The organism is Nocardia sp. NPDC058480 (genome assembly GCF_042720495.1).
Classification (GTDB): domain Bacteria; phylum Actinomycetota; class Actinomycetes; order Mycobacteriales; family Mycobacteriaceae; genus Nocardia.
Window position 1 is genome coordinate 482,339 of record NZ_JBHXMN010000001.1, and the last position, 113,604, is coordinate 595,942.

General features: G+C 67.1%; 107 protein-coding genes, 2 tRNA genes and 2 pseudogenes (1 of these 111 running past the window's edge). 44 read left to right on the forward strand and 67 right to left on the reverse strand.

Annotated features, from left to right (window positions below; all coding sequences use genetic code 11):
- Positions 1-289 precede the first annotated feature (289 nt).
- Both ACFWO8_RS02280 and ACFWO8_RS02285 read left to right on the forward strand, forming a co-directional pair.
- Positions 290-580, forward strand: a pseudogene (locus tag ACFWO8_RS02280) (transposase domain-containing protein); the annotation flags it as partial.
- A 184-nt stretch (positions 581-764) separates the two neighbouring features.
- Positions 765-1,868, forward strand: coding sequence for a transposase (locus tag ACFWO8_RS02285; RefSeq protein WP_378940681.1), 1,104 nt, complete (start codon positions 765-767; stop codon positions 1,866-1,868).
- Between the two features lie 37 nt (positions 1,869-1,905).
- Here the strand turns inward: ACFWO8_RS02285 and ACFWO8_RS02290 are convergent, their stop codons facing one another.
- The 3 genes from ACFWO8_RS02290 to ACFWO8_RS02300 all read right to left on the reverse strand — a co-directional run bounded on the left by ACFWO8_RS02290 (position 1,906) and on the right by ACFWO8_RS02300 (position 3,739).
- A complete protein-coding gene (locus ACFWO8_RS02290; protein ID WP_378940682.1) occupies positions 1,906-2,826 on the reverse strand; it encodes a helix-turn-helix domain-containing protein in 921 nt (306 codons plus the stop codon).
- 65 nt (positions 2,827-2,891) lie between these two features.
- On the reverse strand, positions 2,892-3,443 hold the full coding sequence (locus tag ACFWO8_RS02295) for a DUF6879 family protein (RefSeq protein ID WP_378940683.1): 552 nt from the start codon (positions 3,441-3,443) through the stop codon (positions 2,892-2,894).
- Entirely contained in the window at positions 3,443-3,739 is a 297-nt protein-coding gene (locus ACFWO8_RS02300; RefSeq protein WP_378940684.1) for a hypothetical protein, read from the reverse strand. Before ACFWO8_RS02300 ends, ACFWO8_RS02295 begins: the two co-directional genes overlap by 1 nt.
- A 212-nt stretch (positions 3,740-3,951) precedes the next feature.
- Here ACFWO8_RS02300 and ACFWO8_RS02305 point away from each other — a divergent pair, with 212 nt between their 5' ends.
- Positions 3,952-4,182, forward strand: coding sequence for a hypothetical protein (locus ACFWO8_RS02305; RefSeq protein ID WP_378940685.1), 231 nt, complete (start codon positions 3,952-3,954; stop codon positions 4,180-4,182).
- A gap of 517 nt (positions 4,183-4,699) precedes the next feature.
- Positions 4,700-5,530 (forward strand): class I SAM-dependent methyltransferase, encoded by an 831-nt coding sequence (locus tag ACFWO8_RS02310; RefSeq protein WP_378940686.1) that lies wholly within the window; start codon positions 4,700-4,702, stop codon positions 5,528-5,530.
- A 244-nt stretch (positions 5,531-5,774) separates the two neighbouring features.
- On the opposite strand, the gene ACFWO8_RS02315 is transcribed toward ACFWO8_RS02310, so the two are convergent.
- Positions 5,775-6,437: a TetR/AcrR family transcriptional regulator gene (locus ACFWO8_RS02315; protein ID WP_378940687.1), complete on the reverse strand. Its 663-nt coding sequence runs from the start codon at positions 6,435-6,437 to the stop codon at positions 5,775-5,777.
- Between the two features lie 114 nt (positions 6,438-6,551).
- On the opposite strand from ACFWO8_RS02315, the gene ACFWO8_RS02320 reads away from it, so the two are divergent.
- The 4 genes from ACFWO8_RS02320 to ACFWO8_RS02335 all read left to right on the forward strand — a co-directional run bounded on the left by ACFWO8_RS02320 (position 6,552) and on the right by ACFWO8_RS02335 (position 10,973).
- Positions 6,552-7,403, forward strand: coding sequence for an SDR family oxidoreductase (locus ACFWO8_RS02320; protein ID WP_378940688.1), 852 nt, complete (start codon positions 6,552-6,554; stop codon positions 7,401-7,403).
- Entirely contained in the window at positions 7,400-8,497 is a 1,098-nt protein-coding gene (locus tag ACFWO8_RS02325; protein WP_378940689.1) for a hypothetical protein, read from the forward strand. Before ACFWO8_RS02320 ends, ACFWO8_RS02325 begins: the two co-directional genes overlap by 4 nt.
- A 95-nt stretch (positions 8,498-8,592) precedes the next feature.
- Complete coding sequence (locus ACFWO8_RS02330; RefSeq protein WP_378940690.1) at positions 8,593-9,531, forward strand: alpha/beta hydrolase; 939 nt, start codon at positions 8,593-8,595, stop codon at positions 9,529-9,531.
- Between the two features lie 143 nt (positions 9,532-9,674).
- Complete coding sequence (locus ACFWO8_RS02335) at positions 9,675-10,973, forward strand: alpha/beta fold hydrolase (RefSeq protein ID WP_378940691.1); 1,299 nt, start codon at positions 9,675-9,677, stop codon at positions 10,971-10,973.
- Between the two features lie 113 nt (positions 10,974-11,086).
- Here the strand turns inward: ACFWO8_RS02335 and ACFWO8_RS02340 are convergent, their stop codons facing one another.
- From ACFWO8_RS02340 to ACFWO8_RS02355, 4 genes are all read right to left on the reverse strand, one after another.
- Positions 11,087-11,536 (reverse strand): cupin domain-containing protein, encoded by a 450-nt coding sequence (locus tag ACFWO8_RS02340; RefSeq protein ID WP_378940692.1) that lies wholly within the window; start codon positions 11,534-11,536, stop codon positions 11,087-11,089.
- A gap of 119 nt (positions 11,537-11,655) precedes the next feature.
- Positions 11,656-12,879 (reverse strand): acyl-CoA dehydrogenase family protein, encoded by a 1,224-nt coding sequence (locus ACFWO8_RS02345; RefSeq protein WP_378940693.1) that lies wholly within the window; start codon positions 12,877-12,879, stop codon positions 11,656-11,658.
- 146 nt (positions 12,880-13,025) lie between these two features.
- Positions 13,026-13,595, reverse strand: a complete 570-nt coding sequence (locus ACFWO8_RS02350; RefSeq protein WP_378940694.1) for a TetR/AcrR family transcriptional regulator — start codon at positions 13,593-13,595, stop codon at positions 13,026-13,028.
- Positions 13,592-14,833 (reverse strand): cytochrome P450, encoded by a 1,242-nt coding sequence (locus ACFWO8_RS02355; RefSeq protein WP_378940695.1) that lies wholly within the window; start codon positions 14,831-14,833, stop codon positions 13,592-13,594. Before ACFWO8_RS02355 ends, ACFWO8_RS02350 begins: the two co-directional genes overlap by 4 nt.
- 114 nt (positions 14,834-14,947) lie before the next feature.
- On the opposite strand from ACFWO8_RS02355, the gene ACFWO8_RS02360 reads away from it, so the two are divergent.
- From ACFWO8_RS02360 to ACFWO8_RS02380, 5 genes are all read left to right on the forward strand, one after another.
- On the forward strand, positions 14,948-15,406 hold the full coding sequence (locus ACFWO8_RS02360) for a hypothetical protein (protein WP_378940696.1): 459 nt from the start codon (positions 14,948-14,950) through the stop codon (positions 15,404-15,406).
- Positions 15,407-15,672: 266 nt separating this feature from the next.
- Complete coding sequence (locus ACFWO8_RS02365; protein ID WP_378940697.1) at positions 15,673-16,221, forward strand: carboxymuconolactone decarboxylase family protein; 549 nt, start codon at positions 15,673-15,675, stop codon at positions 16,219-16,221.
- A complete protein-coding gene (locus ACFWO8_RS02370) occupies positions 16,218-16,484 on the forward strand; it encodes a YdeI/OmpD-associated family protein (protein ID WP_378940698.1) in 267 nt (88 codons plus the stop codon). Before ACFWO8_RS02365 ends, ACFWO8_RS02370 begins: the two co-directional genes overlap by 4 nt.
- Before the next feature lie 45 nt (positions 16,485-16,529).
- Positions 16,530-16,745 carry a type II toxin-antitoxin system CcdA family antitoxin gene (locus ACFWO8_RS02375; protein WP_378940699.1) on the forward strand — a complete coding sequence of 72 codons (216 nt, stop codon included), beginning with the start codon at positions 16,530-16,532 and terminating at the stop codon, positions 16,743-16,745.
- A complete protein-coding gene (locus ACFWO8_RS02380; RefSeq protein ID WP_378940700.1) occupies positions 16,742-17,170 on the forward strand; it encodes a type II toxin-antitoxin system VapC family toxin in 429 nt (142 codons plus the stop codon). Before ACFWO8_RS02375 ends, ACFWO8_RS02380 begins: the two co-directional genes overlap by 4 nt.
- Positions 17,171-17,192: 22 nt before the next feature.
- On the opposite strand, the gene ACFWO8_RS02385 is transcribed toward ACFWO8_RS02380, so the two are convergent.
- The 10 genes from ACFWO8_RS02385 to ACFWO8_RS02430 all read right to left on the reverse strand — a co-directional run bounded on the left by ACFWO8_RS02385 (position 17,193) and on the right by ACFWO8_RS02430 (position 27,568).
- Complete coding sequence (locus ACFWO8_RS02385) at positions 17,193-17,354, reverse strand: hypothetical protein (RefSeq protein ID WP_378940701.1); 162 nt, start codon at positions 17,352-17,354, stop codon at positions 17,193-17,195.
- Complete coding sequence (locus tag ACFWO8_RS02390; RefSeq protein WP_378940702.1) at positions 17,351-17,668, reverse strand: PaaI family thioesterase; 318 nt, start codon at positions 17,666-17,668, stop codon at positions 17,351-17,353. The genes ACFWO8_RS02385 and ACFWO8_RS02390 overlap by 4 nt, the downstream gene beginning before the upstream one ends.
- A 32-nt stretch (positions 17,669-17,700) precedes the next feature.
- Positions 17,701-18,657, reverse strand: coding sequence for an exopolyphosphatase (locus ACFWO8_RS02395; RefSeq protein WP_378940703.1), 957 nt, complete (start codon positions 18,655-18,657; stop codon positions 17,701-17,703).
- Between the two features lie 40 nt (positions 18,658-18,697).
- Positions 18,698-19,213: a DUF501 domain-containing protein gene (locus tag ACFWO8_RS02400; RefSeq protein ID WP_378940704.1), complete on the reverse strand. Its 516-nt coding sequence runs from the start codon at positions 19,211-19,213 to the stop codon at positions 18,698-18,700.
- On the reverse strand, positions 19,210-19,788 hold the full coding sequence (locus ACFWO8_RS02405; protein WP_378940705.1) for a septum formation initiator family protein: 579 nt from the start codon (positions 19,786-19,788) through the stop codon (positions 19,210-19,212). Before ACFWO8_RS02405 ends, ACFWO8_RS02400 begins: the two co-directional genes overlap by 4 nt.
- Before the next feature lie 23 nt (positions 19,789-19,811).
- On the reverse strand, positions 19,812-21,098 hold the full coding sequence (gene eno, locus ACFWO8_RS02410) for a phosphopyruvate hydratase (RefSeq protein WP_378940706.1): 1,287 nt from the start codon (positions 21,096-21,098) through the stop codon (positions 19,812-19,814).
- A 115-nt stretch (positions 21,099-21,213) separates the two neighbouring features.
- The gene (locus ACFWO8_RS02415; protein WP_378940707.1) at positions 21,214-21,930 is read right to left on the reverse strand and encodes a lytic transglycosylase domain-containing protein; all 717 of its coding nucleotides are present in this window, start codon (positions 21,928-21,930) and stop codon (positions 21,214-21,216) included.
- Between the two features lie 391 nt (positions 21,931-22,321).
- Positions 22,322-24,988 (reverse strand): ATP-binding cassette domain-containing protein, encoded by a 2,667-nt coding sequence (locus ACFWO8_RS02420; protein ID WP_378940708.1) that lies wholly within the window; start codon positions 24,986-24,988, stop codon positions 22,322-22,324.
- Positions 24,989-25,112: 124 nt separating this feature from the next.
- Positions 25,113-26,066 (reverse strand): ABC transporter permease, encoded by a 954-nt coding sequence (locus tag ACFWO8_RS02425; RefSeq protein WP_378940709.1) that lies wholly within the window; start codon positions 26,064-26,066, stop codon positions 25,113-25,115.
- Positions 26,063-27,568 carry an ABC transporter substrate-binding protein gene (locus ACFWO8_RS02430; RefSeq protein ID WP_378940710.1) on the reverse strand — a complete coding sequence of 502 codons (1,506 nt, stop codon included), beginning with the start codon at positions 27,566-27,568 and terminating at the stop codon, positions 26,063-26,065. Before ACFWO8_RS02430 ends, ACFWO8_RS02425 begins: the two co-directional genes overlap by 4 nt.
- 303 nt (positions 27,569-27,871) lie before the next feature.
- Between ACFWO8_RS02430 and ACFWO8_RS02435 the strand changes: the two genes are divergently transcribed.
- The 5 genes from ACFWO8_RS02435 to ACFWO8_RS02455 all read left to right on the forward strand — a co-directional run bounded on the left by ACFWO8_RS02435 (position 27,872) and on the right by ACFWO8_RS02455 (position 33,898).
- The gene (locus tag ACFWO8_RS02435; RefSeq protein ID WP_378940711.1) at positions 27,872-28,972 is read left to right on the forward strand and encodes a TauD/TfdA family dioxygenase; all 1,101 of its coding nucleotides are present in this window, start codon (positions 27,872-27,874) and stop codon (positions 28,970-28,972) included.
- Positions 28,944-29,954, forward strand: coding sequence for an ornithine cyclodeaminase family protein (locus tag ACFWO8_RS02440; RefSeq protein WP_378940712.1), 1,011 nt, complete (start codon positions 28,944-28,946; stop codon positions 29,952-29,954). The genes ACFWO8_RS02435 and ACFWO8_RS02440 overlap by 29 nt, the downstream gene beginning before the upstream one ends.
- A 155-nt stretch (positions 29,955-30,109) precedes the next feature.
- Positions 30,110-31,399, forward strand: a complete 1,290-nt coding sequence (locus ACFWO8_RS02445; RefSeq protein ID WP_378943077.1) for a Y4yA family PLP-dependent enzyme — start codon at positions 30,110-30,112, stop codon at positions 31,397-31,399.
- A 35-nt stretch (positions 31,400-31,434) separates the two neighbouring features.
- Positions 31,435-32,469: a PLP-dependent cysteine synthase family protein gene (locus ACFWO8_RS02450; RefSeq protein WP_378940713.1), complete on the forward strand. Its 1,035-nt coding sequence runs from the start codon at positions 31,435-31,437 to the stop codon at positions 32,467-32,469.
- A gap of 37 nt (positions 32,470-32,506) precedes the next feature.
- The gene (locus ACFWO8_RS02455) at positions 32,507-33,898 is read left to right on the forward strand and encodes an MATE family efflux transporter (protein WP_378940714.1); all 1,392 of its coding nucleotides are present in this window, start codon (positions 32,507-32,509) and stop codon (positions 33,896-33,898) included.
- Positions 33,899-33,955: 57 nt separating this feature from the next.
- On the opposite strand, the gene ACFWO8_RS02460 is transcribed toward ACFWO8_RS02455, so the two are convergent.
- From ACFWO8_RS02460 to mfd, 4 genes are all read right to left on the reverse strand, one after another.
- A complete protein-coding gene (locus ACFWO8_RS02460) occupies positions 33,956-34,531 on the reverse strand; it encodes a TerD family protein (RefSeq protein ID WP_378940715.1) in 576 nt (191 codons plus the stop codon).
- Between the two features lie 38 nt (positions 34,532-34,569).
- Positions 34,570-35,055, reverse strand: coding sequence for a hypothetical protein (locus ACFWO8_RS02465; protein ID WP_378940716.1), 486 nt, complete (start codon positions 35,053-35,055; stop codon positions 34,570-34,572).
- Positions 35,056-35,267: 212 nt separating this feature from the next.
- Positions 35,268-35,975: a MazG family protein gene (locus ACFWO8_RS02470; RefSeq protein WP_378940717.1), complete on the reverse strand. Its 708-nt coding sequence runs from the start codon at positions 35,973-35,975 to the stop codon at positions 35,268-35,270.
- Positions 35,972-39,586, reverse strand: a complete 3,615-nt coding sequence (mfd, locus tag ACFWO8_RS02475; RefSeq protein WP_378940718.1) for a transcription-repair coupling factor — start codon at positions 39,584-39,586, stop codon at positions 35,972-35,974. The genes ACFWO8_RS02470 and mfd overlap by 4 nt, the downstream gene beginning before the upstream one ends.
- A 117-nt stretch (positions 39,587-39,703) precedes the next feature.
- Here mfd and ACFWO8_RS02480 point away from each other — a divergent pair, with 117 nt between their 5' ends.
- The gene (locus ACFWO8_RS02480) at positions 39,704-40,327 is read left to right on the forward strand and encodes a TIGR03085 family metal-binding protein (RefSeq protein WP_378940719.1); all 624 of its coding nucleotides are present in this window, start codon (positions 39,704-39,706) and stop codon (positions 40,325-40,327) included.
- A 1-nt stretch (position 40,328) separates the two neighbouring features.
- On the opposite strand, the gene ACFWO8_RS02485 is transcribed toward ACFWO8_RS02480, so the two are convergent.
- Both ACFWO8_RS02485 and ACFWO8_RS02490 read right to left on the reverse strand, forming a co-directional pair.
- Complete coding sequence (locus ACFWO8_RS02485; protein ID WP_378940720.1) at positions 40,329-40,976, reverse strand: TetR family transcriptional regulator; 648 nt, start codon at positions 40,974-40,976, stop codon at positions 40,329-40,331.
- 161 nt (positions 40,977-41,137) lie between these two features.
- Positions 41,138-41,776: a TetR/AcrR family transcriptional regulator gene (locus ACFWO8_RS02490; protein ID WP_378940721.1), complete on the reverse strand. Its 639-nt coding sequence runs from the start codon at positions 41,774-41,776 to the stop codon at positions 41,138-41,140.
- 310 nt (positions 41,777-42,086) lie between these two features.
- Here ACFWO8_RS02490 and ACFWO8_RS02495 point away from each other — a divergent pair.
- The 6 genes from ACFWO8_RS02495 (at position 42,087) to ACFWO8_RS02520 (ending at position 46,732) form a co-directional block, all read left to right on the forward strand.
- A tRNA-Gln gene (locus ACFWO8_RS02495) sits at positions 42,087-42,157 on the forward strand.
- Between the two features lie 91 nt (positions 42,158-42,248).
- A complete protein-coding gene (glmU, locus tag ACFWO8_RS02500; protein WP_378940722.1) occupies positions 42,249-43,739 on the forward strand; it encodes a bifunctional UDP-N-acetylglucosamine diphosphorylase/glucosamine-1-phosphate N-acetyltransferase GlmU in 1,491 nt (496 codons plus the stop codon).
- Positions 43,736-44,716 carry a ribose-phosphate diphosphokinase gene (locus tag ACFWO8_RS02505; RefSeq protein ID WP_378940723.1) on the forward strand — a complete coding sequence of 327 codons (981 nt, stop codon included), beginning with the start codon at positions 43,736-43,738 and terminating at the stop codon, positions 44,714-44,716. Before glmU ends, ACFWO8_RS02505 begins: the two co-directional genes overlap by 4 nt.
- Before the next feature lie 212 nt (positions 44,717-44,928).
- Entirely contained in the window at positions 44,929-45,579 is a 651-nt protein-coding gene (locus tag ACFWO8_RS02510; RefSeq protein WP_378940724.1) for a hypothetical protein, read from the forward strand.
- A gap of 68 nt (positions 45,580-45,647) precedes the next feature.
- Entirely contained in the window at positions 45,648-46,313 is a 666-nt protein-coding gene (locus ACFWO8_RS02515; protein ID WP_378940725.1) for a DUF2461 domain-containing protein, read from the forward strand.
- Between the two features lie 65 nt (positions 46,314-46,378).
- Positions 46,379-46,732, forward strand: coding sequence for a hypothetical protein (locus ACFWO8_RS02520; protein ID WP_378940726.1), 354 nt, complete (start codon positions 46,379-46,381; stop codon positions 46,730-46,732).
- 72 nt (positions 46,733-46,804) lie between these two features.
- On the opposite strand, the gene egtD is transcribed toward ACFWO8_RS02520, so the two are convergent.
- From egtD to egtA, 4 genes and pseudogenes are all read right to left on the reverse strand, one after another.
- Entirely contained in the window at positions 46,805-47,776 is a 972-nt protein-coding gene (egtD, locus tag ACFWO8_RS02525) for an L-histidine N(alpha)-methyltransferase (protein ID WP_378940727.1), read from the reverse strand.
- 593 nt (positions 47,777-48,369) lie between these two features.
- A pseudogene (locus tag ACFWO8_RS02530) lies at positions 48,370-48,804 on the reverse strand (class II glutamine amidotransferase); the annotation flags it as partial.
- Positions 48,804-50,138 carry an ergothioneine biosynthesis protein EgtB gene (egtB, locus tag ACFWO8_RS02535; protein WP_378940728.1) on the reverse strand — a complete coding sequence of 445 codons (1,335 nt, stop codon included), beginning with the start codon at positions 50,136-50,138 and terminating at the stop codon, positions 48,804-48,806. The gene egtB and the pseudogene ACFWO8_RS02530, both read right to left, overlap by 1 nt.
- 190 nt (positions 50,139-50,328) lie before the next feature.
- A complete protein-coding gene (gene egtA / locus ACFWO8_RS02540) occupies positions 50,329-51,618 on the reverse strand; it encodes an ergothioneine biosynthesis glutamate--cysteine ligase EgtA (RefSeq protein ID WP_378940729.1) in 1,290 nt (429 codons plus the stop codon).
- A gap of 122 nt (positions 51,619-51,740) precedes the next feature.
- On the opposite strand from egtA, the gene ACFWO8_RS02545 reads away from it, so the two are divergent.
- Entirely contained in the window at positions 51,741-52,919 is a 1,179-nt protein-coding gene (locus ACFWO8_RS02545) for an aminotransferase class V-fold PLP-dependent enzyme (RefSeq protein ID WP_378940730.1), read from the forward strand.
- Here ACFWO8_RS02545 and ACFWO8_RS02550 read toward each other — a convergent pair.
- Positions 52,909-53,469: a TetR/AcrR family transcriptional regulator gene (locus ACFWO8_RS02550; protein ID WP_378940731.1), complete on the reverse strand. Its 561-nt coding sequence runs from the start codon at positions 53,467-53,469 to the stop codon at positions 52,909-52,911. The genes ACFWO8_RS02545 and ACFWO8_RS02550 overlap by 11 nt on opposite strands.
- 98 nt (positions 53,470-53,567) lie before the next feature.
- Between ACFWO8_RS02550 and ACFWO8_RS02555 the strand changes: the two genes are divergently transcribed.
- Positions 53,568-54,224 (forward strand): lysophospholipid acyltransferase family protein, encoded by a 657-nt coding sequence (locus tag ACFWO8_RS02555; protein WP_378940732.1) that lies wholly within the window; start codon positions 53,568-53,570, stop codon positions 54,222-54,224.
- A gap of 121 nt (positions 54,225-54,345) precedes the next feature.
- Positions 54,346-55,989 carry a fatty acyl-AMP ligase gene (locus ACFWO8_RS02560; protein WP_378940734.1) on the forward strand — a complete coding sequence of 548 codons (1,644 nt, stop codon included), beginning with the start codon at positions 54,346-54,348 and terminating at the stop codon, positions 55,987-55,989.
- Positions 55,990-56,192: 203 nt separating this feature from the next.
- On the opposite strand, the gene pth is transcribed toward ACFWO8_RS02560, so the two are convergent.
- Entirely contained in the window at positions 56,193-56,771 is a 579-nt protein-coding gene (gene pth, locus ACFWO8_RS02565) for an aminoacyl-tRNA hydrolase (protein WP_378940736.1), read from the reverse strand.
- A gap of 23 nt (positions 56,772-56,794) precedes the next feature.
- Positions 56,795-57,397, reverse strand: a complete 603-nt coding sequence (locus ACFWO8_RS02570; RefSeq protein WP_378940738.1) for a 50S ribosomal protein L25/general stress protein Ctc — start codon at positions 57,395-57,397, stop codon at positions 56,795-56,797.
- Between the two features lie 286 nt (positions 57,398-57,683).
- Here ACFWO8_RS02570 and ACFWO8_RS02575 point away from each other — a divergent pair, with 286 nt between their 5' ends.
- Complete coding sequence (locus ACFWO8_RS02575; protein ID WP_378940740.1) at positions 57,684-59,324, forward strand: peptide chain release factor 3; 1,641 nt, start codon at positions 57,684-57,686, stop codon at positions 59,322-59,324.
- Positions 59,325-59,401: 77 nt separating this feature from the next.
- Here the strand turns inward: ACFWO8_RS02575 and ACFWO8_RS02580 are convergent, their stop codons facing one another.
- Together ACFWO8_RS02580 and ACFWO8_RS02585 are read right to left on the reverse strand one after the other, a co-directional pair.
- Complete coding sequence (locus ACFWO8_RS02580) at positions 59,402-59,926, reverse strand: nuclear transport factor 2 family protein (protein ID WP_378943082.1); 525 nt, start codon at positions 59,924-59,926, stop codon at positions 59,402-59,404.
- Between the two features lie 283 nt (positions 59,927-60,209).
- The gene (locus tag ACFWO8_RS02585) at positions 60,210-61,082 is read right to left on the reverse strand and encodes an Abi-alpha family protein (RefSeq protein WP_378940742.1); all 873 of its coding nucleotides are present in this window, start codon (positions 61,080-61,082) and stop codon (positions 60,210-60,212) included.
- A gap of 400 nt (positions 61,083-61,482) precedes the next feature.
- Here ACFWO8_RS02585 and ACFWO8_RS02590 point away from each other — a divergent pair, with 400 nt between their 5' ends.
- Together ACFWO8_RS02590 and ACFWO8_RS02595 are read left to right on the forward strand one after the other, a co-directional pair.
- Positions 61,483-62,697 (forward strand): DUF445 domain-containing protein, encoded by a 1,215-nt coding sequence (locus ACFWO8_RS02590; RefSeq protein ID WP_378940744.1) that lies wholly within the window; start codon positions 61,483-61,485, stop codon positions 62,695-62,697.
- Positions 62,688-63,533, forward strand: a complete 846-nt coding sequence (locus tag ACFWO8_RS02595) for an Abi-alpha family protein (protein ID WP_378940746.1) — start codon at positions 62,688-62,690, stop codon at positions 63,531-63,533. The genes ACFWO8_RS02590 and ACFWO8_RS02595 overlap by 10 nt, the downstream gene beginning before the upstream one ends.
- Here ACFWO8_RS02595 and ACFWO8_RS02600 read toward each other — a convergent pair.
- A complete protein-coding gene (locus tag ACFWO8_RS02600; protein WP_378940747.1) occupies positions 63,530-65,320 on the reverse strand; it encodes an ABC-F family ATP-binding cassette domain-containing protein in 1,791 nt (596 codons plus the stop codon). The genes ACFWO8_RS02595 and ACFWO8_RS02600 overlap by 4 nt on opposite strands.
- A gap of 198 nt (positions 65,321-65,518) precedes the next feature.
- Complete coding sequence (locus tag ACFWO8_RS02605) at positions 65,519-66,454, reverse strand: 4-(cytidine 5'-diphospho)-2-C-methyl-D-erythritol kinase (protein ID WP_378940749.1); 936 nt, start codon at positions 66,452-66,454, stop codon at positions 65,519-65,521.
- A 153-nt stretch (positions 66,455-66,607) separates the two neighbouring features.
- Between ACFWO8_RS02605 and ACFWO8_RS02610 the strand changes: the two genes are divergently transcribed.
- Complete coding sequence (locus ACFWO8_RS02610) at positions 66,608-66,814, forward strand: cation transporter (protein WP_358108305.1); 207 nt, start codon at positions 66,608-66,610, stop codon at positions 66,812-66,814.
- Positions 66,815-67,138: 324 nt separating this feature from the next.
- Here ACFWO8_RS02610 and rsmA read toward each other — a convergent pair whose 3' ends face one another.
- The 4 genes from rsmA to ACFWO8_RS02630 all read right to left on the reverse strand — a co-directional run bounded on the left by rsmA (position 67,139) and on the right by ACFWO8_RS02630 (position 71,473).
- On the reverse strand, positions 67,139-68,023 hold the full coding sequence (gene rsmA / locus ACFWO8_RS02615; RefSeq protein WP_378940751.1) for a 16S rRNA (adenine(1518)-N(6)/adenine(1519)-N(6))-dimethyltransferase RsmA: 885 nt from the start codon (positions 68,021-68,023) through the stop codon (positions 67,139-67,141).
- A 34-nt stretch (positions 68,024-68,057) separates the two neighbouring features.
- Positions 68,058-69,215 carry a lipase family protein gene (locus tag ACFWO8_RS02620; protein WP_378940753.1) on the reverse strand — a complete coding sequence of 386 codons (1,158 nt, stop codon included), beginning with the start codon at positions 69,213-69,215 and terminating at the stop codon, positions 68,058-68,060.
- A 124-nt stretch (positions 69,216-69,339) separates the two neighbouring features.
- Positions 69,340-70,467, reverse strand: a complete 1,128-nt coding sequence (locus tag ACFWO8_RS02625) for a transglycosylase family protein (RefSeq protein ID WP_378940755.1) — start codon at positions 70,465-70,467, stop codon at positions 69,340-69,342.
- A 172-nt stretch (positions 70,468-70,639) separates the two neighbouring features.
- Complete coding sequence (locus ACFWO8_RS02630; protein ID WP_378940757.1) at positions 70,640-71,473, reverse strand: TatD family hydrolase; 834 nt, start codon at positions 71,471-71,473, stop codon at positions 70,640-70,642.
- 102 nt (positions 71,474-71,575) lie between these two features.
- On the opposite strand from ACFWO8_RS02630, the gene metG reads away from it, so the two are divergent.
- A complete protein-coding gene (metG, locus tag ACFWO8_RS02635; protein ID WP_378940759.1) occupies positions 71,576-73,144 on the forward strand; it encodes a methionine--tRNA ligase in 1,569 nt (522 codons plus the stop codon).
- A 113-nt stretch (positions 73,145-73,257) separates the two neighbouring features.
- Here metG and ACFWO8_RS02640 read toward each other — a convergent pair whose 3' ends face one another.
- Both ACFWO8_RS02640 and rsmI read right to left on the reverse strand, forming a co-directional pair.
- Positions 73,258-74,211: an Rpn family recombination-promoting nuclease/putative transposase gene (locus ACFWO8_RS02640; protein ID WP_378940761.1), complete on the reverse strand. Its 954-nt coding sequence runs from the start codon at positions 74,209-74,211 to the stop codon at positions 73,258-73,260.
- A gap of 102 nt (positions 74,212-74,313) precedes the next feature.
- Positions 74,314-75,141, reverse strand: a complete 828-nt coding sequence (gene rsmI / locus ACFWO8_RS02645) for a 16S rRNA (cytidine(1402)-2'-O)-methyltransferase (RefSeq protein ID WP_378940763.1) — start codon at positions 75,139-75,141, stop codon at positions 74,314-74,316.
- 177 nt (positions 75,142-75,318) lie between these two features.
- Here rsmI and ACFWO8_RS02650 point away from each other — a divergent pair, with 177 nt between their 5' ends.
- Entirely contained in the window at positions 75,319-76,923 is a 1,605-nt protein-coding gene (locus ACFWO8_RS02650; RefSeq protein WP_378940765.1) for a dolichyl-phosphate-mannose--protein mannosyltransferase, read from the forward strand.
- A 122-nt stretch (positions 76,924-77,045) separates the two neighbouring features.
- Here the strand turns inward: ACFWO8_RS02650 and ACFWO8_RS02655 are convergent, their stop codons facing one another.
- The gene (locus ACFWO8_RS02655) at positions 77,046-77,414 is read right to left on the reverse strand and encodes a GntR family transcriptional regulator (RefSeq protein WP_378940767.1); all 369 of its coding nucleotides are present in this window, start codon (positions 77,412-77,414) and stop codon (positions 77,046-77,048) included.
- Positions 77,411-78,652: an arginine deiminase gene (gene arcA / locus ACFWO8_RS02660; RefSeq protein ID WP_378940769.1), complete on the reverse strand. Its 1,242-nt coding sequence runs from the start codon at positions 78,650-78,652 to the stop codon at positions 77,411-77,413. The genes ACFWO8_RS02655 and arcA overlap by 4 nt, the downstream gene beginning before the upstream one ends.
- Positions 78,653-78,815: 163 nt before the next feature.
- Here arcA and soxR point away from each other — a divergent pair, with 163 nt between their 5' ends.
- Both soxR and ACFWO8_RS02670 read left to right on the forward strand, forming a co-directional pair.
- Positions 78,816-79,301 carry a redox-sensitive transcriptional activator SoxR gene (gene soxR / locus ACFWO8_RS02665; protein ID WP_378913453.1) on the forward strand — a complete coding sequence of 162 codons (486 nt, stop codon included), beginning with the start codon at positions 78,816-78,818 and terminating at the stop codon, positions 79,299-79,301.
- Positions 79,302-79,334: 33 nt separating this feature from the next.
- Positions 79,335-80,087: an isocitrate lyase/phosphoenolpyruvate mutase family protein gene (locus ACFWO8_RS02670; protein WP_378940772.1), complete on the forward strand. Its 753-nt coding sequence runs from the start codon at positions 79,335-79,337 to the stop codon at positions 80,085-80,087.
- Here ACFWO8_RS02670 and ACFWO8_RS02675 read toward each other — a convergent pair.
- The 8 genes from ACFWO8_RS02675 to ACFWO8_RS02710 form a co-directional block, all read right to left on the reverse strand.
- Positions 80,084-80,224: a hypothetical protein gene (locus tag ACFWO8_RS02675; protein WP_378940774.1), complete on the reverse strand. Its 141-nt coding sequence runs from the start codon at positions 80,222-80,224 to the stop codon at positions 80,084-80,086. The genes ACFWO8_RS02670 and ACFWO8_RS02675 overlap by 4 nt on opposite strands.
- A gap of 44 nt (positions 80,225-80,268) precedes the next feature.
- Positions 80,269-81,396 (reverse strand): glycosyltransferase, encoded by a 1,128-nt coding sequence (locus ACFWO8_RS02680; RefSeq protein ID WP_378940776.1) that lies wholly within the window; start codon positions 81,394-81,396, stop codon positions 80,269-80,271.
- 159 nt (positions 81,397-81,555) lie between these two features.
- Positions 81,556-82,548 (reverse strand): GAF domain-containing protein, encoded by a 993-nt coding sequence (locus tag ACFWO8_RS02685; RefSeq protein WP_378940778.1) that lies wholly within the window; start codon positions 82,546-82,548, stop codon positions 81,556-81,558.
- A gap of 9 nt (positions 82,549-82,557) precedes the next feature.
- Complete coding sequence (locus ACFWO8_RS02690; RefSeq protein WP_378943087.1) at positions 82,558-84,375, reverse strand: putative bifunctional diguanylate cyclase/phosphodiesterase; 1,818 nt, start codon at positions 84,373-84,375, stop codon at positions 82,558-82,560.
- A 74-nt stretch (positions 84,376-84,449) separates the two neighbouring features.
- Positions 84,450-86,582 (reverse strand): Rv1355c family protein, encoded by a 2,133-nt coding sequence (locus ACFWO8_RS02695; RefSeq protein WP_378940780.1) that lies wholly within the window; start codon positions 86,580-86,582, stop codon positions 84,450-84,452.
- Positions 86,579-87,259: a hypothetical protein gene (locus ACFWO8_RS02700; RefSeq protein WP_378940782.1), complete on the reverse strand. Its 681-nt coding sequence runs from the start codon at positions 87,257-87,259 to the stop codon at positions 86,579-86,581. The genes ACFWO8_RS02695 and ACFWO8_RS02700 overlap by 4 nt, the downstream gene beginning before the upstream one ends.
- 241 nt (positions 87,260-87,500) lie before the next feature.
- Positions 87,501-87,941: an AraC family transcriptional regulator gene (locus tag ACFWO8_RS02705; protein WP_378940784.1), complete on the reverse strand. Its 441-nt coding sequence runs from the start codon at positions 87,939-87,941 to the stop codon at positions 87,501-87,503.
- Positions 87,938-88,381: a GyrI-like domain-containing protein gene (locus ACFWO8_RS02710; protein ID WP_378940785.1), complete on the reverse strand. Its 444-nt coding sequence runs from the start codon at positions 88,379-88,381 to the stop codon at positions 87,938-87,940. Before ACFWO8_RS02710 ends, ACFWO8_RS02705 begins: the two co-directional genes overlap by 4 nt.
- A 191-nt stretch (positions 88,382-88,572) precedes the next feature.
- Between ACFWO8_RS02710 and ACFWO8_RS02715 the strand changes: the two genes are divergently transcribed.
- Complete coding sequence (locus tag ACFWO8_RS02715; protein WP_378940786.1) at positions 88,573-90,879, forward strand: hypothetical protein; 2,307 nt, start codon at positions 88,573-88,575, stop codon at positions 90,877-90,879.
- 171 nt (positions 90,880-91,050) lie between these two features.
- Here ACFWO8_RS02715 and ACFWO8_RS02720 read toward each other — a convergent pair whose 3' ends face one another.
- Positions 91,051-91,977 carry an alpha/beta hydrolase gene (locus ACFWO8_RS02720; protein WP_378940788.1) on the reverse strand — a complete coding sequence of 309 codons (927 nt, stop codon included), beginning with the start codon at positions 91,975-91,977 and terminating at the stop codon, positions 91,051-91,053.
- 325 nt (positions 91,978-92,302) lie between these two features.
- Between ACFWO8_RS02720 and ACFWO8_RS02725 the strand changes: the two genes are divergently transcribed.
- Positions 92,303-93,787 (forward strand): MDR family MFS transporter, encoded by a 1,485-nt coding sequence (locus tag ACFWO8_RS02725; protein WP_378940789.1) that lies wholly within the window; start codon positions 92,303-92,305, stop codon positions 93,785-93,787.
- A 69-nt stretch (positions 93,788-93,856) separates the two neighbouring features.
- Here the strand turns inward: ACFWO8_RS02725 and ACFWO8_RS02730 are convergent, their stop codons facing one another.
- On the reverse strand, positions 93,857-95,446 hold the full coding sequence (locus ACFWO8_RS02730) for an ArnT family glycosyltransferase (protein WP_378940791.1): 1,590 nt from the start codon (positions 95,444-95,446) through the stop codon (positions 93,857-93,859).
- A 521-nt stretch (positions 95,447-95,967) separates the two neighbouring features.
- Here ACFWO8_RS02730 and ACFWO8_RS02735 point away from each other — a divergent pair.
- Positions 95,968-96,198: a hypothetical protein gene (locus tag ACFWO8_RS02735; RefSeq protein ID WP_378940793.1), complete on the forward strand. Its 231-nt coding sequence runs from the start codon at positions 95,968-95,970 to the stop codon at positions 96,196-96,198.
- 48 nt (positions 96,199-96,246) lie between these two features.
- On the opposite strand, the gene ACFWO8_RS02740 is transcribed toward ACFWO8_RS02735, so the two are convergent.
- The 5 genes from ACFWO8_RS02740 to ACFWO8_RS02760 form a co-directional block, all read right to left on the reverse strand.
- Positions 96,247-96,319, reverse strand: a tRNA-Ala gene (locus tag ACFWO8_RS02740).
- 97 nt (positions 96,320-96,416) lie between these two features.
- Positions 96,417-97,424 carry a gephyrin-like molybdotransferase receptor GlpR gene (gene glpR / locus ACFWO8_RS02745; RefSeq protein ID WP_378940795.1) on the reverse strand — a complete coding sequence of 336 codons (1,008 nt, stop codon included), beginning with the start codon at positions 97,422-97,424 and terminating at the stop codon, positions 96,417-96,419.
- Between the two features lie 136 nt (positions 97,425-97,560).
- Positions 97,561-98,211 (reverse strand): GNAT family N-acetyltransferase, encoded by a 651-nt coding sequence (locus tag ACFWO8_RS02750; RefSeq protein ID WP_378940797.1) that lies wholly within the window; start codon positions 98,209-98,211, stop codon positions 97,561-97,563.
- 12 nt (positions 98,212-98,223) lie between these two features.
- Positions 98,224-99,483, reverse strand: coding sequence for a gephyrin-like molybdotransferase Glp (gene glp, locus ACFWO8_RS02755; protein WP_378940798.1), 1,260 nt, complete (start codon positions 99,481-99,483; stop codon positions 98,224-98,226).
- 39 nt (positions 99,484-99,522) lie between these two features.
- On the reverse strand, positions 99,523-100,449 hold the full coding sequence (locus ACFWO8_RS02760; RefSeq protein WP_378940800.1) for a UTP--glucose-1-phosphate uridylyltransferase: 927 nt from the start codon (positions 100,447-100,449) through the stop codon (positions 99,523-99,525).
- 156 nt (positions 100,450-100,605) lie between these two features.
- On the opposite strand from ACFWO8_RS02760, the gene ACFWO8_RS02765 reads away from it, so the two are divergent.
- The 4 genes from ACFWO8_RS02765 (at position 100,606) to mscL (ending at position 102,941) form a co-directional block, all read left to right on the forward strand.
- Entirely contained in the window at positions 100,606-101,205 is a 600-nt protein-coding gene (locus ACFWO8_RS02765) for a 5-formyltetrahydrofolate cyclo-ligase (protein ID WP_378943091.1), read from the forward strand.
- 71 nt (positions 101,206-101,276) lie between these two features.
- Positions 101,277-101,588, forward strand: coding sequence for an FmdB family zinc ribbon protein (locus ACFWO8_RS02770; RefSeq protein ID WP_378940802.1), 312 nt, complete (start codon positions 101,277-101,279; stop codon positions 101,586-101,588).
- 90 nt (positions 101,589-101,678) lie between these two features.
- Complete coding sequence (locus tag ACFWO8_RS02775; RefSeq protein ID WP_378940804.1) at positions 101,679-102,347, forward strand: SAF domain-containing protein; 669 nt, start codon at positions 101,679-101,681, stop codon at positions 102,345-102,347.
- A gap of 147 nt (positions 102,348-102,494) precedes the next feature.
- Positions 102,495-102,941 (forward strand): large conductance mechanosensitive channel protein MscL, encoded by a 447-nt coding sequence (mscL, locus tag ACFWO8_RS02780; protein WP_378940806.1) that lies wholly within the window; start codon positions 102,495-102,497, stop codon positions 102,939-102,941.
- A 77-nt stretch (positions 102,942-103,018) separates the two neighbouring features.
- Here mscL and ACFWO8_RS02785 read toward each other — a convergent pair whose 3' ends face one another.
- From ACFWO8_RS02785 to ACFWO8_RS02825, 9 genes are all read right to left on the reverse strand, one after another.
- Positions 103,019-103,693, reverse strand: a complete 675-nt coding sequence (locus tag ACFWO8_RS02785) for an MspA family porin (RefSeq protein WP_378940808.1) — start codon at positions 103,691-103,693, stop codon at positions 103,019-103,021.
- Positions 103,694-103,757: 64 nt separating this feature from the next.
- Positions 103,758-104,426: an MspA family porin gene (locus ACFWO8_RS02790; protein WP_378940809.1), complete on the reverse strand. Its 669-nt coding sequence runs from the start codon at positions 104,424-104,426 to the stop codon at positions 103,758-103,760.
- 345 nt (positions 104,427-104,771) lie between these two features.
- Entirely contained in the window at positions 104,772-105,431 is a 660-nt protein-coding gene (locus ACFWO8_RS02795) for an MspA family porin (RefSeq protein WP_378940811.1), read from the reverse strand.
- A 66-nt stretch (positions 105,432-105,497) separates the two neighbouring features.
- Entirely contained in the window at positions 105,498-106,178 is a 681-nt protein-coding gene (locus ACFWO8_RS02800; RefSeq protein ID WP_378940812.1) for an MspA family porin, read from the reverse strand.
- A gap of 523 nt (positions 106,179-106,701) precedes the next feature.
- Positions 106,702-106,923, reverse strand: a complete 222-nt coding sequence (locus ACFWO8_RS02805) for a hypothetical protein (RefSeq protein ID WP_378940814.1) — start codon at positions 106,921-106,923, stop codon at positions 106,702-106,704.
- Positions 106,920-107,462, reverse strand: coding sequence for a molybdenum cofactor biosynthesis protein B (locus tag ACFWO8_RS02810; protein WP_378913396.1), 543 nt, complete (start codon positions 107,460-107,462; stop codon positions 106,920-106,922). The genes ACFWO8_RS02805 and ACFWO8_RS02810 overlap by 4 nt, the downstream gene beginning before the upstream one ends.
- Entirely contained in the window at positions 107,462-108,787 is a 1,326-nt protein-coding gene (locus tag ACFWO8_RS02815; protein ID WP_378940816.1) for a S1C family serine protease, read from the reverse strand. The genes ACFWO8_RS02810 and ACFWO8_RS02815 overlap by 1 nt, the downstream gene beginning before the upstream one ends.
- Before the next feature lie 92 nt (positions 108,788-108,879).
- Positions 108,880-110,334: an ATP-binding protein gene (locus ACFWO8_RS02820; RefSeq protein ID WP_378940818.1), complete on the reverse strand. Its 1,455-nt coding sequence runs from the start codon at positions 110,332-110,334 to the stop codon at positions 108,880-108,882.
- 9 nt (positions 110,335-110,343) lie between these two features.
- Positions 110,344-111,030, reverse strand: coding sequence for a response regulator transcription factor (locus ACFWO8_RS02825; protein ID WP_378940820.1), 687 nt, complete (start codon positions 111,028-111,030; stop codon positions 110,344-110,346).
- Between the two features lie 292 nt (positions 111,031-111,322).
- Here ACFWO8_RS02825 and ACFWO8_RS02830 point away from each other — a divergent pair, with 292 nt between their 5' ends.
- Positions 111,323-113,604 carry the 5' portion of an ATP-binding protein gene (locus tag ACFWO8_RS02830; RefSeq protein ID WP_378940822.1) on the forward strand. It continues 529 nt past the right edge of the window, so 2,282 of the gene's 2,811 nt are visible here — the first part of the coding sequence; it begins with the start codon at positions 111,323-111,325; its stop codon lies off the right edge, out of view.

The following is a 113,604-nucleotide window of genomic DNA, read 5'->3' on the forward strand; positions in this document are numbered from 1 at the left end:
ACACCCCCCCCGTGGGTGGTGTGTTGTTGCGGTCCCGTTGTCGGTCGCCCCCCTTGCGTGCCTGCATCCCCCGCCCCCCACGGCGGGCCCCCACTACCCGGGGTGAACCTCCAAGGCCGGGTAGTTAGCGTTTTCGCTGGTAGCGCAAGCAGTTTGAAGATTCTGGGCATAGGGCAACGGAGCTCGTTGGTTCAGGTAGTCGACCAAGACAGCCTGTTCCCGAGGAGCTCCGTTGCCCTTTCATTCTCCCCTGCCTCCCGCGTTGGCGGCGTTCACCCGGACTGTGACCGTGGCCGCAGGCAGGTTCGCGGCCGGTCATCTCGGCGAGTTGACCGTGGTGGTGCCCTTCGAACTGGTCGACGCGGTATTGGAGGAAACCCGGTCGGTGCAGCGCCGGTTGCGTGATCTCCCGTCGCGGGTCGGGGTCTACTTCCTGCTAGCGATGTGCCTGTTCCCCGAGGTGGGCTATCGGGCGGTCTGGGACAAACTCACCGCTTCGCTGACCGGGATACCGTTGCCCGCCCCAACCGCGAAAGCGTTGCGGGACTTGCGTCGTCGGGTAGGTGTCGCGCCGATGCGAAAGTTGTTCGATGTGCTGGCCGGGCCGTTAGCACAGCCCTCGACCCCGGGGGTTCGGTTCGGGCGGTATCGGATGGTGTCATTCGATGGCTGCACCTCCCAGAAAGTGCCCGCCACCGCCCGCAACCGGGCCTGGCTGCGAGCCACCGCCCACTACCCCTACCCGATGCTGGAACTGATGACGCTTGGTCGAGACCGGCACCCGCGCGGTGATCGGGGCAGTGTTTGGGCCTACCGACCTGGGCGAGACCGGCTACGCCGCCAAGCTGCTGCACCTACTACGCCCGGACATGCTGGTGTTGTGGGATCGGGGCTTCGACAGCAACGACTTCCTCGTCAACGTCGCCGCGACCGGCGCCCAAGTATTGGGTCGGGCACGCAGCAACCGGCGAATCCCGGTCTTGGCCCGCTTGGGCGACGGCTCCTACCTCGCAGTCATCGCCGGTATCGGGGTGCGGATCATCGACGCCCAGATCACCGTGACCTGCGTCGACGACACCGTGTTCACTGCCAGCTACCGACTGGTCACGACCCTGACCGACGCCCGCGCCTACCCAGCAACGAGGCTGGTAGCCCTCTACCACCAGCGATGGGAACACGAATCCGCCTACTACGCCCTACGCCACACGATCATGGCCGGACGAGTCCTGCGCTCGGGCGACCCCGTCGGCATCGAACAGGAAATGTGGGCACTACTAGCCCTGTACCAAGTGCTGCGCGTTGTGATGGTCGACGCTGCGGAATCTCGTCCAGGTGTCGATCCGGACCGTTGCAGCTTCGCCATCGCTTTCCATACCGCCCGTGACCAGGTCCTCACCGCGGACGGGGTCGTTCCCACCGGGACCGGTCTTCTCGGGCGGATCGGTGTGCGGGTCCTGGGCAACTTGCTACCGCCACGCCGACAACGGGTCAGCACCCGCAAGGTGAAATCACCGATATCGCGCTACAACGAGCGCCTCAACGACGGGCGGCCCGACACCAGCCGCACCGTCACCAATCTCGACCTCGCCATCATCGTGCCCGAAACCGAACTACCGCCGCTGCCAACCATTTCCCGCCACGACGGCCGCGTTGCCCCGCAACAGCGCAGACGCCACAGGATCCTGGACCTGCTCGACACCGAGCCCACCCGCTTATGGAGAGCCCGCGACATCGCCACTCACTTCGGCGACATCACCCTCAACACCATGTACAGACAGCTAACCCGGTGGGCCGACGACGGTGTCATCCACAAACTCGGCCCAGGCCTCTACAGCGCTACCGCATGGTCAGCGGAAACTCTTGCATGACAAGCGAAAACGCTAACTACCCGGCCTTGGGTGAACCTCACACAACCTCACGCCCACCCGGCGCGGTGTAGCGCACACCGAGCTTGGCACCCGTGAACTTGCCGTCCGCTGAGGTGCCAACGTAGGCGGCAACGTGGTGTCGCTGTTCGGTCGACGGTCGGCGGTCGGCGGTCGGCCGGGTAGCTCGGCTACGAACCCGCCCGGCGCAGGTCCAACGCAACGTTGACCAGCGCGCGGGCGGGTTCGCCGTAGGCTGCCTGGTCTGCCAACAGACCGAAGGTCTTCTCATGCAGGCAATTTCAGACGGCCGGGTGATAGTGAGTTCGGCGCTCACAGTCTCAGTGACCACTTGCACGCGGTCGTAGAGCACGAAATTCGTTGCAGGCGCAAGATATTCAGCCTCCAGCGGGATCACACCAAGCCGGACGTTCGGCCGGTCCAGCTCAGCCAGAACACTTTCCAGCTGCTCGGCCATCACCGCGCTGTCGCCCACGGTCCGGCGTAGCGCTGCCTCACCGATCAGGATGTGGAAGCGGTGCCCACCGCGCTGTAGAACGCGCTTCCGGGCCATCCGCATCGCTACCGATTCTTCCAAATCATCACGGCCGCCAGTGATTGCGATGCAGGCGCGCAATATGCCCCGCGCGTAGCCCTCAGTCTGCAACAGGCCGGGCATAGTGTCGGGGTCAAACCACCGAATGAGGCGCGTCTGGCCCTCGAGTTCGATGGATTGGCGCTGTCGGTGGGCGTGGCCTGCCGCTACGGTGCGCTGCCACTCCAAGTACATCGAGCGCAGATTGCGCACGCTAGCAACGAGATCGTCTAGTACGGCAAGGTTGACGCACGCCTCGCACCAGAGCGCTAGGTCGGCTTCGGTGGGGGCTTGTTGACCGCGCTCGATGCGGGTGATCTTGCTGGAATGCCAGCCGCACCGAGCAGCGAGATCGACGCCAGACAAATGGGCACCCCGGCGCAACTCCCGAAGGCGTGCACCGAGCGCGGCCCGTGCGTCATCTACAGCGTTCACGGCGCGTGCGCGTGCTCACTGTTGGCGTACTGAGTGTGATCAATTCCCTTCTGCCACAACGGCACCCGCACCTGCACGCAGCGGCCAACGATTGCAGGATCGGTGGTGATCGACAGGCCCATGAACTCACCCGTCGCCGCGAAGGTAGTGAAGGCCACGGTGTCATCATCGAACAGCCAGTAGTCATCACCAGGCACCTCAGCCGGGTCGGTAAGGTGACGCGGCAACCACCGCACCGCCTCCCCCACTTCCAGCCGGGTTTCTGTCTCGCTGAGCAGCCACCGCGTGTAGTCCGAGTGCGGCACGGTCACCACGCGCAACCGCTCAAGCGCGATGCCGCGCCCGGCCGTCTCCACCATCAGGTCATCCCAAGCCTTCCAGGACTCGGGCTGTTCCTCGGTTTCGTAGGGTTCGCCTGCCGCCCAACGGCGCAGCGCTTCAACCTCATCGGCCACGCCGTAGGTGTCTTGCACTTCCAGGTGAAAGGCGCGGTGCCGAGCCGCGCGGAACAGCGGCGCGAAAATCCCGTCACCGGCGACGTGCAGCATCAGCGCACCACCACGGCCGTCTCGTCATCGTCGAGCATGAGCTGTGCGAGGACTTCGGGCGCGGTGATCTGCTCGCCACTCACCAGGAACGAACCGGGGGCGTCGCTGGCTTCCACCGGCAGCTTCATACCCGGCTCCAGCCAGCCGAGGAGCGCATGAGGCACCAGTACCGTCCCGGCGCGGTCGGTGATGTTGCCCTGGATCACCAGCTCGCCGGTTTCGGCGGCGAATACCGCCGGGCAGGAGCCGTGACCCGAGCCCGAGCCGACGTGTCGCAGTTTCAAGTGTGAGTGCATTGGAGCCGCCTTTGCGATTGAGACGAACGTACCTCGCAATCGTCCTTCTAATTGTGCCCGGGGATCAACATCATTCGCAAAGCCTCGCAAAGTCATAGTGCGCGCCGAGATTGCCCGCCTAGCGTTCGTACTGCCTCGCCGCCGGGCTGATCCGGCCCGGTACCGGTTCCCCGGCGGCGGGCGCATTGACGAATGACCCACCAGGGGGACTGATGAGCGAAGCGATCAAACCTCAGCTTGATGCGCTAACCGAACGGGCCGCGTGCCGGTCGATGGCAATCCGCCGGGCACCCGAACCGCCGTACGGGTGGGAGCTGTACAGCCCGTTCCGGGTCGTCTGCCACGGCTCGCTCGACAACGTAGCCGCGTGGCTCACCGCAGCCGAACAGCGCGACGGATGTCCCATGACCGTGGGCGAGACCAGCGGGCGGGCAGACGGGTGATCACGCTCGGGTTCGTCGTTGCGGTGGGCCTGCCACTGGCTGTGATCATCGGGGTAGTGCTGTGGCCCGAGCGCATCCCGCCGGACCGCACCGTGTCAGCCATTCAGCCGCGCATTGCGAGCGAAAACGTCCCCCACCTGCGGAGACGCAGCCCCAGCTCCGGCCCACCCCGCTAGGGGCTGTGCCGCTCCCGCTAGAGGCCGCTAGCCCCCGCGCAAGGCCGCCGGAAACCGGCCAAAACCACAAGGCCAGTGGGACTTTGAGAGCTGCCGCTGCATATTTCCGCAGGTCACCGGGGTGTCGCCGGACCGAGCCGGAGGTTCTTAAAATCCGCACAGTCAGGGTTCGAGTCCCTGTGGGGGCACTCTTTCATCGCAGGTTATCGACGTGAGGACGCCCGTCGCGCTTTGACATCGAGGGCGGCGGCAACCGATTCGAGGTCTTCGTCGGAGGAGATCTCGGTGCTCATATCTTCAGCGTGTGCTCTCGGGCCATCGCGATGAACTAGGTTCGAATCGTGACCGCAGCTAACGAGATCCGTGCAGGCGAAGACTTTTACCGGCGGACGCACAACCAGCTGCCGGGGGCGATGAGCCGATACGTCGTCGCGAACCCGCTGCCCGACGGACGATCCAGCTATCAGTATCTTGCCGACCAGGTTCCGAACGCTCAGGAAGTCCTTGATCTCGGCTGCGGCGACGGTTCCCTGCTCGCGGTCCTAGCCCGAAACGGCGCGACCAGACTCGCCGGCATCGACCTGTCCGACGTCGAACTCTCGGCCGCCATGCAGAGACCAGAGCTGTACAGCGCAGATTTGCGGCAGGGACGGGCCCAGGAGCTCCCATTCGCTGACAACTCGTTCGACACCGTGATTTCCCATATGGCGTTGATGCTGATGGCAGAGATCGAACAGGTTTTTGCGGAGGCGGCTCGAGTACTGAAACCGGCTGGCAGGCTGGCGATCTCGGTCGGGCTCAAGCCCGCGGACAGCAGCGGACGCGCGCTGTTTCTGGAGGTGGCGCGACCGATCTTCGCCAGTGCACAGCAATCGGGGTCGATGCCCTCACTCGGGGACCGCCGTACGCGCACCCGAGAGGGGCTGAACGAGTTGGCTTCAGCTGCCGGATTCCAGCCCATCGACTGGACCGAGATCAGCCACGGTCCACACGCGACGCCAGAGCAGACATGGCAGTCCGCTGTCGACTCCTACTACGACGCCACCCTCATCGACACACGCCAGCTCCAGCGCCTACGTGACGAATTCCTCGAACAAGCTTCGAACCTGACCGAGGAAGGGCTGCTCGCACACGGTGCTCGCATGGCAATCGCAACGACTCGGCTCAGCTGACTCGAACACCTCATCGCCGCGAACAGTTCAACCATCGTGAGCATTGAAGCATTGATCAGTGGCGATGCCGTTCTGGGGCGAGCCGGCGCGGCCTGGCACACTCCCGAAGTCGTCGACCCGACCGCGGTGCACCAGACCATCGATACGTTGCCCGTGCACTCGGTGTTTCCGACCACGGACGGCCCGTCCGCGAGAACGGTGGGCTGTTGCGCATCACGTCCTTGAAGGGGACTCCTCCAGATGGTCAGTCGTGTTGAGAGGACGTAGCAACGGCCTCCCACTGCGTGCGAGCGGCAGCGAACAGGTCAACGCACACCGCCACGAGGTCGGTGGGGTCGTCACGGCGCCCGTCCATCAACCAGTCGACCAGCAGGTGGTTGACACCGCCGACCAGTGCTGTCGCGGTCAGCCGCTGGGCTCGTGCGGGGGTGCCTGTCATCCAGGTGGCCGTCACGGTGTCGACGAAATCGCGTAATACCCGGTGACGACGCTGTTCCATGTCCGGTGAGACGCCGACGACTTCGATGAGAACTACCCGCGCGCGGCGTGGGTCACTGGTCAGGTATCCGATGAAGCCGTCGAGTCCTGCTGCGGTAAGCACATCGAGATCAGGTTCGGCCTGTTGGAGCGCGGTGATGGTCGCCGCGCGCATCGCCTCGGCCAGGTTGTCGTAGAGGGCGGCGAGGCAGACCTCCCGGTTGGGAAACGACTCATAGAAATAGCGCTCGGTGACGCCGGCGCCGCGGCAGATCTGCTTGATCGACGCGGCCGCGTAGCCGGAGGTACCGAACTGCTCCAGAGCCGACTCGAGGATGGCCGCGCGGCGCAGGCGCACTCGCTCCTCCGGCGCTACGCCGGAGTACTTGCGGCTGGAAAGTTTCGGGCCGGAGGGTCCTGGGCTGGTCATTGGGCCTTTCCTTCCTGCCGATGAGGTGCAATACTAGCTGAACAACTTTTGACAATCGCGATTGCCCAACATGGCTCGTGGCAGTCGAACCCCATCCGAGAAAGGCGGCATGCCATGACGGGAACACCATTGGCCGGGCGCATCGTGGCGGTCACCGGCGGCGCGCAGGGCATCGGGCGTGAGATCGCGCGCCAGCTCGCCGAGGCCGGTGCGCGGGTGGCGATCGGCGACCGCGACGCCGAGGCCGCCGAGGCGACCGCGCAAGCGCTGCCGGGACAGGTGCGTGCGTTCGCTCTCGATGTGACCGACACCGAGTCCTACCGCCGGTTCCTCGCCGATGTCACCGACCTGTGGGGTCCGCTCGATGTGCTGGTCAACAATGCCGGGGTGATGTGGGTCGGGGCCTTCGGCGACGAACCCGAGTCCGCGACCGAGCGCATGCTCGCGGTGAACCTGCACGGCGTGATCCGTGGTGTGCGACTCGTCGCGCCACAGATGCGCGCCCGCGGCAGCGGCCACATCGTCACCGTCGCCTCGGCCGCCTCCAAGCTCGCCCCGCCCGGGGAGTCCACCTACGCCGCGACCAAACACGGCGTGCTCGGCTACCTCACCGGGGTTCGTGAGGAACTGCGCGGCAGTGGCGTGCATGTGTCGGTGATCATGCCCGGCGTGGTGGACACCGAACTCGCGGTCGGGACCGACAGCGGCGCGACCGCCCGGCTGCAGCCCGCCGATGTCGCCGCCGCCGTCGTGGGGGTGCTGCGCCGCCCGCGATTCCAGGTAGCCATCCCCTCGACCATCGACCTGCTGGTCCGCGTCACCACCCTGCTACCGCAGTCGCTGCGCGATCTGGTGCTGCGCCGCGCAGTGCCCAACCAGGTCGAGGCCGTAGAGCGCTCGAGCACCCGCGACCAGTACGAAGCCCGCGCCTTGTCCGGCACCACCGACCCGAAGAAGGACCGATGACCACCACCGAATCCGCCACCCTGCGTCCGATCCCGGAATTCGATGGCGTCCATGACATCTGGCCCCGAGGAAAGCGGCTCGACGCCATCCGCGAGGCAGCCGAGAACTACCGGGAACGCTTCGTGCGCCAGGGCCAGGTGCGCGCGGTCAAGAGTTTCGACATCGCCGCAGCACCGTATCCGGCGCAGTTCGCGTTCCAGAACTACTCGGTCAGCGTCAACCCCTTCATCTCGATCATCAACCGCATGTTCGTGATCCAGTTCGAGGGATTCGACGGCAAGCTCAAGACCCTGGTGTGGGAACCCACCGTGGCCGCCGGGTCGGCCGAAGCCCCGTTCTACGGCCAGCTGCAGCGCTTCGGCCGCCGGATCGGCCTGGAATCACTGTTCGTCAAGTACTACAACGACCCCGATCAGGTACTGCCCCGGCTCGGGTTGACCAATGCCGACGTGGACTACATCAGCTTCGACCACCTCCACGTGCAGGACCCCCGCATGATCGTGGGCAGCAGCGAGCCGATCGAGGGCGAGTCCGAGCCGCGCGAGCCGTTGTTCCCCAACGCGAAACTGGTCGTGCACCGCAGCGAGCTGGGCACCTTCGAATCCATGCACCCGATGCAGTGGGCATGGTATGTCGACGGCGGTATGAACGGCGTCCCCGAAGACAAGCTCGAGATCTTCGATGGCGACGTCGAACTCGGCGTCGGAGTCAGCCTGCTGTGGACGCCCGGCCACACCGACGGCAACCACTCCCTGGTCGTCAACACCCCCGACGGGGTGTGGGTGTCCTCGGAGAACGGGATGGCCGCCGACAGCTGGCAACCCGAACTGTCGAAGATCCCCGGCGTGCGCCGCACCGCCGAGTTCTATGGGCGCGAAGTCGTGCTCAACGCCAACACGCTCGAAGACTCCCTCGACCAGTACGACTCCATGGTCAAGGAGAAGACTCTCGCCTCCCCGTCGCCGCGAAACCCGCAGTGGCGCCAGATCATTCCGTCCTCGGAGTGCGCGAACTGGAAGCGGCAGTGGCCGGTGGTGCCGACCTTCAGCCACGGCGGCCTCGACTACGGCACCATCACCGTCCCCACCCGGTAATCCGAGCCGCCGACAAGCGAATCCGATGCCCGTACAGAATAATTGGGGAGATCGACATGGCAGTACACACCGGCGCTGATGATCATGTGATAACCGTGAAACGCTCATTCGCCGCACGGTTGACCATCTGGGCATCGCGAATCTTCGTTCGACCGACACTGTGGCTACTTCCGCTGCACTCGTCGATCGGGGTTTACGGCTACCGTTTCACGCAGATCGTGGCCTGCCGGATGTGGTTCGGTCCGACACTCCCGCACACCACGGTAGATGCCGGGGGGCCCAACGGCAGGACCGTCGGCGAATGGGTGGGCGGGCAGCCGGAGCCCGGCGGCCGGTTGATCTATTTCATCCACGGCAGCGGATACATCAGTTGCAGCCCGTGGACCCATCGCGGCCTGGTTTCGGAACTGTCGCGCCGACTGCATCGACCCGTCTTCGCCGTGCGCTATCGGTTGGCGCCGAAGTACCGTTTCCCGGCCGCCCACGACGACGTTCTCCATGGCTACCTGGCGTTGATCGAACAGGGACACCGGGCGAGCGAGATCATCGTGATGGGCGATTCAGCCGGCGGCCACCTCGCCTTGGGGCTGTGCGGCCAACTGCGCGAACTCGGTCTCGAACAGCCCGCCGCGGTGGTCGGGTTCTCGAGCGTCGTCGACCCGACCTGGCAACTGGCCCAAGTCCACAACAAACTCGTGTGGGATCAGTTCATCTCCGGCAAGACTGGTCCGCGGATCATGCAGACCTATCTGAAGGGGGCGGATTTCAGTGATCCGCGCCTGGATGTGCTCGGCGCGGTCGGACCCGACCTGCCACCGATGCTGTTGCAAGCAGGCGGGAGCGAAGTTCTCGCCTCGGACTCCGAAATCTATGCCGCGGCATTGCGCTCAGCAGGCGGACGATGCGAGCTCGAGGTGTGGTCCGGCATGTTCCATGTGTTCCAGATGGGTTACGCACAGCTATCGGAGGCACGAGGCGCTCTCGACAGTGTCGAGCGGTTCGTCGCGAGCATCGACGCGATCAGCGATATTTGACCATCGGCTGGATTATGTTGTAAATCTGACAATTGCCGATGCCCGATTAGGTGCGGTGCAGAGATGATCAGGGGATGCGGGGCAGCGCGTGTGATCAGACATCGACGCGCACCTGCTCTTCCCTCGATCTGTGGAGCTCTACGATGAATTTCGCCTTCAGCCTCTCCGCGCTGAAGCGGCCGACCATAATGGTCGGCTGTCTCGCCACCACCGTCGCTGTGCTGTGCGGAGCACCCGCGCACGCGCAACCAGCGGTTGCCCCGATCGCCGTGGCCAACCCCTATTCGGCGCATCCGCTGCCGTCGACCGCTCCTGGCGACATCATCGCCAGCCAACCGGTGACGATCCCGACAGTGCCGGCCCGGTCCACCCTCATCAGCTACCAGAGCGTGGACGCGCTCGGCGCCCCGATGGCCGTCTCGGCAACGGTTCTTGATCCGTTCATGCCGTGGACCGGGCCGGGCGAACGCCCACTGGTCACCTTCACGGTCGGCACCCACGGTCAAGGCGATCAGTGCGCGCCCTCCAAGCTGCTCACCGGATTGATCCACTACAGCCCGCTGCTGGACGTGATGCTCGAATACGAGACCGCGTTCATCGATCTGCTGCTCGCGCGCGGCATCGCCGTGGTGGTAACCGACTACCAGGGCTTGGGCACCCCGGGCACCCACACCTATTTCAATCGTGCCGCCGAAGCGCACGCGGTACTCGATGCCGCCCGTGCCGCACAGCGTCTGCCGGGTACCAGCATCCCCGCGAACGGTCCGGTCGGAATCTGGGGCTACTCCCAAGGCGGCGGCGCGGCGGCGGCCGCCGCTGAATCCGCCGGCACCTACGCGCCCGAACTCGATCTGCGCGGCACCTTCGCCGGTGCGCCCGTCTCGCACCTCGACGACGTGCTCAGCTACTTCGACGGCACCTTGATCTCCGGCGCCATCGGCTACTACCTCAACAGCGTGATGGCCGTCTATCCCGAAGCCGTGCCCGAGATCGAGGCAATACTGAACCCGGCCGGCATGGCCATGCTGGACACTGTCCGCAACCAGTGCCTGTTCGAGACCACCTTCACCTACGGTCTGCAGCAATCGCGGCAGTGGACCACCAGTGGGCGTCCGATCGCCGAGCTGCTGATCGAAAACCCCGTGCTGAGCGCGATTCTCGACGAACACCGAGTCGGTAACGGCACGCCGAGCGCACCAGTCCTGATCATCACCGGCGACAACGACGACATCGTGCCCGCCGACCAGGCCCGCAAGGTGGCCCAGAGCTGGTGTTCACGCGGCGCCACCGTCGACCTCGTCAATTCCCCGGTCCCGGACTTCCTGTCCGGCTTGGGCCCCGGCCACAACATCAACGAATACGCCGCCAACTTCCTGTGGACCCAGCCGCTGCTCGACCAGATGTTCTACGGCGCCCCAGCTCGCAACACTTGCGGGGCATAAGCCGACCCGGTGCCACCAGGGTCGGAGACTCCGTGCTCTCGCCCCTGGTGGCTCGGACGCCGTTGACGGTGCACGCGCAGGTGCTCGCGGCGCCGCCGGGCGCCTGAAAACGGCTACGGGCAGTCCGGGGCGGGGGCGTCGACGAAGAGTGGTTCCCCCGCGCGATTGAGGTAGGCGACGTACATCTGCGCAGGCCCGCTGCCGAGATTGCGGCCGACATGCACGTGAGCGGGCCCGACGGTCTCGGACAGTCCCTGGCCCGCCGAATACGTGACCGGCACGCAGTCAGTCTCGTAGCGCGTCACCGCGCCCGCGGTGACGACGGCGAGGACGTTGCCGTCGTGATAGTGCCACCCGAGCGTTCCCCCTGGCGCGATGGTGATCCGCCGGAAGGTGAACGTGCTCGGCAGCGAGGCGAAGGGGCTGAATTCGCTCACATCGATGAGGGTCAGCGGTTCGACGCTCACGCCGGAGGACGGTGTGGCCGAAGTCGATGGCGCGAGGGCGACGACTGCGGCGGCGACCACCACGGCGCCGGCAAAAGCATTCCGGTGGATTCGCATCTTCGTAGTATACGAGCGGACTACCTGCACGAATAGCTGAAATAAACCGACCGACACGGCACGAAACGGGCGGCACGCTCCGGGGCCGGAGCGTGCCGCGAGCTCGGATCGCCGGCGGACTACCCGGCGGTCAGTCCCTTGGCGATATGGGTGACCTGGATTTCGTTGCTGCCCGCGTAGATCATCAGCGACTTGGCGTCGCGGGCCAGCTGTTCGACCTTGTACTCGGCCATGTACCCGTTGCCGCCGAACAGCTGCACGGCCTCCATCGCGACCTCGGTGGCGGCGCGGGAGGAGTAGAGCTTCATCGCCGATGCCTCGGCGAGGGTCACCTGGTCGCCCGCGGCGGTGCGCTCGATGGCGTTGAACACCATGTTCTGCACGTTGATTCGGGCGATCTCCATCTCGGCCAGCTTCAGCTGGATGAGCTGGAACTGCGCGATCTCCTTGCCCCACAGCTTGCGGGACTTGGCGTAATCGATGCTCAGGCGATGGCATTCGTTGATGATGCCGAGCGCCAACGAGGCGATGCCGATGCGTTCGGCCGCGAAAGACTCTTTGGCGCTGGACTTTCCGTCGCCCTTCGCCGGGTTCTCGGTTTCGCCGAGCAGGCGGTCCGGCGTGATGCGGACGTTCTCGAAGAACAGTTCGCCGGTGGGCGAGGAGTTCATCCCCATCTTCTTGAACGCGGGGCTCTGCACGAAGCCGGGCATGCCCTTGTCGAGTACGAACGCCAGCACCTTGCGGTCGCGCCGGTCGACGCCGTCCTCTTCATCCAGCTTGGCGTAGACGATGGTGACGTCGGCGTGCGGACCGTTGGTGATGAAGGTCTTGCGTCCATTGAGGATGTAGTCCTCGCCGTCACGGCGGACGTAGGATTTCATGCCGCCGAAGGCGTCCGAACCCGAATCGGGCTCGGTGATCGCCCAGGCCCCGACCTTGGCCATGGTGACCAGCTCCGGCAGCCAGCGCTTCTTCTGAGCGAGCGTGCCGCGGCTGCGGATGGTGCCCGCGGTGAGACCGAGGCTCACCCCCATCGACGCCACCAGGCCGAGGCTGACACCGGCGAGTTCACTGTTGAGAACGACGCCCATGCTGCCCGCGCCACTGAATCCGCCGCTCGACTTGGCCGCGCCGGTGCCGGCTTCTTCACGGGCGAAGGCCTTTTCGAGCCCGTCCCGCGCCATCTCGTCGAGCCCGAACGTCGCGAACAACTTGCGGATGATGTCGAACGGCGGCAGCGCGCCGCTTTCCAACTGATCGATGTGCGGGGTGACCTCCTTGGCGATAAAGCCACGCACCGCGTCGCGGAACATCAGGTCTTCATCGGACCACTGATACATGTCGTGAACTCCCGAGGGATCGCCGGAACTTTCCCTCAAATATAGAACACGTTCTAATTCGATGACTGACGGACGCCGCGACGCCGGACATCGACCAGCGCGGTCGTGGCGGTGATGTCACGAGACAGGTCGCCCGGCGGCCCCGATCAGACGAAGGTGCGGGTGATGATCGGGGCGACGAAATCTTGGAGCATGGCGCGCTCGTCAGTTTCGTCTCGACCGGGGGTGGCAAGGAGGGAGACGATGACCCGGGTGAGCCAGCGGGCCAGACGGCTGCGTTCGGGGTCGCTCAGGTCAGTGTCGGTGAACATGGCTGCCGCGAGGGATTCGATGACATCGGAGTCCTGGCTGATTCGGCTCGCCGCGCCGGAATCGCCCGGCCGGAACCAGGCGATGAGCAGGGGGTCGGCACGGACCGCCTCGACCGCGCCGAGCATCGCGGCGATGACGCGCTCGCCGGGGTCGGCGATATGGCGGACCTGGTCGTCGAGGCTCGCCACGATACGGCGAGTTTCACGGTGCACGAACGCGATTCGCACCGCCTGGCGATTGTCGAAGTAGCGATACAGCGTGGCCCTCGAGCACCCGGCCGCCTTGGCGATGTCGCCCATGCCGACCGCGGCGACCCCGTGTTCGGCGAACAGTTCCGCGGCCGCGTCGAGGATGCGTTCGGCCGCCAGATCCGCCCGATCGGTGGCCAGCCAGTCGCCGCTCACGCCGAGCTCGCCGCGCGGAACGGGACCGAGATGGGCCAGCGCACATAGTTGCCGTGCGCCCACTGCACCGCGTCGAGGTCGACGGTGAAGTCGGGGCAGCGGGTGAGGAGTTCCTCGAGCGCCACTCGCGCCTGCATGCGGGCGGCGGCCGCGCCGAGGCAATGGTGATGCCCGTGGCTGAAGCTGAGGATGCGCTTGGGGTTGCGCCGGATGTCGAGTTCGGCTGCGGTGGGGCCGAATTCGCGTTCGTCGCGGTTGGCCGAACCGTAGAGCAGCAGGACGCGGCGGCCCTCGGGGATGGTGGTGTCGTGCAGTTCGACATCGCGGGTGGTGGTGCGGGCCAGGCCCTGCACCGGCGAGGTCATCCGCAGGAACTCCTCGATGGAATCCGGGATGAGCGCGGGATCGTCGATAAGCAGTCGCCGCTGGTCCGGGTTGGCGGTGAGCAGTTGGACCGCGCCGCCGAGGTTGCCGGTGGTGGTGTCGTTGCCGCCGGTGATCATGGTGAACGCGAAGCCGAGAATCGCGACCAGGCCCTCGTTGTCGCCGTCGGCGCCGAGGCCGGAGGCCAGCAGGTGCGAGATGGTGTCGTCGCCCGGTTCGACGCGGCGACGGGCGATCAGTTCGCTGAAGTAGCCGACCATTTCACCGACCGCGGTGAAGGCGTGCTGGTCGCCTGCGGCCAGCCCGGCCCCCGCGACCGCGCCGCCGACGATGTTCTCGGTCCACGCGTCGAACTTGGCGTGATCTTGTTCCGGCACACCCAGATAGTGGGCGACAACCATGGTGGGCAGCGGCTTGAACAGCTCCTTGACGATGTCGCCCCCGCCCGCCGCGCGCAGCCGCTCGATGCGTTCGACGACGAACTTGCGCACCGCGGGCTCGACCGAATTCACCTGGCGCGGTGTGAATCCCGGTGACACCCGGCGCCGGAAATCGGTGTGCTCTGGCGGGTCCATGAAGACGAACGGCTTGACGGCGCCGAACCCGGCGGCCGCCAGGTCGACGTAGTCCACGGTCAGTCCCGACGCGGAGGAGAAGGTCGCGGGGTCGCGCGCCGCCGTCCACACATCGGCATGCCGCGACAGCACGTAGAAGTCGTTGCCTGCCTGCTCGGCGGGGACCACCCGGTGCACAGGATCGTGCTCACGCAAAGCGGAGTACATGGACCAGGGGTCACGCCAGGTTTCTCCGGAGCGAAGCTCGAAGCCGACCGCATGAGACGTCGTTGAACTCATGCCTCCAAGATAAGATATATTGGTTCATATGTCTCGCGATTGGTGGGCGAAATGCAAGCCTCCACCAGTTCCACATGTGCTGAATTAGTTCAGCACTATGTGTAGCCTGGGGGTATGAAGTCTTTACCGTTCAGCGAGCTCATCCGTAAGCAGACGTCGGTCTTCCCTCTGTTGGCCGAGTCCGATGTCATGCTCGAACGGCGCGATGCTGAGAATGTTGTGCTGATGCGCGACGAGCGCTACCAGGCGATGGACGGAGCGCTACGAATCGCCGCGCGGTCCCTCACCCTGGTAGCGAAGGCCAACCGCCAGATGGCCGAGGAAGTGCTCGCAGAAGAACTCCCCTGGCTCACCTGGCTACCTTCAGAGCATCGCGCAGAAGCCGTACGCGAGTTGCTCGACCACCTTGTCGCTGGCGCCGATACAGGCTTCTACCTGCCATTTCAGCGAAATTTGATCGCATGGAAGCACACCGCGCAGATCTACACCGATCCCGCGCTCGTCCGCGATCTCAGCGGACCTTTCGAGCGCACAGACCATGGGGAGATCGGCCGACCCAAGGCGTCGGAGTGAGTGGGGTCAAAATACGAGGTCACCGGCGGGGGTCGGATTTGGTACGCCATCGATGATGAAACCCGCACCATCTGGATCACCAAAGCTGCAACAGGCCATCCCGGCGTGACAGACAAGGGTGGCGGTCGCCGCCTCCGCTGACCCAAGTCGCGGGCATATGCTCATGCTTCACAACAGGAATGCGAGACGGATCACCCTGGGGTTCGGTGGCCGGTCGGCGTAGGTTCATCGATAGCGGAAACCGGCGACACGAAGAGGTGTTATCGATGCGGGTGGTCAAGCGAGTTCGGGGATACGCCAAGGTCATCGGGCAGGCCCGGCGAAATCGTGGGGATCTGGTCGGGTGGCTCGGGCGACGGCCGCAGATCGCGGCGGCGACCGTGACCTATGAGACGGCGTTGTTGTTCAGCAACAAGCTCGATCCTCGGCTCAAAGAGCTGGCCGAGCTCAAGACGGCAGGGTTGGTGGCTTGTCAGTTCTGTCTCGATATCGCGTCGGCGCTGGCGCACACCGCCGGGCTGACCGAGCAGCAGCTCACCGATCTGCCCCGGTACCGGACCAGCGACGCCTATACCGAGCTGGAGAAGTTGGTGATCGCGTTCGCCGAGGCGATGACGGTAACCCCGGCGGTCGACATCGACGAGCTGCGCGAAACCCTGCTCACCCACCTCTCGAAGGCGCAGCTCACCGAGTTGGCCGCCGGCATCGCGTGGGAGAACCAGCGCGCCCGCCTCAACCAGGGTCTGGGGGTGCGGCCGACCGGGATGGCCGATGGGATGGCGTGCGCGATGCCGGAACCACGCGTGGACTCATGAGTGGTCAACGCGTGGCCGGTGGCGTGGTGCACGAGTTGCCCACAGACTTGCGCGAGGCACTGCTCGCCAATTCTGTGGCGCTCGCGGCCTGGCACGACATCACGCCGCTGGCCCGCAACGAGTTCATCTGCTGGGTCGAGGACGCTAAACAGGCGGCGACCCGCGAGCGCCGCATTCGACGCACCCAGGAAGAGCTGGAAGAAGGACAGCGACGCCCGTGCTGCTGGCCTGGATGCAAACACCGTGAGCGCACCGGCGGATAGCGCAGCACAGCAGTTATACACACATACGTGTGTATACTCTGAATTATGGCGAGACTCAATGTGTACGTGCCCGACGATCTGGCCGAACGCGCCAGGGCAGCCGGGGTCAATGTTTCGGCATTGACTCAGGCGGCGATTGTGGCCGCACTCGAAGAGAACGCGACGTCAGCGTGGTTGGCTGATCTCGTCGATCGGCCCGAGATTCCGCACGACCAGGTGCTGGCGGCGATCGACGCAGCCCGAGACGAGTTCGACCAGTGAGCGAGGCCGAGCAGATCGTCCTCGATGCCAGTGCGATGGTTGACCTGCTCGTTCGCAACGACCGGACGGATGCAGTCAGCAAACGGATTTCGGCAGCTGTACTCCACGTGCCCGCACATTTCGACGTAGAGGTACTGTCCGCCCTCGGCCGCCTGAGCCGGGCCGATCTGGTGACAGTCTCCGAGGTGGAGACTGCACTCGGTCGCCTTGCTCGGGCTCCCCTGACGCGCCACCACGTCGTTAACCTGACAGTGGGTGCTTGGAACCGCCGAGCGGCGATCAGGCTTGCCGACGCACTCTACGTAGAACTCGCTGAGCAGTTCGAGATGCCACTTGTCACCACAGACGGTCGATTGGCGCGAACTTACCCTGGGGCCGAGTACATCGGCGACGAAGCGGGAACGGCGGAGTCTGGTTCGGCTTGAAATCTGCTGCCGGGACGACCGGTTACACCGCGTGTGGTGTCTCACCAATCGGGATGACCTTCGCGGTGGCGGTTGCTGTGGCGATGGTTTCGCCCGCTGCGCTGGTGAGGGTGCCTTCTAAGTAGGCGAGGTCGTTGGTGCGGTGCCGGATGTGGCCGACACCGAGGATGCGGCCTGGTTTCACCGGTTGCAGGAAGCTGGTTTCATTTCGAGAGTCGACTGGAAATGGTCGTGGTCGAGCCCTGCGAGGAGGGCGGTGCCGACTGTGTCGTAGAGCATGGCGGCCAGGAAGGCGCCGAGGATATTTCCCGCGGGATTGGTGAAGGCCTCGGTTGCGGCGAAGGCAACCTCAATGGTCGCGGTGGCGTCGTCGTAGCTGACGAATTCGAAGCCGAGGGTCGAGGCCGCACGTGGCATGGGTGCGTGACCGTGCACCGCGTCCCAGAACGGGCCGGATCTGACGGGATCCGGGCTCGATGGCAAGTCGTCGGCGCTCATATCGACCCCTTCGCATCAGGCTTCGATAATAGTCAGGCTCCGTTGATGATCGACATGGCGATGCCGTCGAGGATGTCGTGTTCGCTGACGATCAGTTCGGAAACTCCTGCGCGCTCGGACAGTTCGTCGGCGAGAACCTCGGTGATGACCGCACCCCCGCCGATCACGTCGACACGGCCGGGGTGCATCGGGCCGAGGGCGGCGCGTTCGTCGTGGTTCATGCCGATCAGGCGGTCGCAGACCTGGTGTACCTCGGCGAGGCTCAGGCGGGTGAGATGCACTCGCGCGGAGTCGTATTCGGGGAGGTCGAGGGCCACGGCGGTGATCGTGGTCATCGTGCCTGCCACGCCGACCCAGGTGTGCACCTTGTCGACGGGGACCTTGGCGAAGGCTTCGTCGAGCTTCTGCTGGGCGAATTCCCTTGCGGCGGTGACCTGGTCGGGGGTCGGCGGGTTGCCCGCGAGGCAACGTTCGGTGATCCGGACGCAGCCGATGTCGGCGGAATAGGCTGCCTGGACGCCGTTCTCGTCGCCCACGACCAGCTCGGTGGAACCGCCGCCGAGATCGACCACGACGAAAGGTCCCGCGTCGGCGGACAATTCGCCGACAGCACCCGCGAAGGACAGCCGCGCTTCTTCGTCACCGGTGATCACCTCGGCGACAGCGCCCGGCACCGCCCGGCCGAGTTCGGTGCGGGTCATCGAGAAGAAGTCGTCGCGATTGGCAGCGTCGCGAGTGGCGGAGGTGGCGACCATGCGGACGCGTGAAACACCCTGCGTCACCATGACATCGACATAATCGGCCAGTGCCAGGCGTGTGCGTTCGATGGCTTCGGGCGCGAGGCGGCCGGTGGCGTCCACACCCTGACCGAGCCGCACGATGCGCATCTCCCGGTGCACGTCGGTGAGGCCACCGTCGGCACCCACCTCGGCGATCAGCAGGCGGATCGAGTTGGTACCGCAGTCGACTGCGGCGATGCGCTCACTCATGGCGTTCCTCCAGGTCTCGTGCGCCGGGGCACTCCCGCGATTATGCCTGTTCGCCAGGTGCGGCGGGCCAGTCGGCCGGGATCGCGGTCCCACGGAATCCGGCAGCGGCGGCCAGCGCGACGGCCTCGTCACCGAAGGGGTTCAGGCCGGGCCCCTTGGCGAGCGAGTGCGCGATCAGCACATGCAGGCATTTCACCCGGTCGGGCATCCCACCACCGGTGAAATCGGTTCCGAGAGACTCGATTTCGTTGCGTTCGGCCAGGTAGCTCTCGTGCGCGCGACGGTAGGCGGCAGCCAGTTCGGGGTCGGTGGCGAGGCGTTCGGTCATCTCACGCATCACCCCGGCTGATTCCTGCCTGCTCGCCTCGGCGGTGAGCCGCGGGTCGGTCAGGTAGTACAGCGTGGGGAACGGGGTCCCGTCGGGCAGGCGCGGCGCGGTCTTCACCACGGCGGGCAGGCCGTCGGGGGTGCGGTAGGCGACGGCGAGCACACCGCGAGGCTCGCGGCCCAACTGCTTCGCGATGATCTCGAGATCCTGCTCGTTCGGTGTCGTCACCGTGGTCCTTCCGGGGCTGGTTCGGAGATGCTGCGCCACAGGTCGGTGTACCAGGGGTCGGGCGCCGCTGTTCGGGTGCTCATCGGCGGCGGCGCTGGTGCTTCGATGCCGGGAATCTGCACGATGTAGGGGGTTTCGCCGGGCATCACCAGACGAAGGCGGTCGCGCGCTTCGGAACGGATGTAGGCCGGATCCTGTTGTCGCGCACGACGATCACGCAGGCCGGCCAGGTCGGCTTCGAGCTCCACCCGCTCCTTGGCCAGTGCGACGGCCTCGGCGCGCTGACTGAAGTACGTGCGCGTCGGCACGGCCAATGTCAGCGCGAGGCCACACAACACCGCCGCCAGGATCACCGCTTTACCGGTCGAGAGACCGAGGATGGTGTGTTCGCCGCGTTCCAGCTTGCCGCTGGACTTGCGGGTGGCACCAGCGGGTTGCGGGTGACGCCGGGTCGGGCGCTTGGCCGCGGTGGGGCGGCCCGGCGTGTCGAGACTGGGGCGGGAGCGAGCGGCCCGCGACGTGCGCTTGTCACCTCGTCCACCCGGACTGGTTCCACGCGCACGTCGCTCGGTCATTCGCTACCGCCCCTGTACTACTTTCAGAATTCGCCGGTGAAACGCGGGAAGGCCACGTCACCCGCGTAGCGTGCCGAATCACCGAGGGCGTCCTCGATGCGCAGCAGCTGGTTGTACTTGGCGACCCGCTCGGAACGCGCGGGAGCACCGGTCTTGATCTGGCCCGAACCGACGGCGACCGCGAGGTCGGCGATGGTGGTGTCCTCGGTCTCGCCCGAACGGTGCGACATCATGGTCTTGTAACCGTTGCGGTGCGCCAGCTCGACAGCGTCGAGGGTCTCGGTCAGCGTGCCGATCTGGTTGACCTTCACCAGCAGCGCGTTGGCCGCGCCCTTGGCGATGCCCTCTTCGAGGCGCTCGGGGTTGGTGACGAACAGGTCGTCGCCGACCAGCTGCACCTTGTCACCGATCAGGTCGGTCAGTGCCACCCAGCCGTCCCAGTCGTCTTCCGACAGCGGATCCTCGATGGAGACCAGCGGGTACCGGGTGAGCAGGTCGGCGTAGAACTCGCCCATCTCGGCGGCGGTGCGGACCTTGCCCTCGAACTTGTAGCCCTCGCCCTCGGTGTGGAACTCGGTGGCGGCCACGTCGAGCGCCAGCGCCACATCGGTGCCGAGCTTGTAGCCCGCGCGCTCGATGGCGACGCTGATCAGGTCGAGCGCTTCCACAGTGCCCGCGACGTCGGGGGCGAAGCCACCCTCATCACCGAGACCGGTGGACAGGCCCTTCTCCTTGAGCACGGCCTTGAGCGAGTGGTACACCTCGGTGCCCCAGCGCAGCGCCTCGCGGAAGGTGGGCGCGCCGATCGGGGCGACCATGAACTCCTGCACGTCCACGCCGGTGTCGGCGTGCGCGCCACCGTTGAGGATGTTCATCATCGGCACCGGCAGCACATGGGCGTTCGGGCCACCCAGGTAGCGGAACAGCTCGAGACCCGAGGACTCGGCGGCACCGCGGGCCACGGCCAGCGACACACCCAGCAAGGCGTTCGCGCCGAGGCGGGACTTGTCGGGGGTGCCGTCCAGGTCGAGCAGGACCTGGTCGACGGTGCGCTGCTCCACGGCGTCGAGGCCGATGATGGCGGGCGCGATCTCGTCGAGGACGCCCTCGACAGCCTTGGTCACACCCTTGCCGCCGTAGCGGTCGCCGCCGTCACGCAGCTCGACGGCCTCGTGCTCGCCGGTGGACGCACCCGAAGGTACGTCTGCCCTGGTCAGGGTGCCGTCGTCGAGGGCGATCTCGACCTCGACGGTGGGATTGCCGCGCGAATCCAGAATCTCGCGAGCTCCGACCTGTTCGATAATGGCCACGAAAACTGCTCCTTACGACGGAAGGCACGGTAGGTATCACGGGAAGGGCCGTGCGCTGCCGAGCCTATCGTCTCGGCGGAGTGTGGAGTAACCGGCACTCCGGGTGCGTGGGTAACTACACGCGGCGGCCGATGCTGTATATCGCGGCGCGATCGCGCACCACATGCATGTATTTGTTCGACTGGTTATAGGCGAACAGGGCACGCTGCCAGCCGTCGGCCGAGGTCAGATCGCCGCCGCGGGTGCAGAGGTAGCGGGCGGCGGTGAGCGCGGCGTCGTCGATGTTCTGCGGGTCGACCACGCCGTCGCCGTTGGCGTCGACGCCCCAGCGCTTCCAGGTCTCGGGGATGAACTGCAGCGGGCCGACGGCGCGGTCGTAGGTGGTGTCGCCGTCGAGGCTGCCACCGTCGGTGTCGCGGATGTCGGCGTTGCCCTTGGTGCCGTCGAGGGCGACGCCGATGATCGACGGACGCACCGTCCCGTCGGCGTCGACGCCCGCACCGCGGTGGGTGCCGTGCCCGCTCTCCACGCTGGCGATGCCGGCGAGGGTGGTCCAGGCGATCCCGCATTCGGGCTTCGACTTCGCCAGCACGGCAGCAGCGTATCCATAGGCCTCGAGCGCGACCGGTTCGATGCCGATCGCTCCCGACTGCTCGTCGGCCCAGCCGCGCAACTGCTCGGACGCGCGGCCGGGTGCGTCGACGTCGATCACGGGCAACGCGACTCCTGGCCCGGGCGGCATGTCGTCGGGGATCGACGCGAGCGAACTACACCCGGCTAAAAGCGCACTGATCGCAACCGCGGCGGCCACGCCGACCTTCTGCACTGACATCTCTCAATCATCCCGATCCAACCGCCTTCCCCGCACATCTCACAGTGACTTCACAGGTCCGCTAGTCCGCCTCCCCGCGATTTTGGGCCGGACTCAGGTGGTAGTTCAGCTACGTCGGCGGCCAGACCCAGGAACGTGGTCGGGTTTGCTCGTCCCCGGTGAGTTACCCATGTACGTACGAGATCAGGTGGAATCGCTGTATCCGGTGCTGTGGGTCGGGGTCGGCGGTGTCAGTGAGTAGGTGGAAGCGCTGTAGTCCGGCGGGTGGGTCGGGGTCGGCGGTGTCGGCCTCGTTCGTAGAACCGCTGGACTCCTGCGCGGTGACGCAGGGTCTGCGGTGTCAGCCGAGTACGGGGAATCGCTGTACTTCGGCAGGGCGGGATCGGCGGTGTCAGCCGAGTAGGGCGGCGGTGGCTCGGTGGGTTGGGGTTGTGAGAACTGTTGCTGGGTTGCCTGTTTCGACTATTCGGCCCTGGTCCAGGACGAGGAGGTCGGTGCAGTGGCCGCGGACCAGGGTCATGTCGTGGCTGATCAGGACTACCGCGGTGCCTCGGTCGGCGCGGACGCGGTCGAGCAGGGACATGATGGCGGCCGCCGTGGTGGTGTCGAGGGCTGTCGTGATTTCGTCGCAGATGAGGACGGCGGGGTCGGCGGCGAGGGCGCGGGCCAGGGCTACTCGTTGGCGTTGGCCGCCGGAGAGTTGGTGGGGGCGGCGGGCGGCGAGGTCGGCGGGCAGGTCGACGGCGGCGAGTAGGGCGGTGATGCGCGTGGGGATTTCGCGCGTGGGCACTCGCGCGATGCGACGCAGCGGGCGGGCCAGTGCCTGTTCGACGGTGCGGCGCGGATTCAAAGCCGCCCGCGGATTCTGGGTGACCAGTTGAATTCCCTTGGGATCCGGCTTGATTCGCGGTCGTCGGCCCAGCGGCACCGGCCTGCCGAGCACTTCCAGCGAACCGGCGGCACCGGTATGCAAGCCGGCGATCACCCGCGCGAGCGTGGTCTTTCCCGCCCCGGAAGGCCCCACGACAGCGAGAGCGGCACCCGCGGACAGGCTGAAACCGATGTTCTCCAGCACCGGGTGGCCGCCCGCGTCAGCGTTGATCCCCTTGGCGTGCACGGCTATCACCTCACCGCCACCGGTCGGATCGCTGGCCGGAGATGCCGAACCGGCGGAGTCGGGGTTCGGAGATGCCGTACCGGCGGAGTCGGGGTTCAGCAGCCGATGCTCATTGCGGTCCGCTGGAGTCTCGGCTGACGGACCGGGGTCGCCCGCTGAATCAGCCACACCGGCACCGATATTCACCGGCGGATGGGGGTCATCCCCTGACTCAGCCACGCCAGCAGTGCCATTCACCCACTGCGCGCCGGGTGGGCGGAGCTCGATCAGGGTGTCGGCGATGGCGTTGATCGCCTCGGTGTCGTGGCCCGAGAGCAGGACGGTGGTGGAGTTCTCGGTGGCGAGGGCCGATATCAGCTGGGCTATTTCGGTGCGGAGGGTGCCGTGCAGGCCTGCCAGTGGTTCGTCGAGGACGAGGATTCGGGGGCGGCGGAGGATGGCTCGGGCCAGGGCTACTCGGCGTTGCTGGCCGCCGGAGAGGCGGGCACAGCGGCGGCGGAGGTGGGTGGGGTCGAGGCCTACTCGTTCGAGGACGGCCAGGTGGTCGGCGTCGGAGCTGCCGGGGGCCGCGTCCGCCAGGACCGCTCGGACGCGAAGTAGTGGGTTGAGTTCGGAGCCGGGATCCTGGCCGACATAGGCGATGTGCTCGCGCCGAAATTTGCGCAGGGCACCGGCGTCGAGCGCGAACACGTCGTATCCCGCAACCAGCACCGCGCCCTCCCCACGAGCACCGGCAGGCAGATGCCCGAGCAGCGCACGCATCGCCGTCGACTTCCCCGCGCCCGACGCCCCGGTGAGCGCGGTGACTGTCCCCGCTTTCAACCGAAACGACAACGGCGCCACCAACACCGCCCCACTATCGGCGACAACGCTCAGCCCCTCCACCACCGCCGCGTCCCCCGAATCCACCACCGAAATCCCACATCCCCCCGATCGCCCAGAACCTCCCGCGCTCCCGGTACCGCGCGGAGCCCTCGCGACTCCCGCATTCCCATCGCTCCCAGCACCCACCGGCCTCGCAACTCCCGCGCTCTCGGCACCGAGTGCGCGCCCAGAGCCCAGCTCGACTCCTGCCTTCGCAACCCCGACCGCGGAGACGTCCGACGGGGTCTTCGGGGCCTGCCGGTTCCTGGGACCACTGGTCACCACCAGGTTCACCCCGACCGCCACGATGGCGATGGCAGCGCTCGGCGCCAGGACGGCCCAGGGGTTCAGAAGAAGCCCGGAGGCGTTGTCGCGGACCATGATCGCCCAGTTGTCGGGGCCCAGCGCCGGGACGCCGAGAAAGGCGATGGTGCTCACGAGGTAGATGGCGACGACGAAACGCAGGCCGAGTTGGGTGGTGAAGACCGCGCGGAGGTTGGGGAGGATCTCGCGGAAGACGAGATGGGACACCGATTCTCCGCTGGCGACGGCGGCTTCGACGTAGCCGGAGGCCGCGATGGACGCGGCGGAGGCTGCGAAGATCCTGGCGCAGTAGGGAACTCCGAAGAGCAGGGATACCGCGATCAGCGCGGTGACACCACCCTGGGGCCATGCGGTGAGCACCAGCAGGATGCCAAGGACCGCGGGCAGCAGGATGACCAGGTCGCCGCAGAGTTCGATGACCTTGCCCGCGCGCGGGCGCACGGCGGCGACGGCGCCGAGGACCGCCGACAGCACAGTCACCGCCACCGCGATCACCGCGGACACCGCCAGCAGATGGGTGCCGCCGGTGAGCAGATGGCTGAGCACATCCCGGCCCAGCCGATCGGTCCCGAGCAGCGCTCCCCCACCTGGCTGCGCGAACGGCATCCCCACCGCCTTTTCGCCGGGATAGGGCGCGAAGAGCGGACCTGCCACCGCGAGCAGGACAACCAGCCCCACACCGCCCGCCACCGAGTACCGCCACCACACCGAACCCCCGCTGGACGTGCGATCACCAGGCCTTCCGGCAAGCATCGGCCGAGAGGAAAACTGCACCGAGGCCTGATGATCTTGATCTGCGGAGGGAGAATCCTGCGCCACTAGTCGACCATCCACTCGGTTCCTCGCATTTCGGCTACGCATCGGAAGGTCGGCGCAGTCATCGCGCGCTCCGCGACGCCCACGCCCGGACGATGTCGGCGACGGCGAGCAACACCATGATGACGATGGCGGTCAGGGCGACCACCGCGGCGACCATGGTGGCGTCCCGATCGGCGACGGACCCAGCGAGAACGGCACCGATACCGGGGTAGTTGAACAGCGTCTCGACCACCAGAGCGCCGCCGAAGAGCATGCCGACCGAGGTCGCGTATCCGGCGACGATGGTCGGCGCGGCGAACGGCAGCATGTGCCGCAGCAGTATCGTCCGCGTCGGAAGTCCATCCAGCACAGCACTTTCCACATGCGGCGCGGCAGCTACATCGAGCAGGGCCGAGCGCACGACGCGGGCGTTCCAGCCGATCTGCGGAATCGCCAACGCCAGCACCGGCAGCACCAGCATCTCGGGACCGATGGGAAAACCGGAACGGCCGGTAATGGTCACGGCCGGGAGCCACCCCGTGGCCAGGGAGAACACCAGGATCAACAAGGTGCCGCCGACGAATTCCGGGACAGCGACCGCAATAGTGCTGATGGGCTGCAGAATTCGCGACCCGAGCACGGTCGGACGCATCGCCCACCAGCAGCCGAGCCCCAACGACAACGCGATGGTGAGCAGCAAGGCGATCCCGCCGAGCAGCAAGGTCTGCGGGAACTTGTCGGCCAGCAGCGCGCCGATCGAATTCCCCCGCGCGGTCTGCCCGAAATCCCCGGTGAGCACCCCGGAGATCCAGTCGAGGAACTGCACCGGCAGCGCACGATCCAGCCCGAGTTCGTGCTCTTTCGCCGCGAGCTCGGCCGGGTCCGCCTCCCTGCCGAGCGCCGAACGTGCCGCGTTGCCCGGTAACAGATCCACCGCGACGAACACGATGGCCAGCAAGGTCACCAGGAGTGCGATCCGCCGGAACATCGGCAGGGCAAAGGTTTTCACGACACCGGCTTTCAGTGAGTTCACGCCAACCAGGCGCGTTCCAGCTGAACGCGCGCGAACCCGCCGAGCGTCGGCAGGTCACGCACCGTCCCCGCCGCGATGTCGACACCATCGGCCATGCCCCACACCAGATAACCGCCGCGCTCGAACTCGATGCGCTGCAGTTCACGCACGGCACGGGTGTACTCGTCGCCGGACGCGGCCAGCGCCTTGGCGTCGGCAGCGTCGAATTCCGGGTCGCGGAAGGCGGTTTCGTTGCGGTTGGAGCCGGAGGTCATCAGCTTGTCGGCCAGGAACACCACCGAGTCGTTGGTTCCCCACGACACCGTGTACAGCGGTGCGTTGAGCCAGGTCTGATCGTAGAACGCGGCCGATTCCACCACCTGTACGTCGAGCCGGACGCCGATCTCGGCGAGCTGGGTGGCGATCACCTTCGCCGATTCGACCTCGCCGGGCACTTCGGCCTTGGTCACGAACGGGTAGCTGCGTCCGGTGTCGAAACCGGCCTCGCGCAGGAGGGTTTTCGCACGCTCGATATCGCGGTCACGACGCAGCGCGGTGTCGTAGAGCGGGTCGGCGGTGCCGAGAACGTCGGCGGCGACGGTGCCGTAGCCGGAGTGCACCTGGTTGACCAGTGCGGTTCGGTCGACGCCGAGGCGCAGCGCCGCGCGCACCCTGGCATCGGCGAACGGGCCGTCGGCGGCACGCATGGCCACCCCGAGCATGGTGTCGTTGGCACGCCGGATGACCTGCAGATCACCGCGGCCCGCGGCGGTGCGCCCGGCGATCGCGCCCACGTTGGAGGCGAGGTCGATCTGCCCGCCCAGCGCCGCGTTGCCCAGCGCGGTGACGCTGTCGAACATCGTTACCTCGATGGCGTCGAGCAGCGGCGGGGTGCCGTGCCAGCGCTCGTTGCGCACCAGCCTGGCGTTGCCGCCCTGATAGGACTCGAGCCGGAACGGGCCGGTGCCGACCGCGGCGGTGAAGTCGGTGGTGTCCTTCGGCACGGTGAACGTCATCAGCCGAAGCAGCAGTGGCAGTTGGGTATTGGGTGCGGGCATGGTGAATACGACGCGGTTCGGTCCGTCGGCGACGATGTCGTTCTCGGCCACCGGCATCTTCGAGGCACCACCGACCGAGCGCAGGCGCCGCATCGACCACACCACGTCGTCGGCGGTCACCGGCGCACCGTTATGGAAGGTCGCACCGTCGGCGATGGTGAACGTCCAGCGGCGGTTGTCGTCGCTGGGCTCCCAGCGCGAGGCCAGGCGCGGGGCGACGGTCGGGTCCGCGCCGGGAACGGTGAGCGCGTCGTAGACGAGCGAGGCGATGAGGAAGTCGCTGTCGTTGCTGAGGTTGGCGTGCGGGTCGCGTTCGCTGCGAGCGGGCGTGCCGAGCGCCCCGACGCGCAGTGTGCCACCGCGTTGCGCGGTGGCGGACCGATCATCACTGGTGCACGCGGCCGCCAGTAGTAGTGCCGTGACGCCGACGCCGGATTGGAAGAGCTGCCTGCGAGTGAAACTCATCGTGTTGCCTCCTCGAACCGCGTGCGCCGGAACGCCTTTCCCGACGCCGCAAACTAGGCGAGGCTAGCCTAAAAGCCACCCGAAGTGGGGAGCTTCACATCGACCGTCACCGAACCGCAGCGACCCGCGACACCCCGGTCAGCGCTCACTTCCGCAACTCGGGTAGAAAGCTACGTTATATGGATCGGCTATTTCCCTCGCCGACACGTTAGGTAAGTCTTGCCTAATCAGATGCTAGGCACTACCTTCGCACATCGAGCCTGAAGATCACCCGCTTTCGACCGATGCGAAGAAGGGAAACCGGTGAAAAGCGTTCTCTCCGAACGTCTGACGATTCACCAGCACGACATCGAATACCGCGAGCTCGATCCCGGCGCCGCGACGGCGCTGCGATCGCTCGCGACCGAGATCCGCCACCGATTAGGTGACGCACCACACACCACGACCCTGCACGACCCCGCGCTGATCGCCCAGATCGCCGATCGGGTCGGCGAACTGCCCGACAGCGTGCGCCACGCGGTTCGACCACCCGCCACCACGGCCGGCGCGACCGTGGTGCGCGGGTTGCCCGTCGATGACGCCGATTTCGGTCCGACTCCGCCCCATTGGCAGGCCGCGGCCGAGCACGCCGACGGCGGCTCACTCGAGCTGGATATCGCGATGTTGCTGCTCGGGCGTTGCGTGGGCGAGCCTTTCGGCTGGCAAGGACAGCAGAACGGCAGACTGGTCAACAACATCGTGCCCGCCGCGGGCCACGAGGACGAGCAGTCGGGTGCGAGCAGTTCCACCCTGCTCAGCCCGCACACCGAGGACGCCTTCCACGCTCAGCGCGCGAACCTGCTCATGCTGACCTGCCTGCGCAATCCCGACCGGGTCGCCACCACGGTCTCCTCGGTGCGCGAGGTACGCCTGTCCGACGACGATCTGCGCACCCTCACCACCCCCACGCTGCCGATCCTGCCCGACGTCTCCTACGGCACCGGTTTCGATCAGCTCGCACCGTTGCCCACCCTGTGGCTCGACGAAAACGGCGCTGTCACAGCACGTTACGATCCCGCCTACACCCCGATCGACGATGCGGACGCGGTGTTCCGCGCCGCCTACGCCACGCTCACCACCGAGCTCGCCAGGGTCAGTCACGCCCCCGCGCTGGCCCCCGGCGAGATCCTGCTGGTTGACAACGATGTCGCCGTACACGGGCGCGTTCCGTTCCGCGCACGCTACGACGGCACCGACCGCTGGCTCAAACGCATCAATATCCGGCTGCCCGAACGCGCTCGGCGCGCACAGGAGTCGTCCGAGAATGGGTATGGCCAACAAGTGGTCGCTCCGTTCCGGGCGGCCGCTGATCGGACAGCAGAGCGGGGCATTGCAGATGAACGAGGATCCGTTGAACAACCGTGACCGCGCCATCGGGCTGCGGGTACTCTCCCGCAGCGACCTGGCCGACGTGCCGATCAGCCCCGCCGAAGTGGTGCGCGCCGTCGAGGAGGCCTATCTCGCCTTCGCGGCGGGCGAATCCGACAATCCGCGCAAACTGAGCGTCGCCGACCCCGGCGGCTCGTCGGTGTCCTACGCCATGCTCGGCCGCGATGGGCGGCGGCGCGTGGTGGCCATGAAGACCTCCTACAAATTCGATCCCGGTCACGATCGCAGCACCAAGCGGTACTACACCACCATCACGCTCTACGACGACACCACCGGTGCCCCCATCGCGATGATGGACTGCGCGCGGGTCGGCGCGTTACGCACGCCCGCCGTGTCGGCGCTGTTGGTGCGCGAGACGGTGCGACGCGGGGCGGAGAGCGTGCTCCTCGTCGGCACCGGCACGCAGGGACGTAATGCGTTGCCGCACTTGCTCGCCGCGAATCCACAGCTGCGCAAGCTGATGGTGTACGGCACGCACCCCGAGGGGCTGGCCGCCGTGCATTCGCAGCTGGCCGACGCGGCGCCACACGCGCTGCTCGACGTGGTCGACGACCCGTACGCGGCGGCCGCGTCCGCCGATGTGGTGCTGGCCACGGCCGGGCCGGGCACCGAGGTCGCACTCGAATCCTCGCATCTGGCACCGGGTTCGGTGGCGGTACTGGTCGGCTACGGACTGGCGCCATCGACGCTGGTCGAGGCCGATCGGGTTGTCGCCACCAGTGCGGCGCAGATGGCACTCACGGGCACCGACATGGTCGGACCCGATGGGACGCTGCGTTCGGTGGATGCCGAACTGCCGCAGGTACTCACCCGCGGCGCCGTGGCCCGCCGCACCGAGGACGAGAAGATCTTCGTCTACAACAGCGGGCTGGTACTCACCGATATCACGGTCGCGCACGCGCTGGCCGCCAGGGCGATCGCCGAAGGGCGCGGCACGGAGGTGCCGCTGTGGGACTGACGGGCGAGCCGTCCGGGGTCAGCACCCCACTCCCCGCGCGCCGACCGGACGAGCGGTTGCCACCGAGCCCGCCGCACATCGCGGACTGCGTCGACCGCGAATCCGGGTCATCGCCGACGGCAACCGCCGCTGGGCCGGGTCACTGCGCACCGCCGATGCCCGCCTACACCGATGCGGTAGAACAGCGGTTACTCGCCGATCCGCGCCTGCTCGGGGATATCGCCGATGCGGTCGGTGGGCCGTTTCATGTGCTGTTTCCCGAGCGGGTTTCGGTGAATATCAAGGCATTTCAGTCGGTATTCACCGAAGCGGGTGTCGACGGGTTCGTCTACTTCGGGAAGAAGGCGAACAAGGCGGCCTGCGTGGCTCGTGCGTGCGCGGACAACGAAGCGGGAATCGATGTCGCCAGCACCGGCGAGCTGATCGCGGCGCTGGGGCAAGGGGTGCGTGGCGAGGATCTGATGGTCACCGGGCCCGCGAAGTCCGATGAGCTGCTGTGGTTGGCCGCTCGGCATCGAGCGCTCATCGCCATCGACGCGCTCGACGAACTCGACCGGCTCACCGCGCTGGATATGCCGGTGCGAGTGCTGCTTCGGGTACTGCCCGAAGCCTCGACCAGTCGGTTCGGGCTCGATCGCATGGAACTCGAGCAGGCGATCCAGGCCATCCGAGCACCGATCACGCTGTCGGGCTTCAGTTTCCACCTGTCGGGTTATGACGCCGTCGCCCGCTCCGAGCAAGCGGGCGCGCTGGTTGGGCACTGCAGGCGCGCACGGGCGAACGGGCATCCCGCGGACACGATCTCGATCGGCGGCGGCTTCGGCGTCGACTATCTCGATGCGGCGGCGTGGGCCGAGTTCCGGAACACCCTCAGCGACAACTGGTTCCACACGAGTCCACCCGGCGACTACTACCCCTACCACTTCCCGGTTCCCGGTGCGGCCATGCTCAAGGCGATCCTTGCCCACAACGACCTCGCCGGACTGTTGCGCGACAACGGAATACGCCTCGCCGTCGAGCCCGGACGGGCCTTACTCGACCAGGCCGGCAGCTCCGTCTTCCGGGTACAAGGCGTGAAAACCCGAACCGCACAGGGCAACCCGTACGACATCCTCACCGTCGACGGCACCAGCCTCAGCCTGTCCGAACAGTGGTTCGACAGCGAATACCTCCCCGATCCCGTGCTGTGGCCGGAAAGCCCCGGCCAACTCACCCCAACCTGCGTCGGCGCCACCACCTGTCTGGAGTCCGACCTGCTGAGCAGACGGCGTATCCCGCTCCCCCGCCGCGCACGAATCGGCGACCTGCTCGTCTACCCGAACACCGCCGGTTATCAGATGGATTCCAACGAATCCCCCTTCCACGAACTCCCGCTCCCGCCCAAGGTGGTGCTGCGCGCAGGCGCCGACCGACCGCGCTGGAGTCTGGACAGCACAGCCCGCTGATCCACCGAGCTCCCAATCCGATGGAGGAACACCCCATGGCTCTCGTCACACGCGTGACGGACCTGATCGGCCGCACCCCCCTGTTCGAACTCGCCGTCACCGACACCGGCACCCGGCTGTTGCTCAAGCTCGAACAGTTCAACCCGACCGGCGCCGCCAAGATCAGAATGGCCCGTTCGATGGTGCTCGACGCGGAGCAGCGGGGTTTGCTGCGCGATGGCGGGCATATCATCGAGTCGACGTCCGGTAACACCGGGCTCGGCCTGGCGGTGGTCGCGGCCGAACGTGGCTATCGATTCACCGCCGTGGTCGACAACCACGCCTGTCAGGACAAATTGCGCGCGATGCGAGCCATGGGCACCGACCTGGTGTTCGTCGCCGACGACGGTGACGACGAGCTGGCCACCTCGGCACGGGAAGACCTCGCCGAGGCGATGGCGGCCGCCCGCGACGACGCGTACTTCACCGAACAGCACAACAACGACGCCAACGCCCTCGGCTACTACGCCGTCGCCGAGGAATTGCTGGCCGACGTCGAGCGGGTCGACATCCTGCTCTCGGCGGTCGGCACCGGCGGCTCGCTGTTCGGCACCGCCACCCGCCTGCGCGACCTCGGTCTGCCCGCCCGGGTGATCGGGATCGAGCCGGTCGGATCCATCGCCTTCGGCGGCGAGGGCGGACCGTATTGGCAGTCGGGCACCGGCACCCCGCCCGGCGCGACCATCGGCACCGCCGTCGACTACGCGCTGCTCGACGAGGGCGTGAAGGTGAGCGATGTCGACGCCTTCGCGACCACCCGCGCCGTCGCCAGGACACACGGGCTGTTGATCGGCGGCTCGGCGGGCGGCTCGGTGCACAATGCCCTGGCACGACTGGAGGAGTTTCCGGCCGGGTCCACCGTGGTAACGATCGTGTGTGACGGTGGCGAGAAATATCTCGATACCGTGTTCGACGACGACTGGATGAGCGCCCGAGAGCTGCTCGATCCCGCCGCCGAAGCGGAAGTGACCACGCTGCTGCGCCGCTATTCACCGCTGCGGCGCCAGGACGAATTGATGGAGGTCAGGTGAGCGCGATCGCGCGCGAGACGAACCCCGGAGCGGGTGGGTGAACGGCACGGCGACCGATAGCAGGGCGCTGGCCAGGCTGGCGACGCCGATCGCGCTCACCCAGCTGGCGCAGATCGCGGTCTCGACGACCAACCTCGCATTGATGGGCACGCTCGGTGTGCGCGAGGTGGCCGCCGGTGGGCTGGCGCTGGTGCTGTTCAACCAGATCCGCACCATGTGCGTCGGGCTGATCACCGGCACCGGGAACCAGATCGCGGGTGCGCTCGGCGCGGCAGGCAAGCGTGGTGATTCGGCCGACGACGAAGTGCGTGCGGTGGTGCGGGCCGCGTTCGTCATCGCGACGATCGCCGGACTGCTCGGCGGGGCGCTGTTGATCGGGCTCGGCTGGGTGTTGCCGTGGCTCGGTCAGGACGCGGCGGTGCTCGAGCTGGCGCGGCCGATGATGATCGCGCTCGCGCCCGGACTGCTGCCGTGTCTGTGGTTCCAGGTGTTGCGGCAGTACACCGTCGGCATGCAGCGTCCGCAGGCGTTGCTGCTGGTCACGCTCGGTTCGGTGGCCTTGAACCTGGTGCTCGCGCTGGCCTTCATCCACGGCTGGGCAGGCATTCCGGCGATGGGTCTGACGGGTGTCGGCATCGCGACCTCGCTGGTCTTCGGAATCACCTTCGGGGTGTTCTGGGCGATGGTGCGCCACGACGAGCAACTCGGTCGCACGCTGCCTGCGACGCCGTGGCCGGTGCGCTGGGCGACCGTGCGCGAGGAACTGCGCCTCGGCACGCCGATCGCGTTGACCTACGGTTCGGAAGCGGGCATGTTCTCGGTGCTCGCGCTGGTGATGGGCAGTTTCGGGCCCGCCGCGCTGGCCGCGCACAGTGTCGTCTACCAGATCATCTACATCGTGTTCCAGATGGCGATCGGGCTGTCCCACGGAGCGTCGATCCTGGTCAGTCATGCGGTGGCCCGCGACGAGTTCAGCCATGCGCGGGCAGTGGCCTGGCTGGCGCTGCGGATGGCCGCGGTGATCGCGATCGTCACCGGCGTCGTCTACGTGTTCGCCCCTGACATCATTCTGGCGCCGTTCCTCGATGCCACCGACACCGGCACGATCGCTATCGCGCACACCCTGCTGCTCATCGGCATCGTGCTGCAGTTCTTCGACGCCGCCCAGAACATCGGCACCGGGCTGCTGCGTGGCCTGAAGGAAACCTCCGCGGGTTTCCGGCTGTCACTGGTCGGCTACTGGGGTGTGGGGCTGCCCTCAGCGCTCCTGCTCGCCTTCCCGCTGCACCTGGGCGCCGCCGGGGTCTGGTGGGGCTTGACGGCCGGCTTGGCCACCACCGCCGTACTGATGCTGCGCAAGTACTTCGCGCTGCTCGATCAGGCCAGCGTGGTCCCGCCACGACGGGTGCCGGTCACCCAATCACGATGACAGCGAGCACAAAAAAGGCGGGCGACACGTAGTCGCCCGCCTTCATGTCGTGGTTCGTCAGAGATTCACGCCGTAGTCGCGGGCGATGCCCGCCAGGCCCGAGGCGTAACCCTGGCCGACAGCGCGAAACTTCCACTCGTTGTTGTGGCGGTAGAGCTCGCCGAAGACCATCGCGGTCTCGGTGGACGCGTCCTCGGACAGGTCGTAGCGCGCCAGCTCCACGCCGGTGTTCGCGTCGGTGACACGGATGTAGGCGTTGCGGATCTGGCCGAACGACTGGCCTCGGGCCTGCGCGTCGTGGATCGAGACGGGGAAGAAGATGTTGGTGATCGTCGGCGGGGTGGCGGCCAGGTCGACGTTGATGACCTCGTCGTCGCCGTCACCCTCGCCGGTCAGGTTGTCACCGGTGTGCTCGATGGTGCCTTCCGGCGAGCGCAGGTTGTTGTAGAAGATGAAGTGCAGATCCGAGAGCACCTTCAAGTTCGTGCCGGTGGCCAGCGCGCTGGCGTCCAGGTCGTGGTCGGCACCGGTGGTGGTGCGCACGTCCCAGCCGAGACCGACCGCCACCTTGGTGAGGTTGTCGGTCTGCTTCGACAGCGAGACATTGCCGCCCTTGGCGAGTGTGACGCTCATGAGAACCCTTCTGTCCAGATGTTGTGCCGTAGAGGAACTTACGTTGCGAACTCGGTGTCGGCCCAGGCTCGCAGGGTCTCGACCCGACCCTCCAGCGCCCGCAATTCGGTGTCGTCGAGCACGGTGCGCTGGATGCCACGGTCGACGGCGAACGCGGACTGCCGATGGTCGTCGATCACGTCCACGTCCAGCTGCACCGCGGTGTAGTCCTGCGCCGACGGCATCTGCTCGGCGATGACCTTCGCCCGTCCTCGCGCACACAACGCCACATTGCCGCCGCCCAGAATCAGCAACGCCACCTCCGGCTGCTCCCGCAACCGCGCCAGCGACCCACGATCGGACTTCAAACTGAGGAGAATCCGCCGGTCACCCGCGCGCACCGGCCATGAGACGGGGATCGCGTGCGGCGACGGATCGGTGGTCACGAGCACCGCGATGGTCTCCTGCGGCCACACCGGCAACACATCGAGCTCAGGATGGTCGGTCATCACGTCCTGCCCTGCCGGATCTACCTCTGTACCCATCAGCCTCACCTCGACGATCGCCGGACCCCTGCCCCGCCGCGGACGGCGAGCTGTTTCGATTCTAAAGCGGTGCGGCCCTTGCTCGCTGGCGCGGCCACGATTGTCCGCAAGATCTCAGCAACGTCTCAGATGCCGACGCCGGGCACCGAACCCGCGAAATTTCGTTAGCTCATAGGTAACTGGTGGCGTGAGTCGCCGACGGCCGGTGATGCTCAGCGCGGCCAGAAGGTGCGCCAGTCGTGTGCGGTGAGCGGTGACCGGGTGCCTCGTTCGGCTTCGGCGGCATCCTCGGCGGCCCGGATCGCGGTGGCGAAGTCGATGGACGCCTTGCGGAGGCGTTCCTCGGCCGAGTCGGGGCCGCCGAGCTCGACCACGCGCAGGGTGTCCGGAACGAGGTCGGCGGGCAAGCCCGCGTTGGCGCTGCGGGTGCGGATCTTCTCGGCGAGGGCGAGGGCGGGTTGGGCCATCGCTATGCCGTCGAGGCAGGAGCGGCGCGACTTCTCCGCGGATTTGCGCTCCTCCCAAGCCTTTTCCTGCGCCGCGATCTTGTCGACCACCGAGGTCCCCGAGGAGAAATCGGCGTCGGTGAGGTAGGGGCTGCGGTGGACGAGCTTGTCGACCAGGGTCGCCGCGACGTCCTCGACGGTGAATTCGCCTGCGTGTTCGGCGATTCGGGAGTGGAAGAGGACCTGCAGGAGCAGATCGCCCAGTTCTTCCTTGATGGTTTCGGCGTCGCCTGCCTGGATGGCGTCGAGGAGTTCGTAGGTCTCCTCGAGGAGGTAGGGGCGCAGCGAGTCGTGGGTCTGGGTGCGTTCCCAACCGCCGAAATGCCAGAGGCGGTCCATCACGTCGACGGCGCCGGACAGTCCCGCGGCCACGACCGCGGTGTCGGCTCGCTCCTGGGAGATCTCCTGGCTCATCGCGACGCCGCGGCTTCCGTCGGAACCGAAAGATCCACCATTCCTTGGGGTTTGCCGTCGAGCACCAGCAGCAGATCGGCGACGAACTGCAGCACTGCCACGTCGCGCACGCGGTCGGCGCCGACGCTGTCGGTGATCCGCGGCAGCGGCAGGGTGATCAGACCGCTCGCCGGGCGATAGTTGGCCGAGGGGTAGATCCGCTTGAGCCGAAGCTGTTTGGAGTCGGGGAGATTCAGCGGCGCGATCTTGAGCGAGGAACCGGTGACCACGATCTCGGACACGTCGTACTCGCGCGCGAGCAGGCGCAGCTTGGCCACCGCCACCAGTCGCCCGACCTCCACCGGCAGCGGGCCGTAGCGGTCGACGAGCTCTTCGATGACCGCCGCCAGGGCCGTATCGTCCTGGGCGGAGGCGAGTTTGCGGTAGGCCTCGAGCCGCAGCCTGTCGCTGGCGATGTAGTCGGGCGGGATGTGCGCGTCGACGGGCAGGTCGATGCGCACCTCCTTGTTCTCCTCGGTGACGATCGGCTTGCCGTCGGCGGCCGCACGGTAGGCCTCCACCGCCTCACCGACCAGTCGCACATACAGATCGAAGCCGACGCCTGCGACGTGACCGGACTGTTCGGCGCCGAGCACGTTGCCCGCGCCACGGATCTCGAGGTCCTTCATCGCCACGGCCATACCGGCACCGAGATCGGAGTTCTGCGCGATGGTGGCCAGGCGGTCGTAGGCGGTTTCGGTGAGCGGCTTCTCGGGCGGATACAGGAAGTACGCGTAGCCGCGCTCACGGGAACGACCGACGCGACCACGCAACTGGTGCAACTGTGAGAGGCCGAGCGAGTCGGCACGTTCCACGAGCAGCGTGTTCGCGTTGGAGATGTCGAGGCCGGTCTCGATGATCGTGGTGCAGACGAGCACGTCGAACTCGCGCTCCCAGAATCCCTGCACGGTCTTCTCTAGCTGATCCTCGTTCATCTGGCCGTGCGCCACGACCACCCGTGCCTCGGGCACCAGATCGCGAATCTTCTTGGCGGCCTTGTCGATCGAGGACACCCGGTTGTGCACGTAGAAGACCTGACCGTCGCGCATCAGCTCGCGGCGGATGGCGGCGGTGACCTGCTTGTCGTTGTATGCGCCCACATAGGTGAGCACCGGGTGCCGTTCCTCGGGCGGGGTGAGGATGGTCGACATCTCGCGGATGCCCGCCAGGCTCATCTCCAGGGTGCGCGGAATCGGGGTGGCCGACATGGTGAGCACGTCGACGTGGGTGCGCAGCGCCTTGATGTGTTCCTTGTGCTCCACACCGAAGCGCTGTTCCTCGTCGACCACCACCAGGCCGAGGTCCTTCCAGCGCACACCGGTCTGCAGCAGCCGGTGGGTGCCGACCACGATGTCGACCGAGCCGTCGGCCAGCCCGGCCATGATCTCCTTGGAATCGCCCGCGTCGGTGAATCGCGACAGCCCACGCACCGTCACCGGGAAACCCGCGACGCGTTCGGTGAAGGTCTGCAGATGCTGCTGGGCGAGCAGCGTGGTCGGCACGAGCACGGCGACCTGCTTGCCGTCCTGCACCGCCTTGAACGCGGCGCGCACGGCGATCTCGGTCTTGCCGTAGCCGACGTCGCCGCAGACCACGCGGTCCATCGGCACCGCCTTCTCCATGTCCGACTTCACGTCGGTGATGGCGGTCATCTGGTCGACGGTCTCGGTGAACGCGAACGCGTCTTCCATCTCCTGCTGCCACGGCGTATCCGGGGCGAAGGCGTGTCCGGGCGCGGCCTGGCGGGCGGCGTAGAGCTGCACCAGTTCGCCCGCGATCTCGCGAACGGCCTTGCGCGCCTTGCGTTTCGTGTTGGACCAGTCGGAGCCGCCGAGCTTGGACAGGCTCGGCAGTTCGCCACCGACGTAGCGGGAGAGCTGATCCAGCGATTCCATGGGCACGAACAGCCGGTCGCCGGGCTGGCCGCGCTTGCTCGGCGCGTACTCGATGACCAGGTACTCGCGCCGCGCGCCGCCGATGGTGCGCTCGATCATCTCGACGAACCGGCCGATGCCGTGCTGGTCGTGCACCACCATATCGCCCGAGGTGAGCGCGAGCGGGTCGACTTGGTTGCGGCGCTTGGCGGGCAGCCGCTTGCCCTCGGTGGGCGCGGTGACCCGGTTGCCGGTGAGGTCGGATTCGGCGACGACCACCAGACCGGCGTCGTCGAAGATCAAGCCGTCGTGCAGCGAACCACACAGCACGCCGACCACTCCCGGCTCCGGGACCGCACCGGCGGGCAGCAGCGCGGCGGGCACCTCGGCCTCACCGAGCCGTTCCAGCACGCGTTGCGCGGTGCCGTGGCCGGTGACCACCACGACCGCGCGGCCACCGGTGGCGACGTGCGCGCGCAGCGACGCGAAGATGGTGGCGACCAGTTCCTCGGACCCGCGCGCGGTCGGCCCGGCGGCGACCGGCAGGTTCACCTCGATCGGATCGCCGGAGCTGAGCGGGCTCAGTGTCCACCACGGCAGGCCGAGTTCGTCTGCGCTGGTGTGCAATTCGGGCAGGCCCCGGTAACCGGAGGCAGCCAGGTCGAGGCCGTTGGCACCGAGCGGTGCGTCGCTACCGAAAGAGGCGGCGGTCCATGACGCTTCGAGGAACTCCTCGCCGGTGCGCACGAGATCGGCTGCGCGGGTGCGGATCTTCTCCGGGTCGCACAGCAGCAATTGAGTGCCGGCGGGCAGTGCCTCGGTGAGCAGGCTGAGCTTGCCCGGCGCCAGCACCGGCAGCAGGGCCTCCATGCCGTCGACGGGAATGCCCTCGGCGATCTTGTCCAGCATCTCGACCAGGGAGGCGTCGGCCGCGTTGTCGGCGGCGACCGCGGCGGCCCGCTCGCGCACCGGCGTGGTGAGCAGCAATTCACGACACGGCGGCGCGACCACCAGTTCGACGGCACTCTCGCCGATCGAGCGCTGATCGGCGACCGAGAACGGGCGGAGCTCGGTGACCTCGTCGCCCCAGAACTCCACGCGCACCGGATGATCCGCGGTCGGCGCGAACAGATCGAGGATGCCGCCACGCACCGCGAACTCGCCGCGCTTGCCGACCATGTCGACGCGGGTATACGCGAATTCGACCAGGCGAGCGAGCAATTCGTCGAAGTCGTATTCGCCGCCGACACGCAACACCACCGGCTCGATATCGCCGAGCCCGGCGGTCATCGGCTGCATCAGCGAACGCACCGTGGTGACCACGACCCGCAGCGGTTCGGGGTAGACCGGGTCTTCGGGATGGGCCAGCCTGCGCAGCACCTCGAGCCTGCGGCCCACCGTGTCGGGACCGGGCGAGAGTCGTTCGTGCGGCAGGGTCTCCCAGGACGGGAACATGGCTACCGACGGGCCGAGCATCTCGGTGAGTTCCACGGTCAGATCGTCGGCTTCCCGACCGGTCGCGGTCACCACCACCAGCGGGCGCTGGGCGGCGATCGTCGCGGCGACGAACGGCCGCACGGCCGATGGTGCGACCAATTCCACCCCGGATTTGCCGACCAGGTCGGTGACCGTTCGCAGCGCGGCGTCACCCGCGACCGCCTCGGCCAGACCGGCGAGCGGAGGACGAAGGGAGGACATTGTTCGCTCCTGAATGCGCAGTGTGGATGGGCGAGGTGGCCGTCTCGAAGTCTAGTCATCGGGTCCGACAGGCCCCGTGCAGCCCGGTGGACGCTCACACCCGCGTAGGGTCGAGGCGTGAGTCTGGCTCGACGTGAACGCCACGCCCTCGTGGCAGCGATGACCGAGGCGGGCCCTGCCGCGCCTACCCTGTGCGGCACCTGGACGGTGCACGACCTCGCGGCCCACCTGGTGGTCCGGGAACGCAGGCCCGACGCTTCGATCGGCATCGTCTTCCGCCCGATGGCCGGGTACCTCGACGCGAAGCAGGCGCAGATCGCGCAGCGGCCGTTCGCCGAGCTGCTCGAGCTGGTCCGCACCGGCCCGCCGTGGTGGTCGCCGCTGCGCCCGGTCGACGCGGTGGCCAATCTCAGCGAGATGTTCGTCCACCACGAAGACGTTCGCAGGTCCGAACCGGGCTGGGAGCCAAGGCAACTGGCGGCGCGCGACGAAGATCGCCTGTGGTCCACGCTGCGCACCGTCGCCCGCGCGGCCTACCGCAAGTCGCCGGTCCCGGTTGTCCTCGCGACGCCACAGGGGGCCACGATCACGGCACATCGCGGCGACGGCACCGAGGTGGTACTCACCGGCACACCGTCGGAGCTGCTACTGCACGCGTTCGGCCGCAACGAAGTCCGGATCACGGCGACCGGGGCCGACGCGGATGTGCGGGCGGTGCTCGCCACCGACCGCAGCGTGTGAACTAGACGACGTAGCGGCGCAGCCTGCGCGCGGCGAACTCCCGGAAGTACGACAGCTTCTCCGGCGGCACCAGCGAGGGCAGCAGGAAGTACCAGGCCCGCTCCATCCGCGCCGCCATCTGATCCATCGACTCGGTGCCGACCGCGACGATGTGCACGCCCGCGATCAGTTCCTGCAGCAGCACGCCCACCACATCGGGATCGAGATCGGCGATCAGATCGCCCTGGGCGATGGCCCGCTCCGACAGCAGCCGGTAGGTCTCACCCCAGGTCTTGGCGATGTTGTCACCCTGCGCACCGCGATAGTCACCGATCTGATGGGTGAGCTTGAGCATCGCCCCCACCATCGGATCGTTCATCGACAGATCGGCCACCACGTAGGTGATCCCGATGCCCGCTTCCAGCGCGGGCACCCGGGAATCGAAGAAGCCCTGGCAGGATCCGGTCAGGCGCTCGTTGCCCTGATCGACCACCGCCCTGGCCAGCTCCTCCTTGGAGCCGAAGTGAAAGTACAAGGCGCCCTTGGTCACATTGGACTGCGCGATGATTTCGCTGAGGCTCGCGTTGGCGTAGCCCAAACGGAGAAAGACATCGGCAGCGCCAGCAAGGACGGAGTCGCGGGTGATCTCCGCGCGTGCTTGCCTAGCCATCAGATCCGCCTGTCATCCAATAATCCAGCCATCCTGAAGTAGACCGACATCGGGGAAATTTGCTCGACATACCGCCCGGCAGCACCCAAAAGGATGGGTGAACCGTACCACCAGGCGGCAAAGTGGCAGCCGAATCATGGATTCGGTCCGCCCTGCGTGCGCTAACGTCCGGTTACCCCACCGACGGTTGGTGTAGTCCCCGTATTCCATTCGGAGCTGAGCCCCGGTTCGGCTTCCAAATGACTCAAACCGTTCCAACACAGGTTGACCAGGTGCGCCGCGACCACCTCTTTGGGCGGAGTGCGCTCGTCGAGCCACCAGGTCGCGGCGGTCGACACCATGCCGACCAGGGCTTGGGCGTAGAGCGGGGCGAGGCTGGGATCGAGATCACGACGGCCGAAATCACCGGCGAGCAGATGCGCGACCTGGTTGACGGCCTCGTTGAGCAGGCTCGAGAAGCGACCGTCGGAGTTCGTCGCGGGCTGGTCGCGGACCAGGATCCGAAAGCCGTCGGTCCGTTCCTCGATGTAGGTGAGCAAGGCCAGCGCGACCTGCTCCAATCGCACTCGCGAGCGATTGCGGGTGAGCGAGGAGGTGATCATCTCCAGCAACATCGACATCTCGCGATCGACGACCACCGCGTAGAGGCCTTCCTTGCCGCCGAAATGCTCGTAGACCACCGGCTTGGACACCTGCGCGCGCTGGGCGATCTCCTCGATCGATGTCGCGTCGTACCCCCGCTCCGCGAACAACGCGCGACCGATCTCGATCAACTGCTGCCTACGCTGCGTACCGGTCATCCTCGGCCGCGATGGGCGTACCGACTCGCTAGAAGACACGCTCCCCTGCCTCTCTACGCCTGGCGACCACTCCCACAACTGTCTCAGACCACGCGCCCCCTACGGCCATCGCCTCCCGGAACAACAGATTTCCCGAGAACATGGGTAACTCACCGGGTACGGGCTGATCCACCACGCCCGCAAAGCTTGCCGCGTACCCAACACACCCCGCACCTGAGTCTGGCCAAAATTTGCGGGGAGGCGGAACTGTGCGAGGATCATGCCGTGCCGTAGCACAGTGGTGGGCCCTGACGGCCCACTGGTGTGGCGATCCGCCGTAGTGTAATGGCAGCACCTCTGATTTTGGTTCAGATAGTTCAGGTTCGAGTCCTGGCGGCGGAGCACACGGACACACAGTGACGTATCGTCGGCCCGCACCATCTACCGACCGAACCCGCCACAGCACTCGCTGACAGGCAGCCGAGGGAGATCCATGCCACCGCAGACCGCCGTCGTCGTTCTCGCAGCAGGTGCTGGGACGCGAATGCGGTCGAAGACTCCGAAAGTGCTGCACCCGTTAGCAGGCCGGTCGATGCTCTCGCACGCATTGCACGCCGCCGTCGAGATCGATCCGACCCACCTGATCACCGTTGTCGGGCACGACCGCGAGAAGGTCGGAGCCGCCGTCGCGGATGTGGGTAAGGAACTCGGCCGCGAGATCGTGTGCGCCGTGCAGGAGCAGCAGCTCGGAACCGGTCACGCGGTGCAGTGCGCACTGGGTTCGATCCCGGCGGACTTCGACGGCGACCTTCTCGTCACCTCGGCCGATGTGCCGCTGCTCGACGGGCACACCCTCTCCGCGCTGCTCGACGAGCACCGCAGCTATGCCGATCGGCCCGCCGTAACGGTCCTGACCTTCGTACCCGACGACGCCAACGGCTACGGCCGGATCGTGCGCGACGACGACGGCCAGGTCGCCGAGATCGTGGAGCACGCCGACGCCACCCCCGTGCAGGCCAAGATCAAAGAGGTCAACTCCGGCGTCTACGCGTTCGACGCGTCGGTGCTGCGCACCATGATCGGGCGGCTGTCCACCGCCAACGCCCAGCACGAGCTCTACCTCACCGACGTGCTGCGGCTGGCCCGCGAGGCAGGCCACCCCGTGCACGGCGCGCGGCTGATCGACTCGAACAAGGTCACCGGCGTGAACGACCGGGTGCAGCTGTCCCAGGCGGGCGCCACCCTCAATCGCTACATTCTCGAGCGCCACATGCGCGCGGGCGTCACCATCATCGACCCCGCGACGACCTGGATCGACGCGAGCGTGCGCATCGGCCGTGACGCGGTGCTGCGGCCGGGCACCCAACTCTTCGGCGAGACCCACATCGGCGAGGACGCCGAGATCGGGCCGGACACCACGCTCACCGATGTGTTCGTCGGCGAGGGCGCGAGCGTGATCCGCACCCACGGCGAGCGCGCCGAGATCGGCGAGGGCGCCACCATCGGGCCGTTCAGTTATCTGCGGCCGGGCACGGTCGTCGGCGAGGAAGGCAAGCTCGGCGCGTTCGTCGAGACCAAGAACGCCTCGATCGGCGCGCACTCGAAGGTTCCGCACCTGACCTACGTCGGCGACGCGACCATCGGCGAGTACAGCAACATCGGCGCTTCCAGTGTTTTTGTGAACTATGACGGAGTGAACAAGCACCACACCGTGGTTGGTTCCCATGTGCGAACAGGGAGCGACACCATGTTCATCGCACCGGTAACGGTGGGTGACGGGGCCTATACGGGTGCGGGTACTGTACTGCGCAGAAGCGTTCCACCGGGTGCACTTGCTGTGTCGGGTGGGCCACAGCGCACTATTGAGAACTGGGTGCAGCGCTACCGTCCAGGAACCGCTGCGGCGCGCGCGGCGGCGGAAGCCATCGCGGCAGACGAGACGTCTTCGAAGACAATCGAGCAAAAGGATGGCAACCAGCAGTGACCGCGTTCTCGATCGACAACCAGAAGAACTTGATGCTCTTCGCCGGCCGGTCACATCCTGAGCTGGCCGAGCAGGTCGCCAAGGAACTCGACGTCGACATCACCCCGCAGACCGCGCAGGACTTCGCCAACGGTGAGATCTTCGTTCGCTTCGAGGAGTCGGTCCGCGGTTCCGACGCCTTCGTGCTGCAGAGCTTCCCCGCGCCGCTCAACCAGTGGCTGATGGAACAGCTCATCATGATCGACGCGCTCAAGCGCGGTTCGGCCAAGCGGATCACCGCGGTACTGCCGTTCTACCCGTACGCGCGCCAGGACAAGAAGCACCGCGGCCGCGAGCCGATCTCGGCCCGCCTGGTCGCCGACCTGCTCAAGACCGCCGGTGCCGACCGCATCATCAGCGTCGACCTACACACCGACCAGATCCAGGGCTTCTTCGACGGCCCCGTCGATCACATGCACGCGCTGGTGCAGCTGTCGGACTACATCCGCACCAACTACCCGTCGGACAACCTCGCGGTCGTCTCCCCCGACGCGGGCCGCGTGAAGGTCGCCGAGAAGTGGGCCGACGCGCTCGGTGGCACGCCGCTGGCGTTCATCCACAAGACCCGCGACCCGCTGGTGCCCAACCAGGTGAAGTCCAACCGCGTCGTCGGTGACGTCGAAGGCCGCACCTGCGTGCTGATCGACGACATGATCGACACCGGTGGCACCATCGCCGGTGCGGTGAAGGTGCTCAAGGAAGCGGGCGCGGGCGACGTCATCATCGCGGCCACTCACGGTGTGCTCAGTGATCCGGCCGCCGAGCGCCTCGCCAACTGTGGTGCCAGGGAGGTCGTCATCACCAACACGCTGCCGATCAGCGAGGACAAGAAGTTCCCGACGCTGACCGTGCTGTCGATCGCGCCGCTGCTGGCCCGCACCATTCGCGAGGTCTTCGAGAACGGCTCGGTAACCGGATTGTTCAACGGCAACGCTTAAGCTGTTCCGCCTCTCCGGGTCTTTTGGCCAGACTTAGGTGCGGGGGGAGTTGGGGACGCGGCAAGACTTCGGGGGTGGATGGTTAGCCCGTGCCCGGTGAGTTACCCATGTTCTTGCGAGACCAGTCGGTGCGCTTTGTCCTCGGGCATTGGCGCGCCGGCTGGTTTTTGGTGCATGGTGGTCCTGTAATGCGGGACGTGACAGGGGGCGGTATGGGGACAGAGCCGGAGCGGCCGGTCGAACTCGGTAAGGATCCGGTCGCGCCGCGCGTGCAGGACGCGCCGGAGCAGCCGGTGGTGCAGGACGCGCCCGCGGTTTCGACCGCGCCGATGCCCGCGCAGTCTTGGTACGGGATCGCTGATCCGGCGGACGAGGTGGCGCCTCCTCCACCCGCACAACCATGGGCTGGGGTCGCGAATCCGGGACCGGTTGTTGATTTGCCGCCGTATCCGCCACCACCACCAGGGCCGATGTATCCCGCTCCTGGATTTCCCGGAGCTGGTTATCCCGCTGCGGGCAATCCCCCACCGGGGTATCCCGTGCCGGTTCGGACACCGTATGGCGCTGTGCAGTATCCGGCTGGCGCTGTGCAGTATCCGGCGCCGCCCGGATACGGGTACCAGGACAACACGCCGCTGTGGTCGATCTTCAGTTTCTGCTGTGCCGCCGCTTCGGTGTTCGGTGGGTTGGCCCTGTGCGGGCTGCCGGTGCTGATCACCGCGCCGACGGGAATCGTGCTCGGGCTGGTCGGGCATGCCAAGGGCGAGGAAATGGGCAAGTGGGCGGCGATCGTCAACGGTGCGATCGCGGCGCTGGCCGCAGTGCTCGTCATCGTGTTCGTGGCGCTGCTCGGCAGCGTCTGAGCCGCGGCGCGCGATACTGGTAGCGGTAAGCCCGAACCGCCGAACAGAACGAAAGAAGTGCCGCACCGATGGATGCTTTCAGCGGATTCCCGCTCACCGGCCTCGACTTCTACGAAGACCTCGAGGCCGACAATTCGAAGGCCTTCTGGAACACGCACAAACACATCTACGACGAATCCGTGCGGGCCCCGATGACCGCGCTCGCCGCCGAACTAGCGGCGGAATTCGGACAGGCCAAGATCTTCCGGCCCTACCGTGATGTCCGATTCTCGGCTGACAAACTGCCCTACAAGACGCACCAGGGTGCGGTGGCGGGGGTGTCGCCCGGCGTCGGTTGGTATGTGCAGATCGGGGCGGCGGGGCTGTTCGTCGCGGGCGGCTGCTTCCGGCCATCGCCCACCGCCTTGGCGGTCTTGCGGGCCACGATCGACGACGAGGTGCGCGGCGCCGAACTCGAGCAGATCCTGGCCGCGACGACGGCAGCCGGTTTCACTCTCGGCGGCGACAAACTCAAAACCAAGCCGAGAGGCTACGCCGCCGACCATCCACGCATCGACTTGCTCCGCCACAAGTCGCTGACCGTGCACCGCGAATTCGGCGCGCCGGACTGGCTCACCACCCCGGCCGCGGCCACCGAGATCCGCCGCGCCTGGAACGACCTGCGGCCGCTCGTCGAATGGTTTGCCGCCGTCCTCGAGGGCGTCCCGGAGGACACGAGCGGCAGACGCCCGTAGACGGCAACCGACCGGCCCGCGCGTGGCTCGTGACGCCAAGGCCATCGGAGGCCGATACTGGAACTATGAGCCGTGAACCGTTGGACATGGACATGGGCGACGACGGTCAAGCCGACGACATCGTCGAATACGAGCGCTATGTGGAGGACCCACCCGCGGACTTCGTGATCAGCAACCACGAAGCCGACGCCGACGGTTTCCTCGGCATCACCGAGGAAACCGCCGAGGAGAGTACCGAGAGCAGCGCCCGCCACGAGGCGATGGAAGAGGACGAACGCCCCGCCGAGGAAGCCGCGGTGGGCGTGCGCAGCGAGGACGATCTCGACGGTGCCCTCTTCGACGACGATGCCATCAACGGCGAAGAGGGCGACGAGAACCTCATCAGCGGCGAATACCTCGCCGACGAACTCGACCTCTAGCCCCCTCCTCGCACTGTGCTCGCCGGTGGACCATGGTCTGCTCGGCGGGCAAATCGTCCGCGAATCACCCGATCAGCGGCGTTCGGCCAGGGCCAAAATGAAGCGGTTGTCCGGGTCGGTCCAGGTATGGACGGGGGTGAAGCCCGCTGTGTCGAGTTCGGCGGCGAGGGATTCGGGGCGGAATTTGGCGGAGATCTCGGTGCGCATTTCCTCACCCGCGGTGAAGTCGACGGTCAGGTCCAGTCCGGCGACGGTAGCCGTCATCGCTTCCGTGGCGCGCAGTCGCATTTCGATCCATTCGTTGTCGGCGTCCCAAACGGCGACGTGTTCGAATTTTTCGGGGGCGAAATCGGCGTCGAGCCGGTTGTTGAGGACGTGCAGGACATTGCGGTTGAATTCCGCGGTAACGCCGGCGGCGTCGTCGTAGGCGGGGACCAGGATCGCCGGGTCGATAACCAGGCCCGCGCCGAGCAGGAGCAGTTCGCCGGGTTCGAGGACCTCGTTGATGCCTGCCAGGAATTCGGCGCGCTCGGCGGGGACCAGGTTGCCGATGGTGCCGCCGAGGAAGGCGATCATGCGCCTGCCTCCGCGCGGCAGGTTGTGCAGGGTGTCGGTGAAGTCGCTGACCACTCCGTGCACGGACAGGTTCGGGTACTCGGCCGCGATCTCGTCGGCCGCACCGCGCAGTGCTGATGCCGAGACATCTTGCGGAACATAGGTTTTCAGTGAACCTTCAGCGGTGAGGGCGTCCAGCAGCAGGCGGGTCTTGGCGGCCGAGCCCGAGCCGAGCTCCACCAGCACCTCGGCGTGGGCCGCCGCGGCGATCTCGCCGACGACCCGCTCGAGCAGGGCTCGCTCGGTGCGGGTCGGGTAGTACTCGGGGAGTTCGGTGATCTGCTCGAAGAGCTCGCTGCCGCGCGCGTCGTAGAACCACTTGGGCGGCAAGGACTTCGGATCGGCGGTCAGACCGGTGCGGGCGTCGGTGCGCAAGGCCGCGGTGAGATCGTCGTCGGTGAGGTGGATATCCAGCAGCGGCGCGGTCATGAACGGACCCTTTCGGTGGCGGGGAGTTCGAGATCGGTGATAGAGCAGTGGCCGGGCGTGGCGGCGACCACCTGGCGGTCGGCGATGGGCTGCCATCGCGGGTCGGCGTCGTAGGGTTCGGAGGACAGCACGGTGTAGTCGTCGGCGACGAGCACCGACAGCGCGTGCCAGCAGGTGGTGGCCCACAGCTGAACTCCGTTGCCGAGCAACAGGTTCAGGCGGGCCGTCGGTTGATGGCGCAGAATGAGCGCAACCAGCAGTTGTATGGCCTCGTCCGCAGACGCGATCGGGCCCGCGGGGGTGATCGCCCGGAGTAGACCCCGCAGCAGCACCCACAGTGCGGCGGAGTCAGTGAGCGCCTCAGCCTGTAGCAGCACCGCGGGCGAACTGAATAGCGCTGCGGGTTGTGCGGATTGCGCCGCCGTCGATACCCCAGCAGCGGACGTCTCTGCCGACGGAGCACCAGCGAAAGCATCCGCACCCCGCGGCGCCACGGCAGACACGTCGTGCGCACCCGGCGCGGTGGAAACGAACGTATCGCCGAGGCCCGGTGATTCGGCGGCGGCCGCCCCGTCGCCGTAGGGCGTTGCGGTGGCGAATATTTCGTTGAGGTCACCGAGGACGGCCACGAGGGTTGTTCGCCAATGCGGGATGACGCCGTTGTGGCTGAAGGCCCAGTGTTCGTCGGTGAAGGGGGCGCAGGCGGATCGTTCCAACGGCATGCCGACGGTGGCCGAGCGGACGGCGGCGATCACCGAGCGGGATTCGAGTTGGCCGAGGACTTCGGCGACAGCGGGGTCGGTCCAGATCGGGGCCTGATTGCGGTAGCGGGTGACCGCGTCGCGGGCCGCTTCGACGCCGATATCGGCGCGGCGCCACCAGGCGACGCCGAAACCGTCGGCGTTGATGGTGCCCCCAGCGCGCATGTCGGCAGGCGCCCAGGACTGGACGTAGAGCGAGTGCGGGCCGCGCAGGACCAGCTCGCCGACCCCGACCGGTGGGCCGACGTACCCGAGGTGTCTGCACATCAGTGTTCGTCCTCGCGCAGGTCTCTGGCGAGGCGGAAGCCGGCGAAGATCTGCCTGCGGATCGGATGGTCCCAGTTGCGGAAGGTGGCGCGGCAGGCGACCTCGTCGGTGCCGAAGGAGCCACCGCGCAGGATGCGGTAGTCGCCGCCGAAGAAGACCTCCGAGTACTCGCGGTAGGGGAACGCGCGGAAGCCGGGGTAAGCCTCGAAACCCGATGAGCACCATTCCCAGACGTCACCGATGAGCTGGTGCACGCCAGTGGCCGACGCGCCGGCCGGGTAGGCACCGACCTCGGCGGGTTCCAGGTGTTGCTGGCCGAGGTTGGCCAGCTGTGCGTCCGGTTGGTCCTCGCCCCACGGATAGCGCCGCGACGCACCGGTTTCCGGGTCGAAGCGGGCCGCCTTCTCCCATTCGGCCTCGGTGGGCAATCGCTTTCCGGCCCAGCGCGCGAAGGCCTCTGCTTCGAACCAGCACACGTGCACTACCGGCTGATCGAGCCGCAGCGGGGTGCGTACGCCGAATGCCGTGCGCGTCCACCCGTCCCCGTCGCGCGCCCAGAACTGCGGCGCGACCAACCCTGCCTCCTGGCGGTGCGCCCAGCCGCGTTCCGACCACAGCTCGGCCCGGTCGTAGCCGCCGTCGTCGAGGAAGGCGAGGAACTGCCCGTTGGTCACCGGCGCGACATCGATCGCGAAGCCGTCGACGTGCACCGGATGAGCGGGGCGTTCATTGTCCAGCGCCCACGGATCCGCCGAAGTGCCCATCAGGAATTCGCCTGCGGGAAAGATGATTTCGCCGCCGACCGGCGCCTGCGCGACAGGTGCGGGCGGGGCCGACAGCACCGGTGCGCCGATCCGCAATTGATGGGTGGCCAGCATGGTCTCGTCGTGCTGCTGTTCGTGCTGGGCGATCATGCCGAAGGCGAAACCGTTGTCCACCAGCAGAGTACCGGCCAGGTCACTGGAATCTAGGACATCGAGGACCTTTTCGCGCACCGAGCCGACGTAGCCGCGGGCCTGCTCAGGATCGAGCAGCGGCAGCGCGGGCCGGTTCGACCTGGCGTGCTTGAACGCGTCGTAGAGCTCGTCGATATCGGCGCGCACCGCCTCTCGACCACCGACATCGCGCACCAGCCACAGCTCTTCCTGGTTCCCGATGTGCGCCAGATCCCACACCAGCGGCGACATCAGCGGCGAATGCTGCGCGACGAGTTCGGCCTCGTCCACGCTGTCGGTGAGCAATGCGGTACGGCGGCGAGCACGCGCGAGGACCTCGGCGATCCGGGCGCGCGTTCGGTCGCGGTCGCTGTGGTCGGCGGGGGCGGAAAGGGTCACGAGAGCTCCGAAACAGACTGGTCGACAATGACTTCGGACAGACAGAGGGCAGCGAAGGCCAGACCAGGTGCCCCGACGTGCAGGCGGTCCGCGCGGACAGGCCGCCAACGAACGTCCCAAGGCAGGCGAGCGACGTTGCCGCGCAGGCGATCAGCGGTGAATTGCGGGGGACGCACCACTGACAGCGAGGTCATCTCGACCCGCCCGCGCCGTTGCGGGCCGAGTCGACCTCGGCGAGTGGACTGCGGCCAGACCGACATCGGCGGGCTGCGGCGGCCAATTCCGAAGCAGCGGAATATGTTCGCGCATGGGCGGCGGCCAGGTCGAGCACATCCACGGCCGCGCGGCGCAATTGCGGGTCGAGTAATCCGCAACGGGCGGAGGTCAGCCAGTCCCCCGCGGTTGGCGCGGCGAGGGCCGTTGCTTCAGCGACTACCGCCGGGGTCGACAGCAGGGCATCGAACAGGTGGATCGGGGTGGTCCACCCTTCGCCGGGTTGGGTGTCGAGGTAGCGGACCTCGAGGTGACCGGACGGTCGGACCGGGGGGAACAACGTGGTCAGGTGGTAGTCGAGGTCGGTGCGGGTAGGGCGGCGGCCTACTTCGTCGTCGAGGGCGCCGGACAGCCAGTCGGCGAAGGTGGCGCCGGGTGGCGGGGACCAGTCGGCGTCCGCATCGCCGCAGCGCACGCACAGCAGTGGCACGTCGAGGGCCCAGTGCGCGTAGGCGGTGATCGGGTCGGCCCAGTCGGCCACCGGAGGTCTGGTGCGGGAGGGGTCGAGGCGCAACCAGGTGCGCATGCGCTGAGACGCCCAGTCCCCGCGCGGAACCCCGTGCAGGCGAGGTGAGCAGGCGAAGGCTGCGATCAGGGTGGGGCCGAGGGCGTAGAGGGCGGTCCAGCGGGCTCGTACCTCGGCGGGATCGGTGCCCGCGTCCACGCTGACCTGCGTGGCGGCGGTATTGCACATCATCAGGGTGCCGAAGGGGCCGACGCCGTCGAAACGGCGTTCCATCGCCGCGTAGCGGGGCAGCCGGAGCAGTCGCTCGGCGGGACGGCCCGCATCGGCGGCGGCGGCGAAGGTGCTGATCTCTCGGGCGGCGAGCAGATCCCGCAAACGGGCCGCATCAGCGCGCAGATGCTGCGTCAGCGCGGCCGGATCGGCGAACGGTGCGCTGGAAAGTTCTATCTGACCACCGGGTTCGAGGGTGACCAGGCTTCCGCCGGGCAGGGGAACCGCGGCCGAATCAGGAGCGATGGAGGTCGGTGCGTGCGGCCCGAGGGCCGCTGCCAGCTGGTCGAGCGAGGGCCGCGAACCGGTGGGCCCGGCGGTGAGCCACTCCAGTTCGGCGCCGATCAGCGCAGGTGGTCCGAGCTTGAAACAGACGCCGCCCACATAGGCCTCCGCCGCCGCCCTGGACGAAAGTTCGCCCTGGTCGGGGGCATAATCTGGCCACGAAGAACGTTCCAGGGTGACCGCCATACCAACCTCCACGTGCTGCGTGCTGCCGGGGAACCTGCGTTTCGCTCATTCCAGAGTAGCGATGACCACCGACAGAAAAAGTGACGAAAAGGGGAACGGTTCGGGGCGCTATCGTCGTCACCATGCTTGACCTCGCCGCGATCAGAGCCGCCACCTCAGGACTTGCCAACGGTCAGATCTTCCTCGACAGCGCCGGCTCGTCCCTGCCGCCACAGGTCGTCATCGACACGATGATCGCCCACTTACACCGCGAAGCCGAGATCGGTGGCTACCGGGCGGCTAACGAACGCCTCGACGACCTCGCCGCGGTGAAGACCTCGATCGCCACCCTCATCGGCGCCACTGCCGACACCATCGCGCTCAGCGACAGTGCGTCCCGGTCATGGGCTGATTTCGCCTACTCGGTGCCGCTGAATCCCGGCGACCGGATCCTGATCTCCGGCGCCGACTACGCCAGCAACGCGATCGCCGCGCTACAGCGCGCGAAGCGCACCGGGGCCGTGGTCGAGCGCATTCCCAGCGACGACACCGGACGCCTCGATACCGCCGCGCTCGCCGACATGCTCGACGAGCGCGTTCGACTGGTGTCGCTGCAGCACGCACCGACCAACGGCGGCCTCGTGAACCCGGTCGGCGAGGCCACCAGGATCGCCCACGAAGCCGGTGCGCTGGTGCTGCTCGATGCCTGCCAGTCGACCGGGCAGCTGCCCATCGACGTCACCGAACTCGGGGTCGACGCCATGTCGAGCACTGGCCGCAAATGGTTGCGCGGCCCTCGCGGCACCGGATTCCTTTATGTCCGTTCCGAACTGGCGCAGACGATGGAACCGGCCCGCCTAGACCTGCACAGTGCCGAGTGGGTGAGCCCCGGCGAATACCGCCTCGCCGACGACGCGTCCCGATTCGAGTTCTGGGAATGCGGTGTCGCGGCCCGCCTCGGCCTCGGCGCCGCCGTCGACTACCTGCTCGAAGCAGGCCCCGACGAGGTCTACGCCGCCGTCGCCACCCGCGCCGAGCACCTGCGCAAGACGCTGCCGGAACTACCCGGCGTGACCTTGCGCGACCTGGGCACCGAGCACAGCGGCATCGTCTCGTTCACCGTCGACGGCCACGACCCCGAACAGCTGCGCGACCGTCTCGCCGAGCACGCGATCACCGTCACCGTCAGCCACGCGGGCTCGACCCTGCTCGACATGTCGGAGCGCACTCTGCCCGCCGTCCTGCGGGCGTCCCCGCACTACTTCGTCAGCCCGGACGATCTCGACCGCTTCGTGACGACGCTGGCCGACCTCAGCCGCTGAGCCCCGCGAGGTGCTCGCGGACGATCCGGTCAACGAGCACCCGCGGGTCCTGATCGGGGGCAACGATTTCCAGCGTCCGGTTGACGGCGATCGTCGCCAGGCCGTGCACATTGGTCCACAGGGCCAGCGCGCGCTGTGGCGCCGACTCCGGTGCCACCGCCGCGACCAGCTCGACCACCTGCCCGTACAGCGGCCGCGTCGTGGCACGCAGGTTCTCGCCGGAACCAGCCAGCAGATCGTGGCGAAACATCAGCGTGAACATCTCGGGCCGCGACACCGCGAAATCCACATAGTCGACCGCCATCCGACGCAATCGTTCGCGTGGGTCATCGATCGTGGCGAGCACCGCGAACCGCGCGATCAGCTCCCCGAATCCGCGCGCCGCGATCGCCGCGAGCAGCGCCGCGTGCGTGGGAAACCACCGTCGCGGCGCCCCGTGTGAGACACCGGCGGCCCGTGCGATGGCACGCAGCCCGAGCGCGCCCAAGCCATCGCTTTCGAGCAGATCGACACCGACGTCGATCAGGCGCTCGCGCAATGGTTCAGGCATACCGGCAATTCTGCACACCGGGTCGCCGGCTTTCGCCGTCGCATACGTAGACAGTGTCTACTAGGGTTCTGTAGACACTGTCTACGGAAAGGTCGCCCATGTGGTACCTGCTATGTAAGTACATCCTCATCGGCCCGGCCCTGCGCCTGCTCGGGCGCCCGCACGTCGAAGGGCTCGAGCACATTCCACGCACCGGCCCGGTGATCATCGCGGCCAATCACCTGGCATTCATCGACTCGCTCTACCTGGCCCTGGTGATCCCACGGCCACTCACCTTCCTGGCGAAACAGGAGTACTTCGCGGGGACGGGAATCCGGGGGCGATGCAAGCGCTGGTTCTTCACCGCCGCGGGCCAGGTACCGGTGGACCGAACCGGCGGCGACGCGGCCGCCGACGCGCTCGCGGCGGCCACCAGAATCCTCGACGACGGCGGCGCCTGGGCAATTCACCCCGAGGGCACACGGTCACGGGATGGCAGGGTCTATCGTGGTCGCACCGGGGCGCTGCGCGTTGCCATGGCCACCGGGGCACCGGTGGTGCCCGTGGTCCTGGACGGTACCGATCGCATGAATCCTCGCGGTCGGAAACTGTTGCGTTTCACCAAGGTACGCATCACCGTCCACCCAGCCAGGCACTATCCCGCAGCTGTTCATCATGCCCAGGTCAGAGCGGCAACAGATCTGCTGATGCGGGAAATTGCCACGCTATCGGGTAGACCATACGTAGACCGCTACGCAGCCACCTTCGCTGTCTAGGGCGCAACAGCAGGGGTGCTGGTGTCAGCCTGGGTTAACACGCGCGGGGCGGGGCGGGATTTCTTTGTTGGGAGTGCAAAGCACGGCCGTAACCGATCGTTGGCGTAAAGGGAGACCGACGTTGAGCAGGTTCACCGACGAAATGTTTGGCACAGCGATGTCCAGCACCAAGGGGCTGGTCACCGGAGAGCCGGAGGCGCCCCTGCGGCAGACCTGGGGGGATATTCATCACCAGGCGCGGCGGATGGCGGGTGGTCTCGCGGCCGCAGGGATCGGGCACGGCGACGCTGTCGGCGTGCTGGCCGGTCTGCCTGCCGATATCGCGCCCGCCTGCCAGGCCATCTGGATGCGTGGCGCTTCGATAACGATGTTGCATCAGCCGACGCCACGCACCGACCTCGCGGTCTGGGTGCGTGACACCGAAACGGTGCTGCGGATGATCGACGCGAAGGCGGTCGTACTCGGCGCGCCGTTCGCGGCCGCCGAGCCGGTGCTGCGGGAACGTGGGATCACCGTGGTGTCGATCGAGGCGCTGCACAGCGGCGCGGACACCGATCCGGTGCCGACCACCGAGAGCGATACCGCGTTGCAGCAGTTGACCTCTGGGTCGACCGGATCACCCAAGGCGGTCCGGATCACGCACGGCAACTTCTACGTCAACGCGCACGCGATGTTCAATCGGGTCAAATTCCAGCTCGACGACGACGTGATGGTCAGCTGGCTGCCGCTGTTCCACGACATGGGCATGGTCGGATTCCTTAGCGTGCCTATGCAATTCGGCGCCGAGGTGGTGTGCGTAACGCCGCTGGACTTCCTGGCACGACCATTGCTGTGGGCCGAGCTGATCGACAAGTACCGCGGAACAGTCACCGCCGCACCGAATTTCGCGTACTCCTTGCTGGCGCGGCGGCTGCGCCAAGCCGAACCGGGCACCATGGATCTGTCGAGCGTGCGCTACATGTGGAACGGCGCCGAACCGGTCGACCCCGACACCATGATCGCCCTCGCGGCGGCGGGAAAACAGTTCGGGCTCAACCCGATGGCGCTCACGCCCGTCTACGGCATGGCCGAGACAACCCTGGCCGTGTCGATCCCCGACGTCGGCCACGGGCAGGTGCTCGACGTGATCGACGCCGATCTGCTCGAAGTTGTCGGCAAGGCGGTACCGATCGCCGAGGACGGCCACCACGGCACGCCACGCAGGCTGCCGACACTGGGGCACCTGGTCGACGATCTGGAGGGCCGCGTCGTCGACGCCGAACGCCAGCCGCTGCCGGTTCGGTCCGTCGGTGTCATCGAATTGCGTGGTCCCGCGGTCACTTCGGGCTATGTCACCGTCGACGGCTTCCGGCCCGCCCAGGATGCCGACGGCTGGCTCGACACCGGCGACATCGGCTACTTCACCGAAGCGGGCCTGATGGTGGTCTGCGGGCGCATGAAGGACGTCATCATCATGGGCGGCCGCAATATCTACCCCACCGACATCGAACGAGCCGCGCTGCGCGTACCGGGAGTCCGCCCCGGCAACGCGGTGGCGGTGCGCCTCGACTCGGGCGAGAAGCGCGAAAGCTTCGCGGTGGTAGTCGAATCCAACGACTACCAGAACGCCGACGAGGTGAAGCGCATCGAGCGGGAGATCGTCCACGAGGTGTTCACCGAGGTAGGTGCCCGCCCCCGCACGGTGGCAGTCCTCGGACCGGGAGCCCTCCCGAAGACCTCCTCGGGCAAACTCCGCCGCTCCGCCACGGCGGTGCACTTGCGGTAGCCCCACCCGACCGCAAACCCCAAGTCCGCCATGACCGCACAACCCAGCCCCAAGACCCGACCTCGAGGAGGGTCCGCCGCGCAGCGGCGTAGCGGCCCGGCCGCGAGTTAGCCGCCGTTGCGTCCGCGGCGCAGCCGCCAGCAACGGTGGCTAACTCGCGGCCCCCCAGGGGCCGCGCTCGAGCGCGCCAGCGCTCCAAAAACTCAGTGCAGGTTGTTCTGGGCCGCTTCCAGCCCGACCTTCAATAGCAGTTCCACCGCATCGGCGGCCTGCTCCACGATCACCGGAACCTCTTTGCGCTCCGGCGCGGAGAAGGGCTTGAGCACGTAATCGGCCGGATCCTGCCGACCGGGGGGACGCCCGATCCCGATCCGGGTCCGCACATACTCCTTGGTGGTCAACGCCTGCGAGATCGACCGCAACCCGTTGTGTCCACCTTCGCCGCCGCCTTGCTTGAGCCTGAGCGTCCCGAACGGCAGATCCAGCTCGTCGTGGACCACGATCACCTGATCCACCGGCACCGAGAAGAACTTCGCCAGCGCGGCGACCGGCCGCCCGGACAGGTTCATGTAGGTGCGCGGCTTCGCGATGAGGATCTGACGTCCGTCCAGGCGCGCTTGCAGCAGGTCGGCACCGGACTTCTTGTGCACAGCAAAACGGCCGCCGACGCGCTCGGCGAGCACATCGGCGACCAGGAAGCCCACATTGTGGCGGGTGCGCTCGTACTCGGGGCCGGGGTTACCCAGTCCGACTACGAGCGCGGGCCCGGAAGATTCGGTCATTGCCCGAATCGTAGTGCGCGGTCTTACTCGGACTCGGTGGCGGTCTCCGCGGCCGCTTCGCCCTCGTCTTCGGCCTTCGCGGACGGCGCCTCGATCACGTTGACGATCAGGGCTTCCGGGTCACCGGCCAGGGTGACACCCTTGGGCAGCGCGATGCCGCCGGCCAGGATCTGGGTGCCGATCGCGATGCCGTCGACCGAGACCTCGATGGACTCGGGCAGGTTCATCGCGTCGGCCTCGATCGACAGGGTGTTGAGTTCCTGGGTGATCAGGGCGCCGGAAACGGCATCGCCGGTGACGACGACGTTGACGTCGGTGGTGACGCGCTCGCCACGCTTGACGATCAGCAGGTCGGCGTGCTCGATGTAGCGACGGATCGGGTGGACGACGACCGACTTGGTCATCGCCAGCTGCGGCTGGCCGTCGATCTGCAGGTTCAGGATGGCATTGGTGCCGTGCAGACGCAGGATCGCGGCGAACGCCTTGGCGTTCAGCGACAGGTGCTGCGGCTCGGAGTGGTGGCCGTACAGCACGGCGGGGACATTGCCGTCGCGACGGGTACGGCGAGCGGCACCCTTACCGAACTCGGTGCGGACGGCGGCTTCGATCAGATTGGCGTCGGACATACGAATGCGCTCCTACGGCTCGTCATGGGTGACCCAACTCCGGGGTCAAGGTCTACTCGTCGGACGAAGAACGAACGAGGACGGCCCAAACAACTCAGCCGAGCCGCGTCGATCACGGTGTGCGCACCAAACGGGCACTCACCCTCGCCGAGACAACCCGCCAACCATACCGCACGCGAATCGCCCGCGAAAATCAGGTCCGCGCCTCGCCAACACCCCGTCGACCTGGCGATGGACCAGACCTTTACTCTGGATAGGTTGCCGACCACTGCGAAAGGTTCGACCGTTGACCGAGTCCGGAGAAGGCGTCGCCCCCACCCCACGCGGGTTGCCCGCCGAGGTGGCCCGTCGCCGCACGTTCGCCGTGATCTCGCACCCCGACGCGGGTAAGTCGACGCTCACCGAAGCTTTGGCCCTGCACGCCAGGATGATCTCCGAGGCGGGCGCGATCCACGGTAAGGCCGGTCGCAAGTCGACGGTGTCGGACTGGATGGAGATGGAGAAGGCGCGCGGCATCTCGGTGAGTTCGACCGCGCTGCAGTTCAACTACCGGGCCGCCGGATCCGATATCGACAATGTGATCAACCTCGTCGATACTCCCGGCCACTCCGATTTCTCCGAGGACACCTACCGGGTGCTCACGGCCGTCGACGCCGCGGTGATGCTGATCGACGCGGCCAAGGGTCTGGAACCGCAGACGCTCAAGCTGTTCCAGGTGTGCCGCCACCGCGGCATCCCGGTGATCACCGTCATCAACAAGTGGGACCGGCCGGGTCAGGCCCCGCTGGAACTGCTCGACGAGATCAGCGAGCGGATCGGCCTCACGCCCACTCCCCTTTTCCTGCCGGTCGGCATCGCGGGCGATTTCCGCGGCCTGCTGCGCCGTGGGCCCGAGGGCGAGGCGAGCGAGTACATCCACTTCACCCGCACCGCCGGTGGCGCGACCATCGCGCCCGAGGAATACCTGACTTCCGCCCAAGCCGAAGCGCGCGAGGGCGAGGCCTGGACGACAGCGACCGAGGAGAGCGAACTGCTCTCGGCGACCGGGCAGGACCATGACCAGGAAATGTTCCTGGCGGGCCAGACCTCGCCGGTGATCTACGCCTCGGCCATGCTGAATTTCGGTGTGCGCCAACTGCTCGAGACGCTGGTGGAACTGGCGCCCGCGCCCGGCTCGCGTGCCGACGTGACGGGCAAGGAACGCACCACCGGTGACCCGTTCAGCGCGGTGGTGTTCAAGGTGCAGGCGGGGATGGATACCGCGCACCGCGACCGGCTGGCGTTCATGCGGATCGTGTCCGGCGAATTCGAGCGCGGCATGGTGGTGACCCACGCGCAGACCGGGCGCCCGTTCGCCACCAAGTACGCGCTGACGGTCTTCGGCCGCGAGCGCACCACGGTCGACACCGCCTACCCCGGCGATGTGGTCGGTCTGGTCAACGCCACCGCGCTCGCGCCGGGCCACACGCTGTTCGTCGAGAAGAAGGTGGAGTACCCGCCGATCCCGAGCTTCGCCCCCGAGCATTTCGCGACGCTGCGCGCGCAGAGCGCGGGCAAGTACAAGCAGTTCCGCAAGGCCATCGACCAGCTCGATTCCGAGGGCGTGGTGCAGGTGCTGCGCAACGACGCCCGCGGTGATGCCACTCCGGTACTCGCCGCTGTCGGTCCGATGCAGTTCGAGGTGGTCACGGCCCGGATGCAGGGCGAGTTCAACGTCGAGACCCAGCTGGACTTCCTCCCCTTCACCCTGGCCCGGCGCACCGACGCGGAGTCGGCGCCCGAGCTGGATCGCCAGCGCGGTGTCGAGGTGTTCACCCGCACCGACGGCGTGATTCTGGCGCTGTTCAGCGACAAGTGGCGGCTGCAGTACATCGAGAAGGAACACCCGAAACTCACGCTGGAACCACTGGTCGCGACGGCCGACTGAGCAGAAGCTGTCTGGGTCGGCGGTCAGGCGTACCTACGCGTTCCCTCCGGCCGTGCACGGGCCGAGTGTCGGCGTCATCATGCGGCCGGGCCGGGATTGCGTTCCACCGAGGAGATGTGGTTCTCCTGCGCGATCATGCCCCAGCGGCTCGCGGTGAGACGCAGGCTGGGCAGGTCGCTGAGTGAGAGAACCACCTCGTAGGTGCGCTCGTACCCGGTGTGCGAGATGCGCCAATGCCCGTCGTCGCAGCGCACGTAGCTGTCGGTGTAGAAAGCGGCGCCGCGCAGGCACATGTTGTGTTCGGGGATGATCACCGTGTCGGCCAGATACCAGGTGCCGGTGGCGGTGTCACCGTCGATATCGATCTCGGGGTGGTCGCAGCGGTGCTCGGTGATCACGTGCGGTCCGAGGGTGTTGCGCAGGAAGGCCAGGAAGGCCTCGCGCGACTCGAACTGCAGGTATTCGCTGTAGGTGGCGGTGGCCTCGGGGATCATCGTGTCGGCGAACTCGTCCCAGGACTTGGTGTCGAGGCTGCGCAGATAGCGGTACTTGAGCCTGCTGAGCGCGATGAGGTCGTCGGGGTGATCCGGCGGGCGCTCGATCGGGGCCGGCTGTTCGTCGTCGTCCGACGGCGTTGACGCCATCCATGCCTCCCCCGAGTCCGACCCGGTGACCAACGGCGTGTCATCACCGGGCAGCAACGGCGCAGGGCCTACCCACGCGGCCGCGACAGGTTCGTCGACGTGCACGTTCGGGGTTTCCGGGCCCTGCTCCATCTCTCCACGATCCCACCAGAAGTGGCTCACCGCCCGTTCTGTATCAGATCGCTATCACTGCCGACACCGGAGTGTGACCTCCGGCGCCGACGGACCCGGAGTGTCTGGGCTACCCGATGGTGAAGCAGGTGCGGCAGAAGTCTTCACCGAATTCCGAGAGGCGAAGGCTCTTGCGCACGATCTTGGGCGCGCGGCCCGCCTTCTTGAGCGCCTGCTCCACGACGGGTTGCACTTCCAGCACCATGTATCGGCTCAGCACGACCGGATCGTCGGAGGTGAGGGTGAGACCGAGGCGGTTGAGGTTGATCAGGTAGGACCGCGAGCGGTCCGGGTAGCGCACGCCCGCCTGTTCGGGAACCGAGGTCAGGTCGCCCTGCACCAACTCCGAGCCGATGCCGAGCGGTCGGTTGGTACGGACGTCGACCGAGGGTTGCGGCCCGTTGAGGGCCATGAACCGCAGGATGCGGGCCTCGTCGGGAGCGACCTCGTCGAGGATGCGGTCGTAGGCCGGGTGCACGTCCTCGGTGAAGTACACGTCGGCCGAGCGGGCCAGCAACGCGTCGCCGCGTCGCCGCAGGTCATCGGTGGTGGCCGAGCGCAGGTACGGGCCGACGGTGATGGACTGCTGCGACGCGCCGTTCGGCGTCGGCACATAGCTGACGATCTCGCGCACCGACCCCTCGGTGACACCGAGCGCGCTGCGCGCGATGGAGCGAAGGGCATTGCCGGTGCGCTCGGCGATATCGGCGGAGGATTCGCCGTCCAGCGCCGCCTGCGCCAGCTCCTTGGTGACCTCATAGGTGGTGCCGACAGCCCACTGGCTGCCGCGCACCGCGGTACCGGCGGCCAATCCGGCGGCACGGAAAACGCCACGGATCAACCGTGCTTCATTGCTGATCTGTCGCTGCTCGACATCCGAGCTGCGCTCGACGGCGCGGGTACCGGCACGGGCCAGGTCCTGACCGGTCCTGTCGTCTGTCACGTCCTACTCCGAAGTCTCGCCATGTGAACAGTCCTCGCCACCGCGCGCCCCCTGTGCGCGCCGTTGTGGCCTGTCACGAAATGTGGTGATGGTCATTGTTCCGACTAGCCAGGGTGAGTACGGCATTCAGGACGGGTTCTGTGACTGATGTCTCAGACACTACCCTGTGGCCTGACACACGACGAATGGACCCGGTTCCTCATCTCACAGTAGGGTCACCTCGCCGCGGGGGTGATAAATTTTTGGTTCTCGGTGAGGCGGTGGTCACCGGGTATCGGCAGGAGGGCGTGTCGTGTTGGAGAGCGTGTTCGGGTTACACCCGACACTCCTGCTTGAAATTCTGACCATTCCTCTTTTCACAGGAATTATCGGATACATAACCAACTGGTCCGGCATTCTCATGCTGTTCCAGCCGATCCAATTCCACGGTTTCCGACTGCCCGGTTTGCGCGCGGTCTTCCCCTATCTGCCCAAGCGGATTCAGGTCTTGCCGCTGCTCAGCTATGACGGCCGGATCGGCTGGCAGGGCATCGTGCCCTCGCGCGCCGACAAGATGGCCAGCATCGCGGTCGACAAGGGTCTGTCCAAGCTGGGCAGTGTTTCCGACTTCTATCGCGAGCTCGACCCGGAGAAGCTGGCCGAACATCTGGCCGAGGTGGCCGACGCGCAGATCCGCGACATCGTCGAGGTGATCCTGCGTCGCGAACATCCGCAGCTCTGGTACAACCTGCCTGTTCAGGTCAGGGAGATGATCCATCAGCGGGTGCGCTCACAATTGCCCGAGATCCTGCGTGACCTCACCATGGAGCTCGGCGCCAATATCGATCAGCTGCTCGACGTGAAGCAGATGGTGATCCGCTACTTCCAGGCGCGACCGCAATTGCTCAACCAGCTGTTCCAGGTGCTCGGCGCCAAGGAACTGCGGTTCATGCAGAACTTCGGCTTCTATTTCGGCGCGCCCTGCGGGCTGCTGCTGGTCCTGGCGCTGCACACCACCGGGCTCTCGGCGCTGGTCGTGCTGCCGGTCGGCGGGATCATCATCGGCTGGGTGGTGAACTGGATCGGCATCAATATGATCTTCGCGCCTGCCACGCCGAGGTGGTGGTGCCCGTGGCGGCAGGGTCTGCTGATCAAGCGCCAGCCCGAAATCACCGCCGGTTACGCGGCATTGGTGTCCACCGAGGTCGTCACGGTGGCCAATATCGGCGACGAGCTGCTCAATGGCCCGCGCTCGGACCGGACCCTGCAGATGCTAGAGGACACCCTGCGCCCGGCCGCCGACCGCGCGCTCGGACCCGCCCGGCCCGCGGTGAAGTTCATGCTCGGCAGCCGCGAATACGACACGCTGCAATCAACTCTCACCACGCAGGCCATGACGATCGCGCCGATGGCGTTCGCCGATCCCGCGTTCAATGCTCAGCAGAGCAGGCAGGTCAACGACTACATCGCCCGGCAAATGTCCGCACTTTCCCCACATGACTTCGTGGACATGCTGCGCTCGGCGATCAAACAGGACGAATGGTTGCTTTTTGTCCATGGCGGCGCGCTGGGACTGCTCGCCGGATACGCTCACATCCTGGTCTTCGGAACAGGAGTAGCGACGACATGGATGTAGACGACGGGACCCCGTCCACCGAGCTGGTGCGACGATCGGTACCGCCGCTCGAGGTCTCCGCCGACAAGCGTGGGCTGCTGCCCGTCTCACCGGTACGCACGGTTCGTGCGGCCACCGGTGTGGCGCGGGTAGCGCTCACCGCTGCCTCGGGAATAACGCTGTGGACGCTGGACACCGCGCTCGGGGTGACGGTCACGGTGTTGCGCGGCAGCATGGCGGGCACTCCGCCCAGCGAGGTGCTCGCGGAAGCGGAAACCGAAGTGCGCGACCGGCTTCGGCACGCGCTCGGCCTGCCGACGGGCACCGAACACCGCGGTGACGACGGCACACCGACCCTGCGTGAGCAGGGCGCCGAACTGCTCCGCCTGTCCGCCAGCACGCACGCCGCGCAGCCCGACACCCATCCGGCCTATCCCGGCATCCTCGCCGAGATCACGCCCGACGAGGCACGGATCCTGCGATTCCTGCACGTCGACGGGCCGCAGCCGGCCATCGATGTGCGCACCGGGCGTCAGCGGGCGTTCGGCGGCGAGCGGTTGATCAGCGGACTCACCATGCTGGGCGACCACGCGGGCCTGCGATTTCCGAACCGGGTGCCGCAGTACCTGCCCAACCTGCGCAGACTGGGGCTCATCGAGTCCACCCGCGACCCCGTCGGCAACCCGCACCGCTACCAGGTCATCGAGGCCCAGGAGCAGGTGCGGGAAGCGTTGAAGCGCCCCGGTTTCGGCACGAAGGTGACCTACCGCAGCATCCTGCTCACCGAATTCGGCGCCGACTTCGTCCAGACTTGTCTACCGGTAGTCATCACTGACGGTCGCGAGACCGCGACCTAACCCTCGCCGAGCTCCGCCAGTTCCATCCAGCGTTCTTCCGCGGCTTCCTTGTCGGCGACGACTTCCTTCAGCTCGGCACCGAGCTTGACCAGCTTGTCCGGGTCCGTCGCGGCATCCGCCAGCGCCTTGTGCAGTTTCTGTTCGCGCTCGTCGAGTTTGGCGATGCTGCGTTCGACCTTCGACAGTTCCTTGCGGGCCGCGCGGCGGTCGGACGAATCCGTCGAGGCGCCACCGGTCTTCGCGGTGAGCGGCTTGCTGTTGCCCGCCATGGTGGCGCGCTTGGCCAGGTAGGAGTCGATGCCGCCGGGCAGGTTGGTGAGTTTGCCGTCGCCGAACAGGGCCCAGGTGGAGTCGCAGATGCGCTCGACCAGATAGCGGTCGTGGCTGATGACCACCAGCGTGCCCGCCCAGTTGTCGAGCAGGTCTTCGAGCTGCTGCAGGGTGTCGATGTCGAGGTCGTTGGTCGGCTCGTCGAGCAGCAGGACGTTCGGTTCGGCCATCAGGATGCGGGTGAGTTGCAGGCGACGGCGTTCGCCACCGGAGAGGTCGCCGACCGGGGTGCGCTGGCGGGCCGGGGTGAAACCGAGCCGTTCGGCGAGCTGGCCCGCCGAGATCTCCTTGTCGCCGAGCATGATTCGCTGCGCGACCTGCTGGACGGCCTCTAGCACCCGCATGTCGGTGGGCAGGTCGTCGAGTTCCTGACGCAGCCAGCCGATCTGCACGGTCTGGCCCTGGATCCGCTTGCCCTTGGCGGGTTCGGTCTCCCCGGCCAGCGCGCGCAACAGGGTGGTCTTGCCCGACCCGTTGACGCCGACCAGGCCGACCCGCTCGCCCGGCGCGAGCCGCCAGGTGAGGTCGTCGACCAGCACACGGCCGTCGGGGGTGGTGAGGGCGGCATCCTCGAGTTCGATCACCACGCGGCCCAGGCGCTTGCGTGCGAACGCGGCCAGCGAGACCGAGTCGCGCGGCGCGGGCACATCGGCGATCAGCGCCTCGGCGGCCTCGACGCGGTAGCGCGGCTTGGAGGTGCGAGCCTTGGCGCCGCGGCGCAGCCAGGCCAGTTCCTTGCGGGCCAGGTTCTGGCGGCGCGATTCCGAGGCGTCGGCCTGACGTGCGCGTTCGGCGCGAGCGAAGATCCAGTCGCCGTAGCCGCCCTCGTAGACCTCCACCTTGCCGCCGACGACCTCCCAGGTGCGGTTGGCGACGGTGTCGAGGAACCAGCGATCGTGGGTGACGACGACGAGCGCGGTGCGCCGGGCGACCAGGTGCTCGGCCAGCCACTGCACACCCTCGATGTCGAGGTGGTTGGTCGGCTCGTCGAGGACCAGCAGGTCCAGATCGCGCACCAGGGCCGCCGCCAGGGCGACGCGGCGGCGTTCGCCACCGGAGAGGTTCGTGACGAGGGTGTCGAGGCCCAGATCGGCGATGCCGATGCCTTCGAGGATCGAGCGCACACGAGAGTCGGCGGCCCACTGGTGGTCGGCGATATCGGCGGTGGACAGGTCGTCGGACAGCCCGGCGAACACGATCGAACCGATGCTCGCGCCCTCGGGCAGTACACCGCGCTGGGTGACCACCGCCATCCGCAGCCCACCGACCCGGCTCACCCGGCCCTTGTCGGGCGGCTCCAGTCCGGTCAGGACCTCGAGCAGCGTGGTCTTACCGCCACCGTTGAGGCCGACCACCCCGATCCGTTCCCCCGCGTGAATTCCGAGGGAGACGTCATCCAGCAGCGGCTTGACGCCGAAGCTCTTGGACACCTGTTCCAGGTTGATCAGGTTGGGCATTGCCGCCTCTCCGCGACTCGAGGCCAGACATAGGTGCGGGGTTGCGGTGCGTCGGCGTCCGACGGGGGGATTGCTGGACCAGTTGGCCCCTACCCGGTGAGTTACCCATGTTCGTGCGAGGTCTGTTGATTGCGATCATAGTGGACGCCGCCGGTCGCTCTGACCGGCACCGCTGCGGCCGGACTCAGCTGGTGGTCATCAGCGTGTGGAGTGCGCCTCGGTGTCGAGCACGCGGGCGCCCGGAACAGGACCAGTGGCCGTGCGCACGCTGCGGCACACGCCAGCGCCTGCCAGCTCCGCGGCGACACCGATCGCGGCCTCCTCCGATTCGCAGAGGAACGCGCAGGTGGGCCCCGACCCCGAGACCAGACCGGCCAACGCGCCCGCGCCGACGCCCGCGCGCAGGGTGCGGCGCAGTTCCGGTTTCAGCGAGAGCGCCGCGGCCTGCAGGTCGTTGCCGAGGAGCGGCGCGAGGGTGTGCGGGTCGCCGGCGGCCAATGCCTGCATGAGTTTTTGGGGGTCGCCGAGGCGCGGGGGCTCGCCCTCGGCGCGCAGGCGGTCGAGTTCGCGGAACACCGAGGGGGTGGACAGGCCTTCCTTGGCCAGCGCGAGGACCCAGTGAAAGGTGCTGCGCGACAGCACCGGAAGCAGGCGTTCGCCACGGCCGGTGCCGAGGGCGGTGCCGCCGTGCAGGGAGAACGGGACGTCGCTGCCGAGTTCGGCGGCGATCGTCGACAGTTCTTCGCGGGTCAGGCCAAGGTCCCACAGCTCGTTCAGCCCCACCAGGGTCGCGGCCGCGTCGGCGCTGCCACCCGCCATGCCGCCTGCCACCGGAATGCCCTTGGTGATGGCGATCTCGACCAGCGGGGCACGGCCTGCCAGGTGCGCCAGCCGGACCGCGGCCTTCCAGACCAGGTTGGTGCGGTCGGTGGGCACCTCGGCAGCGCCTTCGCCGGTGACCCGCACGGTGAGCGAGGCCGATGGGGCCAATCGGAGGTCGTCGGCGAGGGACAATGCCTGGAAGACGGTGGTCAGATCGTGGAATCCATCCGGACGCAGATCAGCGACTCCGAGATGCAGGTTCACCTTCGACGGAGCTCGCACGACGACCGGGCTGGGCACAACTGACAGCACGATTACCCAGCGTAATAGGTTCCACCGACGAGCACGCACGTCGAATGCCCACCGCTCGAACACAGGGTTGCGCCAGGTACCCATGGGGGGTATGTTCATTCGTATCGGGGACATACCCCTGGACCGTATGTTCGAAGAGCGAAGGAGTCGGCCATGGCCACCACCACCTACACCGTCACGGGGATGACCTGCGGACACTGCGTCAGCTCGGTCAAGCAGGAAATCGGCAAGATCGACGGCGTCACCAGTGTGGATGTCGACCTCGCCAGCGGTCTCGTCCGGGTCGACAGCGAGGGCGAACTGGCCGATACCGAGGTGGCCGCCGCGGTCGACGAAGCGGGCTACGCGCTGAGCGCCTGACTCCACTCCTGCTGGGCGAGGCAGCGCCCCCGCCCAGCAGGGACCAGGCCACTCGACGGCGAAGTGACAGGGACCACGTTCACCGCGGGTTCACCCACGTCGCGTCGCACAACGAATCATCCACAATGTCATCCACATCCATCCCCAAGCGTGATGAGACACGATTTCGGGGTTCAACCGGGAGTGCCGCCCGCGGACCATGATCAACTCAGGACGCGGCGAAAACCGGTTATCCACAATTGCTTTCACAGCGGCCGCGCGACCCGCGCCGATGAACGGCCGGTGTACTGCGGGTTCCCCTGCGAGAACCCACGATTCGACGATCTAGGTCGTCGCCGCCAACCGGACGAACGCCGCGGTCTCGAGGGTCTCGCCCCGTGCCTGCGGATCGATACCCGCGGCGACGAGCCTGCGCTCGGCCTCGACGGGCGATCCCGCCCATCCGGACAGCGCTGCCCGCAACGTCTTTCGCCGCTGCGCGAACGCCGCGTCGATCACCTCGAACACCCGTCGGCGATGCGCCTCGTCCATCGGCCACGGCGGTTCCACATAGCGGTCGATCCGCACCAGACCCGATTCGACGCGCGGTACCGGCCAGAAGACCTGCGTCCCCACGTGACCGGCGCGGCGAACCTTGCCGAAGAAACCCGCCTTGACACTCGGCACCCCGTACACCCGATTGCCGGGCTCGGCGGCGAGCCGGTCGGCCACTTCGGCCTGGACCATCACCAGCGACACCATGATGCTCGGCAACGTCGCGAGCAGGTGCAACAGCACCGGCACGGCCACGTTGTAGGGCAGGTTCGCCACCAGCGCGGTCGGCACGGCGGGCAGCTGCTCCGGGCGCACCCGCAGCGCGTCGGCCTCGACCACGCGCAGCCGCTCGACCAGGCCGGGCGCGCGATCGGCGACGGTTTCGGGCAGATAGTTGGCGAGCACGGGGTCGATTTCGACGGCGACCACCTGGTCGACCACGTCGAGCAGCGCCAGCGTCAGCGAGCCGAGACCGGGACCGACCTCGAGCACCGTGTCACCCGCACCGACGCCGGCCGCGGACACGATGCGCCGCACGGTATTGCCGTCGTGCACGAAGTTCTGCCCGAGCTGCTTGGTGGGTCGGACGCCGAAACGTTCGGCCAGGGTCCGCACCTCGGCGGGACCGAGCAATGCGGCACGGTTACCGCGAGCGGAATTCTCTGGTTCGGACACTGCTAAAACCTACCAACCTCGCCGATGGGGCAGCTCAGCGCTGCGTCGGGGCGGCGTTGACGCGCGCGAGGAAACCGTCGATGGCCGCGAGCTGTTCGGGCGAGGTCGAGCCGTGCTCACCGTTGCCGAGGACCACCTGCTGATCGACACCGTTGGCCGCGAGCTGGGCGACCAGCGCCGCATGCAGCGGCGACGGCACAACCATGTCGGCGACGTTCATGGACAGCAGGATCGGGGCATCGTAACCGCTGGTCGGCAGCATCATGTACGCCGCGAGCGGATCGCGCAGCGGGGCGAGCGGACGCGCCAGCAGGTCGGCGGCGGTGACGCCCTTGGTCGACACGAAGATCTCGTCCAGGCACTGACTGCCCGCGACGTCGACGATCTCCTTGCCGCGCGGAGTCAGGTAGGAGTCGATGTCGAGCCCGGGGTCGGTGGCGCGCAGACCGGCCAGGATGCTGACGACGAACGAGGTGGTGGCGCTGGACAGCCCCGGCACATCCGGCGTCGCGGGGCCGACGAACGGCAGGATCTTCTCCACGTCCGAGGCCGGATCGATCGCGGCGACACCACGGAAGTCCAGCTCAGGGGCGTACTCAGCCTGCACGTGCGCCGTGCTCAGCGCCGCGTGACCACCCTGAGAAACGCCGAGCACGCTCCAGGTGCGCGAGAGGTCGGGGTTGGCGGCGCGGGCCGCGCGGACCAGATCGATCGTCGCGGTCGCCTCGCTGCGCACCTCGAGGTACGGGTGCGGGCCGGTGCCGAAACGGCCGAGGCCGAGATAATCGGGCGCGACGACGGCGAAGCCCTGGCCGATGAACCGCTGGAGCAGCCGGTCCTCGCCCCCACGCTGCTGCTGGAACGGCGCGGTTTCCGGGTCGGCCTGACCGCCGCAACCGGGGCCGGAGCCGGAGGTGCCGTGGTCGTAGGCCAGGATCGGCCAGCCGCCGACCGGGGCGTCACCTTCGGGGATGAACATCGCGCCGCTGGCCGGGCGCTCGATGCCCGCCGAGTCGGTCATCCAATACTCGACCGACGCACCCCTGGTGAGCCCGTGCCAGCCATCGGGTTCGGCCTGCACCGAGATGAGCGAACCGGGGGGCGCTGCCATCACCGGGGTGTACCCGGCGGCGGCGAAAGCGCTCGCGACCAGCGCGGCGACAACGGTCACCCGGATCGGGATCTTCAGCACAGGTCGGCCTCTCTACCAGGCGGTCAAGATCTTGGACGAGAGTACAGATCGACCGCCGCCGGAGCCCGGATGACGCGCCTGGCCCACGAATGACAGAGAACCCTCAGCCTTGGGCCGAGCGGGATCAGCTGATCCCCAACCGTCCGGTGCACGCGGGCCAAGCGCCCCACCCCTGCCGCGCCCGAGTCACCTCAGCGATCGCGATCTGCTCTTCCCTGCTCGCCAGATCAGCCCGGGGGGCGTACTTCAACCCACCCTGCCGCTCCCAGGTGCTCTGATCGAACTGAATCCCACCGTAATAACCGTTCCCGGTGTTGATAGCCCAGTTCCCCGTCGACTCGCACTTCGCCAGCGCGTCCCACACCGCACCGTCACGCACCGGCGGCACCTCGGTCCCCGGCTTGGCGCCCTTGCGAATCGTCTTGGGCTGGGCGGGCGTGATCACATTCGAATTCACCTGCACGCGTGAGGCTTCGACACCGTTGACCATCTTCACCGCGAACGTCGCCTCGTGCAGACCGGGCATGCCAGGGTTCTCGACCACGGTGCGGCTCATGTTCATGGTCACGTCCTCGATCACCGTTTCGGTGGGATCGAGCGGCAGGGTTTCGGTGAGCTGTTCGGTGCGCTGCCGCGTGACGACAACCTGCATGCCCTCGGTGAGCGGCGTCGTCGCGGCAGGCTCCGTGAAGTCCTCGTCCTTCAGCGGAACGCCTGCGGCAGCGAGGAATTCACCGACAGTCGCGGCGGCGAGGCGTACATCGACCGGGGCGGCGCCGCCGTCTACCAGCGAGATATTGCGCGGGGTGTACACGCTCAGCGCGGCACCGTCGAGGGGCAGCTTCTCGGTGCGCGAGGGCAGCACGTGGGTGTCGGACGGGATCTGCATCGACGCGAGCGCGTCGCCTGCGGTGGTGCCGGTGGTCCATACCTTGCGCTCGACACCGTCGAGGGTGACCGTGATCTCGCGGCCGCGGTTGAAGGTGATGGTGGCGCCGTCGCCGACCTTCGCGCCCGCGGCGGGGACGACCTCGTCGTGTTCGGCGATCTCGTAGCCCGCGTCGGCCAGGATGGCGCGCACATCGCGCGACATCGTCGAGAGCTCGGTCCGTTCGCCGTCGACGACCAGCGCGACCGTCTTGTGGTTCACGATGGCCAGCGAGGCGCCGACGAGCAGAATCAGCAGCATGGCCGCCACCGCTGCGAACAGCAGCGGTGAACGTGACGAGTTGATCCGCGCAAAAGCCGACATGATTACAGGACGATAACGACGAGGTGCGCGGTAGACAACACCAGGCAGTCCGATCAGCGGGATCGTAGATCACGATTCGATATAGACAGCGCTGGTAGATAACGGCGTGAGCAGGGCAATGTGAGCCGACTCACGGTTGGTGTCCAGCCCCCTGCCGAACAGACGAATCGGACTACCGAATCCGATACAGCCTGCGCGCGTTCGCGGTGGTGATCTCGGCCAGCGTCTCCGGATCCTGTTCGCGCACTTCGGCCAGCGCGCGCACCGTGTACGGCAGGCAGTACGGCTCGTTCGGCGCACCGCGATACGGGTGCGGCGTCAGATACGGCGCGTCGGTTTCCACCAGGATCTGGTCGTCGGGCACCAGCTTGGCGGCCTCGCGCAGTTCGTGCGCGTTCTTGAAACTCACGGTGCCGGAGAAACTCAGCACATATCCCTCCGCCACACAGGCCTGCGCCATCGTGGCGTCGGAGGAGAAGCAGTGGAAGATCACCGTGTCCGGCGCACCCTCGTCGAGCAGCACCGTGAGCAGGTCGTGGTCGGCTTCGCGGTTGTGGATCATCAGCGGTTTGCGCACGCGTTTGGCCAGGTCGATGTGCCAGCGGAAACCCTCGATCTGGGTTTCGATATCGGCGCAGCCATCGAGCTTGCCGGGCCAGTAGTAGTCGAGGCCCGTCTCGCCGATGGCGACCACGCGCGGGTCGGTGGCGAGGTGTTCGAGCTCGGTCTTGGCCTTGTCGTCGAGAGCGTTGGCCCGGGTGGGATGCAACGCGACGGCGGCGTACACCCGCGGATCCCACTGCGCCGCCTGCACGGCCCACTGCGCGGCCGCGAGATCGTCGGCGATCGTCACCACATGTCCCACACCGGCCGAGGCGGCCCGGTCCACGATGGCCGTGGTCGACTCCGCATCGGTTGCGCCACAGGCATCGAGGTGCGTGTGGGCATCGATCAGGGGCGCGAGCGGCGGCGGAACTGGCGGAGCCGGACGATTCGTGTTTGCCACCCGGATTAGAGTAGTGCCCATCATGAGTGAGCGAAGCGAGCGATCAATGGGCACAGCTGCATCTGCAGTCACGACTGCGCCGAGCGCTAGCGAGGCGCAGGCGTGAGTGCAGCCGAAGGCGCCGAGGCGCCCGCCTTCTACGTCACGACGGCCATCGCGTACCCGAACGGTGTGCCGCATATGGGCCACGCGTACGAGTACATCTCCACCGACGCGATCGCCCGCTTCAAGCGACTCGACGGCTACGACGTGTTCTTCATGACCGGCACCGACGAGCACGGTCAGAAGATGCAGCAGACCGCGGCTACCGAGGGCATCCCGGTGCAGGAGCTCGCGGCACGCAATTCCGACGTCTTCGAGGCGATGGACAAAGCACTCGACATCTCGTTCGACCGCTTCATCCGCACCACCGATGACGACCACATGGCCGCGAGCGTCGCCATCTGGGAACGGATGCTCGCCAATGGCGACATCTACCTCGATCACTACTCGGGTTGGTACTCGGTGCGCGACGAGGCCTTCTACAACGAGGACGAGACCACCCTCCTCGCCGACGGCACCCGCGAGTCCACCGAGACCAAGACCCCGGTCACCTGGTCCGAGGAGTCGAACTACTTCTTCAAGCTCTCGGAGTATCAGGACAAGCTCCTCGCCCTCTACGAGGAGCGGCCCGAATTCATCGCGCCCTCGACGCGGCGTAACGAGATCCTCAGCTACGTCAAGTCCGGGCTGAAGGACCTGTCGATCTCCCGCACCACCTTCGACTGGGGTGTCCCGGTCCCCGGCGCGCCCGACCACGTGATGTACGTGTGGGTCGACGCGCTCACCAATTATCTGACCGGCGTGGGCTTTCCGAACACCGACTCCACCGCGTTCCAGAAGTTCTGGCCTGCCAACCTGCACATCATCGGCAAGGACATCACCAAGTTCCACACGGTGTACTGGCCCGCGTTCCTGATGTCGGCGGGGATCGAACTGCCGGACCGGGTGTTCGTGCACGGGTTCCTGTACAACAAGGGCGAGAAGATGTCGAAGTCGACGGGCAATGTCGTCGACCCGCTCTCGCTGGTAGCCACCTATGGCCTCGACCAGGTGCGTTTCTTCCTGCTGCGCGAGATCTCCTACGGCCAGGACGGCAGCTACAGCAACGACGCCATCGCCGGCCGCATCAACAGCGACCTGGCCAACGAGTTCGGCAACCTGGTCCAGCGCAGCCTGACCATGGTCAACAAGAACTGCGACGCCAAGTCCCCCACACCCGGCGAGTTCACCGACGAGGACCGCGCGCTGCTCGACCGCGCCAACTCGCTACTGGCCAAGTGCCGCACCGAGTTCGACGTCCAGCAGATGCACCTCGCCCTGGAAGCCATCTGGCTCACCCTCGGCGAAACCAACCGCTACTTCTCCGCCAACGCGCCGTGGGCGCTGCGCAAGTCGGGCACCGAGGAAGACCTGGCCCGCATGGCGACGGTCCTCTACGTCACCCTCGAGGTAGTCCGCATCGTGGCCATCCTGGTCCAACCGGTGATGCCGGGCTCGGCGGCCAAGATCCTGGACCTGCTCGCCCAGGAAGGCCGCGCCTTCGCCGACATCGCCACTCCCCTGGCCCCCGGCCTCGACCTGCCCGCACCGGAACCGGTCTTCCCGCGCTATATCGAGCCCAAGGAATAGCCGAAACGAACTGTGGCGCACGGTTTCACCGTGCGCCACAGTTTCAGCGATGTGAACTCAACCCCTCGCCGAGTCGCCGCATGCTGAATCAGGCGAGCAATTCCATCGACGACTCAGTTGAGGGCGTCCTCGACGCTGGTCGCGGTCAGAATCTGATCGGTCCACCTGTCCAGTTCCGCTGCGCTCGCTGACCGGACCCGAGCGATCGCCCACTCGGGAACTTCACCGAATTTGTGACCGAGCAGCCGAATCAAGGTCTTCGCCGCACCGCGCGCCTCGAGCATTTCTGCGGTTGTCACGATGGCCTCCTTAGCCTGCTGTCCCAGCTGCTCGAGCAACGGATCGAAGTCCGCCGGCTCGGTGTCGCTGACATTCATAATGTACTCCACCACCGCTCGCAGGTCGTTGCGACCATTCGGGCCATCGAACATCGCCGATAGGTCCTTCACCAGCGGCAACAACCGCGCGCCCGCGTCTGTGCGCCCCGGTGCGACCTTCAGCACGTAGAGCATCACCACTACCGCCGGTGTGAGCTGGCGCTTACGGAGTTCGACTAGGTCGGTAGCGGCCATGTCGTCGATGACGTACCGCATCCGCGGCACCAGTTCACCCAGCGACTCACGCACCAGTGGGGAGAGGTCGAACAACAGCGACAGTTCCGTTTCCGCCCGCCACCGGCGCCCCTTCGGATGGGCGTGGACGACCAGCGGAATGATCAACGGCACCGTGGTGGTCTGCGGGTGCTCGCTGACGTAGCGGGTCCAAATGGCGACCATGTACTCGATCAACCGCAGGGCCATCAGTTTGTCTGTGCTGCTTTGATGCTCGATCAGGTAGTAGACGAACGTCTCCTGACCCTCGACCTCGATCGAGAACAGCATGTCCCCATACCGGGGTGTCAGCTGGGCGGAGATGAATCCGGTAGACAGTTGCTTCAACGTCGACCAGTCCGCCTGTGCGACAAACGAGTCCGGCAGTTCCGACTTGAGTTCCGAGGCGGCGTTCTCCGGTCGACCGAGGATGCGGCGGCACAGGGCGTCGTGCGGGCTTGTCGGTCGCTCGGCCATAGCCACACCGTACGCCGCCACATCGGATTGTCAGCAATATTCGCATGTCAACAACACTGACGGAGAGTATTGCCTATCAATAGCTTTCGAGCTGAATGCCGCTCAGCTCTCCGAGCGGGCGGCCAGGACTGCGTCGTAGAGCTCGCGGCGTGAGGCGCCTCGACCGGCGGAGACTTCGGCGCAGGCGTCCTTGAGTCGCATGCCGCCTGCTACCAAAGTCTCGACCTCGCCGACCAATTCGGCAGGCTCGGCCGAAACCGGTTGGGAGCCCTCGAGAACCACGGTGATCTCGCCGCGGGCGCCGTCGGCGGCCCAGGCGGCCAGTTCGCCGAGGGTGCCGCGGACGACTTCCTCGTAGGTTTTGGTGAGTTCGCGGCAGATGGCGGCGCGGCGGTCGGGGCCGAGGACCGTGACCGCGTCGGCCATGCAGTCGGCGAGGCGGTGGGGGGCTTCGAAGAAGACGATGGCGCGTTGCTCGGATGTCAAGGTGCGCAACCACTCTCGGCGCTGACCGCCCTTGCGTGGGGCGAAGCCGTCGAAACAGAAGCGTTCCACCGGCAGGCCGGACAGGGCCAGTGCGGTGGTGACCGCGGAGGGGCCGGGCAGGCAGGTGACCGGAAGGTCGCGTTCGACGGCGGCGGCGACCAGGCGGTAGCCGGGGTCGCTCACCGACGGCATGCCCGCGTCGGTTACCAGCAGAACGGTCAGGCCGCTCGCGATGTCGTCGAGCAGGGCGGGGATGCGGGCGGTTTCCACGTGGTCGTAGAAGCTGACGACGCGGCCGGTGATCTCGACGCCGAGTGCCTTCGCCAGCGATTTCGTGCGGCGGGTGTCCTCGGCGGCGACCACGTCGGCCGAACCGAGCGCGTCGCGCAGTCGCTGGGACGCGTCGCCGATGTCACCCATCGGGGTAGCCGCTAAGACCAACACAGTGTTGTCCCGCCTCTCCGGTATCTTGGGCCGCAGGCGAGCGGCGAGCGGCACATGCAGGTGACGCCCGACCATTCTGTCAGGTCACCGGGGTGCGGCGATCGGCCGTATGTGATGGGGAACAGGGGCGGCAGTGTCGGGTCGGACTTCGATGGGCGCACCGCCTACGATCGGGGCGTGATCCCGGTGACCGATGAGCGCGCGATGCCCCCGTCGCGTCCCGTGTCGGCGTTGGTCAGCCCCGCGCCGCGGCGCCCGGCCCCCGATTTCGGCCCGTTCGACACCGCGCGTGGCTGGGTGGTCACCGCGGCGCTCACCTTCATCGCCGCGCTGACCAGGTTCGTCAACCTGAACTATCCGACCGACGCGCGCACCCCCGTCTTCGACGAAAAGCATTACGCCCCACAGGCCTGGCAGATGGTCACCGGCGGCGGCGTGGAGGACAACCCCGCTTACGGCCTGGTCGTGCACCCACCCGTCGGCAAACAGTTCATCGCCATCAGTGAGGCTATATTCGGCTACAACGCGTGGGGCTGGCGCGGCACCGCGGCGCTGGCCGGCACGATCCTGGTGCTGCTCGTGGTGCGGATCGTGCGCCGGATGGCCAGGTCGACGCTGATCGGCGCGTTCGCGGGTGTGCTGCTCATCGCCGAAAGCCTGACCTTCGTCTCCTCGCGCATCGGCATGCTCGATATTTTCATGTCGCTGCTGGTCACCGCGGCTTTCGGCTGTCTGATAGTCGACCGCGACGAAGTCCGCGAGCGGATGGCTCGCGCGGATCTGGCCGGGCGGGTCGGCATCTCGGACTGGGGTCCGCGACTCGGCGTGCGCTGGTGGCGGTTCGGCGCGGGTGTGCTGCTCGGCCTGGCGTGCGGCACCAAGTGGTCGGGCATCTACTACATCATGTTCTTCGGCCTGCTGAGCGTGGCCTTCGACGTGAGCGCGCGACGCGCGTACGGGGTGCGCAAGCCGTGGCTGGGGACGATGGTCCGCGATGTGGGGCCCGCGCTGTACGCGCTGGTGGTGATCCCGCTGGTGGTGTACCTGTCCTCGTACTGGGCGTGGTTCGCCAGCGAGAGCGGGGTGTTCCGGTACGCGGTCGGCAATCAGGTCGGCAGCGGTGGCGCGTTCGCGTTCCTGCCCGACGCGCTGCGCTCGCTCTGGCACTACCAGGGCGAGACCCTCGACTTCCATTCCAGCCTCACCAATTCGGCGGGCAACCACCATCCGTGGGAATCCAAGCCGTGGACCTGGCCGATGGGCCTGCGCCCGATGCTCTACTACTACGCCGACGGCACGGTCACCGGTTGCGGCGAGGCCCAGTGTGTGAAGGCCGTGATGGCCGTCGGCACGCCCGCGCTGTGGTGGCTGGCGCTGCCGCTCATCGGCTGGATGGCATGGCGTTCGATCGTTCGCCGCGATTGGCGTTACGCGGCGGTGCTGGTGGGGTACGGCGCCGGGCTGCTGCCATGGTTCGTGACGCTGGACCGGCAGATGTACTTCTTCTACGCGGTAGTGCTCGCGCCGTTCCTGGTGATGGGGATGGCGCTGGCACTCGGTGACATCCTCGGGTCGGCCAGACCCGCGGGGATACCGCGCAGTCCGACGGGCACCTATCTGCCCGCCCCGGTGAACGAGCGGTACGCGCTCGGGTTGCTGATCGTCAGCATCTATCTGGGCTTGGTGATCGCGAACTTCGTCTGGCTGTGGCCGATCCTCACGGGTCAGGCGATCACACCGCAGAACTGGCAAGACCATCTCTGGCTGCCGAGCTGGCGGTAGCTGGCCCGCCTCTCCGTGTATTCAGGCCGGGCTCAGGTGGTTGGTTCGTTTGGACGCGGCCGGCGGCTATAGGGTCGCAGCGTCAGCCCGTACCCGGTGAGTTACCCATGTTCTCGCGTTGTTCAGGTGTTCAGGACTCTGTTGACCAGGTCTATGGCGTCAGCGTCGGCGAGGCCGAGTCGTCGGATGGTTGTGACGTAGTCGACGGCGGCGCGGCTGGCGATGTCGCGGGTGGGGTCGCCGGAGGAGGCGATGAAAGAGCCTTGGCGGCCACGGGTTTCGAGGACGCCGTCGGCTTCCAGCTCGCGGTAGGCGCGGGCGACGGTGTTGGGGGCGATGCCGAGGTCGACGGCCAGCGCGCGGACTGTGGGGATCTTGGTGCCCGCGGTGAGCGTGCCCGCGCGGACCTGTTCGATCACGGCCATGCGCAGCTGCTCATAGGGCGGCTGGGCGGAATCGGTGGACAGCTCGACGTGGAACACGGTGCTCACACCTCGTCTCGGGACAGCGGGCAGGACATACAGCGGGGGCCGCCACGGCCGGAGCCCAGCTCCGAGCCGCTGATGGTGACTACTTCGATACCGGCCTCGATCAGGCGCGAGTTGGTCATCTCGTTGCGTTCGTAGGCCACGACCACGCCGGGTTCGAGGGCGAGGGTGTTGTTGCCGTCGTCCCACTGTTCACGTTCGGCGTCGGGTCCCTCGCGGCCGGTGTCGATCACGCGCAGCTTCGCGATGCCCATCGCCTTGGCCGCGGCGGGCAGGAAGGGTTCGGGTCCGGTGATGCTGATGCGTTCGAGGTCACCGCGACTGGTGAAGCCGTCTTCGCGGCGGATCGTGAACGCCTCCAGCGATTTCCGCACGCCCGGATACATCACCACCGCATCGGTGTCGACCATGGTGCAGACGGTGTCCAGATGCATGGTGGCCCGGTTCTGCGCGATCGGCACCACCAATACGGTGTGCGCGAGATCGTCGTCGAACAGGCTGCGCGCCAACGCTTCCGCACCCGCGGGTGTGGTCCGCTCGCCGACGCCAACGGCGACAACACCTTTGGCGAGCAGCAGCACATCGCCGCCCTCGATCGGCGCGGTATGCGATTCGTAGGCCCGGCGCACGCCGAGGAAGCGCGGATGGAACGCGTAGACGAGGTCGGTGATGGAGGTCTCGCGACTGCGGGCGGGCAGTGCCAGCGAGGTGATCGCCACCTTCGGGCCGACCCAGAACGAGGAATCGCGGGTGAACAGCAGATTCGGCAGCGGGTCGACGACGAAGTCGCCGCCGTGGTGCATCCGCCGGACCAGCGAGGCGGCGTCGGGGCCGAACGGCAGCTCGTCGAAGGTCATCCCGGCCATCAGGATGTCGGCGAGCTCGCCCGCGTCGAATTTGCGCAGTTCGGCGGCGAGCTGGTCGGCCAGGCCGTGGCCGAGTCTGCGGGCGTCGACCGCCGCTGAGATGCCCTGGATCCTGGCTGCCCCACTGGCGCTGAGGGTTTCGGTCAGCAGATCTGCCAGTAACAGCACTTCCACACCGCGGTCGCGCAGTACGGCGGCGAAGGCGTCGTGTTCGGCTTGCGCGCGTTCGACCCAGGGGATGCCGTCGAAGAGCAGTTGGTCATTGTTGCTCGGGGTGAGGCGGCGTAGTTCTGCGCCGGGGCGGTGCAGCAGCACCGTCCGTAGCTGACCGACCTCGGAGGTGACGGTCAGACGCGAATCGGGGGCAGTTCCCATCTGCAAAATGTAATGCGAGAACGCCAGGTCGGCACGCTCCGACCCGCAGTCGCCGGGATGCGTGGCGCGTAGATGTCGGAGACCTGTCGAACCGGTCCGCCCATTTTCGTACACGACACGAATACCTAAAGTATTGTTTAGGTGGTAGTGGGAGGAGCTATAGATGACGACGGCCGATTGGCAAACGAAGGAGCTGACCCCCGGGCAGCTTTCAGATCGTAGTGGAGTTGCAGTGTCCGCGTTGCACTTCTACGAACGCGAAGGTCTCATATCGAGCCGTCGAACCAGCGGCAATCAACGTCGATATTCTCGCGAAACCTTGCGCCGGGTCGCCTTCATCCGCATCTCGCAACGTGTCGGCATCCCACTCAGTGAGATCCGGTCGGCCTTGGATCGACTCCCCGAAGGTCGCACCCCCACGCGCCGTGACTGGGAGAACCTGTCGACGACCTGGCGTGAGGATCTCGACGACCGCATCACCCAGCTCGTGCGCCTGCGCGACAACCTGACCGGCTGCATCGGCTGTGGTTGCCTCTCGCTCGGCTCGTGCAAACTCGTCAACGAGCACGACCGGCTCGGCGCGGAGGGTCCCGGCGCGCGCGTGCTCGATGTACAGGTGAACTGCCCGCCGAAATCCGGCTGCGTATAGCCGTAGCCGGATGCCTCGGGCATCATCGCGGGTATGACCTCTCTGGATGCCAAGGCGAAGACTCTGCTCGAACTGCACAGTCCGGGAAATCCGGTGGTGTTGCCGACCGTCTGGGACGCGTGGTCGGCGAATGTCGCTGTGGCTGCCGGTTTTTCGGGCTTGACCATGGGCAGCCATCCGGTCGCCGACTCGATCGGCCGCGCCGACGGCGAGGGCATGAGCTTCGATGAACTGCTCGCCCGCGTCGCCCAGGTCACCGGCTCGGTCGAGCTCCCGGTCTCGGTCGACATCGAATCCGGCTACGGCCTCGAACCGCTCCAGCTCATCGACGGCCTGCTCGCGGCGGGCGCCGTCGGCCTCAATATCGAGGACACGGTCCACAGCGAGGGCAAGCGCCTGCGTTCGCCCGCCGAACACGCCGACCTGGTCCGCGGTCTGCGCGAAGCCGCCGACGCGGCGGGCGTGCATGTCGTGGTCAACGCCCGCACCGACCTGTTCCTGCGCCAAGACGGCGAAGAGGCCGACCGCCTCGACCGCGCGATCGCCCGGCTGACCCTGGCCGCCGAAGCCGGCGCCGACGTTCTCTACCCCGTCGGCAGGCACGCCGACGCTGACCTGCGCCGACTCACCACCGACCTGCCGTTGCCGGTCAACGCGATCGGCCAGCCGGGCACCCCGGCCAAGGACCACTTCGCCGACCTCGGAGTTGCCCGCATCAGCTTCGGCCCCTACCTCCAGGCCGCTCTGAGCGCCGCAGCGACCGATCTGCTGACTGCCTGGAATTAGACTCGAGCGGCACCCTGTGCTTCGAGGTCGATGCCGAGCACGCGTTCGCGGGTCGGCCGCTCGGATCGGCCTCGAGCGCGCAGTAGTCGCGCTTCCTGCGCGGCGGCCTTGGCCACAATGGTCGTCGCTGGTGACACCGCCAGCCAGGGGCATGTCGGCCTGCGCGGCTGCTCAGAAACGTTCAGCGCCCCAGTACCGCCAGCATCCCCGCGACCGCGCGCGGCCAGCCGAACTGCTCGGCGCGGGAGCGGGCGGCCTTGCGGCGGCCGGAGGTGGGCATGGCCAGGACGTCGGTGACCGCTCGCGCGAAGGCTCGGGGGCGGTCGGCGGAAATGGCTCCGCATTCGGCGGTGACGATGTCGGCCAGGGCGGAGGAGCGGCTGGCCACTACCGGGGTGCCAGCGGCCAATGCCTCCAGGGCGGCAAGGCCGAAGGTTTCGTGGGGGCCTGGCGCCAGTGAAACATCAGCGGTGGCAAGGAGTTTCGCTACCATGGCGCGGTCGTTGATGAAGCCGGTGAAGTGGACCGCCGGTGCACCACCGGGCAGGGCGGCGAGCGTGCGGGCCCGGCGTTCGAGTGACTCACGGCGGGGACCGTCGCCGGCGATGACCAGTCGGGCGGGTACCCCGGCCCGGTGCAGGGCACCGACCGCTTCGATGCTGCGGTCGACACGCTTCTCCACCGACAGCCGACCGCAATGCACCAGCATCGGATGCCCGTCGACACCGAGATCGGCGCGCAGGCCGAGGTCACGGCGGCGTGGACTGAACAGGTCGAGGTCGACGCCGAGCGGCACCAGTTCCACGTTCGGCGCACCGATCCGCAGGAACTCCTCGCGCGCGAAATCGGTGGTGCACACGACCATGTCGTAATCGGCGGCCGTGCGGCGGTTGGCGACATCGGCGCAGCGGCGCGCGGCGGGTCCGGGCAGGAACTGGCCGAGCAGCCGGTCGAGGCGCTCGTGCGAGATCATCACGCTCGCCACCCCGCGACGCCCCGCCCACCGGCCGAAACCGCGCAGCGTGAGCCGGTCGGAGACCTCGAGCACATCCGGCGACAGCCCGGACAGCACATCGGCCACCCGCCGCGGATCAGCCGCCCGATAACCACCGGTCCACGGAATTCCCACTGCGGGCAACGTAATTCGCAGCGCGCCCGTGGGCAGCACCTCTTCCGAACGACGCGACCCCGGCACGATCAGCACCACTTCGTGCCCGGCCGTCGCATATCCCTCACCGAGGTGGTGCAGGGCAGTGCGCAACCCACCCGATCGCGGGCCATAGAAATTGGCTAGCTGCACGATGCGCACACGCCGATCGTCGCGCCGCGCGGGTTACCTACGGGTCCTGCCCGAAGAACGGCGGGTGAACAGCGTCGAAAGATGCGCCTCATGGGCGCGGACACCCGGTGCCGCGCGGTCACCCGCGCACGATCCGACCCGATTCGGCGACGACCAGAGCGGCCGGGCTCAGGCGGATCGGCCTTCGTCGACCGACCAGACCCGCAGCAACCCGTGCCCGGATGCCGACGCACTCACGGCGACCAACTCGGCCTGCGCCGCGATCCACTCCCCCTGCGCGAACCGCACCCGCAGCGCCAGCCGCCGGGTGCTGCCGGGAGTACGGGCCAGGTCGTGACACGCGGCCCGCAGCGCGGCCAGATCACCGGGGTCGATGGCGGGCCGCTCCACCAGCCAGCGATCCAGCGGCGGGGGCGGCGGACCTGCCCACTCGTAGATGAGCGCGCTGGTCAGCTCGATGATGCCGACGCCGACGCCGCTGCGTTGCGAGACCGCGCGCAGCATGGCCGCGTCGGGATCGGCGGCGGGCTGTGCCGTGTCGAGCTCGGGAATCGCGTGCATCAGCGCGCTGATCCGGCGGTGTTCCGGCACCGCCTTAGCGATCATCTGGAAGTGGCGGACCTCGTCGTCGTCACCGGCCATGTCGACCTCGCCCTGCCACTGTCCACCGTCGTCGATTCGCGCGACCATCGCGAAATAGTCGATACGCCCGTCGAAGCGGGCCATCCGGCCGAACGCTTCGGGCGGGGTGCGAATCACCCGCACCCGCTCGGGGTCCCTGGCGAAGACGAGTTCCTCCAGGCCCGGCCCGTGATGGGCGAGTTCGGTGTCGGCCTCCCAGTCCCACGCGGCGACCCGCCGCGGTGGCGGGATCGGGGCATCGACGGCCCCGGCCCACAGCCGCACCCCGTGGACGCCGCCGAAGGCGCACGGCACCGGCTCGGTCACGACCACCGTGTCCGCCTCGACCACTCGCCGCGGTCCCCCGCCCGCGCGACAATGCCGCACCGCCTCCGCCGCGATCCGCGCGCGGGACGGGCCGAGAACGCGACGCAGCGAGCCGAGCCCGGACCAGTGCCTCGGGTGCGCCCCCGCGGCGACCACCGTGGGTTCGCTACCGGAGGTGAGGGTCTCCACCAGCAGCCACTCGTCGGACGGCATCGCCGCGATTCAGTTCGACGCCACGCCTCGGCCCGCACGCGGCAGGTCGAGGTCGAGCGGGATACGGCCCTCACGCAGGTGCGCCTCGACCTCACCGCCCGGCATCGGCCGGGCGATCAGGAACCCCTGCGCGCGGTAGCAGCCGAGGCCGACCAGCGTTCTGGCCGCCATCGGCGTCTCGACACCCTCACCGACCACGCCGAGGCCGAACGACCCGGCCAGCCCGATGATCGACTTCACGATCGCCAGGTCGTCGTCGCTGTCACCGAGCCGCTGCACGAAACCTCGGTCGATCTTCACGGCGTCGACGGGCAGCGCCTTGAGATGCGAGAGCGAGCTGTAGCCGGTACCGAAATCGTCGATGGCGATCTGTACGCCCATCTGTTTGAGGCCGCGCAGGGTGAGCCTGGTTCGCACCAGATCTTGCACGACGACGTGTTCGGTGATTTCCAGGCAGACCGAGCTGCCATCGATGCCGTACAGGCGAAGTATGTCCTCGATGCGCTCGACGAAGTCGGCGCTCACCAGCTGGACCGGCGACACATTGATCCGGATCACCACATTGGCGGCCAGCCCACGGCGGCGCCAATCGGCGAATTGCGAACAGGCCGAACGGATTACCCACCGCCCGAGCTCGCCGGCCAGGTTGGTGGCCTCGGCGACGGCGACGAACGCGCCAGGCGGCAACAGCCCACGGGTCGGATGCTGCCAGCGCACCAGCGCTTCCAATGCCACGATCCGCCCGGTCCGCAAATCGACCTCGGGCTGATAGTGCAGCACCATCGACCCGTCGGACACCGCGCTGCGCAGGTTGACCTCGACGTCGTCCTGTAGTTCGAACTGGACCCGCATGGCGTCGGTGAACACCGCGATGCCGTTGCCGCCACCGGATTTCGCCGAGAGCAACGCGTGGTCGGCACGGCGCAGCACGTCCGACACCGTCGTCTCGCCGGGCACACCGAGCGCGACACCGACGCTCACCCCACGGCTCACCGACTCCTGCCCGACCGAGACCCGGCGCCCGACCAGCTCTTGGATCCTGTTCGCTTCCAATTCGGCGGCCACCGCGTCCATCGTCTTGGCCGGCACGATGACGAACTCGTCGCCCCCGAGGCGCGCGATCATGTCCTCGGGACCGAAGTTCTCGCGCAACCTGGCCGCGAGCGTGCGGATGAAATTGTCGCCCGCGTTGTGGCCGAGGAAGTCGTTGAGCGCTTTGAGCCGGTCGAGATCGAGGAAGAAGGTCGCGACCGGGCCATCGTTGCCCGGCGCGAGCCGTTCCTCCATGTGCTCGAGCAGTGCGCGCCGATTGGCCAGGCCGGTGAGATCGTCGTGCGAGGCGATGTAGCGCAGTCGGTCCTCGGCTTCGACCCGGGCCTGCAACTGCGCGAACAGGGCGGCGATCGCCTTGAGCACATTGACCTCACGGGTGGTCCACGCACGATCCCCGCGCCGGACGAAGCCGAGCGCGCCGGTGGACACCCCGCGCGAGACCAAGGGGACGCACGCGGTCACCATCGATGGCATGCCGGTGGTCTGCCGGATCATCTCCTGGTAGTCGGGGTATTCGTCGCCGCGGCTGACGAGAATCGGTTCGACGGCGTGCTCGCTGGCCAGGAACAAAGAATCCGCCTTGGCGAACTCGATGACCCGTAACGGGTCGGGGTCGGGCACGTACGGTCGGCGCGGCCACTCGGCGATCAGCACCGTCTGGCGTAGCTCGTGAATCGTGTGCCGCAGGAAGGCGATGTCCACGTCGAAGTAGTCCACCAGGCTCGCCAGGACGCGTTCGCTGGCCACGACCATGGTCGTGGCGTCGACACCCATCAACTCCGAGGCGACCTGCGTCACCAACGAGTCGAGGTTTCGCCGAGGCACCGTTTCTCCGATCGTGCTATCTGTCAGTTCCCTGAACCGAGTACCGGGAGCCTGGCGCTCCACACTGTCGGCGCGGGCGCATAGCTCAGTCGTAATACTGCCGTGACCGTCTCGTGCCCGGGAATTCCCATCAGTGCGGAGAACCGTTTGTGGATCGAGGCCAGTGTATCTGTGAATCCTGCCGATACGTTGCGCAAATCGTTGTCGTCCCGGACGTAGAGGAAAACCGGCGACATCGGCTGGACCGCGAGGCCCAGCTTCTGCGCGGCAATCCACACACGCTCGACGGCAGAACCGCCGCGCACATAATCGGTCAGATCGGCGTCTGTCCCGACGGGGCAGGTGACCGCGATCAGCGCGGAACTGGACGAAATCCGCTGGCGCGCGTAGTCACCGAGCGCCGCACCGCCGGACCAATCCCGCAGGTAGGCCATCACGTCGGCGCGCCCGCCGATATGCAGTTTGGCGTGCTCGTCGGCGGCCAGTTCCATGGTTCGCAGATCGAGTCCGGTACGCAAATCATCAGCGGGCCAGCGCAATTCGCCGAACATCTCCGCGTGCAAGCGGGGCGTCAGGTAGCGGACACGGTCGGATTCGGCAAGCAGTTCCGCGGCCTCGCTCAGCTCGGCGCGATCGACGACCCCGCGCACCAGCGCACCTTCTGTCGCCGCCGAAGCAGCCAGTGTGTCAAGCACTTCCGGCCCGAGTGGGCTGCCGTCGCCGAGGTGCCGGTTGGTGGCGCGGGCGAGCATCCCCGCGTAATCGGCGGCCAATTCCGGGTCGGCGCGCGCACCGAGATGCAGGACGGCCGACACCGGAGCCGCACCGCCGAGCACGATCTCGTGCGTCCCCAGCAAACCTTGAGCTGCGGCAGCGACGCGGGCGTTGTAGAGGGCGGCGCCGAGAGCCACCGCACTGCCACGGAATCCGATATCCATCCCGGAAGTGCGTGCCTGGTCGACGGCGAGGTGCACGGCGGAGCCGTCCGAGCGCACCGCCCACGGCTGCGCGTTGCCGCCCGACGGCGCGCGTTCGATGCCGTGCAGAATGCGGGCGATCGGGGTGTGCGGCTCGTCGAGCTCGACCAGCGGCGCGGCGTCGGCCGTGAATATCCGGTCACCTCGAGCGGGCTCGCCGAGTGCGTTGAGCTCGCGCTCCAGATCGACGCGAATTCGACCGGACGGCAGCGCCTGGTCCAGACCGATCCGGCGCACCGCGGTGGCGATGATGGCCGCGCCGAGCCCGACATCGCTGCCGAGCTGAGGCCAGGTGGTGACCGACTCGTCGATTTCGGTGAGGCTGGCGGCGAGCCGGGCCGAGAGCTGATCGGGATCGAGGATCCGCATCACGTGCGGGGCCTTGTCCCTGTTCGACAATCCGCGCAGGTCAGTTCTCGTCGTATCGCCGAGCAGGCCGTGGAACGGCGGCCGATCGGGCTCGAGATCGAATCGCTCCACGTCGAACAGACCTCGGTCGTTGGTCTCCATCAGCACCGGGATCCGGTGCCGCCGTGCCACCTCGCGCGCGGTGAGCTTCACATCGAGGGAATCGCAGACCTCGACAACCACCGAGAGACCGGTCAGGAATTCGTCCATCGAGGACTCGTCGACACCGGCCGGGAAGATCTCGACGGGCAGGTACGGATCGAGTTCGGCGATCCGCCGACCGGTGACGACACATTTGTTGAGCCCGATATCGAACAGACCACCGGGAATCCGATTCAGATTCGACAGTTCGACGGTGTCGAAGTCGGCGATCCGCAGCTGCCCGCAGCCGCCCTCCAGCGCGACGACGTAGGCGATCTCGTGCCCCGCGCTCTGCCCGATGATGCCGACCGACTGCCCACGAAGCTGTCGCTGCTCGGCGATGGTCAGCTTGTTCCGGTTGCGGTCCTGCCTGATCGCGCGGAACGCGGTGGCACCGACAATGGCCACCAGCGACGACCGCCACGGGTAGTACACCCAGCGATCATCGGCCGGATCCGCATCGGGTGCGGCTTTGAGCCGGGCCAGCTCCGATCGCATCGCAGGACGCAGGTCGATCACCGAGAGGCCCGGTTGTTCCCGCAGCCGGGCCAGCTCAGCCGCGTCGGCGGGGACACCGGCATCGAGCACCGACGGACGAAAGATGTCGGCGGGAGCGAGATCTCGGATCATGGGCGTCGCGCTTCGAGCAGTTGCGCGCGTTCGGCGGCGATCAGCTCGCGCTGCGCCTGCGTCGCCGCCGAGAGATCGGACAGATCCCACCACACCGGCACGGTGGTGTACCGCTCGTCCGGGTAGGACACGGCGGGTATGCCGGGATCGGGTCGCGCGCCGCTCGATCGATAGGACTCGAGCTGGTGCAGGGGGCTCACGCCGAAGCCGTACCGCACGTTGAGCAGCCAGGTGACGTGCACGACGCCGCGGGCGACCAGCGCGCCGAGTTCCGGTCTGCGCGGGACCGACCGGGTCGACCAGCCACCCTTGGATTCGGCGACTCCGCTCGGCACCTTGGCTTCGACGGACGAACGCAACGCGGCCTCGCCGGGAGTGCCGATCCATGGGTGGAACCCGGGGATGTCATCGGCGGTCGCGTGTGGCCCGTGCGCGCGCACGCCGGCCACCACCGAGCCGTCGGGGTCGATCGCGACGAGGAACGCAGTCGTCGAACGGCCGTCGGCGAGGGACTCGATATCGAGCGCGTCCTGAACTCCGTAGTGCCGGTAACCATTCAGCGCACCCTCGAGGTACTGATTCCACAGTGCCGGATCTTCCTCGGGCGAACAGACGCGGACATGACATCCGGACACGCTGTCGAGGTACCGCAACCCGCCCGCATTCGCGCCAACCACCCGGTGATCCGAGCCGGTGTGAGCCGACACCCTCATACAACTCCGTACCTACACCCGCGTCGGCTTTGTCCGACCAGCCAAAGTTTTCCTACGCAGTATCCGTCATTCAGCAGGAATGCACCATACGAGTGGCTAATTTTCCGGTAACCTCCTGAGCCAGTTGAAATAACCCCAGCTCAGAGTGGGTGAATGCACGAAAGGTGACCGAGTCAAGACCGATCGGTTCGAATTCGGCTAACTTTCAGCTATCTACAGTGATCGACACGAACAGTTCCACCGTGTCGGGGCCGTGCCACACTTCGATCTCCTCGCGGTAGGCGCGGGAGATCTCGGCCGATGCCGTCGCGTCGTCGACCTGGGCCCATACGTCTTCCACCGGGTCGTGATAGTCGCCGTTGGGCGCGAACCGGGCGTAGATGCCCTTGGGCACACGCAGCATGAGATCGCCGACCGGCACGTCGGCCGGATTCGCGAATTCACGCGCGACCAACGCGTTCCAGTTGCCCGCCGGGTCGGGCACGTAGATCGTGTGCAGCGGTTCACCGGTGCCGGGCCGGTCGCGCAGCCGGTCCTTGAGAAACTCGATCAGGTCGCTGTTGCTCACCTTGAAGCTCGGGTGCACCCGTGGCACCGCCAGGCCGCCGTACAACGCCGCGCCACGGACCACGATCGAATAGGTCATCGCGGATCGACCGCCAGGTACAGGTCGATCTTGTAGGCGTGCGGGTAGCACTCGAAATCGCCGGTAAAGGTGCGCTTGATCTGATTGTGCTCTTCGGCGTAGGCGATCTGGGTCCACAGATCCGTCATCACCCGCGGGAAGTTACCGACCGAGGAGAAGCGCGCGTAGCTGCCGCGCGGCAGCCGAGCCGCTAGATGTCCACGAGTGACCTGATCGAGCGAATCGCACTGATAACCCACGATCTGGGTGTTGTAGGTGCTCAGCTCGCCGGTGTAGTCGGTGTAGGCGCTGGCCAGTGGCCCGCCCAGATCCTGATGCAAGACTGCCGACCACGCCGCTTCGAGGTCACGGTCGCGCAGCTCACCGAGCGCGCGTTTGGGACTGCGGACCGGAAGCCCGGCCACCCAGGTCTCGTCCCGTTCCACGATTTCGAACTGCAATTGATGACTCTCTCGAAGGGTCCTGCTCGGGTTGCGTCATGCTATCAAACACCCACCCTAACCATATCTGAGCTGGACAAACGTCCACCACTACGGCGTGGAGACCGGGCGCTATTGTTCGATTCATCTCTATGCCCTAAGCTCCCGCGCTCGTGTGGGTACGCGCGGCGCTCGAACCGCGAAAACAAGTCGTGCGTTGGGCCGGTATCGTCATCGCCGCGGTGCTGGTCGGGTATCTCGCTGTGCTACTGGGGGATTCGCGACACTTCTATACCGACGACACCGAGGCGCAATACGTGCCGATGTGGCAGTTGCTCGGGACCGAATTGCGGGCGGGCCGATTCCCGGCGATGGTGCCGTGGGAATGGATGGCGGGCAACTACAGCCTCGAGGAGGCCGGGCTCTACAACCCCGCGCAGTTGCTGGTGTACCTGCTGGCGCCCTCGTTCGACAATCTCGCGCTGTACGCGACCGCCGTGAAGTTCGTGTTCTCCGCGATCGCCGCGCTCGGCGTGTTTCGCATCTGCCTGGCCTACGGTGCCCGCGCGCCATGGGCCGCGGTCGCCGGCGTGGCGTTTCCGTTCAGCGGCTGGTTCCTGTTCTTCGACGAGGCCAGCTGGTTCACCTCGCAGACCGGCACCGCCTGGCTGGTGCACGCGTGGGCCTCGGCCGTGCTCTACGCGCGCGGGCGCACCGGGCCGATCCCGATGTTCGTGTTCCTGTATCTGGCGCTGACCATCCAATATGCCTTTCCCGCCGTCGAATCCGGGTTGATGATCGCCGCCGTGGCCGCGGGTGAGTACCTGTATCAGCGCAGGTGGGCGCCGGTGCTGCGGATGCTCGGCGCCGCCGCGCTCGCGGTGCTCGCGTCGATGATCGCGAACCTGCCGATCCTGCTGTCCTCGCAGGCCACCTGGCGCGGTGACGTCTCCACCATCCACAACGACCCCTTCCTGACCGTGCCGTGGTCGGAATCGCTCAATGCGAGCCTGCCGAGCACCGTGCCCGCGTTCACCGCGTGGTGGGGGCATGTGCAGCCACTACCGATGGTCTATATCGCGTGGTTCGTGATTCCGGCGCTCGCGTTCATCGACTGGAAGGCCGCCGCGCGCGCCGCCGCTTCGTGGAGCGGGATCGCGTTGTTCGCGGTGGCGACCCTGATGTGGACGGCCGGTCCGGGCGCGATCGGTCCACTGCGGTGGCCCGCGCGGGTGTTGCCGATGCTCGCGATCGCACTGCTGGTGCTGGTGTGTGTGCTGATCAGTCGCTACGGGGATTTCGCTTCGTCGCGGCGGCGGTACGCGGCGGCGGGTGTGCTGATCGCGTTGCTGTTCATCCGATCGTTCTCCGCCGCACCGAAACTCGTCGAACGGCATGCGATCGCGGTATTCGTGGTGGTCGGGCTCGGGGCCGGGGTGGTGTGGCTGGCGCGCACTCGCGGGATCGCCGCCGCGGCGGTGCTGACGATTGTCGCGACGTTCCCGATCGCGTTCGTCCAGGTAGCGTCGGCGCCGGAGACCCCGATGTCCTATGGATTCCCTGAACGGCGCTCGGAGATGAGGGACGCGTTCCCCGATTTCGGCGGGCGCACACTGCAATTGGCCGACCGGATCATGGTGCGCGACGAAGAGCGAACTCTCGCAGGCACTTACGGCTCCATCGCGCTGGGCAGCTATGCCAAGAACCTCGGCCTGCACTACGTGAACGGGTATACGCCCGTCGGGCACGCGGCCTTCGCCGGGTTGCTGTGTATGGCGTGGGACGGCGGCACCTGCCCCGACGCGTACAAGCGCGTCTTCGCTGTCGAACCGTCTACCGACAGAACGATCGTCGACTTGATGCGTTTGGATCGCGTTGTCCTGCAACGCAGTCAGTATCCCAACGCGGGCACCCAACCTGCCCCCGCCGGTTGGCGATTCGTCCACCACCCCGGCCACGAACACCAGATCTGGGTGCTGGAACGAGTCAACCCGCTGCCCTCCCCCGGCGACCTGATCGCCCACGAATCCGGCGTCCACGCCACCGTCATGCCCGAGGCAGGCCTCACCAACCGCGCCACCGTCTCGTCCGGCACCGGCGGCCGGGTCGTGTTGTCCCGCCTGGCCTGGCCCGGCTACACAGCCACCCTCGGCAACAGCGAAATCCCCATCCGTGCAGTCGCGGGAACCTTTGTCGCGGTGGACATTCCGCCCGGCACCCACAACGCGACCCTCACAGTCACCTGGCGCCCACCCGGCCTGTCCATCAGCCTCACCACCGCCCTACTGGCCCTGATCGGCATCGCGTTGCTGCAGTGGTGGTTCCGCCGCTCCCGCCAGAACAACCCACCCAACAACCCCCTCCCCCAAACCCCGAGCAACACCCCAAAACCCCAGCTAGTCCCCGCATTACACACCCCACCCAACTCATCCCCCACACTCCCGACCACACAGCACACCCCAGCCAATCCCCGTCTTCAACAACCCACCCAACCCACCCACCGCACTCCCGACCCTTAGGGAGGGACGGCCACGAAGTGGCCGGTCCGCGGCCGGGTCGCCGGTCAGCGCTCGAAAGCGCTGAGCCGCAGGCTCTAGTCTCGAGCGCTGACCGGCGGCCCCTTGGGGCCGCGGACACGCGCGCGCCAGCGCGCCAATAAACACAGCGTCAAACCTGCCTGGGACTGCTTCTCACCCGATAGCGGCGGCCAGATGCGGCCAGGCTTCATGCAGGTCGGCCTCGAACTGCCCCCAGGTGTGTGACCCGGTCGGCCGGTGTACGTGCACGGCCGGAATCCCCAACTGTGCGAGCCGCCCGGCGAAAGCGGCCGTGCACGCTCCCGCGAGAGTTTCGATCGGTGGCATGGGCAAACCACGGTCGTGCGCGCCGGGCAAGCCCGTCGCGGCGGACAGGAAGATCGTCTTGCCCGCGAGCCGTCCGGCATTGGCGAACACATCGTGCTCCCGCCACCCCGGCCCACCGGGCAGCCCCCACATGTTTCCCGGATTCCCACCGCCACGCACCGCCTGCGCGCTGGCCATCGCGATTCCCAGCGGGTCCGAGGCCCAGGGGCAACCACTCAGCGCCGCCACCGCGGAAAACCGCGAGCCACTCTGAATAGCCAGGTCCAAGGCCGACGACGCACTCATCGAAACTCCGGCGATGGCATTGCGCCCATTCGTATCGAGCGCGCCGTCGATCACCCCGGGCAACTCCTGCGTCAGATAGGTCTCCCACCGCACCCGGCCGACGCCGGGGTCATCGGAAATCCAGTCGGTGTACAGCGTGAACGCGCCGCCGACCGGCATCACCACATTCACGAACTTGTCGGCGAAGAAATCGCGTACGTCGGTGTCCTCCCACCACGAGATCCCGTCCGCCCCGCCACCGGCCCCGGTGAGCAGATACAACGTGGGCGCCCCGGCCCCCGCCGCCTTGATCACGTTGTTCTGGATAACCCGCCCCATCGCGGGCGAGTACACATCGATCTGAGCGGACCTGCCACCCAGCGGCGCCTCCCCCGCCACATACGCCCCCGGATCGGCCGATGCCTTCGCACCTCCGAGAGCGGCAACAATCGCGCACACCACAGCAAGCCACGTTCTCGATGCAGTCACCCATCCGGTATACCCCGCGACCCGGTCTGTATATCCCGAAACACGCGACACATCATCCGTCGAGATCGGGCAGTGACCAGGCTCACCATCGGGTGCAAGATTGGGTCCGATACTCCTCGGACCTGCACCTTTCACCCTGTTTCGATCACTGGGCATCCGAAAAACCATGTGATTTGTGTCGGACCCGACCGGAATACTGACCTGCGCCCGATGAGTTGGACAGACGGAATCCGTCTTTTCTCGTGTGGTGCCGGGACGTCGTCGACTCGGCATCGGGCCACAGCTCACGCCCCGCCGTTCCCCCTGTTCCCCGGAGGTCACCCCGATGCCAGCCGATCTATCCATGCCGACGACGAAGGGCAAGACACCGACCGTCATCCGGGTGCTGGTGCTCGCGACCTTCGTCGTCATCCTCAACGAAACCATCATGATCAACGCGATCCCGCGGTTGATGAGCGACCTGCACGTCACTGAGGTCGCCGCGCAGTGGGTCTCCACCGCGTTCATGCTCACGATGGCCGCGATCATCCCCACCACCGGCTGGTTCCTGCAGCGGGTCACGACCCGGCAGGCCTATGCGGCCGCGATGGGCGTGTTCATCGTGGGCACCGTGATCTCGGCACTCGCGCCGACGTTCGCCGTGCTGCTGATCGGTCGCGTCATCCAGGCCGGTGGTACCGCGGTGATGATGCCGCTGCTGATGACCACCCTGATGACCGTCGTGGCGGAGCAGGACCGTGGCCGCGTGATGGGCAACGTCACCCTGGCCATCTCGGTAGCGCCCGCCATGGGCCCGGTCATCTCCGGGGTGATCCTGCAGATCGACATCCCCGGCATCGAATCGTGGCGATTGCTGTTCGTGGTGATGCTGCCGATCGCCGGTCTGGTCACCTGGCTGGGTCTGCGTCAGCTGGAGAACGTCGGCGAGCCGCAGCCGGGCACACTCGACCTGCCCAGCGTGGCACTGGCTGCCCTCGGCTTCGGTGGACTGGTGTTCGGACTGAGCAAGTTCCACGGTGACAGCTACGCCACCGCGGCACTGATCACCGCCGGTGGTGTCGCGCTGATCGCGGCGTTCGCGCTGCGTCAGCTCAGCCTGCAGCGCAAGGGCACCCCGCTGCTGGATCTGCGGGTCTTGCGGCATGGCACTTACACCAAGGCGCTGGTCCTGATGTCGATCGCGTTCCTGGCGATGATGGGCTCGATGATCCTGCTGCCGCTGTACCTGCAGAACCTGCGCGGGCTGAGCCCGCTGGAGACCGGCCTGCTGGTGATGCCGGGTGGTCTGGCGATGGGTCTGCTCGGCCCGACCGTCGGCAAGTTGTTCGACAAGTTCGGTGGGCGTGCCCTGGTGATCCCGGCCTCGATCGGCATCACCGCTTCGCTGGCCGGCTTCACCCAGATCTCGACGGACATGCCGTACTGGCAGCTGCTCGGCCTGCACATCCTGATGATGGTGTCGCTGGCCGCGGCGTTCACCCCGGTGTTCACCCTGGGTCTCGGCGCGCTGCCGATGAGCCTGTACTCGCACGGCAGCTCGATGCTGGGCACCATCCAGCAGGTGGCCGCCGCCTTCGGCACCGCCCTGGTGGTCACCGTCATGTCGGCCCGCAGCACCTCGCTCATCGACGCGGGCACCGCACCGGCCGAGGCAACCCTCGACGGCATGCGCCTGGCCTTCCTGATCTCGGCCCTGCTGGCCCTGGTCGTGATCGTGATGGCGGTCCTGCTGCCGAACCGCGCGGCAGCCGACCCGCACGCCGCGCCCGTGCAGGACGCCGCGGACGAGCCGGAGCTGGTCAAGAACTGACCACTGGCTCGAACGACGAACCCCCGGCCGCGTTCGCGACCGGGGGTTCGTCGTTTCAGGCTTCGTGGCTCAGTGCGTGGGCCTGCTGGTGGCCCGATGGTCTCGCCAGAGGCCGAGGTCGAAGTACAGCGTGGTCATCGAGTCCCACAGGGTCGACCACTGCTGCTTCGGACCTTTGCACACCCAGACGGCGGTCATGCGGTCGATACCGGGGATGCCCATCGGATCGTCGAGGTGCGCTACGCGCTCCACCTCGGTGAAACGGGCGCGCAGTTCGGGCTCGGCGGTGTCGAGTCCGAGGTAGATCACCGAGGTCGTCGAGTCCGGTGGCGGGCCGAAGAAGCCGAACCCTCGGCTCGGGCTGTAGGTGTCGGGCAGGTCGTATTGCCCGCCGAATTGCTCGACGGCGCCTGCCTGCCAATAACCCTGGGCGATCACGACCGCGTTCGCCTGCTCGTCGGGCGTCAACGTGTCATAACCGGCGTCGACACCGGAAACCATGGTCGACCAATTGGTGGTTCCCCAGAACGCCGAACGAATGCCGAGATCGATGGCGTTCTCGGCCTCAGTGCGCCAACTCGAAGGCAGCGGGGTGACCGTGATCGTCGCGATGAATGTCAGCGCCGAAAGTGCGACGATCGGAACCAACGCCAGATTCATCCACCGTTTCCGGTCGTACTGCCACAGGCCGACAGCGCCGAGCGCGAACATGGCGGGAAAGAAGCCCGTCGGATAATAAGGTCGGCCATGCGTGATGATGACGAACGTGGTCATGATCACCAACGCGACCGCGATGAAACGATATGGCCGCAACGATTCCTGCTTGAAAACAGCCCAGAATCCGATCGCGATCAGCAATGCGCCGAGGAAACCCGCCAAGCCGATCCATTGCGGGAGGAATCCCGGCGGACCGTAACCGGTGGCGTCCTGCTCCGCGCCGATGATCGGGCCCATGGCCAACTGCGGCCAGTTGTTCTGCGACTGCCAATAGAGAATCGGAATCGCTGACATCGCAAGGATGCCGGTCGCTACCCACAGTGCGCGACGACGCAGTATCTCCCGGGGACCACACAGGATGACGGCCACACCGAGGCACGCCCAGACGATGGGGATCATCCACTTCACCTGCATGTCAACGGCGGCAACGAGTCCCGCCACGACAAGGAGCCAGTCCTGCCGGGTACGCACCCACCGGATGAACAACCAGGTGATCACGGCCGTGAGGGTGGCATCGAAGGAGAAGGTACTCAGCACGACCTGGGTGGCCAGCAGGTAGGACGTTGCGTAGGTGCCCGCGGCGAGCAGCTGGACACGATGGCTGCCCCGGAGTTCGTAGGCGATCAGCGCCGACACCACGATCGCACCCACGCCCATCACGACCGCCGGGAACCGCAGTGCCGTCACCGATCCCGGTGCGAGCTGATCGGCGATCCACGAGAACAGCGGCACCACAACGCCCTGATCGGCGTAGGTGTAGTCGAGTCGTCGTCCGGCGGAAAGGAAATAGAGCTCGTCGCCGAAGAATTCGTAGCGACCCGCCGTCACCGTCAGCGCGATCGCGGCGATCGAAGCGATCAGCGCGACGCCACGAAAAGCGAACGACGGGTGAGTATTCGGTACTTCGTCGGGCTCGGTACGAGCCTCGATGACCGCTGTCATGAACTGCCTCTGATGCTTTCCAACAGACGCGTTCGACGCCCCCTCCCGTGGTGGCGTCACATCTGTTCGCTGGTGAAACGATTCCTCCCCGGCAGCGAACTTTGTGAGCGCGGGCGCTCGCGGTCCTGCGCGGATCATGTGCTTTACAGAAACGTTACTGCCATTCAGCAGGGTCCGCAAATGCGCCGACCTGCACAGTAAATGCCATTTTCGGTGTATCGGCTATTACCTGGACAGCGTTACCGATGTGACCGAGATTACGGCTTAGACCATGGGTGAATAAGTCAAACCCCGCTATGCGGCAAAATGAAGGTTTCACATTGCCATTCGGCACCGTTCACACAGACAGTCAAGCCCTGAATATCAGGGGCTTAGAAATGGAAAACCCTCTTACTCGCCGGTATTTATTCATCAATCGTTTCAGCCGTCGGCGGTGCACCACAGTAATTGGGGGCATGTAGTCGATCGTTATCGCGCCTAAGGTTCGTGCCGCACAGCTGTACGCGGAGAAGGGACGACGGATGTCGAAGTTGGTACGTGGTGTGGTGGTGGCGGCTACGGCCGTGGCGCTGGCGACCGGAGCGCCCTCAGCGGCCTTCGCCGCAGCGGGCGATTCAGGTTCGTCGACCGGTTCACTGGACAGCCGGTCCCTGACGTGTCAGATCAAGACACTGCTCGAGTACGGAACCCTGAGCGCGGGCGAGTCCGCGATGTGGAACATCCCGGAGTGCTCGCCGTTCTGGCAGGGATAACGGCACACACAAAGAAAGGGCCCGGTCGGTGACCGGGCCCTTCTTGTGTGGAGCTAAGGGGAATCGAACCCCTGACCTTCTCGATGCGAACGAGACGCGCTACCAACTGCGCTATAGCCCCGTGCGGCCCTGGTGAACCGCGCTGTGACACTGTATCAGGGGTTGCGCCCCGATACCGAATCGGTACTCTGACCTGCTGATTTGCGTGGTTGCACCAGTTACTCGCCGACGGCTTGACCGAGGTCTTCGACCCGGTTGCGGAGTGCGCGAGAAGTGGCCGGATCGAAGATTTCGAGGAACTCGAACCTCGGGTCCTCGTCGTCGGTGTCGAGCAGGGTGGAGCGGCGGCGCAGGGCGCGTGCGGTGTCGCGGTCCATGGTGCGACGGGTGTTGGCCGCTTCGGGAGTGGCTTCGGCGGCTTCCTGGCGCATGCCGCGGGTGAGGCGGGCCGCGCGCCTACGACGGATCTCCTCCTCCACGTGGACCTGCTTGCGCAGGTAGGCGAGGTAACCGGTGAGCACCGCGGCCGACAACCCGCACGCCCACCAGAACATCGAGTTGAGCAGCAGCCCGAACGCGGCGAACAGGATCATGCCCATGATCAGGCCCATGACCGCGCGCTGACGGAAGCTGTAGCGGGCGGCGCTGGCGATGGCGTCGGCCTCGGGGTCGTAGCCGCCGCGACCGCGACGCGACGGGGTGAAGTCGTCGTCATCGTCGAACTCGGCGTCGGGGGCAACGAGGTCGTCGAGCCGGGCCGGTGGCGCGGGTGGGATGCGCGCGGCGACGGGCGGCTCCTCATCGACTTCGACCGAGAGTGGTTCCGCCGCAGCGTCTTCTGTCTCTTCGTCATCGGGATCGGCTGTCGCGGTTGACACTCCGACGTCGTCGGTGTCCACCTCGGTTTCGGCTGCCTCGAGTTCGACTGTGGGGGTCAGCTTTTCGTCGTCATCTTCGGTGACGGGCTCTTCGGTCGTCATCCGATCCTCCGAATCAGTTCGGTGGGAGCGCTTGCGAAGCACACGGGGTCGGTAGTCGGGGTCACTCTCGTGACCGCCTGCCGCGCCGATGCGGATCCGTCGTTCGGCCCCGCCACGGTGCAGCACGCGTGTGGCGAGCGCGGCATCGGTGGTGCGGCGGATCCGGGGGTGCCGGTCCGCCAGGATCGGGAACAGGACGAAGACCCACAGCACCACCAGTCCGATCCACAGGATCGAATTCGGCATCGCGGTCATCACCTCCCGTCCCCACCAACGTGTTGTCCATCCGTGGACGCACCACTGACGTCCGTAGGTTAATTCGGGCAGACGCGTCCGTGTGGCAGGCGCGCCGTGCACACCTGCCACATGAGTAACAGAAATTTCACGGCTGCGCCGCCCGACCCTCCCTGACCAGGCGATCCACCACAGTGCCCATAACCTCTTCGACGGTCAGTCCGACCAGTAGGTGATCGCGCCACGCACCGTCGACATCGAGGTAGCGGCGCAGCATGCCCTCTTCCCGGAAGCCGACATTGCGCAGAACCGCCTGGCTGGCAAGGTTTTCCGGCCGTACCGTCGCCTCGACGCGATGCAGGCCGACCGGGCCGAAGCAGTGGTCGAGGCCGAGCGCGAGCGCGGCGGTCGCCACACCCTGGCCGCCGAGATCCTTGGCCACCCAGTAGCCGATCCAGCCCGACCGCAGCGCGCCGCGCACGATATTGCCGATGGTGAGCTGACCGCTGAACTGCCCGTCGACCTCGATGACCAGCGGGATCATCGCCCCGCGCCGGGCCTCGGCCTTCAGGCTCGTCCACAGCGACGGCCAGTTCGACGCGTGATTGCGCGCCTCCCAACTGCCGCGTCCGGTCGGTTCCCAGCGCTCGAGGTGGTCGCGGTCGCGCAGCCGGATCCGGCTCCACGCGGCGGCATCGCGAAAACGCACCGGCCGCAGGGTCACCGTGCCGCCCGCCACGCGCACCGGGCCGAGCCGAGCAGGCCATCCGGGATGCTGGCCGGCCCGGAATACGTTCATGGACTCCACTTGTCAGCCGCGCTGCGCCAGGAACGCGACCTGAACCTCGTCACCGGTGCGGAAATCGGTGTCGTCGGGCTCCACCACGATCAGGCTGTTCGCCTCGGCGAGGGTCACCAGCAGATGCGAGGAACCCGCGTTGCCGTTGCCGAGCGGCTGCACGAGATAGTCGCCCGTCGCCTCGTCGCGCAGCAGTTGCGCGCGCAGGAAACCTTTGCGGCCCGGCATCGAGGTGACGGGAGTGATGGTGCGGGCGCTGACAATTCGGCGCATCGGCTGACGACGGCCCAGCGCGATCCGGATGAGCGGACGCACCATCACCTCGAACACCACCAGCGCGCTCACCGGATTCGCCGGTAGCAGGAAGGTCGGCACCTCGTCGCGGCCGAGCCGACCGAAACCCTGCACCGACCCCGGATGCATCGCCACGCGGTCCACTTCCAGCTCGCCGAGCCCGTCGAGCGCCTCGCGCACCTGATCCGACGCCCAGCCGCCGACCGCGCCCGCGATCACCACGACCTCCGAGCGCACCAGCTGTCCTTCGACCACGTCACGCAGCCGGCGCGGATCGGCGCTGACGATGCCGACCCGGTTCACATCGGCGCCCGCGTCACGCGCGGCGGCCGCCAGGGCATAGGAGTTCACGTCGTAGACCTGGCCGGGACCGGGCGTGCGGTCGATGTCGATCAGCTCGCCACCGATGGAGATCACCGACAGGCGGGGACGCGGATGCACGAGCACCTTGTCCTGGCCGACCGCGGCGAGCAGGCCGACCTGGGCCGCGCCGATGATGGTGCCCGCCCGCACCGCCACGTCACCTGGCTGCACGTCGTCACCGATGCGGCGGACATAGTCGCCCGAGCGAACCGGCTCGAAAACCTTGATCCTGGCCCGCCCACCGTCGGTGAATTCCACCGGCAGCACCGCGTCGGCCAGGGTCGGCATCGGCGCGCCGGTATCGACCCGCACGGTCTGGCGCGGCTGCAATCGGATGGGCTGGCGCGAACCGGCCACCACCTCGCCGACCACCGGCAGGGTGAGGTCGATCAGCTCGCCCTCCTCATCGCGCACATCGGTGCCCGCGGCGGTGACGTCGACGCTGCGCACCGCGTACCCGTCGATGGCGGCCTGATCGAAGCCGGGCAGCGGCCGCTCGGTGACGACGTCCTCCGCGCACAGCAAACCCTGGGCTTCGGATATCGCCACCCGGACCGGCCGGGGTGCGACCGCAGCCGCGGTGACCTTGATCAGCTGATCCTCAACCGAGCGCATCGAGCTCCTGAATCTATGTCGGCGGTGAACCTAGCCGCGTTAGGCGACGGGCGCTTGTGGATCCCACTCCAGACTGAGCCGGAACTTCAGCCACTCGCGCAGTTGCGGGCCGTATTCCTCCCGCTCGAGGGCGAAATCCACGGCAGCTCGAAGATAACCGCCCGGGTTGCCCAAGTCGTGGCGCGACCCACGGTGGACCACCACGTGCACCGGATGCCCCTCGGCGATCAGCAGAGCGATGGCGTCGGTGAGCTGTAGTTCCCCGCCGGCGCCCGGCTCGATCCGGCGTAGTGCGTCGAAGATCACCCGGTCGAGCAGATAGCGACCGGCGGCGGCCAGGGTCGACGGCGCGTCGGCCAGGTCGGGCTTCTCGACCATGCCCTTGACGCGCAGCACGTCGGTCTCCGCGCCGCCGGCGCATTCCTCGACGTCGAAGACGCCGTAGGCACTGACCTGGGATTTCGGTACGTCGATGGCGCACAGCACGGAGCCGCCGCGCTCGCGGCGGACCCGGCTCATCGTCTCGAGCACGCCACAGGGCAGCACCAGATCGTCGGGCAGCAGGACGGCGATGGCCAGTTCGTCGTCGTCGAGAACGGATTCGGCCTGGGCGACGGCGTGGCCGAGGCCCAGTGGCTCCTCCTGCACGACCGAGGTCACATCGAGCAATGCCGGGGCCTTGCGAACCTTCTCCAGCAGCGCGAATTTCCCGCGCGCGGCCAGGGTGCTCTCCAGCACGAGATCCTCGACGAAGTGGGCGACCACGCCGTCCTTGCCGGGCGAGGTGACGATCACCAGCCGGTCGGCGCCGGATTCGGCGGCCTCGGCGGCGACCAGCTCGATACCGGGGGTGTCGACCACCGGCAGCAATTCCTTCGGCACCGTCTTGGTGGCAGGCAGAAACCGCGTCCCGAGTCCGGCCGCGGGTACCACCGCAGTGCGGAAACCGGAAGTCTTGTCTGTCATGCGCATACCCTATCCATTCAGTGCCGTCCGATCGCCTCCACGCGACGATCCGGCGTCGGCAAGAGCTTAGGCGCGTACCGCCGCCTTCATTCCGGCCGTGCGCAAAGGACATCGGATCGCTACGCGCCTGTGCAGACTATGGTGGTCGCTGTGGAGATGCCCGGTGAGCGCACCAAATATGCGTGGCGTGCCGAGATCCTGGCCACTCGCGCACAGGTGGACTCCGCCGAACACGCCGTTGACGCGGCCGCGCTCGCTGCCTCGGCAGCCCGCCTGGCCGGGGCCGATGACATTGTGTGCGCCTATGTCCCGGTCCGCGGCGAACCGGGCGATCTACGCATGCTCGACATGCTGCGCGCACGCGGCGCCACGGTGTTGCTGCCGGTGACCGGCGAGCCGGGTCCGCTGAGCTGGGCGCGCTACGAGGGCGCGGATTCACTGCGCAAGGCCCGCTACGGCCTGCTCGAACCGGCCACCGAGGCGCTGCCACCTGGGGTGGTGACCGAAGCCTCGACGATCCTGGTTCCGGCCCTCGCGGTGGATCGGCGCGGGGTACGGCTCGGGCGTGGTGCCGGGTACTACGACCGGACGCTCGGCGCGGCACGCGCCGACGTGCGCCTCATCGCCGTTGTACGGGACAATGAACTGGTCGACCTGCTTCCCGAGGAACCGCACGACCGGCGAATGGGTTGGGCGCTCACCCCAGGTGGCGGGCTGGAACAGCTGGGCCGCGACCTCGCCGTTTCGCCGGAATGAAACGGCGATTCGCGACGTTGGCAGTGTCGGCGGTAGAGTGCTAGATCGACGAGAGACTTGCGGAGGATCCTGTGCCAACTTATTCGTATGCGTGCACCCAGTGTGACAACCGCTTCGACATCGTTCAGTCCTTCTCCGACGACACGCTGACGGAATGCCCGCAGTGCTCCGGGAAGCTGCGCAAGCTGTTCAACTCGGTCGGCATCGTGTTCAAGGGCAGCGGTTTCTACCGCACCGACAGCCGTGGTGGCGCGTCCACCGCGAGCGAACCGGCTAAGACCTCGTCCGAGAGCGGCAGCACCAGCAGCAGCAACGGATCCAGCGGCAACGCAGATTCATCGTCGAGTGCGAGCACCAGCTCTGCTCCGGCCGCCGCCAGCTGACTTTTCGAAAGTTATCCACAGCCCCGCGGTTATCCACAGGCGGGGGTTTCGACGGCTTTTCCGCACTGCCACGGTTCTACGCTTTCGCTCATGACTCGCAGTCTCGCCGACCTGGGACGTGGCAGTTCCTGGCGTTTCGCCCTCGGTAATCGTCCGGCCTGGGCCGATGCGCTGCTGGCCCGGCGCATCGCCGCCGCGGTACTGGCCGTGGCCGCCGTCGTGTTGTTCGTGCGAGGTGATCCCGGCGGTGCCAGGGTCGCGGTGGTGGTCGCCGCCCACGATCTCGCGCCGGGCCGGCTGCTCACCGCCGACGACCTGCGCGTCGATCATCACGAATCCCGTTCGCTGCCAACAGGTTCCGTCAGTAGGACCGCTCCCCTGCTCGGCGCGACCTTGACCGGCGCCATGTATGCCGGGGAAACGTTCACCGATCTGCGGGTCGTCGGCCCACGGCTGGCCGCGGCCGCCGCGGGCAGTGCCGACGCGCGGATCGTGCCGATCCGGTTGGCCGATGCCGCGGTGGCCGATGTGTTGCGGGCGGGCGATCGGGTCGATGTCGTCGGTGTCGAGGATGCGGGCGCTCCCGGGGCGAGCAGGCCCGCGCGCACCTTGGCCACTGATGCGGCGGTTGTTCTCATCACCGCGACAGGCGATCGACGAGGGGCGGAACGGGTGGTCCTGGTCGCGCTGGATACCGAATACGCCACCGCTGTGGCCGGTGCGTCGCTGCGCACAGCACTGACTGTTGTCCTGCATTGACCTGGTTCATCGCACGCCCACGTCGAAGTTCGCGAGAAATTTGCCGAAACCCTGATTAGCATCAGTCAGGAACCAAGCACCACCGTTTCGCACATTCGATATGGAGCCCAGCGCCCCGGCCGGCTCCTGTACGAAGGAGGCATCGGCATGCTCAAAGGTTTCAGGGATTTCCTGCTCCGCGGCAACGTGGTCGATCTTGCGGTCGCCGTCGTCATCGGCACGGCGTTCGTCGCGATCGTCACCGCGTTCACCAGCGGGATCATCAATCCGCTGCTCGCGGTGTTCGGCGGATCGAACGAGATGGGGCTCGGCTTCCAGCTCATCGCGGATAAACCGGCCACCTTCATCGAGGTCGGGCCGATCATCACCGCGGCGATCAACTTCCTGCTGGTAGCGGCGATCCTCTACTTCATCCTGGTCATCCCCGCGACCAGGATGAAGAAGCGATTCTCCAACGCCGACGAAAGCCTCACCGAAAACGAACTGCTCATTCAGATTCGCGACCTGCTGGCCGAGCAGCGCGGCCGCTCGGACGGAAAGCACAGCTCGATGTCCCAACCGCAGCCGGACGCCGACGGCGAACGGACATACTGAATCGGCTTCCGTGACACAGAGATCGGGCCCGCTCCCTCGAGTAGGCCCCGATCTTGTTGTCCGACAGTCTTATTCGGTCAGCCGAGGCTGAAGGGTGCGCCCCAGAGGGTCACCCAGCTGATGACATTGTCGGTTTCCACCTCGACGCTCACGAAGGAACGAGCCTGGGCGTAGCCGCCGCAGCCGGACAGGCCGATGGTCTCGTCAGCCCAGGTCACCGAACCCGACCCGCCTTTGAACGCGTTGCGGGTCTTGTGGGTTTCATTGCCGAAGTCGTCCGCCATTTCGAGGTCGAGAACGTGGAAGGACTTCGACTGGCCGGGGCCGAGCGAGAGTTCGCCTCCGGTCGAGACGCTACCTTCGGGATCGTCCCAGTATTGACCGTCGGGCCAGTCCTGGGATCCCTCGGCACCGCCGGTCGCACCGCCGCCGCCGATATTCACCTGGCAGCCAACGGTGTAGCCCGGAAAGATCTTGCCGCCACCGTCACCGGATACCGTCACCTGCGCGCTTCCGGAAACCCAGGCATTGCGGTGCGCGGGAGTAGATCCCAGCGACGGATTGATATTGGCGGATTCACCGACGAGACTGATGTCGACGACGGTGCCGTCGGACAGCGTCTTGGTGATATGACCACCCGGCAGCGGAACAAAGGTGTCGGCGTTTGCCGCGCCGGTGGAGAGCAAGCCCAACGCAACGGTCGCCACGGCCGTGAAACCTGCCGCGCGCGCGATGCTCTTACGATTGATCATCACAGTTGCCCTCTCGAGGGTGAATTCGTGTGAACGAGCGAAAGTTTCGGTTCTTCTCGCGCGATCAGCCGATGCTGAACGGCTGCCCGTACAGGGTGGTCTTGGAGTAGTGGTCACCGATGATCTCGACCACCGAGTACGAACGCGCCTGGGCGTAGCCCGCGCAGCCCTGGATCTGGATCTCGGCATCCTGGTATTCGACCGAGTAGACACCCGGCTTCAGAATGTCCTTGGCGTCGATCTGTACGAACGCGACCTGGCCGGGACCGAGATTCAGACCGACCGATCCACCGGCGCTGAGACCACCGGTCGACACGCCACCGGACAGCCCGGCGCTGACCGCTTCGTCACCGATGCTGACCTGGCAGCCGACGATGTAGCCGTGGTTCAGCTGCGACGCGCCGTGCGTCGAAGAATTGTTGGAGCCGGGACGGTTCAAAGGTCCGTTGTAGGGCCCGACCTCGCCCTCCGGCGTGACCTGCACATCGGCACGGGCATGGCCCGACACCCAGACGACGCGACCAGCGCCGTTGGCGGCCAGCGACGGGGAGACGATGGCATGCTCGCCGTGCCGGCTCAAAGTAACGCCGGGGCCCAGCTTCTCGCCGTCCGGCAACGGCACGAAGGTGTCCGCGTTGGCAGCACCGGCCGACAACAGGCCGATCGTCACGGCCACTGCGGCGCCTGCGCTCCATGCGGCGCGGCGCCCGCGGTTGGTGCGGTTCTCGCTCATTCTTCCCCTCGAGGTGTACGCAAATCCGACCTCGACCATCGAGGTCGATATCTGTGTTGCGCCCGGACCCAGCTGGGGTGTGTCACAAGGGACAAGCACCGCTGGCAACAGGACAGATGCGCCCTGCCGGGAGGTGGATCGAGAAGCTGGTCGTCACCTGATCGGCGCGACTCTCAGCCGATCGGCGAACGAAAACGCAAGATGAGTTCGACTGCCGGGGCAGTCGATTCGGGTTCAACATAATGAGACGGACTCGCATTGTCCAGTGCTACGACGTTGAACGCACAACAAAACGGGCCGGTCGCCGTAGCGACCGGCCCGTTTCGAGTTCGGGATGCGAACAGATCAGCCGAGGCTGAACGGAGCGCCCCACAGCGTCACCCAGGAGATGACGTTGTCGGTCTCGACCTCGACGGAGACGAAGGCACGCGCCTGCGCGTAGCCGGCGCAGCCGCTCAGGCCGATGGTGGTGTCGGACCAGGTCACCGAACCGGAGCCGTTCTTGAACTTGTTGTTCTTGCTGTGCGATTCGTTGCCGAAGTCGTCGGCAACCTCGCGGTCGAGGATGTAGAACGAGGACGACTGGCCGGGGCCGAGCGACAGCTCGCCGCCGGTGTTCACGCCGGCATCGACGTTGCCTTCCCAGTCGCTGCCCACATCGCCGCCACCGGAGACGCCGCCGCCCGAGATGTTGACCTGGCAACCCACGGTGTAGCCCGGGTAGATCTTGCCGGAGCCGCCGTCGGAGACGGTGACCTGAGCGCTACCCGAGACCCACGCGTTGCGGTGGACCGGAGTGGAGCCCATCGACGGGCTGATGTTGGCGGATTCGCCGACCAGGGAGATGTCGACGACGGTGCCGTCGGACAGCACCTTGGTGATGTGTCCACCCGGCAGGGGAACGAAGGTATCGGCATTGGCCGCGCCCGTGGAGAACAGGCCGACGGCCACGGTGGCCGCAGCGCTGACGCCCGCCACCTTCGCCATGAACTTACGGTTGATCATAGGATTTGTCCCTCGAGGATTGAGTTCGCCGCAGCGAGAAGAAGATTCGTGCCAGATCGAAAGACGTCAGCCGATGCTGAACGGCATGCCGTACAGGGTGGTCTTCGAGTAGTTGTCGCCGATGACCTCGACGACGGTGTACGCCCGGGCCTGCGCGTAGCCGGCGCAGCCCTGGATCTCGATTTCCGCGTCCTGGTAGTCGATCGCGTACGTACCGGCCTTCAGGATGTCCTTCGAGCTGATCTGCACGAACTTCACTTCACCGGGGCCGAGGTTGACGCCGATGGAGCCGCCCGCGGTCACGCCGCCGGTGCTGATTCCGCCGGAGACACCAGCGCCGATGGCGTCATCGGCGATGCTCACCTGGCAACCGACGATGTAGCCGGTGTTCAGCTGGGAGGTCCCGTGCGTTGACGAGTTGTTGGAGCCGGGACGGCCGGTCGGGCCGTTCCAGGGGCCGACCTCGCCCTCGGGGGTCTCGTTGACCTCGGCGATCGCGGTGCCCGAGACCCAGACGACGCGTCCCGCGCCGTTGGCGGCCATCGACGGCGAGATCAGCGCGGACTCGTGGGTGCGGGTGATGGTCACGCCAGCAGGGCTGACCTTCTGGCCGTCCGGCAACGGCACGAAGGTATCGGCATTGGCGGCACCGGTCGACAGCAGGCCCAAGGCCACGGCGGCCGCGGCAGCGCCGACGCCCGCGGCACGGACGCCACGGCGCACACCGGTGGTGCGGTTCTCGCTCATACTTCCCCTCATCAGGTGTCTAACAGCCGACTTCGACTTTCGAAGCCGGACAAATGGACCTCACAGGGCCCAGATCAGTGTGTCGCCCCTTTGTTGCCGTTGCGTAACTAACTGTTATTTCGACGATACGGCCGGGGCCGGTGTAGCGAACCCGAGCCAGGGCTCCACCGGGTGGTTCAACGCACAGAGGTGGGGTACTGCGGGGACCGATAGTTGGTGGCTCAATGGCGAACATTAAACGCCGTTCTACTGATTCGGCAACGAAAGAGTTCGTAAATTTCACTGTGAAGCACGGCACACATTCGTACATCGCCACATGCTTTGACGTGCATTGATGTAGTTGCGAAGGCCCCTGTCATGAGGTCTTGACAGAACTGGTCCACAGGTAACGATCTGGGTCATCGAACGACAAAAGACCACGCTTTCGCGTGGTCTCGAGTATTTGTCCGCCGTTCGCGCATGCGCCGAAAACGGCTTTTAGAAGGCCGCCTATTACGTAGCGGCTACGTAGATAACGGGACGATCACCCGTGGTGCGGCGGAACCTGGGACCGTAACCATTCGTCGGTGCCGGAGCCGCTGGATCGGTCACCGCGCTCGTCACCGGTGGTCTCCGGCAGCACATCGCCGAAGATCCTCGCCAGCCGCGCCGCCTCGGCCGCCTTGCGCCGGAGCTCCTCCGCGGACGTAGGTTCCCGGCCCCGATCATCGGGGCCGGGAACCGCATCGTGGGGCTCGGATGTCATTCGTCCAGACCGGACAGTTCGCCGATCACCTTGCTGGCCAGCGGCCCGAGGGTGGCCATGCCGTCGCGGATCGACGCGCGGGTACCGGGCAGGTTCACCACCAGGGTGCTGCCGGAGATGCCCGCGACGCCGCGCGACAAACCGGCATCGAGCGAGCCGGCCACCCGGCCCGACGCGCGCAGCGCCTCGGTGATGCCGGGCAGTTCACGGTCGAGCACCTGTGTGGTGGCCTCGGGGGTGATATCGCGCGGCGACATGCCGGTGCCGCCGACCGAGATCACCAGGTCGACACCGCCGATCACCGCGGTATTGAGGGCGTTGCGGATCTCGACCTCCTCGGCCTGCACCGTCACCGAGGCGTCGACGAGGAACCCCGCCTCGTTGAGCAGTTCGGTAACCAGCGGGCCGAACGAATCCACGCCGCCATGAGCCGTCCGATCGTCGACGACAACAACCAGTGCGCGCCCTGCCACGGGAGCATCGATGTCCATGGTCATCACCGTAGCGCCTACGCACGACAGGTTCGCGTTCGAACGCATCATCGGCCGCCTTCCGCCGCCGCCGCGGTGAGCGTGACCTCGACGGTCTTGGCATTGCCGCCCTGTTCGTCGGTGTAAGTCACCTTCACCTTGTCTCCTGGCTGGTGTGAGCGGACGGCGGCGATCAGCGCGTCGCCCGAGTCGATGGGACGGTCGCCGAGGCGGGTGATGACGGCGCCCGCGGGGATGCCCGCCTCGGCGGCGGGGCCGTCGGGAGTGGCCTCGAGTACGCGCGCGGCGGTGTCGCGCGCGAGCAGTTTGATGCCGATCTGGGCATAGGTGGCGTGGCCGGTCTTGATCAGTTCGTCGGCGACCCGGCGCGCCTGATCCACCGGGATCGCGAAGCCGAGGCCGATCGAACCGCTCTGGGTGCCGCCTGCCGCCTCGCCGCCGAGGCTGGCGATGGCGGTGTTGATGCCGATCAGCTTGCCCTGCACATCGACCAGCGCGCCGCCGGAGTTGCCCGGGTTGATCGCCGCGTCGGTCTGGATCGCGTCGATCACCGGGTTCACCTGGCTCGGTGTGCCCTCGCCGCTGGTCGAGACCGGGCGATTGAGGGCGGAGACGATGCCGGTGGTGACCGTGCCTGCCAGGCCGAGGGGTGAACCGATCGCGATCACGGGCTGGCCGACCGCCAGCCCATCGGAGGTGCCCAGTTCGATCGGCGTGAGCCCGGTCTTGCCGCTGACCTTGATAACGGCCAGGTCGGAGACCGGATCCGCGCCGATCATCGTGGCGGGCGCGGTGCTGCCATCGTTGAACACCACTTCCATCGTCGCCGAGGCGCCCGCGCCCGAGGCGACGTGATTATTGGTGAGGATCAGCCCGTCCGTGGACAGCACCACTCCGGAGCCCTCACCGGAAGCCCGGTTCCCCGCGACCTTGATCATCACCACACTGGGCAATACCCGCTGCGCCACCGCCTGAGTGGACCCGGTCGGCGCGTTGGCGACATTGTTCACCGCGGGCTTGGGAGCCTCGAGCGCATTGGTCACCGGCGCGGAATCCGAATCGGTGGCCAGCACTCCGACAACGCCACCGACACCACCGCTGACCAGTGCTAATACCGTCGCACCGGCGATCAGGCCGAGCCGCAACGGCTTTCGCTGCGGCGTCGGCGCCGGGCCGAATGCCTGCGGCGCGACGCCGTGCGTCGCCGGACCATCTTGCGGGTGCTGACCACCGAACGACGTCGGGCCCCCGAAAGGCCCAGGACCACCGAAGGGAGCTTGGTCGCCCTGGTGCCCGCCGAACGGCATCTGGCCGCCGAAGGGTGCGGGGCCGCCGAAGTGGTCAGCAGGGTGCTGCTGGGGATCGTCGGTCATGGTGTCTGTCTCCTCACGCTTGCAGACCAGCTTCCTGACGGCTACTGAGAGGCGCCTGAGATCGGACTATCAGTTCGCCGAGACTCCGGCGATCACTCGGCCGCTGACTCGTCGAGAACGGTCGGCGCCTCCCCCGGCAACACGATGCGCACCAGCGCGCCGCCCCGATCGGAGGTGTCCACCGCGATGGTGCCGCCGTGTTTGGTCACCACCTGCTTGACGATGGCCAGCCCGAGCCCGGAACCGGGCATCGAACGCGAGGCGGTCGTGCGGTAGAAACGTTCGAAGACCAGTTCGCGTTCGCCGGTGGGGATACCGGGGCCCGCGTCGCCGACGGACAGTTCGAGCAATCCCGGGCCGCCAGGGCGCATGGTGATCCGCACGACCGCGTCGGGCGGACTCCACTTGGCCGCGTTGTCGAGGACGTTGAGGACGGCCCGTTCCAGGCCCGCCTCGTGCCCGTAGACGAACCACGGCGCCAGATCGGCAACGAAGGTGATCCCCACCCGCCTGCGCCGCGCACGCTCGAGCGCGCGCTCGGCCACCTCGCCGAGATCCACCCGCTCGTAGACGGTCTCGGGGGCGTCCTCACGGGCCAGATCGACCAGGTCACCGACCAGCGTCGACAGCTCGCCGATCTGGGCCACCACATCGGCGCGCAATTCGGCCATGTCCTCGTCCGGCAGCCGGGGCGCGCCCGGCCTGCCCGAGGCGATGAGCAGCTCCATATTGGTGCGCAGCGAGGTGAGCGGGGTCCGCAGCTCGTGGCCCGCGTCGGCGACGAGCCTGCGCTGGCGGTCGCGTGATTCGGTCAGCGCCCGCAGCATCGTGTTGAAACTCTCGGTGAGCCTGGCCAATTCGTCATCACCGGTCACCGGGATCGGCGTCAGATCGTCGGTGCGAGCGACGCGCTCGGTCGCCGCGGTGAGTCTCGCGATCGGGCGCAGACCGGTGCGGCCCACCGCGGTCCCGGCCGCCGCGGCGAGCACGACACCGCACGCGCCAACCACGAACAGCAGCCACGCCAGCTGATCGAGCACCTCGCGGGTGCGGTAGAGCTTCTGCGAGATGATCAGCGTCGCACCGCTGTTCGTGCGCGCGGCGAGCACCCGCTGGTCGCCGACGGTGCGCAACGAGGAGTTGATCTTGCCGTCGGCCACCGCGAGCTCCTGGGCACCGACCGGCGGAAGCGTCTGCTGGGGCGGCATGTACGGCTTGTGACCGGCATAGATCAGCGCGACGCCGACATCGTTGGAGAACAGCCCGGCCAGCACGATCGACTGGAAGCCCGCGGTCTCGAAATTGTTGTTGATCATGGTCGCCGCGCGGGCCTCGAGCTGGCCGTCGACATCGGCGTACAGCGCGCGCGCCACCATCGCGTAGGCCGCGATCGAGGTCACCGCGACCGCGATCAACACCACCGACGCCGCCAGCAACGTCACCCGCCAGCGCAGCGACACCGAGCGGGTGAGCGGGGTCGGCGGACGCATCTCGCTCGCGTCGAGCGGCCTGCCGAGCACGGCGACCGCGGGTTCCTTGTGTGCCATGCCGCCCGCCTACGGAGGGGTCTCGCGCAGCACGTACCCGACGCCACGCACGGTATGGATCAGTCGCTCCTCGCCGTCGGCCTCGGTCTTGCGGCGCAAATAGCCGATATAGACCTCGAGCGCGTTGCCGGAGGTCGGAAAGTCGTAGCCCCAGACCTCTTCGAGGATTCGGCCGCGGGTGAGCACGCGGCGCGGATTGGCCATCAACATCTCGAGCAACGAGAACTCGGTGCGCGTCAGACTGATCGCGCGCATCCCGCGGGAAACCTCGCGCGTGACCGGATCCAGCGACAAGTCAGCGAACACCATCGCTTCCGACGCTTCACCAGGATCGGGCGTTCGCCGGCGCAGCAACGCCCGTAAACGCGCCAGCAATTCCTCCAACGCGAAAGGTTTCGGCAAATAATCGTCGGCACCCGCGTCGAGCCCGGCCACGCGTTCGGACACCGAATCGCGTGCGGTCAAAACGAGAATCGGCAGATCGTCACCGGTACTGCGCAGCCTTCGGCACACTTCGAGGCCGTCGAGGCGCGGCATCATGACGTCGAGAACCAGGGCATCGGGCCTGGCCGCGGTCACTTTTTCCAGTGCGTCCAGACCGTCGACAGCCAGGTCGACGGTGTAGCCGTTGAAGCTCAGTGACCGGCGCAGTGATTCCCGCACCGCGCGATCGTCGTCGACTACCAGAATGCGCATGTGGTGTAGTTTGCCGTGACCGACTGAGAACGTACTGAGAGGACTCGGCGCGCCGAACGTCGTGTTCTCGATGACGTGCGTTGTAGGTCTTGACAAACCAGAACGAATCGTCGTTGTGTCAGCGCATATTCGGCGAATTACAGACCGCGTGGCCCGGATTGCCGATGCCCACTCGGCACGGTATCTTTCCTGCGGTAAAAGAAGACCTCCAGTTGGTTCTGCGCTCGCATCGCTCCGCGACCTCCCCGCGCGGGCCTCCGGTCACACGTGGAAGCAGAGGCAACGCACGCGGATGGAACCTGCATCGCGCTCCTGGCAATTCAGCCTGTCCAACTGGTCGGTAACGCGCAAGGTCGGTGTGGTGCTGGTGCTGCCGGTGATGCTCGCGACCACCTTCGCCGTGCTGCGGATCAACAACGAACTGCAGACGATGACGCAACTCGGCGCGGCCACCGAACAGGCCACCGTCATTCGTCCTGTCGTCAAATTCGCCACCGCGACCGAACAACTCGCCGTCGCGGCGACCGCGAACTGGGGTGCGATCGCCGACCCGCAGACCGACGCCGCGCTCACCACCTACGACCAGGCGCTCGCCGAGGTGCAGAGCGCGCTGCGCACCGCCCGCATCGACCCCGCCGTCGCCAGTGAACTCACCGCGGCCACCACCACCGGCGCCACCCTGCGCAATACCGTGCGCGGCGGCTCCCCCGCGATGGTCGGCGAGCAGACCGACGAGATCGGCGAACGGATCGGCAACGCGCTGGCCAAGACCCCGCAGGTCGAGGACTTCGTCGTGCAGCGCTACTTCCTGCAGCTGACCGCGCTGCACCAGGCCCGCCGGGTGCTCACCCGCGAACGCACGCTGGTCGTCTCGCCCGAGTCGGGCCGCAGCCAGAGCGCGCGATCGAAGATGCTCGTCGAGCTCGGCTCCGAAGCGAACATGATCAAGACCTACGGGATGATCCTGCCCGAGCACGCGGGCAGCCAGGCGGCGCTGCTCGACGCGGTGCAGACCCGGATCAGTGTGTTCAGCCAGAACAACGGCGATCCGACCACCAACGCGGCGGTGCTCAACACGCTGCAGGTCAGCGCCGACACCTACGCGTCCACCATCTCCGCGCTGCTCGACAACATCGACCACACCCTCGACAGCAATACCGCGACCGCGCAGACCGGCGCCCTGCGCGAAACGACCCTGGTGCTCGGCATGCTGCTGGCGGGCCTCGCGCTCGCGCTGGCCGTGGCCCGCACGCTGGTGGTGCCGGTGCGCAGGCTGCGCCGCGACGCGCTCGAGGTCGCGCATGTGAAGCTGCCCGACGAGCTGGCCGTGGTCCGCAGCGGCGGTGCGACGCCGGAGATCATGCCGGTGGGCGTGCATTCCACCGACGAGATCGGTCAGCTGGCCCGCGCCGTCGACGAGATCCACGAACAGGCGCTGAATCTGGCAGGCGACCAGGCGCGCCTGCGCCTGCAGATCGGCAACATGTTCGAGACGCTCTCGCGGCGCAGCCAGTCGCTGGTGGAGCAGCAGCTCGCGCTCATCGAGGAGCTCGAGCACGACGAGGACAACCCCTCGCGCCTGCAGACCCTGTTCCGTCTCGACCACCTCGCCACCCGCATGCGCCGCAACGGTGACAACCTGCTCGTGCTCGCGGGCACCGTGCTGCGCCGCGGTCACCTGCCGCCGGTGCCGCTGTCGGACATGCTGTGGAGCGCGGTGTCGCAGGTGGAGGACTACCAGCGGGTCGAGATCGGCAATGTGCCCGATGGTGTCGTCGCCGGTGAGTCCGCGGTCGATATCGAGCACCTGCTCGCCGAGCTCATCGACAACGCGCTGCGCTACTCCCCGCCGAGCACGTCGGTGGCGGTGATCGTCGGCCGGGCGGTCGACAGCGGCTATCTGATCGAGATCACAGACCGCGGCCTCGGCATGTCGGCCGACGATCTGCGCACGACCAACGACCGGCTCGCCTCCGGTGGTGAGGTCACCATCGAAACCGCACGCCGGATGGGTCTTTTCGTGGTCGGCAGGCTCGCCAAGCGCCACACCATCACCGTCAGTCTGCGCCGTACCAGCGGTGCGGCGCCGCAGCCCGGCATCACCGCCAGCGTGCATCTGCCCAGCGCGCTCGTCGCGCCGTCGCCGCCCATGCCTTCGAGCCAGTCCACCGGCCCGAATCCGCTGGTCTCGACCGGCCCGCATCCGATCGTGCCCGCCGGGATCGGCCCGTACGCGCTGACGCCGGCCGACATCACCGGCCCGAATCCGATCATGCCGACCGGACCTCGCCCCTTGGTTTCGCTGGACGCCGTGACCAGTCTCGACCTCCCGGCCTCACCGCTACCCGTGCCCGCGATATTCGCGCCGATGGATCCGAGTCCGCCCGTCCCGGCCGACGGCGCGAACGCACCAACCGCCGGACTCACCAATGTCGGCCTCCCACAACGTGTTCCGGCCGCCGTACCGGCGCCGCCCCCGGAACCGGTCGCCGTCGAACCCGACGACGACGCGGCTCCCGCGGGCATGTGGGCCGAGCACGAGCACGACACCGACGATCTCCCGGTGGCCACCGA

What these genes read in the sequence shown, in the direction of transcription:
- ACFWO8_RS02295 (WP_378940683.1), bottom strand. Translation starts at nt 3,443, where the DNA reads ATGCTGCACGTCGCCGGTGACGGGATTTTCGCGCCGCTGTTCCGCGCG.
- ACFWO8_RS02300 (WP_378940684.1), bottom strand. Translation starts at nt 3,739, where the DNA reads ATGCACTCACACTTGAAACTGCGACACGTCGGCTCGGGCTCGGGTCAC.
- ACFWO8_RS02305 (WP_378940685.1), top strand. Translation starts at nt 3,952, where the DNA reads ATGAGCGAAGCGATCAAACCTCAGCTTGATGCGCTAACCGAACGGGCC.
- ACFWO8_RS02315 (WP_378940687.1), bottom strand. Translation starts at nt 6,437, where the DNA reads ATGACCAGCCCAGGACCCTCCGGCCCGAAACTTTCCAGCCGCAAGTAC.
- ACFWO8_RS02320 (WP_378940688.1), top strand. Translation starts at nt 6,552, where the DNA reads ATGACGGGAACACCATTGGCCGGGCGCATCGTGGCGGTCACCGGCGGC.
- ACFWO8_RS02325 (WP_378940689.1), top strand. Translation starts at nt 7,400, where the DNA reads ATGACCACCACCGAATCCGCCACCCTGCGTCCGATCCCGGAATTCGAT.
- ACFWO8_RS02335 (WP_378940691.1), top strand. Translation starts at nt 9,675, where the DNA reads ATGAATTTCGCCTTCAGCCTCTCCGCGCTGAAGCGGCCGACCATAATG.
- ACFWO8_RS02340 (WP_378940692.1), bottom strand. Translation starts at nt 11,536, where the DNA reads ATGCGAATCCACCGGAATGCTTTTGCCGGCGCCGTGGTGGTCGCCGCC.
- ACFWO8_RS02345 (WP_378940693.1), bottom strand. Translation starts at nt 12,879, where the DNA reads ATGTATCAGTGGTCCGATGAAGACCTGATGTTCCGCGACGCGGTGCGT.
- ACFWO8_RS02355 (WP_378940695.1), bottom strand. Translation starts at nt 14,833, where the DNA reads ATGAGTTCAACGACGTCTCATGCGGTCGGCTTCGAGCTTCGCTCCGGA.
- ACFWO8_RS02360 (WP_378940696.1), top strand. Translation starts at nt 14,948, where the DNA reads ATGAAGTCTTTACCGTTCAGCGAGCTCATCCGTAAGCAGACGTCGGTC.
- ACFWO8_RS02365 (WP_378940697.1), top strand. Translation starts at nt 15,673, where the DNA reads ATGCGGGTGGTCAAGCGAGTTCGGGGATACGCCAAGGTCATCGGGCAG.
- ACFWO8_RS02370 (WP_378940698.1), top strand. Translation starts at nt 16,218, where the DNA reads ATGAGTGGTCAACGCGTGGCCGGTGGCGTGGTGCACGAGTTGCCCACA.
- ACFWO8_RS02375 (WP_378940699.1), top strand. Translation starts at nt 16,530, where the DNA reads ATGGCGAGACTCAATGTGTACGTGCCCGACGATCTGGCCGAACGCGCC.
- ACFWO8_RS02390 (WP_378940702.1), bottom strand. Translation starts at nt 17,668, where the DNA reads ATGAGCGCCGACGACTTGCCATCGAGCCCGGATCCCGTCAGATCCGGC.
- ACFWO8_RS02395 (WP_378940703.1), bottom strand. Translation starts at nt 18,657, where the DNA reads ATGAGTGAGCGCATCGCCGCAGTCGACTGCGGTACCAACTCGATCCGC.
- ACFWO8_RS02405 (WP_378940705.1), bottom strand. Translation starts at nt 19,788, where the DNA reads ATGACCGAGCGACGTGCGCGTGGAACCAGTCCGGGTGGACGAGGTGAC.
- ACFWO8_RS02415 (WP_378940707.1), bottom strand. Translation starts at nt 21,930, where the DNA reads ATGTCAGTGCAGAAGGTCGGCGTGGCCGCCGCGGTTGCGATCAGTGCG.
- ACFWO8_RS02420 (WP_378940708.1), bottom strand. Translation starts at nt 24,988, where the DNA reads ATGCTTGCCGGAAGGCCTGGTGATCGCACGTCCAGCGGGGGTTCGGTG.
- ACFWO8_RS02430 (WP_378940710.1), bottom strand. Translation starts at nt 27,568, where the DNA reads ATGAGTTTCACTCGCAGGCAGCTCTTCCAATCCGGCGTCGGCGTCACG.
- ACFWO8_RS02440 (WP_378940712.1), top strand. Translation starts at nt 28,944, where the DNA reads ATGAACGAGGATCCGTTGAACAACCGTGACCGCGCCATCGGGCTGCGG.
- ACFWO8_RS02445 (WP_378943077.1), top strand. Translation starts at nt 30,110, where the DNA reads ATGCCCGCCTACACCGATGCGGTAGAACAGCGGTTACTCGCCGATCCG.
- ACFWO8_RS02450 (WP_378940713.1), top strand. Translation starts at nt 31,435, where the DNA reads ATGGCTCTCGTCACACGCGTGACGGACCTGATCGGCCGCACCCCCCTG.
- ACFWO8_RS02460 (WP_378940715.1), bottom strand. Translation starts at nt 34,531, where the DNA reads ATGAGCGTCACACTCGCCAAGGGCGGCAATGTCTCGCTGTCGAAGCAG.
- ACFWO8_RS02465 (WP_378940716.1), bottom strand. Translation starts at nt 35,055, where the DNA reads ATGGGTACAGAGGTAGATCCGGCAGGGCAGGACGTGATGACCGACCAT.
- ACFWO8_RS02470 (WP_378940717.1), bottom strand. Translation starts at nt 35,975, where the DNA reads ATGAGCCAGGAGATCTCCCAGGAGCGAGCCGACACCGCGGTCGTGGCC.
- mfd (WP_378940718.1), bottom strand. Translation starts at nt 39,586, where the DNA reads ATGTCCTCCCTTCGTCCTCCGCTCGCCGGTCTGGCCGAGGCGGTCGCG.
- ACFWO8_RS02485 (WP_378940720.1), bottom strand. Translation starts at nt 40,976, where the DNA reads ATGGCTAGGCAAGCACGCGCGGAGATCACCCGCGACTCCGTCCTTGCT.
- ACFWO8_RS02490 (WP_378940721.1), bottom strand. Translation starts at nt 41,776, where the DNA reads ATGACCGGTACGCAGCGTAGGCAGCAGTTGATCGAGATCGGTCGCGCG.
- glmU (WP_378940722.1), top strand. Translation starts at nt 42,249, where the DNA reads ATGCCACCGCAGACCGCCGTCGTCGTTCTCGCAGCAGGTGCTGGGACG.
- ACFWO8_RS02510 (WP_378940724.1), top strand. Translation starts at nt 44,929, where the DNA reads ATGGGGACAGAGCCGGAGCGGCCGGTCGAACTCGGTAAGGATCCGGTC.
- ACFWO8_RS02515 (WP_378940725.1), top strand. Translation starts at nt 45,648, where the DNA reads ATGGATGCTTTCAGCGGATTCCCGCTCACCGGCCTCGACTTCTACGAA.
- ACFWO8_RS02520 (WP_378940726.1), top strand. Translation starts at nt 46,379, where the DNA reads ATGAGCCGTGAACCGTTGGACATGGACATGGGCGACGACGGTCAAGCC.
- egtD (WP_378940727.1), bottom strand. Translation starts at nt 47,776, where the DNA reads ATGACCGCGCCGCTGCTGGATATCCACCTCACCGACGACGATCTCACC.
- egtA (WP_378940729.1), bottom strand. Translation starts at nt 51,618, where the DNA reads ATGGCGGTCACCCTGGAACGTTCTTCGTGGCCAGATTATGCCCCCGAC.
- ACFWO8_RS02545 (WP_378940730.1), top strand. Translation starts at nt 51,741, where the DNA reads ATGCTTGACCTCGCCGCGATCAGAGCCGCCACCTCAGGACTTGCCAAC.
- ACFWO8_RS02550 (WP_378940731.1), bottom strand. Translation starts at nt 53,469, where the DNA reads ATGCCTGAACCATTGCGCGAGCGCCTGATCGACGTCGGTGTCGATCTG.
- ACFWO8_RS02555 (WP_378940732.1), top strand. Translation starts at nt 53,568, where the DNA reads ATGTGGTACCTGCTATGTAAGTACATCCTCATCGGCCCGGCCCTGCGC.
- pth (WP_378940736.1), bottom strand. Translation starts at nt 56,771, where the DNA reads ATGACCGAATCTTCCGGGCCCGCGCTCGTAGTCGGACTGGGTAACCCC.
- ACFWO8_RS02570 (WP_378940738.1), bottom strand. Translation starts at nt 57,397, where the DNA reads ATGTCCGACGCCAATCTGATCGAAGCCGCCGTCCGCACCGAGTTCGGT.
- ACFWO8_RS02590 (WP_378940744.1), top strand. Translation starts at nt 61,483, where the DNA reads ATGCTGTTCCAGCCGATCCAATTCCACGGTTTCCGACTGCCCGGTTTG.
- ACFWO8_RS02595 (WP_378940746.1), top strand. Translation starts at nt 62,688, where the DNA reads ATGGATGTAGACGACGGGACCCCGTCCACCGAGCTGGTGCGACGATCG.
- ACFWO8_RS02600 (WP_378940747.1), bottom strand. Translation starts at nt 65,320, where the DNA reads ATGCCCAACCTGATCAACCTGGAACAGGTGTCCAAGAGCTTCGGCGTC.
- ACFWO8_RS02610 (WP_358108305.1), top strand. Translation starts at nt 66,608, where the DNA reads ATGGCCACCACCACCTACACCGTCACGGGGATGACCTGCGGACACTGC.
- ACFWO8_RS02625 (WP_378940755.1), bottom strand. Translation starts at nt 70,467, where the DNA reads ATGTCGGCTTTTGCGCGGATCAACTCGTCACGTTCACCGCTGCTGTTC.
- ACFWO8_RS02640 (WP_378940761.1), bottom strand. Translation starts at nt 74,211, where the DNA reads ATGGCCGAGCGACCGACAAGCCCGCACGACGCCCTGTGCCGCCGCATC.
- arcA (WP_378940769.1), bottom strand. Translation starts at nt 78,652, where the DNA reads ATGGGAACTGCCCCCGATTCGCGTCTGACCGTCACCTCCGAGGTCGGT.
- soxR (WP_378913453.1), top strand. Translation starts at nt 78,816, where the DNA reads ATGACGACGGCCGATTGGCAAACGAAGGAGCTGACCCCCGGGCAGCTT.
- ACFWO8_RS02670 (WP_378940772.1), top strand. Translation starts at nt 79,335, where the DNA reads ATGACCTCTCTGGATGCCAAGGCGAAGACTCTGCTCGAACTGCACAGT.
- ACFWO8_RS02685 (WP_378940778.1), bottom strand. Translation starts at nt 82,548, where the DNA reads ATGCCGTCCGACGAGTGGCTGCTGGTGGAGACCCTCACCTCCGGTAGC.
- ACFWO8_RS02690 (WP_378943087.1), bottom strand. Translation starts at nt 84,375, where the DNA reads ATGGGTGTCGACGCCACGACCATGGTCGTGGCCAGCGAACGCGTCCTG.
- ACFWO8_RS02695 (WP_378940780.1), bottom strand. Translation starts at nt 86,582, where the DNA reads ATGATCCGAGATCTCGCTCCCGCCGACATCTTTCGTCCGTCGGTGCTC.
- ACFWO8_RS02705 (WP_378940784.1), bottom strand. Translation starts at nt 87,941, where the DNA reads ATGACCTATTCGATCGTGGTCCGTGGCGCGGCGTTGTACGGCGGCCTG.
- ACFWO8_RS02725 (WP_378940789.1), top strand. Translation starts at nt 92,303, where the DNA reads ATGCCAGCCGATCTATCCATGCCGACGACGAAGGGCAAGACACCGACC.
- ACFWO8_RS02730 (WP_378940791.1), bottom strand. Translation starts at nt 95,446, where the DNA reads ATGACAGCGGTCATCGAGGCTCGTACCGAGCCCGACGAAGTACCGAAT.
- ACFWO8_RS02735 (WP_378940793.1), top strand. Translation starts at nt 95,968, where the DNA reads ATGTCGAAGTTGGTACGTGGTGTGGTGGTGGCGGCTACGGCCGTGGCG.
- glpR (WP_378940795.1), bottom strand. Translation starts at nt 97,424, where the DNA reads ATGCCGAATTCGATCCTGTGGATCGGACTGGTGGTGCTGTGGGTCTTC.
- ACFWO8_RS02750 (WP_378940797.1), bottom strand. Translation starts at nt 98,211, where the DNA reads ATGAACGTATTCCGGGCCGGCCAGCATCCCGGATGGCCTGCTCGGCTC.
- glp (WP_378940798.1), bottom strand. Translation starts at nt 99,483, where the DNA reads ATGCGCTCGGTTGAGGATCAGCTGATCAAGGTCACCGCGGCTGCGGTC.
- ACFWO8_RS02760 (WP_378940800.1), bottom strand. Translation starts at nt 100,449, where the DNA reads ATGACAGACAAGACTTCCGGTTTCCGCACTGCGGTGGTACCCGCGGCC.
- ACFWO8_RS02765 (WP_378943091.1), top strand. Translation starts at nt 100,606, where the DNA reads ATGCCCGGTGAGCGCACCAAATATGCGTGGCGTGCCGAGATCCTGGCC.
- ACFWO8_RS02775 (WP_378940804.1), top strand. Translation starts at nt 101,679, where the DNA reads ATGACTCGCAGTCTCGCCGACCTGGGACGTGGCAGTTCCTGGCGTTTC.
- mscL (WP_378940806.1), top strand. Translation starts at nt 102,495, where the DNA reads ATGCTCAAAGGTTTCAGGGATTTCCTGCTCCGCGGCAACGTGGTCGAT.
- ACFWO8_RS02785 (WP_378940808.1), bottom strand. Translation starts at nt 103,693, where the DNA reads ATGATCAATCGTAAGAGCATCGCGCGCGCGGCAGGTTTCACGGCCGTG.
- ACFWO8_RS02790 (WP_378940809.1), bottom strand. Translation starts at nt 104,426, where the DNA reads ATGAGCGAGAACCGCACCAACCGCGGGCGCCGCGCCGCATGGAGCGCA.
- ACFWO8_RS02795 (WP_378940811.1), bottom strand. Translation starts at nt 105,431, where the DNA reads ATGATCAACCGTAAGTTCATGGCGAAGGTGGCGGGCGTCAGCGCTGCG.
- ACFWO8_RS02800 (WP_378940812.1), bottom strand. Translation starts at nt 106,178, where the DNA reads ATGAGCGAGAACCGCACCACCGGTGTGCGCCGTGGCGTCCGTGCCGCG.
- ACFWO8_RS02805 (WP_378940814.1), bottom strand. Translation starts at nt 106,923, where the DNA reads ATGACATCCGAGCCCCACGATGCGGTTCCCGGCCCCGATGATCGGGGC.
- ACFWO8_RS02810 (WP_378913396.1), bottom strand. Translation starts at nt 107,462, where the DNA reads ATGCGTTCGAACGCGAACCTGTCGTGCGTAGGCGCTACGGTGATGACC.
- ACFWO8_RS02815 (WP_378940816.1), bottom strand. Translation starts at nt 108,787, where the DNA reads ATGACCGACGATCCCCAGCAGCACCCTGCTGACCACTTCGGCGGCCCC.
- ACFWO8_RS02820 (WP_378940818.1), bottom strand. Translation starts at nt 110,334, where the DNA reads ATGGCACACAAGGAACCCGCGGTCGCCGTGCTCGGCAGGCCGCTCGAC.
- ACFWO8_RS02825 (WP_378940820.1), bottom strand. Translation starts at nt 111,030, where the DNA reads ATGCGCATTCTGGTAGTCGACGACGATCGCGCGGTGCGGGAATCACTG.